The sequence below is a fragment of the Pseudomonas sp. H1_D04 genome, assembly GCF_054683855.1.
The window spans coordinates 3,988,377-4,103,719 of sequence record NZ_CP162826.1; the positions used below are offsets into that span (position 1 = coordinate 3,988,377).

The following is a 115,343-nucleotide window of genomic DNA, read 5'->3' on the forward strand; positions in this document are numbered from 1 at the left end:
AAAGCGAGCAGACCAGCAACACCGCAGCCGCTTCGACGGTCGCGGCGGGAGGGGATGTGACGATCGTGTCCTCGGGCGGCACGCGCAACAACAACCTGACCGTGCAGGGCAGTGAGATCACGGCGGGCAACAATGCGTTGTTGAAAGCTGACGGCAACATTCTGCTGGTGGGTGCGCAGAACACCATCGAGCAACACAGCACCAACAAAAGCGTCAACGGCAGCCTTGGCATCGGCATCTCGTTTGGTAGCGAGAAAAACGGTCTGAGCTTCAACGCGTCCGCCTCTCAGAGCCGGGGCAATGCCGATGGCAATGACTTGGTGTGGAGCAACACCCACGTGACTGCTGGCAAAGAGGTCAGTCTGATTTCCGGTAAGGACACCACCCTGCGTGGTGCGGTGGTGTCGGGTGAGACGGTCAAGGCCGATATCGGCGGCGACCTGAATGTCGAGAGTCTGCAGGACACCAGCACCTTCGCGTCCGAGCAGAAGAGCATGAGCGCTGGGATCAGCATCTGTATCCCGCCGGTCTGTGCCGGTGCGGCGACCGCTAGCTTCAGCTCCACCAACGCCAAGCAGAAGTCCAACTTTGCCAGCGTGATCGAACAATCGGGCATACGTGCCGGCGACGGTGGTTTCGACATCAACGTGCGCGGCAATACCGACCTCAAGGGTGGCGTGATCGCCAGTTCCGACAAGGCCATTGCCGACGGCAAAAACAGCCTGACCACCGGCACGCTGACGGTGTCCGACATCCACAACGTGTCCGAAGCCAGCGCCAAAACTTCAGGCGTCGACCTGAGTTCGGACATGCTCGACGGCAAACTGGGCACGGCCAAGGCGCTGCTCGCCAACAGCATCAACAACGGCTCGGACTCCGACTCCGCCGACAGCGACACCCGCAGCGCGATCAGCGCCGGCACCTTGGTGATCACCAATGCCGAGCGCCAGCGTGTGGTTGGCGGCATGACGGTTGACCAGACAATTGCCAACCTGAACCGCAACACCGAGGCCGCCCATGTCGCCGTGGGACGGTTGGATGTGGCGGAAATGGGGCGCAAGGTCGCGGCTGAGCAGGAGATCAAGCGTGAGTTCTATCATCAGGTCTCGCTGCTGGCGGATGAGGCGTATCGCAAGATCTTTATCGAGAAGGCGCGGGTGTATGAGGTCTTGAAGGATGAGAATGGTAAGGCGCGGGTTGATAAAGAAGGCAAAGTTGAATATCGCGAGTTGAGCGACGAAGAGAAAATGAACCTCAAGAAAGGGCCGGACGGCAAAGTGCATATCGCCAACAACGGCATTTTCAATGATGCCGACGCTGCGGCCAGGTATGCCAACCAGCACAGTTCTGCCGATACCGGGCCGCAGTATTTGATCCACTTCGAGAAAGCCAACAACTTCACCTCGGAGCTGATGATTGCGGCATATCAGAAAAACCTGGAAAACGATTTCTGGGGCCTGTCCAACGCGACCGTGCAGACCAAGGAATACATGGTCCAGTTCGGTAAAAGCGGGCTGCATATCGACGGCCATAGCCGGGGCACCATGACCACGGGCAATGCCATGGAGTCTTTGGTACGTGACCCATCAAACATTGGCGTGTTGGGTGATACGTCGATGAATTTCTTCGGGGCTGCGTATGGGGTGCAAAAAGCCGATTCGTTGCTGGGGATATTGCAGGATCGCTCAAGCTTCAGCTCTGAGAAAAAGCGCGAGGAGATGGCGCTGCAGTACCAGAATCATCGTTTCGACCCGGTTGCACGGACACTAGGCGTAGGCTTTAACCCTGGGACCGGCGGTACGCTACCCCCTGGTAGTAACCCCTTATTGGAGTGGTTGAAGGTGTTTTATGCTGCTGAAAGCGTCCATAACTGTTACGGCGCCGCGTCACCGGCATGCGGCGTTTACTGGAAGGATTTCAAGGAGAATCAATCACAATTCGTCAAAGTCAAACCTCAACCCTAAGGCATTCAGTATGTTCAAGTCCGCAATGCTGCCGGGTCTGGGCTTGCTGGTTGTCGCTGGCTGCACACCGTTTTAGCCACCTCCACCTGATTTCACCAGATGGTATAAATCCGGCGTATCCGAGGTGGAGGTGAAAAGCGCCATGCGTGGTTGCGGTTACACCAATCTGGATGGAAGGGGAGATCTATCACCCATCGATGTAAGACTGGCGCGTTTTTATTGCATGAAGGACGCAGGCTTCTCACGCAAAGATAACTTGGACATGTGCAAGCTTGGCCGCGTTGGTGAATCACCGGTGTGCGAAGGTCGTCGTTAATCCATACCTGAAAGGAAACAGAGAATGAACGATCTACGCAAACCATGAGGAAGAACGTGATGTTCAGGAAGAGCCTGCTGTTGAGTGTTTACGCGGTGTTATTGATTGGCTGCACGGGCAGGGGCTTCCAACCGCCGCCGCCTGACTTTATCTATTGGCAAAAGAGTGGGGTCTCTGTAGAGGGCGTTAAGAGCAGTATGCTCGCGTGCGGGTACGAGAATGTGGCGGGCACGGGCGGCGGTTCAATCGATGAGCGGCTTAGGAGCTTCTACTGCATGAAAGATGCGGGCTTCACACGCAAAGATAACTTGGACATGTGCAAGCTTGGCCGCGCTGGCGAATCACCGGTGTGCGAAGGTCGCCGCTGATCCATCACTAAAAGGTCGTAGGGAATGAACGATCTGCGCAAACCCTGAGGAAGAGCACGATGTTCAGGAAGAGCCTTCTGCTGAGTGTTTACGCGGTGTTATTGATTGGCTGCACGGGGAGGGGCTTTCAACCGCCGCCGCCGGAATTCACCAATTGGAAAAAAAGTGGGGTCTCCCAAGAAGACGTCAAGAGTGCGATGAGAGCTTGCGGGTATATCAACCTGACAGGCACGGGGGACACAACGCCTATTGACCAGGTACTCACACAGTTTTATTGCATGAAAGACTCGGGTTTCAAGCGCACAGATAACATTGACCTGTGCAAAGAAGGCCGCATTGGCGAATCACCGGTGTGCGAAGGCCGTCGGTAACCCATCCCTAAAAGGAAGCAAGGAATGAACGATTTACGCAATGGACTGTACGGCGTCGCGCTGGCATTGGCGGCGACAGGGTTGGGCGGTTGCGCCTCGTCGATGACGGTCACCGGCGAGCCGGGGGTGAGGATGGGCCAGAGCTATGCACAGGTGCTCGCGGTGGTCAGCCGCAACAACGCCGTGACCAAGCAGGTCGATGGCGAAGGCTTCCGGGCGGAGGGTTACTCGTCGATGTTCAAGGACTGCCGCATCAAGTACTTCATCTTTCAGGGCGCCGATGGCTTGCAGCAGGTGAAGTACGAGCCCGCACCGCAGTTGTCGGTCAGCCAGAATTGCCGTCAGCCGTAAACAGCCCTTTATTCCTTTGCGAGTTGACTGCTGATGAGCGTTTTACGTGGGGTTCCCGTGGCGTTGCTGGTGCTGCTGACAGGCTGCGGCCAAGTGGCGAATATCCGTTCCTTGTCCACCGGCTACGTCGCACCAACGTCTGGCGAGACTGCCCGTGTGCGGTTGATCACCGATGGTCTGGTGCGCGCGGTGCCGGGGCGTGATTGCCTGGACTGGAATGTACCGGGCGCTGGGGTGATGGCGTCGACGAAAGCGGGCTTCCCCGATCACAACGGCGAGAGCCTGGGCATGCCTGGGCCGATTTACTCGTGGGCTGCTGCCGTATCGTCGGAGTTGGTGGTGCCGGCGAACACCCCGATCGCGTTTCATTACTTGGGGAAACTGCAGTATTCCCGGCAATGCTCCAGCACCATGACCTTTGTGCCTCGGCCGGGGATGGACTACATGGTGCAGGCGTCCATCTATGCGAGCTGTTCGTTCCAGCTGCACGAGCTGCCGCCGGGCGGTAAGCAATGGGTCGAGGTGGAGCCTGCGCCCAAGGGCAAGGTGTCGATGTGCAACGCGATGGATAATTTCTAGCGAGCCAATTATTTTTCGACCTTAATGACTTTTTCCTACTCCTCAAAGGTCAACATCCTTCAAGCACCATTGACTCCAGGAGTACGCCCCCCATGACCACCCCCAAGGCACTGTTGATCCTTCACGGCAAGCAAGCCCTCAACGAGGACGTACGCGCGGCCGTGCTGGCCCGGCGCGAGTTGGGTTTGGAGCTGGCGGTGCGGGTGACGTGGGAGGGCGGTGACGCTCAACGGCTGGTCAAGGAGGCTGTGGACGGCGGTTACACCCACATCATTGCCGGCGGCGGCGACGGCACCTTGCGCGACGTGGCCGAAGCCATGGCCCAGGCCAAGAGCGACGCCAGCCTGGTGCTGATGCCCCTGGGCACCGCCAATGATTTTGCCAAGGCTGCCGGCGTGCCGTTGGAGCCTGCCCAGGCCCTGGCATTGCTGGATGTGCCCCCTAGGGCAATCGACCTCGGCCAGGTCGGCGGGCAGATTTTCCTGAACATGGCCACTGGCGGCTTTGGTAGCCAGGTCACGGCCAATACCTCCGAAGATTTGAAGAAAGTCCTCGGCGGCGCTGCTTATCTGTTTACCGGCCTGACGCGCTTCAGCGAGTTGAAGGCCGCCTACGGTGAGCTGGAAGGACCGGACTTTCACTGGAAGGGCGAGTTGCTGGCGCTGGGTATCGGCAACGGCCGCCAGGCGGGCGGTGGGCACATACTGTGCCCCGGCGCATTGGCCGATGATGGTTTGCTCGACGTCAGCATTCTGCCGGCGCCTCAGGAAGTGGTCGGCACGCTGCTCAATCTGGTGAGCGACGGTGGGATCGACAACATGTTCGTACGGGCGCGTCTGCCGTGGGTCGATATCAAGGTGGCGCAGGGCTTGTACATCAACCTCGATGGCGAGCCGCTGGAAGGTGACGACCTGCACTTCGAGGCGTTGCCCAAGGCGCTTCGCGTGCACTTGCCGGTGGATTCGCCCCTAGTCGTCCAGGCTGATGATCTGCTCGCGCACAGCGAATAACACCAGGCCTGCCACATCAAATATCTGCAGACGCTTCATGATTTGCGAACGGTGGGCTTCTACCGTCTTGATGCTCAGGCCCAGGCCGTGGGCGATCTCACGGGTGGATTTGCCGCGCACGATCAGGCGCAGGATCTCCAGTTGGCGTGCCGTGAGGTTATGGCTTTGACCGGCGGGCGTGATCGGCCCCTGGCTGCGCACCAGCGCCTGGTTGATCACGGTGTGGGCGATCGCCGGGCTCAGGTAGCGCTCGTTGTTGCGCAAGGCTTGCAGCGCGTGTTCCAGCTCATTGGCGGTAGTGTCCTTGAGCAGGTAGCCATGGGCACCGGCTTGCAGCGCGCGCATGATCAACTCCGGGTCGGTGTGCATCGACAGGATCAGCACCTTGCTCTTGGGGTGCGCACTCTTGAGTTGCTTTAAAGCGTCGAGGCCGCCGGTGTGCTTCATCGACAGGTCCAGCAGCACAATGTCCGGTAGCAAGCGATTGAACTGCTCCAGCAATTGGGCGCCATCGCTGGCTTCGCCCGTCACCGTGTAGCCGGGAATATCCTGGATCAGCGCACGTACGCCGGCCCGGATCAGGGCATGGTCGTCCACCAGAAGTAATGTGCAGGTCACTCGATAACCTTAGGGGCGCTGGCCCGTTCGAGGGCGCGGGGCGCCCAGGGGAAGAGCGCTTCGATGCGCGTCCCGTTACCTGGATGACTGCTCACGGACAATGTGCCGCCAAGCTGATCAACCCGCTCGGACATGCCCGCCATGCCCCGCTGGCCTTCCAGGCTGGGATTGATGGCGGGCAAAAAACCCTGGCCGTCATCACAAATGCTCAGCGACAGGCCTTCGGGTAGACGTTGCAGGCGCACCAGCAGGTTGTGTGCCTGGGCGTGGCGCAGCATGTTGGTGACGGCTTCCTGGGTGATGCGAAAGGCCGCCACGGCCATTTCTTCCGGGATGCCGGTCAGCCGTTGCTGGCATTCCAGGCTCCAGTGCACCGGGGTGTTTTCCAGGGTCTTGAGCAGGTGCGCGCGCAGGCTGGCTTCGAGGCCCAGGCTGGCGAGCTGTCGGGGGTTGAGGATGGCAGAGACGTCGCGCACCTTGGCCAGGGTCTCGTTCAAGGTATTGCACAAGACGTTGCACTGGGTTTGCAGCTCATCCGGCATACGGCGCTTGAGCCATTCGCTTTGCAGCTTGGCGGCGGTCAGCAGTTGCCCGATGTCGTCATGCAGTTCGCGGCTGAGGCGGTGGCGTTCGTTTTCCTGCACTTGCAGCAGGCGATCGGCCAATTCCTGGGGCTGGAACTTGATGGATTTGCGCGAGTACCACTGTTGCAGGCCTACCACTAATAAGGTGGCCAGGTTGAGCAGCAGTACCATCAGCGGCAGCGGTGCGGAGTGGGCGTAGGCCCACAGGCTCAGCAGCAGCGAGCCAAGGCATAGCGTGAGGATCAAACGGCGTGCATTGCTGCGGGACGCGGACCTTGCGATGAATGTCTTGAGGCTGGCATGCATAGCGGATGGAGCCAATAAAGGTTCGCTGCGGGAAGACCGGTCGACACTGACCGGGCGCTGTTTGAGATACGTTATTGAATCGTTTTCAAAGTTAATAAATTCAATCACTTTGAGGGGGTGATAGTACCACTACTCTTACCTTCGGTCGCCAGGCGCCTGTCTGGCGGGATTATCTAAGCGCGCAAATATTCAGGGACGATAGTCCCAAAGTTAATGAAGGGGGGATGTATTACTTCAACAGGAATGTAGGGGTTATGGTTAATTGATATCTACGCATGCGCCATTCAGTTTCAATGGGTTGGTTAAACCTGTCGTTTTTAGAAAACTGCGCGTTATTTACGACCTCATAACCGCTCAGGACGAGGGGTGTAAACGCTGCTGCGGTTTATATCTGAAATCCTTTTGTGGGATTTGCAGTGTGACCGTAGCAATCAATGAGGTTTGTTCCGATTCATCCAGTGCCAATAGGCCTGTCTTTGCATCGATAAGCTCCAGTTGCCAGGCCAGCAGTCTCAGGCAGTCTTCCAGGGCGCTCAGGGCCTGATCATGCAGCTGCAACGGGTTTTCGGCGTTGGCGATCACGTATTGGATATGCCGCGAAAATTCGCTGATCGCCTGCAGGGCCAGGCAATCGGCTTTTTCGGCGAGCTTGATTAGGCTGGCTTTCATGCAGTCGATGGCGTCGCTGTCGTTGCGAATCAGATGCAGGTGACTCAGGCACTCTTCCGACTTGGCCAGCAGGTTTTCAGCCTCGTGCAGGAATTCGGGAAGTGCAAGTTGCCACTCGTTACCGTCGTTCATCATGCAAGTCTCCACAACATAAGGTGGGGTGATGAGAGGTCGCATTGGGTGAGTGGCGTAAAACTACTGCTGAAAGATAACTGGAGTCTGTAGGTTGCTTCTGAGCGTTCAGTAGGACGTTTATTTGAATGATGGCGACGGCTGCGCGCGGCCCTCGTGAGCGGGCTCAATTGCACACCTTCAGTTGCCGCGACGTGAGTGTCTGGTAGACCCGTGGAACGAGGGCTTGGGATGGCAAACAAAGCCTGACTCCATTCATGCAATGAGAATGGCGTCACATTAATGACTATTAGATAAAGCGAATATCAGGTTGGGCCTGATTGCTTATAGGGGAATCCCTTACATGGCGGAACTTTGCATCGCTTTGAATGTCCGGCAACGCCGATGTACCGCTGTCTGGAGAGGTTCATGCAGTAGAGCATGATGTCAGTGTGACATCAATGAATTTACGTGGCATTTTAGCAGGGGGTCAAGGTCTGGCTTTCGCCGCCGATAACAGCAGTAATGAATTGCACAATCCCTTCGCGCATCTAGCTGCGCACACCAGGAGCTTTTGATGGCCGGCATTCTCGACACAGTAGACCAACGCACGCAACTGGTGGGTGAGAATCGCCTGGAGATCCTCATGTTTCGTCTGGCCGGGCGGCAACTGTTCGCAATCAACGTGTTCAAGGTGCAGGAAGTCCTGCAACTGCCCAAGCTGACCCTGATGCCTCAGCGTCACCCCTTCGTGTGCGGCGTGGTCAACCTGCGTGGCCAGACCTTGCCGGTGATCGACCTGTCCCAGGCCATCGGCATGCGCCCACTGGTACCGGGCCCGAACAGCACCATCATCGTCACCGAGTACAACCGCTCGGTACAGGCGTTCCTGGTGGGTGGTGTGGACCGTATCGTCAACATGAACTGGGAATCCATCCTGCCGCCGCCGACCAGCGCCGGGCGTCAGCACTACCTGACCGCCATCAGCAAGGTCGATGACCAACTGGTGGAGATCATCGACGTGGAAAAAGTCCTCGCCGAGATCGTGCCCTATAACGCCAAAGTTTCCCGTGAAAAACTTGAAGATCCGGTGTTGGAACGTGCCCGTGGCCGCGAAGTGCTGCTGGTGGACGACTCCAACGTCGCCCTGTCGCAACTGCGCGACACCTTGGGTCAACTGGGTGTGAAGATGCACATCGCCAGCGACGGCCTCAAGGCACTGAACATGCTCAAGGCCTGGGCCGACGCCGGCCACGTGATGACCGACAAGCTCCTGATGATCTTCACCGACGCCGAAATGCCCGAGATGGACGGCTACCGCCTCACCACCGAAATTCGCAACGATCCACGCCTGCGCAAGCTCTACGTGGTGCTGCACACCTCGCTGTCGGGCAGCTTCAACGACTCGATGGTGAAGAAGGTTGGGTGCGACAACTTCCTGTCCAAATTCCAGCCCGACAAACTGGTGGATGTGGTGCGCCAGCGACTGATGCTGGACGAAGCCACCGCTTGACCTTAGGGTTGCATCTTTGCCCCTCAGGAATGCAGGCCCATGCTTCGTCTCAGCGCGTTGTACCGTTACCCCTTGAAGTCCGGCAAGGCCGAAACCTTGCAGCACATCGGCCTGGATAAACTCGGGTTGAATGGGGATCGACGCTGGATGCTGGTGGACGAGGCCAGCGGGCGTTTCCTCACGCAGCGGGCGGTGGCGAAGATGAGCCAACTCTCTGCGCTGTGGAACCGCACGGGCGGCCTGACCTTGAGTTCGCCTGGCTACGCGCCGCTGGACGTGGCGCTGCCCGGCAGCGACGCCGAGTTGCGCGGCGTGACCATCTGGCGCGACACCTTGCGCGTACCGGACGCCGGTGATGAAGCTGCCGCCTGGGTCAGCGACTTTATCGGCAAGCCGACACGGCTGGTGCAGATGCCCTTGGACCGCGCCCGCACCACCCAGGCCGGTTTCGGGCGTGATGATGATCAGGTGGCGTTTGCCGATGGTTATCCGTTGCTGCTGATCGGGCAAGCGTCGCTCGACGACCTCTCGCAAAAAATCGGCCGCCCCATGGAGATGCTCCGCTTTCGCCCGAACCTCGTGATCGAGGGCGGCGAAGCTTTCGCGGAAGATGGCTGGAAGCGTCTGCGCATTGGTGATGTGGAGTTTCGCGCCGTGAAACCCTGCTCACGTTGCATTCTCACCACCATCGACCCGCAAACCGGTGAACGCAGCGCCGACCGTGAACCGTTTGTCACGTTGGAGGCTTATCGCAAGACGGAAGACGGCGCGATGTTCGGCCAGAACCTAGTCAACGATGGTAATGGACGCCTGGAAGTGGGCATGCCAGTGACCATTCTCGAATAGCCTTCGGCGCCCATAAAAAATGCCCGTCTCCCACGAGACGGGCATTTTTTTGACCGGGCGAATGCTTAGCCGCGGTACTCGCACAGGTAAGCAGTATCCACGGCGACCTTCAGTTGGAACTTGCTGTTGGCCGGTACGTGGAACTGGCTGCCGGCGGCGAAGGTTTCCCACTCGCTGGCGTCAGGCAGTTTAACGGTCAGGGCGCCGGAGACTACGTGCATGATTTCACGCTGGGCGGTGCCGAATTCGTATTCACCCGGGGCCATCACGCCGATGGTCGCCGGACCTTCTGCGGTGCCGAAAGCGATCGACTTGACGGTGCCGTCGAAGTACTCGTTGACTTTGAACATGGGCGAATCCTCGGAAAAAGGGTCTGGAAAGGTCGGCCAGTATGCCCAAGGGCAGGGGAGCTGCCTAGACCGGTAAAATCAGCGGCAACAGGCGCGCGGTATTGCGTGCATCTTCCAGCGCCCGATGTTGCTGGCCATGGAACTGCATTCCCGCCAATTGAAGGGCGCCATTGAGGCCCAAGGGCTTGTCCAGGCGCCGGGCCTTGGCGAAGCGCTGCTTGAGGTTCACATGAGGTGTCTTGGCGAGTGCACTCACCAGGCTGTTGCGCTGCCATTCGAGCTCAAGCTGCGCGCGGTCATAGTCACCCCAACTCGCCCAGCCTTCCAGGCGCGGTTGATGCTGGCCCAGCCAGCGTTCGAACAGCGGCCACACCTCGGTGATGGGCGCGGCGGTGTCGATATTGGCCTGGGTGATATGGGTCAGCTGGCGGCAAAAGGGCGTCAGCAATGGGCGCCGCAATGGCCGCACAAAGCGCTGGAAGTGGTCCAGTTCGCGGCCCTGGCGGTTCACCAGGCTCGCGCCGATCTCGATGACTTCCATCTCCGTCACGGGCCAGCCGCCTTCATCCGTTGTGGCTTCAAGGTCAATAATCAGCCAATGAGGCATTGTGCAGGTTCCCGTACTCGTCCCTTCCTGATGGGGATAGAGCGTAGCCCGGCCCTGTAGTTCCGCCTAGGGACTATTCGATCTCCAGCAATACCTGCCGATTACGCACCTGATCGCCTGCCATTACCTGCACGGCCTTGATCACACCGTCGATGCCCGCCGTGAGCGGGTGCTCCATTTTCATGGCTTCAAGCACCAGCAGCAGTTGGCCTTTGCCGACACGCTCACCTGCACGGACCCGCACATCGACAATGGCGCCGTCCATCGGCGCCTTGACCGTGCCGCTGCTGGCGTCGGCCTGGCGGCGGGCGACCTGTTGGGTGCGGTTGGTCACGGTCAGGCCAGGTAGCCGTAACTGGTCGCCGTCGAGGTGGTAAGCGATACGGCGCCGGATCCCGTTGAGCACCCGCGTGGCGTAGCGGCCGTCGGTGCTGAGTTGCAGGTCGTCAACGGTGACCGTTTGAAGGTCGCCGTTGACCTCCAGGCGGTATGTCCAGGGGATGCTTGCGTTATTGCGCCATCCCGCCAGACCCAGGGCGTGCTGGTCGGCGCTGTGGTGATAAAACAGCGCGGCGGCCAGGGCAAGCTGTTCTTTCGACGCGGCGGGCGGCGGGATTTCGCGAAAGTGCTCGGCGATAAACCCGGTGCTGAAATGGCCGTCGATAAAGTCCGGTTGCTTGAGCAGATCGGCCAGCAGTTGCTGGTTGGTATTGACGCCCAGCAGCACGGTGTCCTCCACAGCGCGAAGCAGCTTGCGGCGCGCCTCTTCGCGGGTGGCGCCGTGGGCGATGATCTTGGCTTGCATGGCGTCATAGAACGGGCTGATTGTTTGGCCTTCGCTGACGCCATGGTCAATACGTACGCCTGCGGCCGGCTCCCAGCGCAGCACCTCACCGGTTTGCGGGAGGAAACCTTGGGCCGGGTCTTCGGCGTACAGGCGCACTTCCATGGCATGGCCGCTCAGGGTCACCTCTTTTTGGCTCAATGGCAGTGGGTGGCCGGCGGCGACCAGCAGTTGCCAGGCCACCAAGTCCAGGCCGGTAATCAGCTCGGTGACCGGGTGCTCCACTTGCAGGCGCGTGTTCATTTCCAGGAAGTAGAACTGACCGTTGCGGTCGAGCAGAAATTCCACGGTGCCGGCGCCGACGTAATTCACCGCGCGCCCGGCCTTGAGCGCCGCCTCGCCCATGGCCTGGCGCAGTTCCGGGGTCATGACGGGGCAGGGCGCTTCTTCGATGATTTTTTGGTGGCGACGCTGGATCGAGCAGTCGCGTTCGCCGAGGTAGATCAGATTGCCGTGGCTGTCGCCGAACAGTTGGATTTCGACGTGACGCGGGTCGATCAGTGCCTTTTCGAGGATCAGTTCGTCACTGCCGAAGGCGTTCTGCGCTTCGGAGCGGGCGGTGCGCAATTGCTCCAGCAAGTGCTCGGGTTTGTGCACCAGGCGCATGCCTCGGCCACCGCCGCCGGCGCTGGCCTTGATCATCAGCGGGTAGCCGATGCGGTCGGCCTGGTGTTGCAGGGTGGCGTCGTCCTGGGCGCTGCCCTGGTAGCCGGCGATGCAAGGCACGCCGGATTCCAGCATGGCGAGTTTGGAGAGGCGTTTGCTGCCCATCAGTTCGATGGCTTCGACGCTGGGGCCGATGAAGATCAGGCCGGCGTCTTGGCACGCGCGGGCGAAACCGGGGTTTTCCGAGAGGAAGCCGTAGCCGGGGTGTATGGCGTCGGCGCCGGTTTTTTCGGCGGCCTCAAGGATGGCCGGGATGTTGAGGTAGGACTGTTGTACCGGGGCGGGGCCGATGCGCACGGCTTCGTCGGCCATCTGCACGTGCAGGGCCTGGGCGTCGGCGTCGCTGTAGACGGCGACGGTGCGGTAGCCCAATGCCTGGGCCGTGCGCTGGATGCGGCAGGCGATTTCACCGCGGTTGGCGATCAGGATCTTGTTGAACTGCGGCATAGGTGTTTTCCCTGGGACTGAGTACATATCCGTTTCTTCGGTAACGGCAATCTATGGTTCCGCGCTTACAAAGGGTGGCCTTCGCCCCAACACTCGGTACCCGGCCGAGGCTCGGTGTACCAGCTTGTTTGACAGGGCGATCGCAGTTCGAATGTGGGAGGGGGCTTGCTCCCGATAGCAGTGGTTCAGTTACACATCTGTTGGCTGATACACCGCCATCGGGAGCAAGCCCCCTCCCACATTTGGATCTCCACCTATCAGATAGGTCTCACCCTGCTTTTGACCTGCTTTTGATCTGACCCTTACATCCTTTTTGCTGACGAAGTCAGCGGTCTTTTGATCTTGATCTCAGGCGCCCCGTTAAACATGCTGGCCGCACACCGAGCCTGGGCGAGGTGCCGAGTGTTGGCACAAGAGCCTTTTGCTTGTGTTTGGCTGGGCTGGCCTTCCGGCTCTTCCAAAAGTGAGTCGCCGTAAGGGCGAAACCATAGGCAGCCGTTACCCAAATAACGGATATACCCCTAATCAACGAGCCCACTCAGGCCGACGCCTCTGCAAAAAAGCCCGAGTCCCCTCAACTCCCTCCGCCCCGCTGACCGCCTCGGCAAACCACTGCGCCCCGCGATCCAACACAACCCCTATCGGCTCATCCACACTGGCCAACAACAACGCCTTGGTGCGCGCGTTGGCGCCTGGTGCGCAGCGCAGCACCTGTCCCAGGACTTCATCCAAACGCTCCGCCAACGCCTGCGGATCGCGCTCGGTGAAGTGCACCAGCCCCAGCCGTTCAGCTTCCTGCCCATCAAATCGCGCGGCGGTCAGTGCCAGTCTCCGCGCCTGGGTCAGACCGATCCGCTTGACCACAAACGGCGCAATCTGCGCCGGCAGCAACCCCAGGCTGGTTTCCGGCAAACCGAACTGCGCCTGGTGATCGGCAATCGCGATGTCGCTCACACAGGCCAAGCCAAACCCGCCGCCGAGTACCGCGCCTTGCAGCACCACGATGACCACTTGCGACACGGCTTCCACCTCTTGCAGCAACGTGCCAAAGGCCCGGTTCAGCGCCTGCAATTGATCGCCTGCGCTGACCAGGTCCTTCACGTCGGCTCCCGCGCAGAAATGCCCGCCGGCGCCGCTCAGAACCACCGCGCGGACTTGGTCGTCGAGTTGGGCCACTACCGATCGCAGTTCGTGGACCATCTCCAGGCTCATGGCGTTGCGGCATTCGGGCCGATTGAGGGTGATGTGCAGCACGCCGTTATGGGGTTCCAGCAGCAAGGTGCTCATGGTTTTTTCCCCGGTAGCGTGCCCATCAATTTGCAGATGATGCCCAGCATGATTTCGTCGGCACCGCCGCCAATCGATACCAGACGCACATCGCGATAAGCACGGGCTACGGGGTTGTCCCACATAAAGCCCATGCCGCCCCAGTATTGCAGGCAACTGTCGCTGACTTCACGGCCAAGACGTCCGGCCTTGAGTTTGGCCATGGAGGCCAGGCGGGTCACGTCCTGGCCTTTGATGTATTGCTCGGTGGCCTGGTAAACCAGTGCCCGCAGGCATTCGATTTCGGTGGCCAGTTCGGCCAGGCGAAAGTGGATCACCTGGTTGTCGATCAGCGCTTTGCCGAAGGTCTGGCGTTCCTTGCAGTACTCGATGGTGCTGTCGATGCAGTACTCCAGGCCCTTGATCATATTGGCCGCGCCGAACAGGCGTTCTTCCTGGAATTGCAGCATCTGCATCATGAAGCCCGCGCCTTCGTGGCCGATACGGTTGCGCTGGGGGATGCGTACGTTGTCGAAGAACACCTGGGCAGTCTCGGAGCTGTGCATGCCGAGTTTTTCCAGGGGCGTGCTGACGCTGATGCCGGGCGTGTTCATCGGCAGCATGATCAGCGATTTGTTGATGTGCGGCTTGTCGTCCGAGGTGTTGGCCAGCAGGCACATGAAGTCTGCGCTGGGCGAGTTGGTGATCCACATTTTGCTGCCGTTGATCACGTAGTCATCGCCGTCCTTGCGTGCGTAGGTCTTGAGCCCGGCCACGTCGGAGCCGGCGCCGGTTTCCGAGACGCCGATGCAACCGACTTGCTCGCCGCTGATGGCCGGGCGCAGGAATTCGTCGCGCAGTGCATCGCAGCCGAAGCGGGCGAGGGCGGGGGTGCACATATCGGTCTGCACGCCGATGGACATGGGAATGCCGCCGCAGCGAATGGTGCCGAATTCTTCGGCGGCGACGATCGAGTAGCTGTAGTCCAGGCCCATGCCGCCGAATTGTTCGGGTTTGGAAATGCCCAGCAGCCCGAGGTCGCCGGCCTTGCGCAAGATCGCGTGTATGGGAAAGCGCCCGGCTTTTTCCCATTCGTCCACGTAGGGGTTGATCTCGCGGTCGACGAAGGCACGGACGGTGCGGCGCAGTTCCTGATGTTCTTGGGTGAAGATCATTGTTCTTGTTCTCCTGTTAGAAACGCGCCACACCGAAGCTGTTGGGCTGCAATTGCCGCACCTCGGCGTCATGGCAAATATCCAGCAAAAAGCCGAGCAACGTGCGGGTATCCCGGGGATCAATCAGCCCGTCATCCCACAGGTTTGCGCTGCCGTACAGGGCGGTGGATTGGCTGTCGAGCTTCTGCGCGGTGACCTGTTCCAGCATGTCCAGCACCTTGGGGTCGGGCACCAAGCCGTCTTTGAGCTGCTTGGCCTCGGTGACGATGCGCAGCACCTTGCCCGCCTGCGCGCCGCCCATCACCGCCGTGCGGCTGTTGGGCCAGGCGAAGATAAAGCGTGGGTCCAGACCCCGGCCACACATCGCATAGTTGCCCGCACCGTAGGAGCCGCCGACCACCACGGTGAGTTTAGGCACCCGCGCATTGGCCACCGCCTGGATCATCTTCGCGCCGTGCTTGATTACGCCTTGTTGCTCTGACTCGGTGCCGACCATAAAGCCAGTGGTGTTGTGCAAAAACAGCAGCGGCGTGCGGCTCTGGTCGCACAGCTGGATAAACTGCGCAGCCTTGCTCGCGCCTTTGGGCGTGATGGGGCCGTTGTTGCCGATCACGCCAATGGCGCGGCCCTGGATATGCAGGTGGCCGCAGACGGTGTGGGCATCGAACTCGCCCTTGAATTCAAGGAATTGGGAACCGTCAGCCAGCCGCGCCAGGATCTCGCGCACGTCGTAGGGTTTTTTCGGATCATCGGGGATCAGCCCCAACAGTTCCTCGGCGCAGTACAGTGGTTCTTTGTAGGTGCGTTTTGGCGCAGACGGCAGGCGGTCATCCCAGGGCAGCAGGCTGACGATCTCACGCACGATACGCACGCCATCGGCGTCGTTTTCCGCCAGGTATTCGGCGGTGCCGGCCGTTTGCGCGTGCATCTCGGCGCCGCCCAGTTCTTCATCGGTGGCCACTTCGCCCGTCGCCGCCTTGAGCAGTGGCGGCCCGGCCAGGAACAGCTTGGCCTTGCCGCGCACCACCACCACGTAATCCGACAACCCCGGTTGGTACGCGCCACCCGCAGTGGCCGAGCCGTGCACCACGGTGATCTGCGGCAGGCCCATGGCTGACATGCGCGCCTGATTGGCGAAGCTGCGTGCGCCTTCGACAAAAATCTCGGCGGCATAGTTGAGGTTGGCGCCGCCGCTTTCGGCCAGTGTCACCACCGGCAATTTGTTCTCCAGCGCGATCTGCTGCAGGCGCAGGGATTTTTTCAGCCCGGTAGGAGAAATGGTGCCGCCCTTGATCGCGCTGTTATTGGCCACCACCAACATGCGCACGCCGCTGACGTAGCCGATTCCTGCGATCAACCCACCCCCGGCTGCGCTGCCGTCCTTGTCGTCGTGGAGTTTGTAGCCGGCCAGGCTGGCCAATTCCAGGAACGGCGCACCGGGGTCAAGCAGCAAGTTGAGGCGCTCGCGGGGCAACAATTGGCCCCGTTTGTCGAACTTGGGCTTGGCTTCCTGGGCCTTGCTCAGCAGGTTTTGCTCCAGTTGGCGCAGGTGCTGAATGCTGTCCAGCATGGCCTCACGGTTGCGTGCGAACGCTGCGCTGTGGGCGTCGATCAGGCTTTCAATCACCGGCATGATTTATTTCCCTTCCTTGAGCACGTCCGGCAGGTAAGCGCGGTGAAAACCATTGAACGGTTCGCTCGGCGGCTGGGCCTTGTGCAGCGGCCAGGCACGGCTGCCGAGGCTGGCGGCGCCGTCGATGCGCAGGGTGCTGCCGCTGATAAATGCAGCGGCGGGGCTGAGCAGGAACACAATGGCGGCGCTGACTTCCGATTCGGTGCCGATACGCTTGAGCGGCACGTGTTCACGCAGGGTGGGGATCACCGCCTTGAACGCGCCCTCGTAGGTGTCCATGCCGCTGGAGGCGATCCAGCCCGGCGCCACGGCGTTGACCCGAACCCCGGCGCAGCCCCATTCGAAGGCGGCGGTTTTGGTGAAGTTGTCCATGCCGGCACGGGCGGCGCCGGAGTGGCCCATGCCGGGCATGCCGCCCCACATGTCGGCGAGCATATTGACGATGGCGCCACCGTGTTTGCTCATGGATTGGTTGAACACTTCGCGGGCCATCAGGAAACCGCCCACCAGGTTGGTGCGCAGCACGGTTTCAAAGCCTTTCTGATTGATCGACGCGAGCGGTGATGGGTACTGACCGCCAGCATTATTCACCAAACCGTGGACCTGGCCGTGGTCATTCAGGATTTGGCTGACCAGCGTCTTCACCGCCTCTTCATCGCGAATATCGCAGGCGCTGCAATGGGCGATGCCGCCGTCTTCGGCAATTTCCGCCGCGACCGCTGCGAGCTTGTCCGGCTTGCGTCCGACCAGGATCACCTGGGCGCCGAGCGCCGCCAGCTCATGGGCGGTGCAGCGGCCAATGCCACTGCCGCCACCGGTGACAATCACGGTGTGACCCTGGAATAGGTCGGCTTTGAAGATCGAGTCGAAGGCCACGGCAACGCTCCTGTTATTGGCATTGATCGGCAATGTGTTGCGGCACCGCGATGGGAATTTCCAGCAGTTGCTGGGCGAAAGCCTTGCCTTGGGGGTCGATGCGCAGGCTGGCAATGCCGCCGCCGCCCAACGCGTTTTCCAGCAGGAAATTCAGGCTGTGGCTGCCGGGCAGATACCAGCGCTCGACGCGGCCGTGCAGCGGGTCGAGCACGTGGCTCATCCAGTCGACGATCACTGCGGGCGTCAGCGCTTCGGCGATCCATGGCAGGTACTCGGGATCACGGGCGATCACGCCGATATTGCTGTGATTGCCCTTGTCACCGGAGCGTGCCACGGCGAGTTTCACGAGGGGCACGCTGGCGTCGGCGCGACCTTGGGGCTTGGGTGGATCCATCGGCGCGGCGGGCAGGGTTGGGGCGTCGGTGATGGGTAGCGCGCAAGCGTGGCGTTCACCTTGGAAGTCGATCAGTAACTCACATGAGGACTTGTCGATCAGAAACGAAAACAACCGAATCAACGGATACACCGTCGGGCGACCCCCTACGATTCCGGTCAACCCCGGCGCCATCCCGGTAGCGGCCTGGGCGATCTCGCGCGCGAACAGCACCAGCGCCTGCTTGCTCGGGTGTCGCACCGCCAACTTGACCACCACTTCACGACAGTCATGACGCATCGCATGTGCGCCATAGGTTGCTTCGCTGCCCAGCAGCTCGATATTCACCTCGGTGTACGGCGCCCAGCCGCGTTGGCTGAACAGTTGCGAGGTCTTGTTGATGATCGCCTGGCTGACCCGCTCGGCCTTGGCCACCGCGTCGATCCCGGCAATCAGGCAACTGGCGGTGCAACGCGAGCCATCGGGATACGTGGCGCTGACCTTGTACTGGTCGGTGGGTGGCGAACCCTTGGCGCCGTGCAGGTGCACGCGGTTTTTTCCCTGCTGCTGCAGTTTGACCTGGCTGAAATCGCAGATCACGTCGGGCAACAGATAGGCGCATGGGTCGCCGATTTCATACAGCAACTGTTCGGCCACGCTGAGTTCGCTGATCAACCCGCCGGTGCCGTCGACCTTGGTTACCGTGAACTGGCCGTCGGCGCTGACCTCGACGATGGGGAAACCGATGTGTTCGTAGTCCGGCACATCGCGCCAATCGGTGAAGTTACCGCCGGTGCACTGGGCGCCGCATTCGATGATATGCCCGGCCAGGGCCGCTTGGGCGAGGCGGTCGTAGTCGTGCCAGGGCCAGTCGAATTCATGCACCAGCGCTGCGCTGACCACGGCGCTGTCGACCACGCGGCCGGTGATAACGACATCGGCGCCCAGCGCCAAGGCTTGGGTGATGCCCGGTGCGCCAAGGTAAGCGTTGGCGGACACGCACACCGGCGGCAGCGGTGTGCCGCTGAACATATCGGTAGTGCCCGTGAGGTTTTTCAATTGGGGTTGCAGGTCATCGCCCAGCAGAACGGCTATTTTCAGCGGTACCTGGGCTTTATCGCAGGCCGCTTGCAGGGCTGCGGCGCAGGCTTGGGGATTAATGCCGCCAGCGTTGCTGATTACGCGGATGCCCTGGCCCTGGATATCGGCCAGCAGCGGCGTCAGCACCTCGACAAAATCCGTGGCGTAACCGGCCTGGGGGTCTTTCATCCGTGCGCCGGCAAGGATCGACATCGTGACTTCCGCCAGGTAGTCGAACACCAGGTAATCCAGCTTACCGCCGTGCACCAACTGGGCGGCGGCAGTGCAGGTGTCGCCCCAGAAGGCGCTGGCACAGCCGATACGAACCGTCTTGCTCATGAGAAATCCTTCCTCGAATGGCTGTTGGCGAGACTACCAAGCAAGCGCTTGGTTTGTAAACTCCAGTCACAAGTTTTAGCCAAGCGCTTGCTTGGTTGGCGGCCACGGCCTAAATTGCCGGCCAAGACGTCAGTAGAAGTAGAGGAGAGCAGCATGGATGAGCACAAAGCCCTGCGGGTGATGCGCACCATGGTCGATGGCGGCCAATTGACCGATCCCGACAGCGCCCGGGGCAAGTTGCTGCAAACCGCGGCCCACCTGTTTCGCAACAAGGGTTTCGAGCGCACCACCGTGCGTGACCTGGCCAGTGCGGTGGGCATTCAGTCCGGCAGCATCTTTCATCACTTCAAGAGCAAGGACGACATCCTGCGGGCGGTGATGGAGGAAACCATCCACTACAACACGGCGCTGATGCGGGCTTCGCTGGAGGAGGCGACAAACGTGCGCGAACGTGTGCTGGCGCTGATTCGCTGCGAGTTGCAGTCGATCATGGGCGGCAGCGGCGAAGCCATGGCGGTGCTGGTGTATGAATGGCGCTCACTGTCGGCGGACGGCCAGGCCCAGGTCCTGGCGCTGCGCGACGTGTACGAAGACCTCTGGCTGCAAGTGCTGGGCGAGGCCAAGGCTGCTGGCTACATCAAGGGCGATGTGTTTATCGCGCGCCGCTTCCTCACAGGCGCATTGTCCTGGACGACCACCTGGTTTCGCGCCGAGGGCAGCATGACGCTGGAGCAGTTGGCCCAAGAAGCTTTGTTGATGGTTCTGAAAGCCGACTGAGGCGCAAGCTATTAATTTGCTGGCGGAAAGTTGTCTCGCCAGACAAAAACGCCTAGCTTATCGCCATCAGAGTTTTGAACGGTGTGTGCCTTGATGTTTTCGCCATGGCGGCTGGCTGCAGGACTTACCTTTTGGGCACTGGGCACCGCGTGGTGGATGCCGGCGTCGGCTGCGCAATTGGTGCGCATCGGCGCGGCGCATTTCCCTCCTTATACGGTGCGCCCGGAGCAGGGCGCCGACACGGGATTGCTGCCGCAACTGGTGGAGGCCCTGAACGCCTCGCAAACCGACTACCAATTTGTGCTGGTGCCGACTTCCATTCCTCGACGTTTCCGCGATTTCGAGCAGGGCCGGATCGACATGGCCATCTTCGAAAACCCCGCGTGGGGCTGGCAGAAAATTCCCCACACCAGCGTCGACATGGGGCTGGAGGACGCGGAGATTTTCGTCGCCCAGCGTGAACCCGGTCGCGGCCAGGACTATTTCGCCGACCTTGCGGGCAAACGCCTGGCGGTGTTCAGCGGTTATCACTACGCCTTCGCCAGCTTCAACCCCGACCCCAAGAACATGGCCGAGCACTTCAACGCCACCTTGACCTATTCCAACGACAGCAACCTGCTGATGGTTGCGCGCGGGCGTGCGGACATTGCCTTGGTGACCCGTTCGTACCTGAGTGACTTCATGGTGCGCAATGCGGATATGGCCGCGCAGTTCCTGGTGTCTGAGCGTATCGATCAGGTCTATCACCATTACGCCTTGCTGCGGCCGAAGGCGCCGATTACGGGCCAGGCTTTTTCCGCGTTGCTCAAGCGTCTGCGCGATGACGGCGAGATGCTGAAGATTTTCGAGCCGTACCGCATCGACGTGATGCCGGTACCTTGATCGGCTAAATTTCCTCTCCCGGCTCACGTCACTTCTTTATCTGTCGACGGTTACCGTGAGCCCCTCCCATGTCCAATCTGAATGACCTGTCGGTCCTGCCGTTACCGGCCGGGCCTGCCTTGAATGCTGATGAAACCGAAAGCCACCTGAGCCTGACCCTGGAAGGCCAGCCGCTGGCGCGTTTGCGCCTGGAGCGTGGCGATGACCTGCAGGTGCATTTGCAGACCCCCGCCGAGGTGCCTTCCCCCCGCGCCTTGTGGGCTGCCTGCTACTGGTTGTTTACCAAGGAGCCGACTCGGCAACGTCTGACCTGGCACCTTGAGCATGCGCCCGAAGACGCCTTGCGCAGTGGTTTGCTGGTGGCTAGCGAGATCGCCGGGCAGTACCGATGTGAGCGCACCCTGTTCTGGCAATTGCCCCAGCCGTGGTTGGGACTCTCGCCCAGTGGCAGCTACCCGCAACAGATGATCATCAGTGCCGGCAAGCGCCACCCCGTCCGTGCGCCGAAGCCTCGGGGTGAGGTTTACCGGCGTTATGACGCACGTCTTGGGGCCTGGATTTCCCTGCGCACCGTTGAGGTCGATGTGGATTTGGCGCGCTTCAATCGCTGGCAGAACAGCACGCGCGTGGCGAGTTTCTGGCAGGAAACCGGCAGCCTGGAGCAGCACCGGGAATACCTGGATAAGCTCGCCGCCGATCCGCACACCCTCACGCTGATCGGCTGTTTTGATGACGAACCCTTTGCCTATTTCGAAGCCTACTGGGCCAAGGAAGACCGTATCGCACCGTTCTACGATGCCGCTGACTACGACCGTGGCATCCACATGCTGGTGGGGGAGGAACATCATCGCGGTCCCCACAAGGTCGCCAGTTGGCTATCGGCGCTGGTGCACTACCTGTTCCTGGATGACCCTCGCACCCAACGTGTGGTGGCAGAACCGCGCGCCGATAACGCGAAGATGATCGGCCATATGCACAACCAGTGTTTCCACTGTGAAAAGGAGTTCGATTTCCCGCACAAGCGTGCGGCGCTGATGATTCTGGGGCGGGAGCGGTTTTTTGAGCGGTGCGGGCTGGTGTGAGCGGTGGGGGCGGGCGTGCTCGCCCCCATTATGGGCAGATCCGTATCGATCAGACGCGCCGTGCAAACGTATCGCTATGGCTGCCCGACACCTTGCGGCAGTGCACCAGCGCATCGCGAATCATGAAGTTCACCAGCGTTGGTGACACCCCCAACTCCTTGGCGATGTCCTTTTGCGGCACGCCGTGCAGACGGTACATCTCGAACGCGTAACGGGTGCGCTGGGGCAGCTCAGTCAGGGCGTCGGCGATGTTTTCCAGGGTGTTGAAATTGATGTGGGAGGTTTCCGGTGAAGCGCCGTGAATAACCACATTCAAGCCTTCCTCTTCCGTCCCGGAGTATTTGAGCTCCAGGGCCTGCTTACGGTAGTGATCGATGGCCAGGTTACGGACGATCTGGAACAGGTAACTCAATTGGGCCTTGAACGAGGATGTGATCGTCGGCGCCGATTGCAGGCGGAAGTAGGCATCCTGCACGACGTCTTCGGCGCGGGAGCGGCAGCCGGTAATTCGTGCTGCGATCTTCACCAGAATCAGTCGGTTGTCGACGAATGCCTGGAGAAGTGGTGAGTCGCACCTGCCTGTGGATACTTGTTCCGTCATGGAAATCACCTTGAAAAATAGGTTGGGGGAGGGCGTCCTTGCTGAGGCCTCCTACACATCGGGCAACAAATTAGGCTGAATGATAATGATTGTCAAATGAGAAGACGAACTAATCTTATGCTTTCTTGTTCGGCGTGAACCACGTCTCGCTCATGCCCGGCGACTAATTATTTGCCGGTGCCGTCCGTTCTTCTGGGTGAAAGGTCCGTTAGTCAGGCGGCCAAGGATCAGCACCCGCAGGAGGACGAGATGGGTTTTTATCGTGCATACAGCGTGTTTCAGTTTGGGGTCTTCGAGCGATGAGCGCGCCGACCCGACTGCGCCTGTTCTGCCTGCCCTATTCAGGCGCCAGCGCCATGGTCTATGCACGTTGGCGCCGGGTGTTGCCCGAGTGGCTGCAGGTATGCCCGCTGGAATTACCCGGTCGTGGCATGCGCATGGACGAGCCCTTGCAGCGCGATATCAAGGCCTTGGCTGCGCAACTGGCGGACGAAATCTGCCACGACTTGAGCGGCCCCTACGCGTTGTTCGGCCACAGCCTCGGCGGCCTGCTCGCCTTTGAATTGGCCCATGCGTTAAACGCACGCAACGTCCCTGCGCCGCTGGCGCTGTTCGCTTCCGGCACTGCCGGCCCGGCGCGTCGCGATGTCAGCGAATACGCCATCGAAAAGACCGATGAGCAACTGATCGCCCGCCTACGCGAACTGCAGGGCACCGCCGAAGCGGCCCTGGCCAACCCCGAATTGATGCAACTGATGCTGCCGATCCTGCGCGCTGACTTCCTGCTGTGCGGCAGCTTTACCTACGGCGAGCGTGAGCCGCTGGGCATGCCGATCCATGTATTCGGTGGCAAGCAGGACAGCGTACGCGCCGACCAATTGCTCGACTGGCAACTCGATGCCGCCAGCGGCTTTTCCCTCGATATGTTCGACGGCCACCACTTCTTCCTCATGCAGCACGAAAGCACCGTATTGCGCTGCCTGCGGCGCTACGCCGACGAACACCTGGCCCGTTGGCGCAATGGCGCGGCGCGGCAGTTGGTCGCCGGCTGATAGCTACTCAATTTCCGAATTTCCCGTAAGCCGATTTCAGGCAGGAACCCCATGATGGACGCCTTCGAACTTCCCCGCACCCTGGTCCAGTCCCTTCAACGTCGCGCCGTGCAGACCCCAGACCAGGTGGCTCTGCGCTTCCTCGCCGAGTCCGCCGAGCACAGCGTTGTGCTCAGTTATCGCGACCTCGACCAACGCGCCCGCACCATTGCCAGCGCCCTGCAGGCCAATGCCGCGCTGGGCGACCGCGCAGTGTTGTTGTTCCCCAGCGGTCCGGATTACGTCGCGGCGTTTTTTGGTTGCCTATACGCCGGGGTGATCGCAGTGCCGGCCTACCCGCCGGAGTCCACCCGCCGTCATCACCAAGAGCGTTTGCTGTCGATCATCAGCGACGCCGAACCGCGCCTGCTGCTGACCATTGCCAGTCTTGCCGATGGCCTGGCACAGATCGAAAATGCGCCGCCGGTGTTGAGTGTCGATACCCTCGATGCGCCAGTGGCCGATGCCTGGATCGCCCCTGACCTACAGCCCGACGACATCGCGTTCCTGCAATACACCTCCGGCTCCACAGCGCTGCCCAAAGGCGTGCAAGTCAGCCACGGCAATCTGGTGGCCAACGAAGTGCTGATCCGCCGTGGCTTTGGCATCGACCTCAACCCCGACGACGTGATTGTCAGCTGGCTACCGCTGTACCACGACATGGGTCTGATCGGCGGCCTGTTGCAACCGATCTTCAGTGGCGTGCCGTGCGTGCTGATGTCGCCTGCGTACTTCCTTGGCCGGCCATTGCGCTGGCTGGAAGCGATCAGCCAATACGGCGGCACCATCAGCGGCGGCCCGGATTTCGCCTACCGCCTATGCAGCGAACGGGTCAGTGAGTCAGCCCTGGAACGCCTGGACCTGAGCACGTGGCGCGTGGCCTATTCCGGCTCCGAGCCGATCCGGCTCGACACCCTGGACCGCTTCGCCGAGAAATTCGCCGCCTGTGGTTTTAGCTCAGACAATTTCTTTGCGTCCTACGGCCTCGCCGAGGCCACGCTGTTTGTCGCTGGCGGCACCCGGGGTCATGGCATCCCGGCGCTGCGCGTCGACGAGACGGCGCTGGCTGCCAACCGCGCCGAACCGGGGCAGGGCAGTGCGATCATGAGTTGCGGCACCAGCCAGCCGGAACACGCGGTGCTGATCGTCGATCCCCACACCTTGAGTGAGCTGCCCGACAACCGCGTCGGCGAACTCTGGGCCACCGGTCCGAGCATCGCCCACGGCTACTGGCGCAACCCCGAAGCCACGGCCAAGACCTTCGTCCAGCATGCCGGGCGGACCTGGCTGCGCACCGGCGACCTGGGCTTTATTCGCTTTGGTGAGGTGTACATCACCGGCCGCCTGAAAGACCTGTTGATCGTGCGCGGTCATAACCTCTACCCGCAAGACATCGAGCAGACTATCGAGCGCGAAGTGGAAGTGGTGCGCAAAGGCCGGGTTGCTGCGTTTGCGGTGAATGACCAGGGTCTGGAAGGCATCGGCATCGCCGCTGAAATCAGCCGCAGCGTGCAGAAAATCCTGCCGCCCGAGGCGTTGATCAAAGCCATCCGCCAAGCCGTGGCCGAAGCCTACCAAGAAGCGCCGAGTGTGGTGGTGTTGCTCAACCCCGGCGCATTGCCCAAGACCTCCAGCGGCAAGGTGCAGCGTGCGGCCTGCGCGCTGCGTCACGCCGACGGCAGCCTCGACAGCTATGCGCAGTTCCCCGATCTGCAAGGGCTGGCGGGCGATGCTGCGCTGGAATCCGAACTGCAACAGCAGATCGCGGCGATCTGGTGCGAACAGTTGCAGGTCGCGACCGTTGCTGCCGACGATCACTTCTTCCTGCTCGGCGGTAACTCCATCACCGCTACCCAAGTGGTCGCACGTCTGCGTGAAACCCTCGGCCTGGAGCTGAACCTGCGCATGCTGTTCGAGGCGCCGACCCTGTCGATGTTTGCCGCCAATGTTGCGCAATCGCAGCAGGACGGCGGCGTAGCCCAAGGTGCAATTCATGCCTTGTCACGCCAGGACGAACTGCCTCAGTCCCTGGCCCAGAATCGGCTGTGGATCACCTGGCAACTGGACCCTCAGAGCAGCGCCTACACCATTCCCGGTGGCTTGCGCCTGCGTGGCGAGCTGGACGAAGACGCAGTGCGCCTGAGTTTCCAGCACCTGATCCAGCGCCACGAAGCCCTGCGCACTCGCTTCTACGAGCGCAACGGCCAGGCCTTCCAGCGTGTTGAAGCCAACGTGGCGTTCGACCTGCAAGTCATCGACCTCAGCGACCTGCCCGCTGCCGAGCGCGAAACCCGCGCGCAGCAGATCCGCGAAGACGAAGCACGCACTCAATTTGATCTGGAAAAAGGCCCGCTGCTGTGGGTGACACTGGTGCGCCTGGACGACGAAGACCATCAACTGCTGGTGACGCTGCATCACATCATTGCCGATGGTTGGTCGCTCAACATCCTTATCGACGAGTTCTCGCGCCTCTACGCCGCGGCCTCCCAGGGACAATCCCTGGAACTGCCGGCCCTGGCCCTGCAATACGCCGACTACGGCAGTTGGCAACGTCAATGGCTGGCCGAAGGTGAAGGTCAGCGCCAACTGGCGTACTGGAAAAACCAACTGGGGGACGAGCACCCGACCCTGAGCCTGGCCACTGACCATCCGCGCTCCGCGCAGCACATCCGCAGTGCTTCGCGCCATAGCGTGCGCCTGAGCGTCGGCCTCAGCGAAGCGATTCGCCAGACCGCCCAGGCCAATGAGTCCACGCCATTCATGCTGTTGCTGGCGGCGTTCCAGACCTTGCTCTATCGCTACAGCGGCCAGCGCGATATCCGCATCGGCGTGCCCAATGCCAACCGCCCGCGCCAGGAAACCCAAGGCCTGATCGGCTTTTTCATCAACACCCTGGTGCTGCGCGCCGAACTGGACGGGCGCCTGCCGTTCAACCAGCTATTGGCCGCCACCCGCGAGACCGCACTGGGTGCCCAAGCCCATCAGGACCTGCCCTTCGAGCAACTGCTGGAAGCCTTCCCTCAGGCCCGCGAGCAGGGCTTGTTCCAGGTCATGTTCAACCACCAGCAACGCGACCTCAGCGCCTTGCGCCGCCTGCCGGGCATGCTCGCCGATGAGCTGCCGTGGCACAGCCGCGAAGCCAAGTTCGACCTGCAACTGCATACCGAAGAAGACCGCAACGGCCGCCTGAGCCTGGCGTTCGACTACGCCGATGAAGTGTTTGAAGGCGCAACCATCCAGCGCCTCGCCGAGCACTTCATCAACCTGCTGCACGCCATCTGCGAGCAACCCCAGCAAGCCCTCGGCGACCTGCGTTTGCTGCAAGCAGACGAGCAGCAACCGTGGAGCCAAGCGCCGTGTGCGCCCGCCCAGCAATGGTTGCCCGAGCTGCTCAATCAGCAGACTTCGGACAACACCGCGTTGGTCTGGCAGGACGGCAGCCTGACCTTCGCCCAACTGCATGCCCAAGCCAACCGCCTGGCCCATTACCTGCGCGACAAAGGCGTGGGCCCGGACGTGTGCGTGGCTATCGCCGCCGAGCGTTCGCCGCAACTGCTGATCGGCCTGCTGGCGATCATCAAGGCCGGTGGCGCCTACGTGCCGCTGGACCCGGATTACCCCGCTGAGCGCCTGGCCTACATGCTCAAGGACAGTGGCGTGCAACTGCTGCTGACCCAGACCGCAGTGTTGGAAAAACTGCCGAGCGCTGACGGCGTGTGTGTCATCGCCATGGACAGCCTGCATCTGGAAAGCTGGCCGACCCAGGCGCCGGGCCTGCACCTGCACGGCGACAACCTCGCCTACGTGATCTACACCTCCGGTTCCACCGGCCAGCCCAAAGGCGTCGGCAATACCCATGGGGCCCTGGCCGAGCGCTTGCAGTGGATGCAGGCCACTTACCAACTGAACGACACCGACGTGCTGATGCAAAAGGCACCGATCAGTTTCGATGTGTCGGTGTGGGAATGCTTCTGGCCGTTAATCACCGGCTGCCGCCTGGTGCTGGCCGGCCCTGGCGAACATCGCGACCCGCACCGCATCGCGCAGTTGGTGCAGGAACATGGCGTGACCACCCTGCACTTTGTGCCGCCGCTGTTGCAGCTGTTCATCGACGAGCCGCTGGTACCCGAATGCACCAGCCTGCGTCGCCTGTTCTCCGGCGGTGAGGCGTTACCAGCCGAACTGCGCAACCGCGTCTTGGCTCAGTTGCCGGCGGTGCAGTTGCACAACCGCTATGGCCCGACCGAGACCGCGATCAACGTCACCCACTGGCACTGCACCGCTGAAGATGGCGAGCGCTCGCCGATTGGCCGACCGCTGGGCAATGTGATCTGCCGCGTATTGGACGATCACCTCAACCTGTTGCCGGCCGGTGTGCCGGGCGAACTGTGCGTCGGTGGCATCGGCCTGGCGCGGGGGTATCTGGGGCGTGCCGGTTTGACCGCCGAACGGTTTATCGCCGACCCGCTGGGCGAGGCGGGTGCGCGCCTGTATCGCACTGGCGACCGTGTACGCTGGAATGCTGACGGCGTGCTCGAATACCTGGGGCGTCTCGATCAGCAGGTCAAGCTGCGCGGCTTCCGCGTGGAGCCTGAAGAAATCGAAGCGCGCCTGCTGGCGCTGGACGGTATCGCCCAGGCCGTCGTGCTGGTGCGCAATGCCACACTGATCGGCTACTACACCGCAAGCAGAGCGCTGGACGAACAGGACGTGAAAGCCGCCCTGGCCGCCGAGCTGCCCGAGTACATGGTGCCCGCGCAACTGATGCGCCTGGACGCCATGCCCCTGAGCCCCAGCGGTAAGCTGGACCGCCGCGCATTGCCGGAGCCGGTGTGGCAAACCCGCGAACACATTGAACCCGAAACCCCGTTGCAACAGCAGATCGCGGCAATCTGGCGCGAAGTGCTCGGCCTGCCGCAAATCGGCCTGCGCGATGACTTCTTCGCCCTCGGCGGCCACTCATTGCTGGCCACGCAAATCATCTCCCGCACCCGCCAGGCCTGTGACGTTGAGCTGCCGCTGCGTACCTTGTTTGAAGCCAGTGAACTGGGCGCGTTTGCCGAGCAAGTCGGCCTGATCCAGGCCTCGGGCCAGCGCAACCAGCAAACCGCGATTGCCAAAGTCGACCGCAGCCAACCGGTGCCGCTGTCCTATTCCCAGCAGCGCATGTGGTTCCTCTGGCAGATGGAGCCGGACAGCCCGGCCTACAACGTCGGTGGCATGGCGCGCCTGCGGGGCGTGCTGGATGTGGGGCGTTTCGAGGCGGCGTTGCAGGCCTTGATCATGCGCCACGAAACCCTGCGCACCACGTTCCCCAGTGTCGACGGCGTGGCCTATCAAAAGGTCTCGCCGCAGACCGGCGTGCGCATGGACTGGCAGGATATTTCGGCGCTGAATGAAACCGAGCGCGAGCAGCGCTTGCAGCAGTTGGCTGATCACGAGGCCCATACGCCGTTCAACCTGGAAACCGGCCCGTTGCTGCGCGCGTGCCTGGTCAAGGCCGGCGAGCAGGAACACTACTTGGTGCTGACCCTGCACCACATCGTCACTGAAGGCTGGGCCATGGACATCTTTGCCCGTGAACTCAGCGCGCTGTACGAAGCCTTTATCGACGAGCGTCTGTCGCCACTGTCGCCGTTGCCGGTGCAATACCTCGACTACAGCGTGTGGCAGCGTCAGTGGCTGGAGTCCGGCGAGCGTCAACGCCAGTTGGATTACTGGACCGCGCAACTGGGCACCGAACACCCCTTGCTGGAACTGCCCGGCGACCGCCCACGACCACCGGTACAAAGCCACCAGGGCGAGCTGTACCGCTTCGATCTGAGCGACGCGTTGGCTGCCCGCGTGCGTGCCTTCAATGCCGAACGCGGCCTCACGCTGTTCATGACCATGACCGCGACCCTGGCCGTGTTGCTCTACCGCTACAGCGGCCAGACCGACCTGCGCATCGGCGCCCCCGTGGCCAACCGTATTCGCCCGGAAAGCGAAGGGCTGATCGGCGCATTCCTCAATACCCAGGTGCTGCGTTGCCAGCTCAATGGTCAGATGAATGTCGGCGAGTTGTTCGAGCAAGTACGCCACACCGTGATCGAGGGCCAATCCCACCAGGACCTGCCGTTCGACCATCTGGTTGAAGCCCTGCAACCTCCGCGCAGCGCCGCGTACAACCCGTTGTTCCAGGTGATGTGCAACGTGCAGCGCTGGGAATTCCAGCAGAGCCGTCAACTGGCCGGCATGACCGTCGAATACCTGGCCAACGATGCTCGCGCGACCAAGTTCGACCTCAACCTGGAAGTGACCGACCTCGACCATCGCCTGGGTTGCTGCCTGACTTACAGCACTGATCTGTTCGACGAACCGCGCATTGCGCGCATGGCTGAACATTGGCGCAACCTGCTGGAAGCGTTGATTGCAGACCCCGATCAACGCCTCAGCGAACTGCCGCTGCTGACCGCCACCGAACAACGCGCATTGCAGGACAGCCTGGGCGTCGAGGCCGGTTTGCATCGTCTCGACCAGTGCATTCATCAGCTGTTCAGCCAGCAGGCGCAAATGCGTGCGCAGGCTCCGGCGCTGACCTTTGCCGGCGTAACCCTCACTTACGCGGAACTCAATGCACGCGCCAATCGCCTGGCCTGGATGCTGCGCGAACGCGGCGTCGGCCCGCAGGTGCGGGTCGGCTTGGCGCTGCCACGCTCCCTGGAAATGGTCATTGGCCTGCTGGCGATCCTTAAGGCCGGCGGCGCCTATGTGCCGCTGGACCCGGAATACCCGCTGGACCGCCTGCACTACATGATCGAAGACAGCGGCATCGGCCTGTTGCTCAGCGACGCGGCGATGTTCGAAGCCCTGGGTGAACTGCCGGCCTCGGTGGCGTGCTGGTGCCTGGAAGACGACTCGCCAGTGCTGGCGAATTACCCGGCCGATGAGCTGCCATTTATCAGCCTGCCACAACACCAGGCGTACCTGATCTACACCTCCGGCTCCACCGGCAAACCGAAAGGCGTGGTGGTGTCCCACGGCGAAATCGCCATGCATTGCCAGGCTGTGATCGAGCGTTTCGGCATGCGCCCGGACGACTGCGAGCTGCATTTCTATTCGATCAACTTCGACGCCGCCACCGAGCGTTTGCTGGTGCCGTTGCTCAGCGGCGCGCAGGTGGTCTTGCGGGCCCAAGGCCAATGGGATGCGGAGGAAATCTGTGGGCTGATCCGCACCCATCGCATCAATATCCTCGGCTTCACCCCAAGCTATGGCAGCCAGTTGGCGCAGTGGCTGGCGACTCAACACCAGACCCTGCCCGTGCGCATGTGCATCACCGGCGGTGAAGCCCTGACCGGCGAACACCTGCAGCGCATTCGCGCAGCCTTCCAGCCAGAGGTGTTCTTCAACGCCTATGGCCCGACTGAAACCGTAGTGATGCCTTTGGCCAGCCTGGCGCCGGAGCACTTGGAGGAGGGCGCCGGCAGCGTGCCGATCGGTAGCATTATCGGCGACCGTGTGGCCTACATTCTCGACGCCGACCTGGCCTTGGTGCCCCAAGGCGCAACCGGCGAGTTGTATGTCGGCGGCGCGGGCCTGGCCCAGGGTTACCACGAGCGCCCGGGCATGACGGCGGAGCGTTTTGTCGCCGATCCCTTTGCCGCCAATGGTGGCCGCCTGTATCGCACCGGCGACCTGGTGCGCCAACGCGCCGATGGTCTGGTGGAGTACCTGGGGCGTATCGACCATCAAGTGAAAATCCGTGGTTTCCGTATAGAACTGGGCGAGATCGAAACCCGCCTGCTGGAGCACGAAGCTGTGCGCGAAGCGGTGGTGCTGGCGCTGGATTCGCCGAGCGGCAAACAGCTCGTGGCGTACCTGGTCAGCGACGCAGAGCACGGGCCATTGCGCGAGGCGCTGAAGGCGCATCTCAAGGCGCAACTGCCGGACTACATGGTGCCCGCGCACCTGATCGTGCTCGACAGCATGCCGTTGACCGCCAACGGCAAGCTCGACCGCCGTGCCTTGCCGCAACCGGACCCCGAGGCCAATCGCCAACAGTACGTAGCCCCGCGCAACGAACTGGAAAGCACCTTGGCCGCGATCTGGTGTGCGGTGTTGAACGTGCAACAAGTCGGCCTGGACGATAATTTCTTTGAACTGGGCGGCGACTCTATCCTGTCGATCCAGGTGGTCAGCCGTGCGCGGCAGGCAGGAATTCATTTCAGCCCCCGCGACCTGTTCCAGCACCAAACGGTGCAAACCCTGGCCGCGGTGGCCACGCGCTCCGAGCAGGTCACGGCGGAGCAGGGCGTACTCACCGGCAGCTCGGGCCTCACGCCGATCCAGCACTGGTTCTTTGACACCGACATCCCGGCGCGTCAGCACTGGAACCAGGCGTTGGTCCTCAAGCCGCTGCAATTGCTCGAACCCCATCGCCTGGAGCAAGCGCTGCTGGCGGTGCTGGAACACCACGACGCCCTGCGCCTTAGCTTCACGCGGCGCAACGCGCAATGGCATGCCGAACATTTGACCGTGCCCCAGGGCGGCGTGCTGATGCAGGCGCAAGTGCGCGATATGGCCCGGTGCACCGCCTTGTTCACTGACACCCAACGCAGCCTCGACCTTGAACACGGCCCGCTGCTGCGCGCCTTGCTGGTGGATGGCCCCGAAGGCCAGCAACGCCTGCTGATCGCGATTCATCACCTGGTGGTGGACGGCGTGTCGTGGCGTGTGTTGCTCGAAGACCTGCAGAACGTGTATCGCCAACTGAGCGAGGGCGAGTCCGTCAGCCTGCCGGCCAAGACCAGCGCCTTGCGTGACTGGGCCGCGCGCTTGCAGGCTTATGCCAGCAGCGAATCCCTGCGTGAAGAATTGAGCGTGTGGCAGGACCACTTGGCGGGCCCGACGGTGGCGTTGCCGGTGGACCGTGCACAGGGCACGTTGCGCAATCGCGATGCCGACACGGTCAGCGTGCGCCTGGATGCCGAACACACCCGTCAGTTGCTGCAACAAGCCCCAAGCGCATACCGCACCCAGGTCAATGACCTGTTGCTGACCGCCTTGGCCCGCGTGCTGTGCCGCTGGAGCGGGCATGACTCGGCGCTGATCCAACTGGAAGGCCATGGCCGCGAAACCCTGTTCGATGAGATCGACCTGACCCGCAGTGTCGGCTGGTTCACCAGTGCCTATCCACTGCGCCTGACGCCCGTGCAAATCGAAGAAGCGGCCGGGCAGGGCGCCTCGATCAAGGCGATCAAAGAGCAACTGCGGGCGGTACCCCACAAAGGGTTGGGCTATGGCGTGCTGCGCTACCTGGCGGACGACCTGTGCAAGCAGGCCATGGCCGCGCTGCCAACCGCCGACATCACCTTCAACTACCTCGGCCAGTTCGACCAGAGCTTCGGCAGCGAGGCGCTGTTCCACCCGCTGGATGAGTCGGCGGGCCTGGCCCATGACCCGGATGCGCCGCTGCCCAACGCCCTGAGCGTCGACAGCCAGGTGTATGGCGGTGAGCTGGTGCTGCGCTGGACCTTCAGCCGTGAGCGCCACGATGCAGACACCATCCGCGAGTTGGCCGAGGCCTACGTCGCCGAGCTGTACAGCTTGATCGCCCATTGCCTCAAGGATGATGCCGGTGGTCTCACACCGTCCGACTTCCCCCTGGCGAAATTGACCCAGCCGCAACTCGACAGCTTGCCGGTCCCGGCCAGCGCCATCGAAGACGTGTACCCGCTGACTCCGATGCAAGAGGGCCTGTTGCTTCACACTTTGCTGGAGCCGGGCACCGGTCTGTACTACATGCAGGACCGCTACCGCATCAACAGTGCCCTGGACCCTGAGCGTTTCGCCCAGGCCTGGCAAGCGGTGATCGCCCGTCATGAAGCCTTGCGTGCCTCGTTCTGCTGGAACGTTGGCGAAGACATGCTGCAAGTGATCCACAAACCCGGCAGCACGCCGATTGAATACCTGGACTGGAGCAACGATCCCGAGGCTGAGCAAGAGCCGCGTCTGCAAGCGCTGCTCAAGGCCGAGCGTGAAGCCGGCTTCGATCTGCTCAACCAGGCGCCGTTCCACCTGCGTCTGATCCGCGTCGGCGAAGCGCGCTACTGGTTCATGATGAGCAACCACCACATCCTTATCGATGCGTGGTGCCGTTCGCTGCTGATGAATGACTTTTTCGAGATCTACATGGCCCTGGGCGAAGGCCACGACGCGCAGTTGGCCACGGCGCCGCGTTATCGCGACTACATCGCCTGGCTGCAACGTCAGAACCTGAATGAAGCGCGCCAGTGGTGGCAACAGAACCTGCAAGGCTTTGAGCGCACCACGCCGATCCCGAGCGACCGCCCGTTCCTGCGCGAACATGCGGGCCACAGCGGCGGGATGGTGGTGGGCGACTGCTACACCCGTCTTGATGCCCACGATGGCGCGCAACTGCGTGAACTGGCACAGGCCCACCAACTCACCGTCAACACCTTTGCCCAGGCGGCATGGGCCCTGGTGCTGCGCCGCTTGAGCGGCGATCGCGACGTGTTGTTCGGCGTCACCGTGGCCGGGCGTCCGGTGGAAATGCCGGAGATGCAACGCACCGTCGGCCTGTTTATCAACAGCATCGCGCTGCGGGTAAAGCTGCCGGAAGACGGTCAACGTTGCAGCGTGCGTCAGTGGTTGAGCGGCTTGCTCGACAGCAACATGCAATTGCGCGAGTACGAATACCTGCCATTGGTGACCATCCAGGAACACAGCGAATTGCCTAAAGGCCAACCGCTGTTCGACAGCCTTTTCGTGTTCGAAAACGCCCCGGTGGAAACCTCGGTGCTGGACCGTGCACAAAGCTTGAATGCCACCTCGGATTCCGGCCGCACCCACACTAACTTCCCGCTGACCGCCGTGTGCTACCCCGGCGATGACCTGGGCTTGCACCTGTCTTACGACCAGCGTTACTTCGACGAAACCACCGTGCAAAACATGCTCGGCGAGTTCAAGCGCCTGCTGTTGGCGCTGGTGCAGGGGTTCCATGGCGACATGGCCGACCTGCCGTTGATTGGCGAACAGGAGCGTGAATTCCTGGTTGAAGGCTGCAACCAGAGCGCACACGTCTATCCGCTGGACCGTAGCTATATCGAGCTGTTCGAAGCGCAAGTGAGCGAGCATCCGCAGCGGATCGCCGCCAGTTACCTGGAACAGCAGTGGACCTATGACGAACTCAACCGCCGCAGCAACGGCTTGGGCCATGCATTGATCGCGGCGGGTGTCGGCCTGGATCAACCGGTGGCCTTGCTGGCCGAACGTAACCTCGACCTGCTGGGCATGATCATCGGCAGCTTCAAGGCCGGTGCGGGTTACCTGCCGCTGGACCCGGGCCTGCCAAGCCAGCGCTTGAGCCGCATCATCGACATGAGCCGTACGCCGTTGCTGGTGTGCACCGAGGCTTGCCGCGAGCAGGCCATTGAGTTGCTCGACGGTTTTGACTGCCAGTTGCTGGTGTGGGAAGAAGTGCCGGCTCGTGGTGAGAACCCAGGCATCTACAGTGGCCCGGACAACCTCGCCTATGTGATCTACACCTCGGGCTCCACGGGCTTGCCCAAAGGCGTGATGGTCGAGCAGCGCGGCATGCTCAATAACCAACTGAGCAAACTGCCGTACCTGGACCTGAGCGCGGCGGACGTGATCGCGCAAACCGCTTCGCAAAGTTTCGACATTTCCGTGTGGCAATTCCTCGCCGCGCCGCTGTTCGGCGCGCGGGTGGACATCGTGCCGAACACCATCGCCCACGATCCCCAAGGTTTGCTGGCCCACGTTGAGGCACAAGGCATTACCGTGCTGGAGAGCGTACCGTCGCTGATCCAGGGCATGCTGGCCCAGGACCGCATCAGCCTCGACGGCCTGCGCTGGATGCTGCCCACCGGTGAGGCGATGCCGCCGGAACTGGCGCACCAATGGTTGCTGCGTTACCCGCAGATCGGTTTGGTGAACGCTTATGGCCCTGCGGAATGCTCGGATGACGTGGCGTTCTTCCGCGTTGATTTGGCATCGACCCGTGGCACCTATCTGCCGATCGGCACGCCGACTGACAACAACCGCCTGTACCTGCTGGATGGCGCGCTGGAGTTGGTGCCCCAAGGGGCTGTCGGCGAGTTATGTGTAGCCGGCACGGGGGTGGGGCGTGGTTATGTCAGCGATCCGTTGCGCACCGCTCAAGTGTTTGTGCCGAACCCGTTCGGCGCACCGGGCGAGCGCTTGTATCGCACGGGCGACCTGGCGCGTCGGCGCAGCGATGGTGTCTTGGAGTACGTCGGGCGTATCGACCATCAAGTGAAGATTCGCGGCTACCGAATCGAACTGGGTGAAATCGAAGCGCGCCTGCACGAGCAACCGCAAGTGCGCGATGCAGCGGTGGGCGTGCAGGAAGGCGTCAACGGCAAGCATCTGGTGGGTTATCTGGTGGCCGCTGATGAAACCCTCAACCCAAGCGAGCGCCTGGACCGCATCAAGCAACACCTGCGCGCCGAGCTGCCGGAATACATGGTCCCGCTGCACTGGCTATGGCTCGACCGCCTGCCGCTCAACGCCAACGGCAAACTCGACCGCAAGGCCTTGCCGGAACTGGAAATCGGCCAGTTGCACAGCCAGGATTACCTGGCACCGCGCAACGAACTGGAAACCACCTTGGCCGCGATCTGGGCCGAGGTGCTCAAGGTCGAGCGCGTGGGCGTAGAAGACAACTTCTTCGAACTGGGCGGGCACTCGTTGCTGGCCACGCAGATTGCCTCACGGGTGCAGAAGACCTTGCAGCGCGATGTGCCACTGCGGGCGATGTTCGAGTGCAGCACGGTGTCGCAATTGGCCGAGTACATCGAGGGATTAGCGGCCAATGAGATCAGCGCGGAGAAGGTGGATCGGTTGAGTGATTTGATGGCGGAGTTGGAGGGGCTTTAACAAATGGACTACGCGCCTGCGCCGCCGCAGGCGTGCAACCATCGGTCGCAAAGTGGATGTTTTCAGTCTGAACTGTCAATTCTGACAGTAGGCGGTGCTTTATTCCTGAGAGCTAATGATCAAGCGTTCACGACCCTCCAGGTCGGTAGTGATCACTGAAATCTCGGAAGGAGTTACAGCTATGGCTAATAGAACATCTGCTGAACCAACGCAGCCGATAGAGACGAAGGGCGAGCTACCCTATCTGATCATTCAGGAGGCAGATAGCAACAGCGTGTTGAATCCCATCAACGCGGCCGATGGAGCGACTGCAAAGATCGCTTTCGATGGGATGGAGCGCTCTCTATTAAAGGTGTATTGGGCCTTGAAGGGGCAGGAGGCGCCGACATTCGAGCCGCTTGAGTGGTTGGGCAGCGCCAGCGGCAGTGTTGTTGTGCCGCTGCCCTGGCATTGGGTTAGTACTTCGGCCGGGCATACCGTACAGATCTTTTACACGGCCGTTGTTGGGGGCCAACTCAAGTGCTCGCTGGTGCTTGAGTTGGAGGTACAACAGATCAGGGAAGAATATTTCGCAGAGTCCTTGCCAGTGTTTACCGATGCCACCGGCGACCCGAATGACAGGACGTTGGACATGTATTCGTTCTCCGGCGATGCGTGGATCGAAGTTAAAGCCTGGCCCTTGATTCAGGAGGGGCACCGGCTGTTCCTCAACGTTGCCGGGGATCAGCACAAACCCGAGTTTCAATACAGTTGGGTGGCTCAGGATTACATCGTCAGTGCTGAAGAAGCACATGCTGGGCATGTATTCAGATTCCGTCTTCCCCGCGGCTGGTTGGCGAGGCGAGAAGATTATTCTGCACTGACCGTGCATTTCGGGATCATTTTCGATGGCACCGACCCGCAGCCTCCAAAACCTGTGCCTGACCCTATATATGGGTCTCATCTTCCAGGAAATGCCCTGGAAGTTTCCCCGCGTACTACCGTAAGACTGAGGGTAGATCCGTCCATAGAGCCGATCATTGAGACTGATGATTTCAACAGCTACCTGACGCAGGAGTTCATGAAAACCGGGAGCAGTATCCACACCCGACTTTTAAGGCTTGAGTTGCCCCTAAACTCATACCACGGGATCGGTCTTCATGGGGTCAGAGGCGCTGGAGAGGTGGTTCCCGGCATGGTCGATGGACAATCGCTGGCGCTGCGTTGTGGTTACTCGGGCGACTCTCAACGCCAGCACGTGTTTATGCACCTTAAGTGGAAATGTAAACGTGTCCGCTTTGCGTACTCGTCAGTTAATAATAGTTCTCTGGTAGTGGATTTTTTCGATGAGAACGATAAGCGTCTGGGTGATGCGATTGTATTGCCACCAGGCTGGGTCGACTTCGAGGCGGAGGAAGGTGATTACATTACGAAAATCAGCCTCATCACCAGCTATCACGGAAGCGTTGACTCGTTAACGATCTGGCACGAAGAGGGTCGAACCCAAGAACCGCTCTAACAGCTATAAGGTTACCGCTGGCCAATGTCCATCTACATTGGCCAGCTGTTTAACCTTGTTCTCCAAAAAGTTGTTATCTAGCAGTGATCATTTAGGCCCCATGATCTTCACCAACTTATCCGGCGACGGCGCACCCTGCTGTTGCTGCAGCCCACCCTTGTCATCCAGGTAGAAAATCGCTGGGGTGGCAGACAGTTCCAGTTCATCCATCAACTTCATATTGGCATCGAGCTTGGCTTCGATATCGGCCGGGATTTTCGGCAGTGCCTGCAATTTGCTGCTCTTGCCGGCGGCTTCGTGTTCTTCCAGGGCTTTTTGCGGGTCTTTGGCGGCGAACAGGGCGGCCGATTTGGCGGCGCTGTCTTCGCGGATGATGCCGACCATGATGTGGCGCAACTGCACCTTGCCGGCTTTGACCCACGGCCGGGCCTGTTCCCAGAACATGTTGCAATACGGGCAGTTGGGGTCGCTGAAGAGGTAGACGATACGCGGTGCGTTTTTGTCGCCGTCCTGGATCCAGCTGCTTTTTTCCATCTTGGCCCAGACTTCCTTGGCCATCGGCGCGTACACCAGTTTTTCCAGCGGCGCGGTGCTCAGGTCATCGCCCTGGGCGTCGTACAGGTTGCCGGCGATCACGTGTTTGCCGTCGGCGGTCAGGTACAGCGCCATGCCGCGATTCTGGTATTGCGCGGCATAGCCGGTGAGGCCGCTGGGGGCGTCGAACTTGCCGATGATCTTGGCGCCCTTGGCTTCGATCTGTTTGATCGGTGCCGGCCAGTCATCGGCGTGGGCCAGGTTGGCTGCCAGCGTCAGTGGTAAGAGGCTCAACAGGTGGCGGAGGCTTCGCATGTGGGTTTCCTTGTGGCAGCAGGGGCGGTGTCGAAGGGTTCCATGGCACGGGCCAGGCTGGCCTGGGACAACTCGCCCAAGTGGCTGTTGATGAGGCGTCCATCAGCTTGGTAGAACAAGGTGGTCGGCAGGGCCATGGAGCCCACGGCCTGGCCGAGGCGACCACTGGCGTCAAACAGCACGTTGTCCAGGTTCAGGCCTTGAGTGGCCAGGTAGGTGCTGACGCTTTGCATGCTTTCGGCCTGGTTGACGAACAGGAAGGTCACGTCAGGGCGCATGCGCTGGGCGCTTTCCAGCACCGGCATTTCGCGGCGGCATGGCGGGCACCAGGTGGCCCACAGGTTGATGACCAGCGGTCCGCCCTGGTAGTCCGCCAGTTGCACCACTTCGCCATTGGCGTTGCGCAAGGTGATGTCTGGCAGGCGTGTGCCTTTTTCATACACGCTCAAGGACAGGCTGGTCATGCCCCAGAACAGCAGACCGGTGATGACCCCGGCGCTCAACGGCTTGCGCAGCGCCGGTCGCCGCCAGCCGTAGAGCACTGCGCCGATGAGCAGGGCGATGATGCCGGGCCAGGCGAGAAAGCCGCCGTCGCGCAGGTCGACCATCTGCAGCCAGTCGCTGCTGTAGTAACTCCAGTACATCAGCACAAAGCTGACGCGGGCCGCGAGCATGCCCAGCAGAAACAGGCTGAACAGCACTGACTCCGGGTTTTCACCACCACGCTTGGCCACGCGCCAGCCCACCAGGGTGGCGAGAATCAACGCGCTGATCAGCAGGATGTGATTCAGCGCGATGGCGAAGGTGCCGATGGTCAGGGTCAGCATCAGAGGGCGTCCCGGGTTTGCGTCCAGCGTTGCAGGAAGGCGTCGGCATTCACTTCGCCGGTGATGCGTTGTGCGCGGCGCTCTTCACCGTCGGGGCCGATCCAGACAAAGCTCGGTGGCCCCGGCACCTTGTAGCGGCCCAGCAGTTCGCGGCTGGCGGCATTGTCGGCGGTGACGTCCAGGCGCAGCAGGCGCACGTCTTTCAGGGCGTCGAGAACTGCGGGTTTGCCGAACACCTGTTTTTCCATGATCTTGCACGACACGCACCAGTCGGCGTAGTAATCCACCAGCACCCATTGGCCCTGGGCCTTGGCGCTGTCGAGTTGGTTTTGCAGCACGGCGGGGTCACTGATGGTCATGAAGGCGTCATGGGCGGAGGGCGCCCCGGCGACCTTCGCGCCGCTGTACACCTTCAGCGGTTGCCACAGGTCGTCGCTGCCACCGGCCGCACCCACCACCAGCACCGCGCCCCACAGGCCCAGCACCAGGGAGCCGGCGCCGAATACCTTGGCCGCCAGGCCGTACTCGCGGGCGAGGGTCCAACCGCAGTAGGCCATCACCAGGGCCAATGCACCCCACAGGCCGACCCACAGGCTTTCGCCAACTACCGGGCGAATCATTAGCACGGCGGTGCCCAGGAACAGGAAGCCGAAGATGCCCTTGAGCACGTTCATCCAAGTGCCCGGCTTGGGCAGGAAGCGGTTGCCGACGGTCACCAGCAGCAACAACGGAATGCCGATGCCGATGCCCATGGCGAACAGGATCAAGCCACCGTGCAGCGCGTTGCCGCTTTGGGCGATATACAGCAGGGCGCCAGCCAGGGGCGCGGTCATGCACGGGCCGACCAGCAGGCCGGACAGCGCGCCAAGCACACCGGCACCGATCAGGCTGCCACCGCTTTGCTGGCGGCTGACGTTGTCCAGTCGGTCGCGCAGGAAGGCGGGCAGTTGCAGTTCAAAGAAGCCGAACATCGGCAGGGCGAGCAGCACAAACAGAGCGGCGAAACTGCCCAATATCCACGGCGTTTGCAGCAGGGCGGCGAGGTTGGCGCCGAGCAACGCAGCCAGTACGCCCAGCGCGGCATACACCAGCGCCATGCACACTACGTAGCTGCTGGCCAAGGCAAAACCACGGCGAGGGCTGGCGTCGCTGCCCACCACCAGGCCGGCGAGGATCGGCAGCATCGGCAACGAACACGGTGCAAACGCCAACAACAGGCCCAGGCCGAAGAACACCAGCAGGCTCCAACCCAGGCTGCGCTGTTGCAGGCCGCTGGCCAGGCTCTGGTCCTGGGCTTGAGCGGTGGCCGCTACGGCAGGATTGCCACCCAGGTCCACGGTGATCGACTGCGGTGGGTAGCACAGGCCAGCATCGGCGCAGCCCTGCCAGCCCAGCTTGATCTGGCCGGTGGCGCCAGCAGGGAGCTTCACTTCCAGGCCCTGGCGGTACACTTCCTGCTCGCCGAAGAACTCATCGCTATGGGCTTCACCTTGCGGCAGTGCCGGCTGTGCGGTCAGGCCCTCGAACTTCATGCGCTGCTTGTACAGGTAATAACCGTCGGCAATCTGCCAATACAGCTGGGTCTCGCCACTTTCAAGACGTTCGGAGGTAAAGGTGAAAGCTTTGCCCACCGGGAGGAAATCGGGTTTGGTCTCAAACGGGTTGCCCGGCGCGGCTTGGGCCAACCCGGCGAACAACACCAGCAGAAAGGTAAAAAGATGCCGCATGGTCAAGCCTTAGTCCGATACAAGTGAGGCACACAATGTGTGGCGTTGATTAACCGATGATTAACCGGCGCTATTCTAAAGTGTAGGGATTATCTGAGCTTGCCTCTTTTCACGGCATAATCTGCGCTTAATCCGCTGCACCTTTAATCTCCCCCATCTTTTATGAAGGGTTCACCATGCACGTACTGGTCTGTGAAGACGACGAACTGATCGCCAGCGGCATCGTGGCCGGCCTCACCGCCCAGGGTTTTACCGTCGAGCGCGTGGCTACGGCTGCGGCTGCTCGGGCGATGCTCAAAGCGGCGACTTTCGACATCATGGTGCTCGACCTCGGCCTGCCCGACGAAGACGGCCTCAAGCTGTTGCAGCAACTGCGTAGCCAGGGCCTGGAGATTCCGGTGCTGATCCTCACCGCGCGGGACTCGGTGACCAACCGCGTCGACGGCCTGCAAGCCGGCGCCGATGACTACCTGCTCAAACCCTTCGACTTGCGCGAATTAGCTGCCCGCCTGCAAACCCTGCTGCGCCGGATGGCAGGGCGCAGCGTCAACTTGATCGAACACGGCCGGTTGACCTATGACCCCAGCAGCCGTGAAACCCTGTTGGGTGGCCAGCCGGTGGATTTGTCCCGGCGTGAACAGGCGCTGTTGCAGGCCCTGCTGCACAACAAGGGCCGTGTGCTGTCCAGCGAGCAGCTCAAGGACAGCGTCTACGGCTTTAACGATGAGCTGGAAAGCAACGCACTCAACGTGCATATCCACCACCTGCGGCGCAAATTGGGCAACGGCATTGTCGAGACCGTGCGTGGTCTGGGCTATCGCCTGGGCCCGGCGGATGATGGAGAGAACGTTTCGTGAAGAGCCTGCGCCTGCGCCTGACGTTCAAGCTCGGCGCCGCATTCGTGTTGATCTGGGCCCTGGCAGCGGCCTGGATGCTCAACGACCTGCGCAACCAGATGATGTTCTCTCTCGACCAGCGCCTGGTAGCGTCGGCGCGCATGGTGGCGGGGCTGACCGAGCAGATGCCGGGCCTGGCCAGTGTCAGCGGCGGCGCGCATTTCAGTGCCGAGCAACTGCATGTGCCGGGCGGCATGGCCTGCCAGGTCAGCTCCTTGCGCGGGGAAATCCTCGCGCGCAGCCACACCACGCCGGATCAGGGCCTGGAGTCCCAACGCAGCGGTTTTCGCGACCAAGAGATCGACGGCGTGGGATGGCGCAGCTTTACCCTGTCCCGTGGCGATCTGCTGATCACCACCGCCGACCGCCAGGTGGAGCGCGAGGCGTTGAATATGTCGATCCTGCTGGCGGCATCGGTGCCGGTGGGCGTGGCCATGCTCGGTTGCCTGTGCCTGCTGTGGTTGGGCATTGGCCAGAGCCTGCTGCCGCTCAACCGTATGCGCGATGCGCTGATGCGGCGCAGTGCGGACTCTCTCGAACCCCTTCAGATCCACCCGCTGCCCAGCGAACTCAAACCGCTGCTCGACACCCAGAACCAACTGTTGCAGCGTATCGCCAAGACCATTGAGCGCGAACGTCGCCTCACTGGCGACGCGGCCCACGAACTGCGCAGCCCGCTGACGGCGATCAAGACCCACCTGCAAGTGGCGCGCATGACCGAAGGCGCGGCCCGCGACCAGTCCCTGGCCCACGCTGAGGAGGGCGCCGACCGCCTGCATCGCACCCTGGAACAATTGCTGTTGCTGGCGCGAGTGGAAGGCAGCCTGTCGTTTGACGATGGCGTGCAGTCCAGCGCCGAAGACGTCGCACGGCTGGCGATCCAGGATGCCAATGCTGGCGATAACTCACGCATCGACCTGATCCTGCCGGACAACCTTTCCAGCGCTCCGGTGGAAATGCCCGTTGGCCTGGCGGTTGCCGCCCTGCGCAACCTGCTGGACAACGCCTTGCGCCACACCCCGGCGGACACTCGCGTGGAACTCAGTCTGTTCACCCAGGCAGGCAACGTGGTGTTTCGCGTGCGTGACCACGGCAAGCAGATTTCCAGCGAAGACCTGCAGTACTTGACCCAACGCTTCTGGCGTAATGGCAACAGCGAAGGCTGCGGCCTGGGCTTGGCAATCGTGCAAGCGATTGTGCAGCGCTGTTCCTGCTCGTTGACGTTCGACAGCCAGGCGGATGGCCTGCGCGTCGAGCTGGGTATGCCGTTGCGGCGCTGATCTTTTTTCATCTGCCAAATAGTTACCGCCCTCTTGAAGTTCAGCGCTTCAGGATGGCGGTAATTTTTTTGCACTTGAACGGGCCGAAGGACTCGGCCTGTACTGAAAAGGACAGTTCTTATGTTAGTCATCGATACCACTTTTCCTGCCAAAGGCTTCAATGAACGCAACGGTGAAACCGTGCGGCAGTTGATCCTGCATTACACCGCAGCTCCCTTCACATCCTCCTTGCAGACGCTGACGCAGGAGGGGGTCAGCGCTCACTATCTTTTGCCCGACCCGGATGAGCCTGGTTACCGCGCTGCCGGGTATGACGAACTGCGCGCGTTTCGCCTGGTGGATGAAACCAAGTCTGCGTGGCATGCAGGTGCGAGCCAATGGGCAGGGTGGGACAACCTCAATAGCCGCTCCATTGGCATCGAGATCGTCAACCTGGCACGGGACGATGCGGGTGTCTTTACCTTTCCTGAGTACTCGCACGAACAGATTGAAGTGTTGAGTGCATTGGTGCGCGACATCCTCGGACGCTACCCGCAGATCGGCCCGACCGACATTCTCGGGCATTCGGACGTGGCCTATTGGCGCAAGAGTGATCCAGGGCCTCGACTGCCTTGGCGGTGCTTGTACGACGCCGGTGTAGGTGCCTGGTTCGATGAGGCGGCGCGGGCGATGTATCAACGCCGATTTTGTGTAGGGCTGCCGCCGGAAGTGGAAGTGGAGCGTGCGTTTCAGCGATATGGGTATAGACCGGCGCAGAATCGACAGGCGTTTGAGCTGCGCACGCGGGCGTTTCAGATGCACTTTCGGCCGGGGGATTATCGTGGCGTATTGGATGCCGAGACGTGCGCGATCCTGTATGCCTTGAATGAGAAATACCGAGGACTTTGACGCAAAGCACCGTTCAACGGCATCAGTTAACGATCACCAGCCCTAAATCCCTCAGCCGCTGATGCGTTTCCAGAACAGGAAATCCGTGCGCATGCCCTTGGGCCAGACGCCAACGGATTGGCAGTTTGGTCACCATCATCAGCGTATTGAGGGATAGAGAGATGTCTGTCGCTACCAGCCGTATCGAAAGCGCCCCAGTGCATGTCAGCCCGGCGCCTGTGGAAACGCTCTACCAGTTCGACGAAACACCGCTGCTGGCCCGTCAGCGCCAGCAGGAATCCAATGCGCGCAGTTATCCGCGGCGTATCCCTTTGGCGCTCAAACGCGCCAAGGGCATCTACGTGGAAGACGTGGAAGGCCGCCAGTTCATCGACTGCCTGGCCGGGGCCGGCACCCTGGCGCTGGGGCATAACCACCCGGTGGTGATCGACGCTATCCAGCAAGTGCTGAGTGATGAGCTGCCGTTGCACACCCTCGACCTGACTACGCCGGTCAAGGATCAATTCGTGCAGGACTTGTTCGGCCTGTTGCCGGCCGAGTTGGCGCGGGAAGCCAAGATCCAGTTTTGCGGGCCCACTGGCACCGATGCGGTGGAAGCCGCGCTGAAACTGGTCCGTACTGCCACAGGGCGCAGCACCGTGCTGTCGTTCCAGGGCGGTTATCACGGCATGAGCCAAGGCGCTTTGAGCCTGATGGGCAGCCTGGGGCCGAAGAAGCCCTTGGGGGCGTTGCTTGGCAATGGCGTGCAGTTCCTGCCGTATCCCTACGATTACCGCTGCCCGTTTGGTCTGGGCGGTGCGGAAGGTGTGCGGGTCAACCTGCACTACCTGGAAAACCTGCTTAACGACCCGGAAGCTGGCGTGTTGCTGCCGGCAGCGGTGATTGTTGAAGTGGTGCAGGGTGAAGGCGGCGTAATCCCGGCCGACCTCGACTGGCTGCGCGGCCTGCGACGCATCACCGAACAGGCGGGTGTGGCGTTGATTGTCGACGAAATCCAGAGCGGTTTTGGCCGCACCGGCAAGATGTTCGCCTTCGAACACGCGGGCATCATTCCGGATGTGGTGGTGATGTCCAAGGCCATCGGCGGTAGCTTGCCGTTGGCGGTGGTGGTGTACCGCGACTGGCTCGACACCTGGCTGCCGGGCGCCCATGCCGGCACGTTCCGTGGCAATCAAATGGCTATGGCGGCGGGTTCGGCGGTGATGCGCTACCTCAAGGAACACGACCTGCCCGGCCACGCGACAGTTATGGGCGAGCGCCTCGGCGAACACCTGCGCATCCTGCAACGCGACTTCCCGCAGTTGGGGGATATTCGCGGTCGCGGGCTGATGCTCGGTGTGGAACTGGTCGACCCGGACGGCACCCTCGATACCCAGGGCCACCCTCCGGTGCACCGCCAATTGGCGCCGCTGGTACAGCGCGAGTGCCTCAAGCGCGGGCTGATCCTGGAACTGGGTGGTCGCCATGGCGGCGTGGTGCGCTTCCTGCCGCCGCTGGTGATCACCGCCGCTGAAGTCGACCGTGTGGCCGAGATCTTCGGGCGTGCCCTGGCAGCCGCCGTGGACAGCCTCTAATTTTTCGACGGCTTGGTACGTTTCTACAGATATCAGTGCTGCGCGTGGTGCGCAGCCAGCTTTTTGCGATGGAGAACAGCAATGACCTCAGTATTTGACCGCGACGACATCCTGTTTCAGGTAGTGGTCAACCATGAAGAACAGTATTCCATCTGGCCAGACTACAAGGTCGTGCCGGAAGGCTGGCGCACCGTGGGCAAGAGCGGCATGAAGAAAGAGTGCCTGGCCTACATCGAAGAAACCTGGACTGATATGCGCCCGTTGAGCTTGCGCCAGAAGATGGATGGAGCAGCGCTCGTTTAAACATGGCGGTTTGTGTCTGGTAATCAGGCTCTATGGGGTGAGCGCGCTTATTGTGGCAAGCGGGCCTGGTGCGGTGAGCGGGCTTGCCCCGCGCTGGGCTGCAAAGCAGCCCCACTCCAGCCACTGAGTTGTATCAGATACACCGCATTCCACCCGTTCAGGACCGCTTCGCGCTCCCCATAACAAGCCGCTCGGCAAAGGTGTGTGCGACGACTTCAAGCGTCCTTCTCTTTCTCCAACCCACCCGAAGCTCCCGTCACCACCTGCACACTCAATCGAGGTGTGGCCAGATCCAACCCGGCCTCGTCCAGATGCCGTTTCAGCGACAGGTTGAACGCCCGTGACACTTCCCATTGCTTGATCGGCGCCGTCTTGAACCGGGCGCGCAGGATCGCGCTGCCTGACTCAAAGCTTTCCACCCCCTGGATCTCCAGCGGGGACCAGATATTGCGGCGCTGCAGCGGGTCATTGCGCATTTTCTGGCCGACATCACGGATCAGCTTGATCGCGTTATCAATGTCCATGTTGTACGGAATTGCCACCCGGAAGATCGCGTAGCCGAACTCTCGCGAGTAGTTCTTGATGCTCTTGATCTCGCTGAACGGAATGGTGTGCACAATCCCGTCGATGTCGCGCAGGCGCACGGTGCGGATGGTCAGGCCCTCGACGGTGCCGAGGTGGCCGCCTACATCCACGTAGTCATCAATCGCCAGGGAATCTTCGATGATGATGAACAGGCCGGTGATCAAGTCCGCCACCAGCGACTGCGCACCAAAACCGATGGCCAGGCCGATCACACCGGCACCCGCCAGCAGCGGTGTGACGTTCATGCCCATATTCGCCAGGGCGACGATGGCGGCAATGATGAAGATCGTCACGAACAGCACGTTGCGGATCAACGGCATCATGGTCTGCGCCCGCGCATTGGCCAGGCCTTTGCGCGAGCGGGTGAGGGCGTGGTGGATCGCCGTGTCGCTGAGGATCCAGATCAGCCAGGCGAACAGCAGCGTACCGGCCAGGCCGAACAGTTTGACCGCGATTTCATGCCCCTCGCCTTCGGCAAAGCCAATCAGCGACAGGCCCCAGACCCGCAGGCCCAGCTCGATAAACACCAGCCATACCGCCAGGTGGGCCAGGGTGTAGATGAAGCTTTTCAGGCGCTCGGAGTACAGCGCATGGCGCTTGTGCCCGCGTTGCGGCTTGAGAGCATGGCGGCGTACCAGACCGTTGATGACCATGCACAACACCAGCAACACCGTGCACAGCAGCGATTGGCGCAGGGCGGTGCTGGTGTCGCCGGCAGAGACGAACGTGGCAAACAGCGAAATGCCCACCAACAGCAAGGCCGGGACGTACCAGAACGAACCGATGATCGAGAGGGTGTCGCTGAGGGCGCGACGGGTGAGGCGGCGCGACAGTGGTTGGTTGCGTATCAGGTGGGCGATCGGGCGGCGAAACCGCAGGATAAACACGCCGGTGGACAACGCCGCCATCACATTGGCGACGGTTGCGGCGGTGTGAGACAGGTGTTGGCCGAGCGCAGTTACCAGTCTTGGGTCGCTCAGGGCTTCACCAAAAGCGGCAAAGCTGCCGATCCACCACAGCGGACGAAAGGCCTGGTGCCGCAGGATATACAGCGCACGATGGCGGTGCGGGCCGTCGAGCAAAGAGAACGCGATCACGCAGATGGCTGAGAAACAGGTACCGACCACCAGCGCGTAAGCCAACACCATCGCCAGGGATTTACCCAGGGAAGAGGGCAGTGCGTAGCTCATGTACACGGTGATCACCAGCGCGATCAGCCACGGCCCCAGTTTGCGCAGGGCAAAGCGCACCATGTCCCAGGTGCGCGGGTGTTGCGGCAGTTCTTCAGGCAGGCCGAACCGTTCGCGGACGCGGTGGCTGAGCCATATCAGCACGTAGGCCAGCAGGCTCCACACCGCGAGAATAAGCGCAAAGCCAAAAATGATTGGCAGCCATTCGTTGGCCGGCAGCATCAAGGCGTCGAGTTCGTCCTTGGCCTGGTCGATCTCATCGGACCAACGCCCCAGCGGGCTGTCGTTGCCGGAGAACTGTTGCTCCAGGGTCGACAGCGTGCTGCCGATCAGCCCAAGCACGCCCTGTTCGGCGGCCGGCTGGGCTTTTTGTGTGGCGGCGCGGAGTTTTTTCAGATCGCTCAGCAGTTGGGTGCGCTGCTGGTCGTTTTCCAGGGTCTTGATCACCTCGTCCAGCGATTGGCCGAGGGGCACTTCTGCCTGGGGCTGGGACTTGTTAGTGCTGCCGAGCAGGCCGGGCAAACCGACTGCTTGGGCAGAAGTCAGCGGCAGCAGGGTGAACAGGGCGATCAGCAGGTAGCAGGGCAGGGCAAACAGACGGGAAAGCACGAGGCGGTCAACCTTGGAAACGACGGGTTGAGCGAGTGTACGAGTGCACGCGTCATTCGGCCAGTTTGGCGAGGATCTTGTACACCACGGTGCCCAGGATCAGCAGCATACCGATCCACATGCCGAACACGCCGAGGGGCTTGTCGCGAAAGTTGAAGCCGACCGCGAGCATGATCATGCCGATCAGAATAGGGATAAGCATGGCGTGGAAGGAGGACATGGAGATCATGGTGCGACGGCCTTGTCGGAGTGGGAATACTGACAAGTCTAGGTCGGATTGCGGGAAGTGCAGATGATGCAGATCAGGTGTACGCAAAACCAAATGCGGGAGGGGGCTTGCCCTCGATAGCGGTCTGTCAGTCAGCTTGTTTTTAGCTGACCCACCGCATCGGGGGCAAGCCCCCTCCCACATTTCTGGCTGTATTCAGCCTTTGGATCAAGGCAGGTCGCGACTGGCGTAGAACGCACCCAGTACCTTCACCAGATGCGCCAGGTCATGGCTGCCGCACAGTTCACGAATGGAGTGCATGGCAAACGTCGGCAGGCCGATGTCCACTGTACGCACGCCCAGGTGGCTGGCGGTGATCGGGCCGATGGTCGAGCCGCAGCCCATGTCGCTGCGCACCACAAAGCTCTGTACCGGCACTTCTTCGGCCATGCACAGGTGGCGGAAGAACCCGGCGGTTTCGCTGTTGGTCGCGTAGCGCTGGTTGCTGTTGACCTTGATTACCGGGCCGGCATTGAGCTTGGGGCCGTGGTTGGCGTCGTGCTTGTCGGCGTAGTTCGGGTGCACACCGTGGGCATTGTCCGCCGATACCAACAGGGATTTCTGAATGGTACGTACGAATTCATCACCCTCCGGCAACAGGCGTCGCAGGGTCTGTTCCAGCATCGGGCCATCGGCACCGCAGGCCGAGCAGGAACCGACTTCTTCGTGGTCGTTGCACACCAGTACGCAGGTTTCGTCGGTCTCGCTGGTGAGCAGGGCTTGCAGGCCGGCGTAGCACGACAATAGGTTGTCGAGGCGCGCGCCGGCGATGAAGTCGCCATTGAGGCCAATTACAGCTGCACTCTGGGTGTCGTAGAAGCTCAGCTCGTAATCGAGCACCACATCAGCGTTCAACCCGTGCTCGCGCGCCAGTTGCTCGGTGAGCACGGCTCGGAAGTCCACGCGCTCGTCACCGGCAAACTGCGCGAGGATCGGCGGCAGTTCGGTCTGGGCGTTGATTGCCCAGCCCTGATTGGCTTCGCGGTTCAGGTGAATGGCCAGGTTCGGGATGATGGCGATGGGCAGCTTGAAGTCGATCAGTTGGCTTTCGACTTTGCCGTCGCGGCGGAACGTCACGCGGCCTGCCAGGGACAAGTCGCGGTCAAACCACGGCGCCAGCAAGGCGCCGCCGTAGACTTCCACGCCCAACTGCCAGAAGCCCTGGCGTTGCAGCTCGGGCTGGGGCTTGACCCGCAGGCACGGGCTGTCGGTATGGGCGCCCACCAGGCGAATCCCGCCCTGCAGCGGCGAGTGACGGCCGAGCTTGAAGGCGATGATCGAGGAGTCGTTGCGGGTCACGTAGTAGCGACCGTTGGCTTCGGTGGCCCAGGTTTCGCGCTCGTCGAGACGCTGGTAACCGGCCGCTTCCAGGCGCTGGGCCAGGGCGGCAGTGGCATGAAAAGGAGTAGGGGAGGCCTTGAGGAAGTCGATCAGGCCTTGATTCAACGCTTCGCGCATAAATAGCTCCAGACAGCAATGCGCGGAGTTTACCGTTCGGTGACGGGAAGTGCACAGTACAAATGTGGGAGGGGGCTTGCCCCCGATTGCAGTGGGTCAGTCAACAATACAGTGACTGATTCTCCGCCATCGGGGGCAAGCCCCCTCCCACATTTGTTCTGTGTTCACAGCTTTAGAAGGGCGCTGGGCACTCGAAGCGCAAACGCTCGCCACTCTGCGGATGAGTAAAGCTCAGCATGCTTGCGTGCAAGCACAGGCGCGGCCATGCAGCCAGGGCTTGCTCATGGGCATACAGGCCGTCGCCGAGCAACGGATGACCGATCGACAGCATGTGCACGCGCAACTGGTGCGAGCGCCCGGTGATGGGCGTCAGCTCCACACGGCACCAGTCGCCGCAACGTTCCAGCACCTTCCAGAAGGTCATCGCGTGTTTGCCGAACTCGTGATCCACCACATGCCGTGGTTTGGTCGGCGGGTCGTAGCGCAAGGGCAGATCAATGCTGCCGCTGTCGAGTTCCGGCTGGCCCCAGGCCAATGCGGTGTAGGCCTTCTCTGTTTCACGGTCGTGAAACTGGCGGGACAGTTCGCGATGGGTATCGGCATCCCGGGCGAGCAGGATGATCCCCGAGGTTTCCCAGTCCAGGCGATGGACGATGCGGGCTTCGGGGTAGCCGTTTTCCTGCAGGCGGGTGATCAGGCAGTCCTTGTTGTCGTCGGCGCGGCCAGGCACCGAGAGCAGCAGGGTCGGCTTGTTCACCACCAGGACAGCGTCGTCCTGATGCAGGATATGGATATTGGACAGCGGCATTAAACAGCCTCGTAACAAACGCCAACGGCGGCTCGCCCACCCGGTTCCCACTATGGGATCAAGGTGTGCGAGCCGCCGTGGCGGCCGCCTGTTCGATCAACGATCAGGCAGGGTGATATTGAGTTCCAGAATCGAGCAGCTGCCGTCATTTTCCAGAGCGACATGCACGTCATCGTTGCCGATGTTGACGTACTTGCGGATCACCTCGACCAGTTCCTTCTGCAAGGCTGGCAGGTAGTCCGGGGTGCTGCGTTGGCCGCGTTCGTGCGCCACGATGATCTGTAGACGCTCTTTCGCGACCGACGCGGTGCTTGGCTTTTTGTTGGCGCGAAAGAAGTCGAGAAATTTCATTGTTTAGTTGCCTCCAAAGATACGCTCGAAGAATCCCTTCTTCTTAACATCGAGGAAGCGATGTTCCACGGTCTTGCCCAGCAAGCGATCAACCGCATCGCTGTACGCCTGGCCGGCGTCGCTCTGGTCGTCAAGAATAACCGGGACACCCTGGTTGGAAGCCTTCAGGACGGCCTGGGATTCCGGGATCACGCCCAGCAGGGTCACCGCGAGGATGTCCTTGACGTCCTCAACACCGAGCATTTCGCCGTTGCTGACGCGCTCAGGGTTGTAGCGGGTGAGCAGCAGGTGCTCCTTGATCGGGTCTTCACCTTTCTCTGCGCGCTGGGACTTGCTGGCCAGCAGGCCGAGCATGCGGTCCGAGTCACGTACGGAGGACACTTCCGGGTTGGTTACCACGATGGCTTCATCGGCGAAGTACATCGCCAAATGAGCACCGGTTTCGATGCCGGCCGGGGAGTCGCAGACGACGTATTCGAAGGTTTCCTTCAGTTCAGCGAGGACTTTGCCTACGCCTTCTTTGGTCAACGCATCTTTGTCACGGGTCTGGCTGGCGGCCAGTACGTACAGGTTCTCAAGGCGCTTGTCCTTGATCAGGGCCTGTTGCAGGTTGGCTTCGCCGTTCACCACGTTGACGAAGTCGTACACCACACGGCGTTCGCAGCCCATGATCAGGTCGAGGTTACGCAAACCGACGTCGAAGTCGACGATGACTGTCTTGTGGCCGCGCAGAGCGAGGCCGGTACCGATAGCGGCGCTGGTGGTGGTCTTACCCACACCACCCTTGCCGGATGTAACCACGAGAATCTTGGCCAAGGTGTTTCACCCCTAAGGAAAAAGGACTTTTCAGTCCCTGAAAAACATCTCTTGGAACTCGCTGCAGGCGGACGGTCTTTGTAGGAAAAAGACGGGTTAGCGTAGGAAAAACGCCAACCTTCAGATGTTCCTACACAAGTATTGCCGGTTTCGCTGTGCTATCAGAGTCTAGAGATGCTTGGAAAATGCGGCAGTATCCGTTAAAGACGGATGATGTTCAACACATCGCCCGACAGGCTGACCTGCACCCCGGCCCCCCACAGCGGATCACGGCGCAAATCTTCGGAAACCTTGTACTGGCCTGCGATGGACACTAGCTCAGCGGTCAACTGCTGGCAAAAAATACGGGCCTTGGTATCACCCTTGATGCCGGCGAGGGCACGTCCGCGCATCGGGCCGTATACATGGATGTTGCCATCGGCGAGAAGTTCCGCGCCGGGACTGACCGAGGAGATGACAACCAAGTCGCCGCCCTGGGCGTAAATTTGCTGCCCACCGCGTACGGGAGAGGTGATGATCTTTGTAGGCTTTATCGTCGGCTCTGGTGGTTTTTCCGGTTTTTCTTCTCTTCACCGACCAATGGTTCGAGCGGACGCTCGCGTGCGCCGGACGGTGGCAATACTGGCAGTTCAATGGCGATGGCCGCGGCAATGTCTTCGATACGGCTGGCACGAATGGCGAGAGTGCGCAGGCCATGGGAGCGGCACACGCGCATCAGGCCGGGCAGATCAACAGCGCCCTGGCCGGCAGGCAGTTTGTCCAGGGCCAGCACCAGCGGGGCGTTGTTAAAGAAGTTTGGCGCCAGGGCGACCTTGGCGGCGAGCTGGCGGTCCAGGGCGTCGAGGTCGTTACGGGCGAGTTCCAGCACGGTGATGGCGAGCATGCTGCCTTTCAGCTGGAACACGGGATCTTGGTCTAGCGGTTCGGTTTGGCTCATGGTCGGCATAAAGCGGCTTGTCACGAAAAGTGTCGAGACTTATAACGAGAACATCCACTGGCCGCAAGCCGGGTCGAACCGTTGTAGAATGCGCGGCCCTGTCTTTACCGGAATCTGTAATGGATCGCCCGCGTTTTCGAGCTGCATTTTTTCACCCGCGTTTCTGGCTGCTATGGCTTGGGCTCGGCCTGCTGTGGCTGGTCACCCAATTGCCATACCGCGCGCTGCTGGCCATTGGTCGGTTACTGGGCGCGGGTATGTACCGTGTGGCCAGCGAGCGTCGCCGCATCGCCGCGCGTAACCTGGAACTGTGCTTCCCGGAAAAAACCGCTAAAGAGCGTAAGCAGTTGCTCAAGGAAAACTTTGCCTCCACGGGCATCGCCTTCTTTGAAATGGCCATGAGTTGGTGGTGGTCGCGCCAGCGCCTGTCGCGTCTGGCCCATGTCGAAGGCCTGGAGCATCTCAAGCAGGCCCAACTCGATGGCAAGGGCGTGATCCTCATGGCCCTGCATTTCACCACCCTGGAAATCGGCGCGGCGCTGTTGGGCCAAAAGCACACCATTGATGGGATGTACCGCGAGCACGGCAATCCGTTGTTCGACTTTATCCAGCGCCGTGGCCGCGAGCGCCACAACCTTGATTCCCTGGCCATCGAGCGCGAAGACGTACGCGGCATGCTTAAGCTGCTGCGCGCTGGCCGCGCCATCTGGTACGCACCGGACCAGGACTATGGCGCCAAGCAAAGTATTTTCGTACCGCTGTTCGGCATCCAGGCCGCCACCGTCACCGCCACCAGCAAGTTTGCCCGCCTGGGCAAGGCGCTGGTGGTGCCGTTCACCCAGGAGCGCCTGGCCGACGGCAGTGGTTACCGCCTGGTGATCCATCCGCCGTTGACCGACTTTCCCGGCGAAAGCGATGAGGTGGACTGCCTGCGCATCAACCAGTGGGTCGAAACCTCTGTACGCGAATGCCCCGAGCAATACCTGTGGACCCACCGCCGCTTCAAGAGCCGGCCACCGGGCGAACCCAAGTTGTACGAAAAAAGCCGCCGATAAGGCGAGATTTTCCCCACACGGAGTGATGCGATGCGCCCAGCTGAACCGGTAACAGGCTTGATTCTTTCCGGCGGCGGGGCGCGAGCGGCGTATCAGGTGGGTGTTTTGGCGGCGATTGCCGAGCTGTTGCCACCAGGGGCGCCCAACCCGTTTCCGGTGATCGTCGGCACCTCGGCCGGGGCGATCAATGCGGTGACACTGGCCAGTGGCGCGATGGATTTCACGGCGGCGATCCAGCGTCTTACTGCCTTTTGGCAGGGCTTTCGCAGCCATCTGGTGTTGCGCAGTGATTGGCCGGGGGTTATTCGCCAGGCGAGTCGTTTCCTCATCCACAGCCTGTTGGGCCTGGGCGCGCAAGTGCCGGTAGCGTTGCTTAATAGCTCTCCGCTGCGGGACTTGTTGCAAGAGCGCCTGAACCTGGGCGGCATCGACGAAGCCATCCGAAACAAGCATTTGCACGCGGTGGCGGTCACCGCGTTCGGCTATGAATCCGGGCAGGCGGTGACCTTCTATCAAGGTGGCGGCACCATTGATGCGTGGTTGCGCCATCGGCGTATCGGCGTCCCGACGCAACTGACGGTTGAGCACCTGCTGGCCAGTTCAGCGATCCCTTTGCTGTTTGCCCCGGTGAAACTCGACCAGGAATATTTCGGTGACGGTGCGGTGCGCCAATCAGCCCCGATCAGCCCGGCGCTGCACCTGGGGGCGACCCGCGTGCTGGTGGTGGGCGTCAGCGGCAACCCGCGGGGCAATGAGCCGTCGGTGCAGCGCACCTACACCGGTCAGGAACCGACCCTGGCCCAGATCGGTGGGCACATGCTCAACAGCACGTTCATCGACAGCCTGGAAAGTGATATCGAATTGCTGGAGCGTCTGAACCAGTTCAGCCATCACCAGCCAGCCGACAGCGCGGCCCGAGGCCTGGCACCGGTGGAAGTGCTGGTGATTGCGCCAAGCCAGCCGATCGATGAAATCGCGGCAAGGCATCGGCAGGAATTGCCGGCGGCGTTGCGGTTGTTCTTGCGTGGGCCGGGGGCGACCAAGACGAGCGGGGCGGGGGTGCTGAGTTACTTGCTGTTCGAGGCGGGGTATTGCAGCGAGTTGATTGAGTTGGGCAGAAAAGATGCGCTGGCCAAGCGTGAGGAGATCATGCGGTTCCTGGGCCTGCCGCCTATCTGAATGTGGGAGGGGGCTTGCTCCCGATAGCAGTGTGTTAGTCAACAAATAGAGTGACTGACACTTCGCTATCGGGAGCAAGCCCCTCCCACATTTGTATTGCATTGGCTTTTAGAAGTGATACTTGACCAGGAAGCTCGCCGTGTCCTGGGTGGTCTTGAATGCACCCGAATCTTCGATCCCGTACTTGTTCTTCCAGTAGTCGTACTCAAAACCCACATACAACTGCTTATCGCCCCAATGCAGCGCTTTACCCAGGTCGTATTTAACCTGCGGGTTGAAGTGCAGGTTGGCGTGGTAAGTGCCACGGGCGTTTTTGTCGTTATCCACCACCCAGTCCATAAAGCCGTCGATCAGGATGTCGGAGCTGCCGACGGGAATGGTGTAGGCCCACACCGGAGTGATTTGCCAAACGCCATCACCCGCGCGATTGCCTTCGGTCTGGCGCTGATAGAAGTTCAGTTGGAAGTAGTCGAAACCAGGGATGTTCAAGTCGAACGCCGGGCCGAGCAGGTACGACTCGTTATCGCCTTCGCCGAACTCGTAAGTGAAGGCCAGCAGCACATCCTTGATCGGTCCGAAGGACAGGTCTTTGTCGAGGATTTTACCGAATGACAACCGTGGGCTGATCTCGCCGTAGTAGGTGCTTGGGCCGACGTTGCCGTCTTCCTTGCCGTTGTAGAAGATGCGGTCGACGAACACAAAGTTGTCGCCGTACTTCCACGCGTCGGCGTGTTCGAAGGTGACGGTTTGCTGGATCTGCGGGTTGACGGTAAAGCTCTTGCCCCACAGGTACGTCAGGCTGTTGTTCTGCCACTGCAACAAGTCACCGGCCACGGCCTGACCACCCGCAAGCAGGGATCCTGCCAGCATCAGGCCTTTGAACATAGGTTTCATTCGGTTGCTCCCGAGTTAAGGTTTTGTGGTTTTTCTTCTACGCAGGCGCTCTGGTGTGGCGCCTTTTGGTTCGCTGCAAAAATCGTCTGTTTGGTCAGCTTTAGTGCTTTTAGCAAGAGCTGCGCCAAGGTGTTTGAAACGCCAAAAAATCCCCGTCGGCTGCAACAAATGCAGTCGAATACAGAGGCGTTTTGTGCACCGTGGCAGCAGACATTAGGCCGGGATAAGTTGGCCTTGCAGTCAGCTTTTACATTCGCTGTTTTTTTTTGAGTCGATTCGAGCGGGCGCGGAGAATACTGGCTCCCAAGCCTTGGCTCAAGTGCGCTCTTACAGAGCGTGTCGGGCATAAATGGGGCACGGCTGATGGCCGCCCCCAGGTGGAGGGTGTGCATGGTGGGGTTCCTTGTTCGTTATTGTTTTTGTTGTCGTAACGAAGGAATCAATGCGTATGAGCGACGGCAGGGCGTTCTGAACCGCCGAGGATGTTGAACAGGATATTCAGCGGCAACGCGCTGAGGGTGGCCATGGCGATGCCACTGTGGGTAATCGGGCTCATCCACAACGGCAGTTGGGCGAAGAACTCCGGGCGCACTACGGGAATCAGGCCCATGCCGATGCTCACCGCTACCAGCAACTGGTTACGGCGGTCGGCGATGTCAGCTTCCTGAAGGATCTTGATGCCGGTGGCTGCGACCATGCCGAACATGGCAATCGCCGCACCGCCGAGCACTGCCGGTGGAATCGATGCCACCAGGTACGCCGCTTTGGGCAACAGGCTGAGCACAATCAGGAACGCGCCGGCCATGATCGTCACCGAGCGGCAACGCACGCCGGTCATCTGCACCAGGCCGATGTTCTGGGCGAATGAGGAGTGGGTAAAGGTGTTGAAGAACCCGGCGAAGAACGACGCGCCGGCATCACACAGCAAGCCCCGACGCAGCATCTTGGGGGACACTTCCTGACCGGTGATCTTGCCCAGGGCGAGGAACATCCCGGTGGATTCGACAAAGATAATCACCACGACCAGGCACATCGACAGGATCGGCGCCAACTCGAACTTCGGCATGCCGAAGTGCAGCGGTGTCACCACCTGCACCCACGGCGCCTGGGCCAGGCCGCTGAGGTCGACCATGCCAATGATGCCGCACAAGCCGTAGCCAAGCCCCATACCGATCAGCACCGAAATGTTCACCCAAAAACCGCGCATGAAGCGGTTGATCAGCAGGATGGTAGCCAGTACCAGCGCAGCAATCGCCAGGTAGATCGGCGAGCCAAATGTGGCTGCCGCGCTGCCGCCGCCGGCCCAGTTCACGGCCACGGGGAATAGCGAAAGGCCGATGGCGGTGATCACGGTGCCAGTCACCAACGGAGGGAAAAAGCGCACCACCTTGGACATGAAGGGCGCAATGATCATCCCGAAGAACCCGGCCGCGATGGTCGCGCCGAAGATACCCTGCAAGCCGATACCCGGCATGCCGGCCATGGCGACCATGCTGCCGACGGCGGCAAAACTGGCGCCCATCATCACCGGCATACGAATGCCCACCGGGCCGATGCCGAATGACTGGATCATGGTGGCGATACCGGCCACCAGCAGGTCGGCGTTGATCAGGAAAGCGATTTCTTCACGGCTTAAGCCCGCGGCCTGGCCAATGATGAGGGGTACGGCGACGGCGCCGCCGTACATCAGCAAGACGTGTTGCAGGCCTACCAGAATCAGTTGCAAGAGGGGCAGCCGCTCCATGGCAGGGGCGGCAGGAATCTGCGGTTCGACTAACTCGGTCATGCAACACCTCGGATCTTTTTTATTTTTGTGTTGTGTGGAACGCAATCTCTAAATCACTACAAGTCCCCGGTGGGATGGGGGCTTGCCCCCGATTGCGGTGGTTCAGTCACTGATGTTTTGAATGACACACGGCTATCGGGGGCAAGCCCCTCCCACATTGGAACTGTGTGAATCTGTCAGTTGGTACGCGCCCCCCTGGTTGATCCAGGTGCCAATCAAATCCCGCTCCTGCTGGGTCATCTGGGTGATGTTGCCCAGCGGCATGATCTGGCTCGCCACGGCCTGCGCCTGAATGCGTGCTGCCTGTTGCTGGATCTGCGCGGGGGTATCGAACATCACCCCAGCCGGAGCGGTGCTGAACAGCGGGCTGGTGGGCTTGGCCGAATGGCACACGGCGCAACGTTCCTGGATCACCCCATGCACCTTGTCGAAATCAATCGTCGCCTGGGCGGGTGCCGGCTCGGCGGCGGGAGCTGCTGGAGCCGCGGGTTTCAAACCACCACCCAACGCCGTTTCAGGCAGTGGCTGGTATTCGATGGCCGCAGGTGCCTTGGCAATCGGCTCTGCCGGTTTTGGCCCCGTGACGTATGCCAGGCTGATCATCGCCAACGCGCCGACCGGTAAGGTCCATGCATACTTCTGGCTGTTGTGACGGGTGTTGAAGTAGTGCCGTACCAACACCGCCGCCACCGCGATACCCGCCAGGATCAGCCAGTTGTATTGGCTGCCGTAGGTGCTCGGGAAGTGGTTGCTGATCATGATGAACAGCACCGGCAAGGTGAAGTAGTTGTTATGGCGCGAACGCAGCAATCCCTTGGCCGGCAGGGCCGGATCAGGCGTGCGGTTCTCGGCGATGGCCGCCACCAGCGCGCGCTGCGCCGGCATGATGATGCGGAACACGTTGCCCACCATGATGGTGCCGATCACCGCACCGACGTGCAGGTAGGCGCCACGGCCGCTGAACACTTTGCTGAAGCCATAGGCCGCCGCAATCAACAGCACAAACAGGATGAAACCGAGCAGGGCAGGGCGTTTGCCCAGGGCCGAGTCGCAGAGGAAGGAGTAGATGAACCAGCCGGCGAACAGTGAGCCAATGCCCAGCAATACGCCCTCGGTGCCGCTGAGGCTACTGCCAGGTGCGAGCAGGTACAGCGTCGGGTTGAGGTAGAACACCACGCACAGCAGCGCGACGCCCGACATCCAGGTGAAATAGGCTTCCCATTTGAACCAGTGCAGGTTGTCCGGCATGGTCGGCGGGGCCAGTTTGTATTTTTCCAGGTGGTAGATACCGCCACCGTGGATCGCCCACAAGTCACCGGCGAGGCCGCTCTTGGGGTTGACGCGGTTGAGGTTGTTTTCCAGCCAGACAAAGTAGAACGAAGCGCCGATCCAGGCGACGCCAGTGATCATGTGAACCCAGCGCACGCTAAGGTTCAGCCATTCCAACAGATGTGCTTCCACAGTCTTTACCTCTCGCCTGTCACCCTTGTTGTCGGGTGATCCGGCCTTCTCTTATTGGTGGGGGGCGAGGATCAACCGCTCATCCTCTTTGAAAAAATGCTCATCGCAGTTATTGCCTGTGCCACTGCGATCAACCACCAGGAAGTCATCCCGCTTTTCGATCGTCAGCACCGGGTGGTGCCAGACGCCGCGATGGTAATTAATGCCCTGCCTGCCGTTGGTGACGAAGGCGCGGACCAAGCCCGATACAGGTGCATCGCCAAGTGGCGCGACCACGATCAGAAAGGGGTTGCCGAGCAGCGGTATGAAAGCCTGGCTGCCCAGCGGGTGTCTTTCCAGCATGCACACGGTCAGCGGCATATCCAGCGCGTCGGCGCGGAAGATGCTGATGATGGCGTTGTCTTCAGGCTGTGCGGTTTCTACCGTTGCCAGCTTGTGAAAGCGCATGGTCGACCCGTTGTTGATCATGAAGTGATCGCTGCCGTCGGTTTCGATAACGTCTCCGAAGGGGGCGAAGGCTTCTTTGGTCAGGGGTTCGATCATCAGTGTGCGCATGGCTGTCTTCTTATCCGGATTCTGTGTTGGTTATGCGGTTGCTTGTGGGTGTGATGAACGTGTGTGGTGAGCGGGCTGGCCCCGCGCTGGGCTGCTAAGCGGCCCCAACAAGATCACTGCGTTTCTTCTGTGAAAACGCGGTGTCTGCTTCCAGGGTCGCTTCGCGCCCCAACGCGGGGCAAGCCCGCTCACCACAACAAGCTCCTTTGCCACAGGATTCAGCGTTTACTTGGCGACTTTACCCAGTACACGCAGGCGGCTCACGCCCCCATCCGGGAACACGTTCAGGCGGATGTGAGTGATCGGGCCCAGTGCCTTGATCTGCTCGGCGAAGGTGTGTTCGGCGTGCATTTCCAACTTCTGCGCCGGTAGCAGTTCGCGCCAGAACAGCGATTGGGTTTCGATCTGGCTGTCGGTGCCGCCTTTTACGAAGGCGCCTTGGATCGAGCAGGTGTCCGGGTAGTTGCCCTTGAAGTGCAGGGTGTCGACGATGATCTTCTCGATCTCGCCCGGGTGGCCCAATGCGACGATCACCCAGTCATTGCCCGGTGTACGACGACGAGCGGTTTCCCAGCCATCGCCCATGTTGATGCCACGACCTGGGTTGAGAATGTTGCTCATGCGGCCGAAGTGTTCATCGGAGCACGCCAGTGCGCGGCCGCCGTTCAGGGCAGACGCCAGGTCGACCTGTTCGTTGTCGCCCACCGACGACCAGTCGCGGAACGGAATACCGTACACACGCAGACGGGCTACGCCGCCGTCCGGGTAGATGTTGAAACGCAGGTGGCTGAATGCCTGATCGTTGCTGATCTCGTGGTAGTGGTGGCTGTTGCCTTGCAACTCGACGGCCGACAGCACTTCGGTCCACTGGGTGTTGTCATCCGGGTCGCCCGAGGCCAGGAAGCAGGCCTCCAGGGACGCCGACGGCGGGAAGTTGCCGGTGAAGAATGAAGTGTCGATGTCCACGCCCTTGATCGAACCCGGTACGCCCAGGCGGATCACTGCGCTGTCGTAGCCTTCGAAGCGCTTGCGGCGTGACTCCCAGCCGTCCATCCACTTGCCGTTGTCATCGAAAACGCCCTCCTTCCACACGGCCGGGGTCGGCTGGAACAGGCGGTTGGCGTCAGCGAACCAGTCATCGGTCACCGAAAGGATCTTGGTGCCCAGACGGGCGTCGGCCAGGTTGACGAACTTCTCGAAAGGTACGGCGTAAGCTTTCATTCTTCTTGTCTGCCTTATATAGAGTGGCTGGGGATGGTCGTTTAGAGGGTCAGTAAACGGAACAACGCGATCTTGTTGATCTCGGCCAGGGCGCATTTGAATTCGGCGTCCGCCGAGTTGTGAATGCGCGTCTCGAATGCGGCCAGGATCTGATGCCGGTTGCTGCCTTTTACCGCCATGATGAAGGGAAACTTGAACGTGGCTTTGTAGGCATCGTTCAGCTCGGTGAAGCGCGAGAACTCTTCGGCCGTGCATTGGTGAATCCCCGCGCCAGCTTGCTCATCAGTGCTGGCTTGGGTGAGTTGGCCCTGGACGGCAGCTTTGCCGGCCAGGTCCGGGTGGGCGTTGATCAGGGCCAGTTGACTGGTGTGATCAGCGCTCAACAGGATGTCGCTCATGCGCTGGTGCAGGGTTTCGATCTGGTCGATCGAAGGGTCCTGGCCCAGGTCGAAGGCCTTTTCGGCCACCCATGGCGAGTGTTCGTAGATATCGGCAAAGGCGGCGACAAACTCATCGCGGCTCAAGGTCGATGGCTTCAGGGTCTTGAATGCAGTCATTTGGCCGCTCCCGTGTACGGGTGGGTTTCATGCCAGTGACGGGCGATATCGACGCGGCGGGTGAACCACACGTGTTCATGGCCCTTGGCGTATTCGATAAAACGCTTCAGCGCAGCCAGGCGCGCCGGGCGGCCAATCAAACGGCAATGCAGGCCGATGGACAACATCTTCGGTGCCTCGGCGCCTTCGGCGTACAGCACGTCGAACGCATCCTTCAGGTATTCGAAAAAGTCATCGCCCTTGTTGAAACCTTGCACCTGGGTGAAGCGCATGTCGTTGGTGTCCAAGGTGTAGGGGATCACCAGGTGCGGCTTGCCGGTGGGGTTGTTCGGTTCCCAGTAGGGCAGGTCGTCGTCGTAGGTGTCGCAGTCGTACAGGAAACCGCCTTCTTCCATCACCAGGCGACGGGTGTTCGGGCCGGTGCGGCCGGTGTACCAGCCCAGCGGGCGTTCGCCGGTCAGTTCGGTAAGGATGCGGATGGCTTCGAGCATATGCTCGCGCTCCTGGGCCTCGTCCATGTACTGGTAGTCGATCCAGCGGTAGCCGTGGCTGCAGATCTCATGACCGGCCTCGACCATGGCGCGAATCACGTCCGGGTGGCGTTGGGCGGCCATGGCCACGGCGAAGATGGTCAGCGGGATATCGAATTCTTTGAACAGCTTGAGGATGCGCCACACGCCGGCACGGCTGCCGTATTCGTACAGCGACTCCATGCTCATGTTGCGTGCGCCTTGCAGCGGTTGGGCCGAGACCATTTCCGATAGGAAGGCTTCGGACTCTTTGTCGCCGTGCAAAATATTGCGCTCGCCGCCTTCTTCGTAATTGAGTACGAAAGACAACGCGATGCGTGCCTTGCCCGGCCAGTGGGGGTGAGGAGGGTTACTGCCGTAACCGATCAGGTCGCGTGGGTAGTCAGCGCTCACTGCAGTCTTCCTTCTTGTTCGTGGTAGCAAGTGCGTGGCGACCGGCAGAAAAACCTGGTGGCGTCACAGCGATGAGCTGATTGTATACAACTTGATGGTCACTTTGTAAGCCTGTATTTCTGCATTTTTTCCAGGCGGTTGCCACCGATTAGCTTTGCAAGAAACTTGCCTGGTTGGTCAGTAAATGGATGAAAGGGCGTTTAAAAGCAAGGCTTGCTGAGAATTTGCAGTGAGGATAGCTGCGCGAAGTGGTGAGTAAAAGTTTGTAATTTTTATTGTGTACAATTTTTGTTAAAAGTGTCTTAATCAGCGCATCGCCGGATTTTGCATGCCCTGTAAAGGTGCGGCCTATTTTCACTCTACTCAAGGGAGCTCCGTTCCATGGGACGACTGACCACACACGTACTCGATGCCGCCCACGGCTGCCCCGGCAGCGCCATCCAGGTTGAACTGTACCGCGTCGAAGGCACGCAGTTGGAGCTGGTCGCCAGCGCCCTGACCAACAGCGACGGTCGTTGCGATGCACCGCTGCTGCAAGGCGATGACTACCGCACGGGTGTTTACCAGCTGCAATTCAGCGCCGGCGATTACTACCGTGCCCGTGGCGTGCAGTTGCCGGAGCCGGCCTTCCTTGATGTCGTCGTACTGCGTTTTGGTATCAGTGCCGAACAGGATCACTACCACGTGCCTCTGCTGATTTCGCCTTACAGCTACTCTACCTATCGCGGTAGCTGAGTCGTCACCTCGCTTCACACCCCCAAAGCTCTTCGTTGGTTTCGCCCGCGCACACTGCGGGCTTTTTTTTGCGCGCAGAAACGTTCAATTATCTAGCGCCTTATTGGCGTGATTGCTCAATAGGCTAGGTGTTTTCCTCGACGAAGACACTGCCGTGACCTCACTTACTGACCCTGATGACGACGCGCTACAGGCCCTGCGTACCCAGCTCACGCTGCGTATCAACAGCAGCCTCCATCCCAGTCGCCTGGTCAATCGACTCGCGCTGGCGGACTTGGGCTGCGCTGAAGCGGCGACTACCCTCAGCCGTCTGATCAGCGCTGCGCCCCGGGTGCTGCGGGTAGTTCGTGCCGAGCTGCGCAAAGCATTCGAACTGGACCCGGACCGCCTGCTCTTTACCGAACCCAAGCCGCCCGCCGTCGCGCAGAAAACCGACAGCCTGACCGACCGCGCCTTGCGCCTGATGGTGTTGCCGTCGGTGTCGATCAACCTCAATCAGTTCACCGCCCTGAGCGACAAGGACGACCCGAACCGCCGCTTTACGTTCACGCCCCTGGAGGCGCTGCGCCGGGTGATCGGCCTCAACCTGTTTGACCGGCTCGCCCAGGCCCACAACGATTATTGGCAGGGGTTGGCTGCCGGCACCTGGCTGACGCGTCAGGAGCGATGGGTGCAGGTGCATCAGCAACTGTTCGCCCACCAGGCCTTCATCGCCCGTCAATTGGACGAGCTGTCGAGCGCCGGGCGGGTCATGGTCCAGGCGTTGGTGGATGCGCCGACGGTGGAGGCGCGCCAGCGTGCGGGCGAGCGTTGGGCCAGTGTGCAGGCGTGCGAGTTGATGTGGCCTGGCGCCGGGCCGCAGTTGATGCCGATCCCTGGCGCCCTGCATATTTATCGTGAGGGCGACCCGATGGGCATGCCCCATGTGATGTATCTGCCGGGCGTGCAGCGCAACTTTTATGAGTACCCCTCGTTCGACCAATTGCAGTGCGCCCTAGTGGCGCTGATCAACGGCGCGCTGTTCGACGACCTGTGGCAATGCCTGCCCCTGCGACGTCGGCACGAGGTGTGTGAGCCGGCCTCGACCGCTGCCGCGGGTCGCGGCGTACGGTTGTCGGGCGATGCATTGGCCTACAGCGCGCAGGCGGTACTGGACGCGCAATGGGAAAACGAACTGGCCTGCGCTGTGTCGATCAACCTCAAACAGGTGTTTTCCGCCACGCCCCAGCCTGCGGTGACGAACGCCACACGCTTTCTCGCCTACATTGAACGGGCACGCCGGCACTGGGTCGGTAAACCACGGCTGGAGCGGTTGCGCCGTGAGCTGCTGGACTGGGACCAGCATCGACGACGCCAGGAAATCATCTTCGCCAGCACCACGTCGAGCCTGGCGATCAACACGGCACTGCGCCAGGTCAAGCGTTACGAAAAGGGCCTGATGGCCCTGCTCGATCACAGCGACCCGGTGGTGGACACGCCGGCCTGGCTGGAATATGTGGCGCTTGAAGCACAACTCAAGGCCCACGAGGACACCCTGGCCGCACAGGTGCAGGACGCGCAACTGCGGCTGTTCGAGGCGGCGTACTGGGGGGAACGCCCCAGCGGCCAACTCAAGCGCGCGAGCGCTTATATTCTCGGCCTGAAGGACCTGTTGCGCGTTGAAGTTCAACTGCAGCACCGGCTCAAGCGTCTGCGCGCGCCCCATCGGGACCTGCTGCTCGAAGTATTGGATGCACCGTTAGCCAGCAAGCGCGAGGGCAGTCTTACCCGTGTGCTGTCGGTGCGGGTGGGCGATGACTGGCCGCTGCACAGCGTGTTTGCGGTTACGCGCCAGGCTGCGCTGGATGCTCCAGAGCGGCGAGAACCGGTGGTGTTGTGTGCACTCGGGCGCGAGGGCGGTGTGGCTGGGTTTTCCAGCCTGGGGGAGTTGTCCCGCAGCGTCGAGGCCAGCCTCGGCAGTCGCGATACGTCGCTGTTATGGGGTTACGTCGAGCGGCAGCAGCGTCAAGCCGTACGCGCACGAGTTGCCGCGCGCACGCTGAAAGTGAGCTATCACGCCATCGACGGCAACCCCCTGCTGCTGGCGCTCAAAAGGCTGCTCAAGAGCTATGTTCTGCTGCAGCACAGCGCGAATATTTTCAATGGAATTGAAGACCCTCAACTCAGCCGCCAATTGCTCGCGGTCGAGCTGCATGAGCACCTGCTTGCCCCGGCCAACCAGGCGTTGAACCAAGCACGCGACCATGTCGATCTGGTCCGCAAAGCCGCAGAAGCGAAAAAAGCTGCCATCGTGGCTGACTGACGCGACGGCGGCGCAGGTCAACCGCTTCAAGCGTGTGCAAGGTCGTTACCTGAGCAGCGTATTTGCCTATGAAGAGCGCCTCCAGCAGCGCTTGCCCGATGTGCACGCTTTTGCCCGCGACCTGCTGATCGCGCGTTTGCGAGAAGACGGCCTGTACCCGGAGTTGAACATCGACACGCCATTTATCGAAATGCCCGATCAGGTCGACGGCAGGTTTTGTGGCTGGGAAAGCACCTGCACAGTGGGCGATCGCAACGAAGCCCTTACTCCCAGCGCGACGCGCACGCAGTTCAGTCTGCTGCAACTGGCGCTGCACAACCTGGACCCGAAGATGCGGCCCACCTATTGGCGCTTCCGGCACGCCACCTATCTGCAACCGGCGTGGAAGCAACGCCTGAGCGTCAGCTACTTGGTCAATATGGTGTCCTCGCTGGACATCGGCGGCCAGTACGAGGCGTTGATCCAGCGCACGTTCCACTCGCCTGACCCGCGTGAGCAGGGGCGCGTTCCGCCACTGTTGAGGCGCGCGTTGGGGGCGGGTATCGACGCCGACCGCTATTCGGCGCTCAGGCAGGGGGTAAGCGAGCAGGGGCTGAGTCTGTTCAATACGGCGATCGGCGCCCGCGCCCCCGAAGATCTGCGCAGAAACGGCCATCACGTGCAGCTCTATGTGGTGCATCTGGCCGGCCACACCCTCCTGCATGATCGCTACATCGCCGGGATCGTGGTCATCCATGACCAGATTTCCCAGGCCTGTGTGGTGTATTGGCCCACCGCGCCGCAGGCAGGCAGCCTTAGCGAATATGCCAGCCTGCAATTGGCGCGCGAGCATCTCAATGGCATGAGTTCGTTGCCCGCGAATGTCACGGCGTTGGCCCGGCACGTCGCGCCCGGTTGGGCGTTCGAAGCGATCGACCACCACGGCCGCAAACCGAGCAAGGGGTCACGGTTACCCGGCCCGTTGGATTTCGTGCCGACTTTCGTCATGTTGCAAGGGCTGTGGCACGTCGCCGAGTTCGTGCGTTCATTCAAGGTCAGGCACCTGGAACCCACGGCGCTTGTCGAGCAGATTGAGCAGCAAATCCGTGAGCAGATCGACAGTGATCAGACGAACTGGCTGGTACTGGTGCCGACCGCACACTGGGACGCTCGCGCCCTGTTGTATGAGGCGCGGGTGCTTGAGCAGCAGCGCCGGGCGCAGGCCATCAGCAACTCCGGCAAGACCTTGGAGAAACACCGAGAGCAGCGACTGGAGGAGCGCAGCGATAGCCGTCGGCGTGCCTTGTTGTCGCTTGCCGTGCCGTTCTTCGGCCTGGGTAACCAGTTGTATGAATTGCTGCTGACGTCGCGGCGTTATCACCGCGAGGGCGACCCTCGGGACGCGGTGGCGGTGGCATTTGGTGCGGTGTTCCTGGCAGTTGACCTGCTACTGACCTTTGTCCCTGGGCCCAAACTCAAACCGGGGAACCTGGCCCGTCCGGGGCTGCGCTCGATAGGCACGGGTCTGCACCGCCTGCATCGCGCAGCGTTCTCGGAGTTTGGCCAGGTCGCGCACGTGCCCAAGTTGCCCGGCGCGGGTACGGCGCTCAAACCCCTGGAACGTTTTCGCGTCCAGGGCCTGCCCCAAGGCGCGATCGCCTTGAAGGGGGCGGGTGAAAAAGGTGTCTACGTGAAGCGCGGCGAGCATTTCGTGGTGGACGGAACGCATCACTACCCGGTCTACCGCCGCGAGGGTGAAGGTTTTTTCCGCCTGAAGAGCAAGGACGCGGCGGGGCAGGATGAATTAATCCTGACGCTGCACGAACCCGGCGAGTGGCTGCTGGGGGCGGACGCGCCGGTCGCCGGCCCGAGCTCGGCAGTACTCAACCCGTGGCGCGCGGCTGCCACGCAGTCGGATTGGCAGCCACCGGTGGTACCCACTGCGACCCGGGAACGGATTCACCGCTCAAGCGTGGCGTCCCGTCATTGGTTCGATTGGCGCCTGCATGGCGCCGATGATGTGGGCGTCGGGTCCTCGGTGAACGGCGTGTTTCATGTACACATGGATCCTCCGGGATTCCCTTACGATGCCATCTATGTCGGGAGCCGCTATGACACGCCGACGCAATCGGCTATTGGCTACTACCGGTTGTTGCATCAGGGTGAGCACGTGCCCTTGAGCGACATGGCCTTTATTTCCAGGAACGAGCCGCTGGTGTCCAGGGCTCGCGTTGATATCGAACACTGGACCAGCAGCGGCCTTGATGAACAGCCGATTCCTGTGTCGCGTACGTCAACGGGCGAATGGCAGCTGCATGCGCCGCTGTTCGATGGGCCATTGGAGCCGTCGGTCGAAAGGGCGTTCCCGACGCTGACGAGCAGCAGCCGAACCTTTGCGGTGGCAAGGCTGATCGAGTTGGCGGACTCATCCCGTTCAGTCACCGCCAGCCATCTGCTTAACGTGCGCGCAACGCTGGACAGCTGGTTAACCCCAAGCCCCGTGCAACTTGGCCAGACCGATGACCTGCTGCGCATGTTGCGACCCACCGAACGGTACGGCGGCTATACCTATATCGGTTTCGAAGGCCGGGCTCCGGGCTTCACACGCGTTGACTTCACGCCCACTATCGCGCTTGACGAGGTGCTCAAGGCCGGCGGCGCGCAGCATTCGGCTCAGAGGCAGATTGCCCAGGGTGCAGCCACCCGCGCGACGCTGGAGCAGCAGGGCTTCAGGGTGCAGGAGTGGAGTGTAAAGCGCGGCACGGTCCGCAGTCCCGAGTGGCTGGTGACCCACCCCCAGTCAAACGCGCTGTACTACATCACCTTCCAGTGGTTGGATCGCGGCAGCATCTTGCTCAGGTCAAAGCTCACCCACGCGTGGTTCAATCAAGCCATCAAACAACATCGGACTTCCGCCATGGCCGCGTCGGTCCGGGAGGCGCTGAGCGAACAGCGCCTCGTGCGGATGATGGCCGGCATTCAATGGCCGAGGCATGGCAATCGCCCGCCCACGGTGTATTTCGTCAAAGTGAGCCCGCGCGAGCGTTGACCAGTGAAATAACGCCGGCACCACCGAACAGGCTCGCGCTGATGCGGTTGAACCAGCTCTGGCCCGCGCCGCTGCGCAAGTACCGCGCGGCGCCATGGGCGCCGAGGCCGTAGGCGAGCTTGCAGGCCAGGTCGAGCAGAGTCCACGTGGCGATCATGATCAGCAGTTGCGGGAGGAAGGCGTGCTGGCTGCTGAGAAATTGCGGCAGGAAGGCGGCGAAAAACAGGATGTCCTTGGGGTTGCTGGCCCCCAGCACAAAGGCCCGGCCAAACAGCGCGCGAAAGCGCGGCACTGGCGCAGCCTGGGGCACTGTCGCGCCCTGGGAAGGCTGGCGCGATTGCTGCCAGCTCTGCCACGCCAGGTAGAACAGGTACAGCGCGCCGACGATCTTCAGCGCGTTGAACACCTTTTCCGACGCAAGCAGCAATGCGCCCAGGCCCAGCGCCGAAGCGCTCAGCAGACAGATCGAGGCAAACACCCCGCCTAGAAACGCCGGGTACGAGCGGCGCAGGCCGTAGTTGAGGCTGTTGCTGATCATCAGCAACGACAGCGGCCCCGGGATCAGGATCACTACCAGCGCAGCGCCGCTGAACAGCAGCCAGGTTTCCAGACTCATTGCTTGCTCCTTGTTATAGAAAGACGAACTTGGCGATAAAAATCACGCACAGCACCCAAAGGCTGGCGGAAATCTCGCGGTATTTTCCGGTGCCGGCCTTGAGCGCCACGTAGGTGATAAAGCCCAAGGCGATGCCGTCGGCCACCGAAAATGTCAGCGGCATCATGATCGCGGTGACGATCGCCGGAATGCTGTCGGTGGCCTCATCCCAATTGATGTGCGCCATGCTCGCCATCATCAGCATCGCCACGTAGATCAGCGCACCGGCGGTGGCGTAGGCCGGGATCATACCGGCCAGCGGCGCGAAGAACATCGCCGCCACGAAGAGGACGCCCACGGTCACGGCAGTCAGCCCGGTGCGACCACCTGCGGCCACCCCGGCGGCGCTTTCCACGTAGCTGGTTACCGGTGGCACACCGACCATGGCGCCGAACACGCTGGAGGCGCTGTCGGCCTTGAGGGCGCGGGACAGATTGTCGATCTTGCCGTCAGCCTTCACCAGCCCGGCCCGTTGCGCAACGCCCATCAGTGTGCCGGCGGTGTCGAACATGTGCACAAACAGGAAGGCGAACACCACGCTGATCATGCTCACATTGAACACACCCTTGATGTCCATCGCCATCCAGGTCGGCGCCAGGCTCGGCGGGGTGGAGAGGATGCCGTTGTAGTGCACCAGGCCCAGGCCCCAGCCGGCCAGGGTTACGGCGATGATGCTGATGAGGATAGCGCCGAACACACGGTGGTAGCTGAGGATCGCGATCAGCAGGAAGCACACGGCCGCCAAGAGCGGCGCCGGCTCATGCAGCGAGCCGAGCTTTATCAGCGTGGCCGGGCTTTCGACGATGATGCCTGCGGTTTTCAGGCCGATCACACCGAGAAACAGGCCGACCCCGGCGCCCATGGCATGGCGCAGGCTGACCGGGATGCTGTTGAGCAGCCATTCCCGCACGCGTGAGAGGGTCAGGCCCATAAACAGCACCCCGGAAATAAACACCGCACCCAGCGCGGTTTCCCAGGTGTAGCCCATGGTGCCGACCACGGTGTAGGTGAAAAACGCATTCAAACCCATGCCGGGCGCCAGCCCAACAGGCCAGTTGGCGTACAGGCCCATCAGCAGGCACCCGAGTGCGGCGGCGATGCAGGTAGCAACGAACGCCGCGCCGTGATCAATGCCGGCGTCGGCCATGATGTTGGGGTTGACGAAGATGATGTAGGCCATGGTGATGAAGGTGGTGAGGCCGGCGATCAGCTCGGTCTTCACTGTGGTGCCATGCAGGCGCAGCTTGAACAGGCGTTCCAGCCAGCCGTTCGATGAGGGGGCAAGGTCCAGCGTCGGGGCTTCGGATTTGCGGCTATCCACAGCGAGTACTCCTCAAGAGTTTTATTGTTATTTCCAGCGCCGGTCACATGAGTGGGCAACAGCGCTTTGAGGTACTGGCGGGCTTTGTTGACCAATAGGTCAAGAACTCGCACGAAGCGAATTATGCTTTTGTATACAAAGAAAGCAAATAATGTTTTCTATTTTGTGTGCGAAAGAGATGAAAGGCAACTCGTGAGGCAAGCGGGCTCGCCACAACCGGCCCGTTCGCCACAGGGATTACGGCTGACCAGACAGTGCCTGGTTCACCGCCAACCATCCATTTACAGCCTCTTCCCCGGCTTCATTGAACGCTCGTTGCAACAGCTTCACCTGTTCACGGCGCAATGACTGCTCAAAACGCAGCCCTTCCTCGGTCAATTCCAGCAAGCGTTTGCGCTTGTCGGTCTCGGACGCGACGCTGTCGACCAAGTGCATTTCCTGCAATTGGCGCAGCGGAATGTTCAGCGCCTGTTTGCTCACACCGAGCAACTCCAGCAGCTCTTTCACGCTCAAGGCCGGGTAGCGCGAGATAAAAAACACGATGCGCTGGTGCACTCGACTCAGGCCTCGACGTTCGAGCATTTCGTCAGCCTTGGCGGTAAATGCCTGGTAGCCGAAGAAGAACGCTTCCATGGCCTGTTGCTGGCTGTTTTGGTTTTTAAGGTCAAGCATGTTGACGTATCCGCTCAAGCTGTCGTAATTTCGGTCAACCAGTTTGACGTATTTCCCACAGCCTTCGCTAGCGGTGACCTCCATGGCCTTCTCCGAACGTGTTACGCGCCTTAAAAGCTCCTTGATCCGTGAAATCCTCGCCGCAGCCCAGCGTCCGGAAGTGATGTCGTTCGCCGGTGGCCTGCCGGCCGAAGCCATGCTGCCTGCGCTGAACTGGGATGACATGCCGCTCAATATCGGCCAATACGGCATGAGCGAAGGCGAACCACAATTACGTGAATTACTGGCCGCCGAGGCGCGGGCGCTGGGCGTGCCGTGCGAGGCCAGCCAGGTCATGGTGGTCAGTGGCTCCCAGCAAACCCTGGATCTGGCGGCCAAGCTGTATATCGACAAAGGTACGCAGGTTCTGCTGGAAGGCCCGACCTACCTCGCGGCGTTGCAGATCTTCCAACTGTTCGGTGCCGAATGCCTCACTGTCCAGTTGGAAGCCGACGGGCCGAACCTCTGCGCATTGCGCGCCAGCCTCGAACGCCATCGACCGGCGTTTATCTACCTGATCCCCACGTTCCAGAACCCGTCGGCCGTGCGCTACAGCGAGGCCAAGCGCGAGGCGGTCGCCGCGTTGCTCGATGAGTTCGGTGTGACCCTGATCGAAGACGAGCCTTACCGCGAACTGACCTTCGACGGCGGCAGTGCGCGCCCCATCGTCAGTCGCCTGCAAAAGGCCAGTTGGATCTACACCGGCACCGTGTCCAAAACATTGTTGCCTGGCCTGCGGGTCGGCTACCTGATCGCCAGCCCGGACTTGTTCCCGCACCTGCTCAAGCTCAAGCAATCGGCGGACCTGCACACCAACCGCGTCGGCCAATGGCAGGCGATGCAATGGATCGGCAGCGAAAAATACCAACAACACCTGGTGGAACTGCGCAGTTTTTACCGCCAGCGCCGCGATGCATTCCAGGCCGCGCTGGAGCGCCATTTCGGCGATCTTGCCGACTGGCAAGTGCCTCAGGGCGGATTATTCTTCTGGCTGACCTTGAAACAGCCGCTGGATACCCGCACCTTATTGGCCCAAGCGCTGGGCCAGAACGTTGCGTTCATGCCCGGTGAACCGTTCTTTTCCGAGCCGGACCAACACCTCGGCTCGTTGCGACTCAACTTCAGCCATATCGACCCGGCCCGCCTGGACGAAGGTCTCAAGCGCCTGGCCGCGGTGGTCCGTCAAGCACAGCACGCGCAAGCGGCATAAGGGGAGCCCCATGTATAAGGTTTATGGCGATTACAAGTCGGGCAACTGCTACAAGATCAAACTGATGCTTAACCTCTTGGGCGTCCCGTACCAATGGGTGGATGTGGACATCCTCAAGGGTGACACCGAAACCCCCGAATTCCTGGCCAAGAACCCCAACGGCAAAATCCCCGTGCTGGAACTGGAAGACGGTACTTGCTTGTGGGAATCCAACGCGATCCTCAACTTCCTCGCCGACGGCAGCGAGTTCTTGCCGATCGAACCGCGTTTGCGCACGCAAGTGTTGCAATGGCAGTTCTTCGAGCAGTACAGCCACGAGCCCTACATTGCGGTAGCGCGGTTTATTCAGCTTTACCTGAACATGCCAGAGGATCGCCTTGAGGAATACAAAACCACCCACAAAGGCGGCTACAAGGCATTGCGGGTGATGGAGCGGCAACTGCAAACCACGCCCTATCTGGTGGGCGAGCAGTATTCGATTGCCGATATCGCGCTGTATGCCTACACCCATGTGGCCCATGAAGGTGGTTTTGATTTAGCGCCGTACCCGGCTGTGCAGGCCTGGTTGAAGCGCGTGGCCAGCCATCCCAAGCACGTGGCAATGCTGGACTGACAGGCTATGGATTTGGGGGCGATGGCTGCTCGGGCGCAAGCGCGGTGAAAGGCAATTCGCGCGCAGCGAGTGTGTACAGCCATCGCAGGCCTGTGTCAGAGCGCTGGGATAATCGCGTCAGGCCCATGATCCAGGCCACTTCTGCGCGGGATACCTTTGAGGGGGCCTCCGGGTGTGCCTGGACGTTGCGCAGTGTCAGCAACGCCAAGCCGATGGTCCAGACCATGAACCGACGAATACCTGGATGCCTGGCTGGGATCAGCAACGCAAACTGCAGCGCTCGCTGTAAGTGAGCGTTGGCGGTGCCAACCATTTGCCCTACAACTTGGACATGCTTGGGATCACGGACTCCGGCCTGCAAAACGCAAGGCTGCAGATGATATTCGGCCAGTAGATCCTGCGGCAGCCAACAAACTCCCCGGGAGCGATCCTCCCACTGATCCTTGAGAATATTGGTCAACTGCAACCCGGTGCCGAATGAACGTGCCAGGTGTTTTAGGGTTTCGCGTTGCGTTGACAGTTGCGGCTCAAAGTCGATGAAAAACTCGGTTAGTGTCTCTCCGACAACGCCCGCTACGTAATAGCAGTAGCGGTCCAACTCCGTGCGTGTAGCCAATCCCTGTAGACCGGCCTTGTCCTGAAACTCGGCCATCCCTGTGGTCATTATGTTCAGGCAATCAAGGATCGCCCTTCGCTTGGCCGGATTGAGCGTGTCGTTAACGGCCAATATCAAAGGCATATGTCTGATCAGCTCGCGCTCGGCTGCAAGGGTTTGCTCCGTCAGGTGCTGAGTCAATTCATCGCTCAAGCATTTTGCGTCCCCCTGGCCACTGATCACCTCAAAATACCGACGTTGGTAATAGCGTTTTTGAGCGGACGTGAGACCGGGTTCGTCTTCTATCGTGTCTGCCATTCGGCACAGCAGATAGGCATTAGCTACTGCCGGGCGAAGTTCGGCCGGCAATTGAGGAATGGTCAAAGCAAACGTGCGCGATACCTGGGGAAGGATTTCATCCTGGTACGCGAAAGGCGCGCGGGGATTTTCCATCATGGCCTGCAGTCGCCAGTCTTCCAGCCGACAGGCCGGGTGAGCGAGGATGACGTTGAACCAGGCGGTCAACGCTTCGGGCGCGGTGTCGACCCACTGCTGCAAGGCCGGGATTTCTATCCAGCGCCATTCAGAGGCCTCGGTTGGGTTGGCCTGCGGTTCGCCATCAAACGTGCCGATATAAATATGATCGAACTCATGCTCGATCAAATTCCCTGGGACGCGGGCCTGGTAGGTCAGCGTCATGACCTCACGCAAAGGGCAGGCCAAACCCATCTCTTCACCGAGCCGTCGATGGGCTGCGTGTTCAGTCTCTTCGCCGGGGCGCGGATGCCCGCAGCACGTATTCGTCCATAGGTTCGCGGAGTGATATTTGCCGGCAGCGCGCCGTTGCAGGAGCAGCCGACCTTTGTGGTCGAATATGAAAATGGAAAACGCTCTGGTGCAGCAGCCCTTCACGGTGCACCTGCAGCTTTAAACCAGTACCGATTTGACGATCGTTCCCGTCCACCAGTATCAGTGTTTCTTCCATGTCTTAAATCTCGTGTTGTGCGCCGGTGGGGGGCCGATTCAGTTTGCTGAAACGCGCCAGTGCCGGCAGGGAAAATACACGGCATAGCCGTGATAGTGCATCAGCCGGGCAGTGTCTGGCTCAGGAGCTCAAAACACCGCTGCGCCGCCGGGCTCAGCCCCATCCCGCTTCGACTGATCAACCCGATCTCCCTGCTCACTCCGGGATGATCGATGTTGATGCGTTTCAACCCTTCCAGACTGTCCGCCGCCGACTCCGGCAGCACACTGATTCCCAGCCCTTGGCGCACCAACGCCAGCACCGTCGACATGTAGTTGGCCTCCATGCCGGCGTTCAGCGTCAGCCGTGTTTCATCAAACAGCGCATCCACGTGCTCGCGCACACTGCTGTCGCGCCCGGTGAGGATGATCGGCTGGTCTGCCAATTGCTCCAAGGTCAACTGGCGATGGTGGGCGAGGGGATGATCCAGCGGTACAAACGCACACAACCGATCATTCAGCACCGGCAGAAAATCCAGTCCATGGCTGAGTCGTGCACGTACGCCGATGCCAAAATCCACTTCCCCTGCGCGCACCTGGGCATGAATGCGGTGGGCGACCAGGTCATGCAACCGTACTTCGATGCCGGCGAAGCGTTCGCGAAACAGGCGCAAGGCCGGCGGCAGGGCGCCAGCGCACACTGAGGGCAGGGCGGCGATGGTGACCACCCCTCGGCGCAGGGCGGCGAGGTCGCGCGAGCCGGTGACAATGTTGTCCAGGTCCAGCAGCAATTTTTCCATGGGGCCACGTGCCTCATGGCCGGCAGCGGTGATGCTGACATGGCGCGGGCTGCGGTCGAGCAGGGTGACACCCAGCCAATCTTCCAATTGCTGAACTTGAACCGTGAGTGCCGAAGGCGACAGATGCAGCTCATTGGCCGCCTTGGTAAAGCTGCCGGTACGGGCGACTGCGAGGAAGGCTTGAATATGCTGGATGCTATTTTTCATAGGCGCGGCTTCATTTTGTTTTTCCGAACATACGGTGGTGAATATTCCAATTTACAAAGAGTAACGCGCTTCCAATACTCCAGGGAAAACAATAACCGGCCAAAAAGGCCGCTCTGGAGTAACCCATGCTCGCAACCCTGGGTGTCATTACCATCCTGTGCCTGCTCGCTGCCGTCATGAGCAAACGCCTCTCACCACTGGTGGCCCTGATCGCCTTGCCGATCATCGCCGCGCTGCTCGGCGGGTTCGGCCTGCAAACCAGTGCCTTCATCATTACGGGGATCAAGAACGTCGCCCCGGTGGTGGGCATGTTTGTGTTTGCGATTCTATTTTTCGGGATCATGACCGATGCCGGCATGCTCGACCCCATCATTGATCGCATCCTGCGTACGGTAGGGACGCGTCCAACACGCATCGTCGTCGGTACCGCGACCCTGGCCCTGCTGGTGCATCTGGACGGTTCCGGCGCGGTAACGTTTTTGGTCACGGTGCCCGCGATGCTGCCGCTGTACACGCGGCTGGGGATCGACAAACGCATCCTCGCCTGTGTGTGCGCTATGGCCGCCGGCGTCAACTTTTTGCCCTGGACCGGACCGGTGCTGCGCTCTTCGGCAGCGTTGCATGTGCCCGTGGCGGACCTGTTCCAGCCGCTGATCCCGGTGCAGATCGTCGGCCTGATCTTTGTCTTCGCCTGTGCCTGGTGGCTCGGCCATCGTGAAGAAAAACGCCTGGGCCTGGGCGCTGGCTCCAGCGTGGATGCGATGCCGCAACGGGTGCTCAGCGACGACGACATCAAGCTGCGTCGGCCGCGCCTGTTCTGGGTCAACCTGATCCTCACTGTGCTGGTGATGGTGGTGATGATTGCCGGTTGGGTCGACCCGGTGGTGATGTTCATGCTCGGCACCGTGGTGGCGCTGTGCATCAACTACCCGAATGTCGACGCCCAGCGCGCCCGCATCGACGCCCATGCGAAAACCGCCCTGACCATGGCCAGCATCCTGCTCGCCGCCGGGGTGTTCACCGGCATCATGCAAGGCACCGGCATGCTCAAGGCGATTGCCGAAGTGGCGGTGGCGCAGATTCCGGCCGGCCACGGAAAGCTGATCCCGGCAGTCGTGGGCTTTCTGTCGATGCCGCTGAGCATGTTGTTTGACCCCGATTCCTACTATTTCGGCGTGATGCCGGTGATCGCCGAAGTCGGCAAGGCCTTGGGCGTCGACCCGCTGCATGTGGCCCAAGCCTCGTTGCTGGGCGTGCACACCACCGGTTTCCCGGTTAGCCCGCTGACCCCTGCGACCTTCCTGTTGGTGGGCCTGTGCAAGATCGAACTGGCCGATCACCAGCGCTTTACCATCCCTTTTCTGTTTGCCGCGTCAGTGTTGATGACCCTGACTGCGTTGCTCCTGGGAGTGATCTGAGATGAAAACCTTGCGTATCGGTTCCGGCGCCGGCTACTCCGGCGACCGTATCGAACCTGCCGTGGAACTGGCCGAACACGGTGACCTGGATTACCTCGTGTTCGAATGCCTGGCCGAACGCACCATCGCCTTGGCACAACAGGCCCGTATCAGCGATCCGCGGGGTGGCTACGATCCGTTGCTGAGTGAGCGCATGCGCCGCGTGTTGCCGTTTGTTGGAAGGCAGACCGCGCGTCGTCGCTTGCGCGTGATCACCAATATGGGCGCGGCCAACCCGGTGTCGGCGGCGCTTGAAGTGCGGCGGATTGCCAGTGAATTGGGGTTGAGCCTCAACGTTGTAGCTGTGGTGGGTGACGACGTGCTGTCAGTGTTGCAGCCCGATCACGTGCTCGATAACGGACAGACCGTTGGCTCACTGGGTGAGCGGTTGATTTCCGCGAATGCCTACCTGGGTGTCGACGGCATTATCGATGCGTTGCACGCCGAGGCGGACGTGGTGATTACCGGGCGCGTGGCAGATCCGTCGTTGTTCCTGGCCCCGCAGATGTTTGAGTTCGGTTGGACGGCGGACGATTGGCTGCGCCTGGGCCGTGGCACATTGGTCGGGCATTTGCTGGAGTGTGCAGGGCAGGTCAGCGGTGGTTATTTTGCCGATCCTGGTTTCAAGGATGTGGACGATTTGGCGCGCCTGGGTTTCCCGTTGGCCGAGATCGATGCCGACGGTGAGGCCGTGATCACCAAGGTTGCGGGCTCCGGTGGGCGGGTCAGCCGCGCGACGTGTACCGAACAATTGATCTACGAAGTGCATGATCCGGCGGCGTACCTGACGCCGGACGTGACGGCGGATTTTTCCCAGGTGGGGTTCGTCGAAGAGGGGGTTGATCGCGTGCGTGCTCAAGGGGCCAATGGCCGTGCGCGACCCGAGCAACTGAAGGTCAGCGTCGGTTATCTCGACGGCTGGATCGGTGAGGGGCAGATGTCCTACGGCGGCCCGGGTGCAGTCGCACGGGCGCAACTGGCGCGGGATGTCGTACTCAAGCGTTTGGAACTGATGGGTGTGAAGATGCAAGACCTACGCGCCGAACTGATTGGCATGGACTCGCTCCACGGTCCACGCAGCAGCGTAGAGCCCTGGGAAGTGCGCCTGCGCGTGGCGGCGCGTTGTGAAGACCGAGGGGACGCGGTGCGCGTCGGTAATGAAGTGGAAACCCTTTACACCAACGGCCCGTCCGGCGGCGGCGGTGCCAGTAAAAGCGTACGGCAAGTGGTGGCGGTGGCCTCGTTGCTGCTGCCCCGAGACGCGGTCAGCCCGAGGATCGAAGCATGAAACTGCACACGCTGGCCCATTCCCGCACCGGGGATAAGGGCGACACCTCAAACGTCTCAATCATTGCCTATCGCGCCGAGGATTATCCGTTGCTGCGTGAGCAGCTCACGGCCGAGCGTGTGGCTGCGTACTTCGCCGGGCTGTTGGAGCCGGGTGCGGCACCGGTTCGACGCTATGAATTGCCGAACGTGCAGGCGTTGAACTTTGTGCTGCCGGGGATTCTGCGTGGCGGGGTGACTCGCTCGCTGGCGCTGGATGCGCACGGCAAGTGCCTGGGCTCGGCGCTGCTGGATCTGGAATTGATAACACTGGACTGAATGTGGGAGGGGGCTTGCCCCCCGATAGCGGAGTGTCAGCCGGCTAATCCAGTGACTGACACTCCCTCATCGGGGGCAAGCCCCTCCCACATCAGCTTTGCGATGTTTGTCAGATCGCGGCAAACCGCTTATCGAGGTAATCGATGATCACCTTGGAGTCATACATCCAAGTGGTCTGGCCGTTTTCTTCGATGCGCAGGCACGGCACCTTGATCTTGCCGCCTTGCTCCAGCAGGGTCTGGCGGTCCTGCTCGTTGTTCTTCGCATCCTTCAGCGCCACCGGCACATTCAGGCGGTGCAGGGTGCGGCGGGTCTTCACGCAGAACGGGCAGGCGTGGAATTGATACAGGGTCAGGTCCTTGGCCGCTGCGTTCACCTGCGCTTGTTGTTCGGCAGGGCGCTGCTTTTTGCGCGGACGGGTAAGTAAGTCGCCGGCGATGATGACGTGGCCGAGGCCCACTCGAAGTGCTTTGACGAACATGGCTGAAACCTCTTGCCCATGAAGAAGGGGCCGCAGCTTACCTTAATTCTGCAGGCGAAAAAAAACCGGCGATGAACGCCGGTCTTTTTCTGCGCAGCCTATTACTTGATCAGGCTGAGGAACTCGCTGCGAGTGGCCGCGTTTTCGCGGAACTCACCCAGCATCACAGACGTGATCATCGACGAATTCTGTTTCTCCACACCGCGCATCATCATGCACATGTGCTTAGCTTCGATCACCACCGCCACGCCCAGGGCGCCGGTCACTTGCATCACGGCATCAGCGATCTGGCGGCTGAGGTTTTCCTGGATCTGCAGGCGGCGCGCATACATGTCGACAATCCGCGCGACCTTGGACAGGCCCAGCACTTTGCCACTCGGGATGTACGCGACGTGGGCCTTGCCGATAAACGGCAGCAGGTGGTGTTCGCACAGCGAGTACAACTCGATGTCCTTGACCAGCACCATTTCGCTGTTGTCGGAGCTGAACAAGGCACCGTTGGTGACTTCTTCCAGCGTCTGCTCATAACCGCGGCAGAGGTACTGCATCGCCTTGGCGGCACGTTTTGGCGTGTCGAGCAGGCCCTCGCGGGAGACGTCCTCGCCGAGTTGGCCGAGGATCGCGGTGTAATTCTGTTCCAGGGACATGAAACTACCTGTGGGATTTTCGCAAAGCGCAAGGTTACGGTGGCGGACACATCGCTGCAAGCCTGACGATGTCACTTGTTACTCGTCACGGCCTTCCATCATCGTACGCTTGAGCATCACATACACCGCCCCCGCACCGCCGTGGCGGGCCTGGCAGGAGGTGAAGCCCAGCACCTGAGCGTGTTGGCGCAGCCAGGTGTTGACGTGGCTTTTGATCATCGGTCGCTTACCGTCCAGCCGCACGGCTTTGCCGTGGGTGACGCGTACACAGCGGATTTCGAATTTGGTGGCTTCAGCGAGAAAGGCCCACAGGGTTTCCCGGGCTTTCTCCACGGTCATGCCGTGCAGGTCGAGGCTACCTTCGAAGGGGATCTGGCCGACCTTGAGCTTGCGCATCTGGCTTTCCTGCACGCCATCGCGGGCCCACATCAGCTCGTCTTCGGGGCCGACGTCGATCACGAATTGGTCCGACAGGCCATCCACGGTGGTGGCATCGGTGCGCACGGTCGCGGCCTGGCGCAGTTTGGCGATTTGCGCCCGATCAGCCTTGGGTTTGCCGGTATCGGCGCGGTCGTGCTTGATCGGCTTGACGCCGCGCAGCTCGTTTTTGAACAGGGAAAAATCGTCGTCTTGCATGTCGGCCTCCGCGAAGGGCGGGCAGTTTACCTAATTCGCGGCGGCCGGGCGCAGGAAACGCTATCCAAGCGCCATCAGTCGTGTTTTTTCATCAGGTGTGCAGCGATATTCAGTGATAACGGCTGGCGCATTTTCCGACGGCTACGACGCCACAACCACACGCCCAGCCACAGCACCAGCACGCCGATGCCCAGCAGGAGGGCAGAGCCACCGGGGCTGGCATTCAGTTCGCCAAGGGCCGGTGAATGACCAAACAAGCCGGCGCCACCAGCGCCCGCAAGCAACAAACCTATAATCGCCAGCAACGCGGCAATGCCGGCCACCAGACGCAGACGCCAGTTACTCGGGCCCTTTGGGCGCAAGCGACGAGCGTCAAAACCATCGGATATCTTCATTCCGACCTTTCCTCCAGGGTATCGGCCCTTCGACCGGAAGATACGCAGCTTGTTCCTGTACCCGAGGCAAATGCGCCAAATCAAAGGCTTAGCGGATGAGCGGGGCAATAAACATTGCCGCGCCGCTCATCAGAAGGGCGATCAGATCAGATCTTTGGTCAGCGCAAGGGTGGCGAAGTTGTCGGCCATGATGGCCATTTCGGTTTGCTGTACGTGCTCGGCAGTCAGGATGCCGCCTTTGTAAGGCAGGTCGCGGGTGGCGCAGGCGTCTTCCACCAGGGTGCAGCGAAAGCCCAGGTTCTTGGCTGCGCGCACGGTGGTGCTGACGCTGGAATGGCTCATGAAACCGCAGACGATCAGGTCCAGGGAACCGAGGTCTTGCAGGTGCTTTTCCAGGCCGGTGCCATGAAAGGCGCTGGGCAGCAGCTTGCCGATGATGGTTTCGTCGCCTTGAGGCTCCAGGCCGGGAATGAACTCACCGCGTTCGCCCTGAGGGTCGAACAGGCCACCGACGGTACCCAGGTGGCGCACATGCACGATCGGACGGCCAGCGTTGCGCGCTGAGGTCACAAGCTGCTTGATATGGTCGACCGCCGCGTCCATGCCCGAGAGGGCGAGTGGGCCGCTGAGGTATTCCTTCTGGGCGTCGATGATCACGAGGGTCGCATGGTTCAGGTTGGCTGCTGCGTAACCGCGACCGCTGAGTTGAAACATCGTCTTTGGAACGGACATTCTGGGGCTCCTGTGAGGGGGGCTTTTGCGACATTGTCCACTGGCTGAGCGGTTCTGTGAATCGCTACCATCGTAAGGTACGCCGTTGCTGGCGTGCAGCCATGTCAAGAGGCGGGCTTGTTTAACACAATGCTGGCAAATTGGATGAAATCCGATGGGTGGCGCCAAGTTTTCGTACATCGTCGGTACAGGCGAAGGCTGTTAGAATCGCCAGTCGTTTTTTCCAGGAGTCTGCCCCCGTGATCACTTCCCGCCTGCGCACCTTGCGCGACCATATCCGTTGGGCTGTCAGCCGTTTCCATGGGGAAGACCTGTTTTTCGGCCATGGCACCGACAACGCCTGGGATGAAGCCCGGCAATTGGTGCTCGGCGCCTTGAACCTGCCGTGGGAAATTGCCGACAGTTACCTGGACTGCAACCTGGAAGAAGAGGAAGTCTCCCATGTGCAACGCCTGCTTCACCGCCGTATCCATGAGCGCGTGCCGACCGCCTACCTGCTGGGTGAGGCCTGGTTCTGCGGCATGTCGTTTATCGTCGACAAGCGTGTGTTGATCCCGCGTTCCCCCATCGGCGAACTGATCGAAAACCGCTTCGAACCGTGGCTGGCTCAACCGCCGGCGCGCATCCTCGATCTGTGCACCGGCTCAGGTTGCATCGGCATCGCCTGCGCCTACGAGTTCCAGGACGCCGAGGTCGTGTTGGGTGACTTGTCCTTCGAAGCATTGGAAGTGGCCAACCAGAATATCGAGCGTCATGGCGCTGACGAGCGCGTATACACCGTGCAGGGCGATGGTTTCGACGGCCTGCCAGGCCAGCGTTTCGACCTGATCGTGTCAAATCCGCCGTATGTGGACGCTGAAGACTTCGCCGACATGCCGGACGAATACCAGCATGAGCCGGAGCTGGGACTGGCCTGTGGCGATGACGGTTTGAACCTGGTACGTCGGATGCTCGCCGAAGCGGCGGACCATCTGACCGAGAAGGGTTTGCTGATCGTAGAAGTGGGCAACAGCCAGGTGCACGTTGAGGCGTTGTACCCAGAGGTGGACTTTGCTTGGCTGGAGTTCCAGCGGGGCGGGCACGGGGTGTTCATGCTCACGGCCGAGCAGTGCCGGGCGCATCAGGCCGTCTTTGCCGCCAGGGTCTGAGTGGGTCATGCGGTCAGTGTGGGAGGGGGCTTGCCCCCGATGGTAGGGTCTCAGTCAACACATTCATGACTGAATACACCGCTGTTGGGGGCAAGCCCCCTCCCACATTTTTATTGCAGTGCAACCTATTAGCGGTGTGTCGCAATCCAGATCAACAGCCCTGCCTGGAACACCGTAAACGCCACCAGACAGGTGATGGTGAAACGTAGCCCGCTGTCCTCGCGCTTGAACTTGGTGACTTTTTCCTCTTCCTTGCGCAGCTTCACTTCCTGTTCCAACAGGTTCTGTTCGGCCTGTTGCAGCATCTGCGCGGCTTCGAGGATCTCGACGAACTGCACCTTCTCAGTGTTCCAACTGTCCAGCACATCACCGACCTTGCCTGGCTGTACGTTGCCTTTGAGGTGCTGCACATCGGCATACGCCACATCAAAACCCTGAATGCGCAAGAAGTGGTCGCGGCGCAGGCGCGTGGCTTCGTTGAGTGCGTCCTTGTTGGCCAGGTCGACGCCGTCGACGCGGTAGTGCGACCACTTCTTCTTAGCCCAGGCAGCGCCTTGAGCCACGAGGAAACGGCCGATGCCCCGGTTGGCCGGCTCGATTTCCAGGCTGTTGCCCGGACCGAAATGCACGCGATGGGTGTCGTGGTCGACCCAGATATCCAAGTGGTTTTGTTCGCGACGCACACGCTGGCCGGGCAACTGAATGACCATGCGCAACAGGCTGTGTTGCTTGTCATTGCGCTCGGCATAGCCGAACTGCACGAACCTCAACGGCCGCAGGCCAGTGGCGCGGTCGGTGGCCAGGGGGGCCAGGCGCAGCATCTTGAAATGTTCGGCCTGGACATCCGCCCACGGCAGAGGCGCCGCGTCGACGGCCTCGGTTTTTTCAGCCGGGGTGTCGGCGGTCGGTTCTGGTGTTGCTTCAGTGGTTGTCATGCGGCGCGATCCTGTCCAAGCCCAGCCAGCCGACAGTCTTTTTGCTGTCGACTCTTGGCTTATCGGCCGTTTTTACGAGGACTGGAGGCAAATTGTGGCTTAACGGGGTTGAAGTCCGGCGATAAAGCGCACCACGCGGTTGCCCAGCTCTGCGGCGAGGGGTAATTGCGGGTCATTGTAGGAGGCCAATTGCTGCTTCACGTCATTGGGCACGATGCGCATGACGTGGTTCATGCCTTCGATCACCGTCAGCTCGGCATCAGGCTTGGCCCTTTTCAGTTGCTGGGCGTCACCGACACCGACCTGTATATCGTTGGTGCCCTGGACGATCAGTGCCGGCATGCGCAGTTTGGCAAAGGCCGCGGACGGATCGGCGCGGAACAGGCTGATCAGGTAAGGCTGCACACTGGGTCGGAAAATAGCCTCCAGCGGGCCAGGTACATCGGCATCCACCTGACCGGCCTTGAGGTGATCGAGGATTTCATTACTGCGCAGCAGCAGGGCAGGGGGCAAATGATCGGCCAGTTGCTGGCGGATGACCTGGTCCACCGGACGAGCGCTACCTGACAGGGAGATTACACCGGCCGGGTCGAGTTGCGGGGCGGCGAGGGCGGCGACCAGCGCGCCTTCGCTGTGGCCCAGCACAATCAGCGGGCCCATGCGTTTGTCGGCCTTGAGCATGTTGCCCCAGGCCACTGCGTCGGCCACGTAGGCGTCGAGGGTCAGGTTACGCTCGTCAGGTGTGGCGGCGAGGCTTGCCGCCACACCGCGCTTGTCGTAGCGCACGCTGGCGATGTTGTGTCGTGCCAGCACCCACGCCAGGCGCTTGAGACTGTCGTTGCGCGCGCCGTCGGCACTGTTGCCGTTGCGGTCGGTGGGACCGGAGCCCGCGATAATCAGCACCACGGGCACCGGATGGTCGGATTGGGGCAGCAGCAGCGAACCAAACAGCTCGCCGCTGCCGGTGTCCAGGCTGATGGGCCGTTGCAGTACGACGGGGGACGCGGCGTGGGCCACGGCGGTAAACAGGGTGAGGGTAAACAGCAAAACTCGCAGCATCATCGCGCCATCATTGGTGAAGTGTCGGTTGGACCTGTGCCGACCGGTAAGGTTTCAAGGATGAACTAGTCGGTTGGCCCGCGTATACTGGCGCGCTTGGTTATCACCCCCGAGTGATTACAACTGATTTCACGGAGCGCCCTGCATGTCCGGCAATACCTTCGGCAAGCTGTTCACTGTCACCACCGCAGGCGAAAGCCACGGCCCGGCGTTGGTCGCCATTGTCGACGGCTGCCCGCCCGGCCTGGAACTGTCCCTGGAGGACCTGCAGCGCGACCTCGACCGCCGCAAACCCGGTACCAGCCGCCACACCACCCAGCGCCAGGAGCCCGACGAAGTCGAGATCCTCTCCGGCGTCTTCGAAGGTCGTACCACCGGTTGCGCCATCGGCCTGCTGATCCGTAACACCGACCAGAAGTCCAAAGACTACTCGGCGATCAAGGACCTGTTCCGACCGGCCCACGCCGACTACACCTATCACCACAAATACGGCGAACGCGACTACCGTGGCGGTGGCCGCAGTTCCGCGCGCGAAACCGCCATGCGCGTGGCCGCTGGCGCCATCGCCAAGAAATACCTGGCCACCCAGGGCATCGTGATCCGTGGCTACATGAGCCAGTTGGGCCCGATTGAAATCCCGTTCAAGACCTGGGACAGCGTGGATGACAACGCTTTCTTCTGTCCTGACCCGGATAAAGTGCCGGAACTGGAAGCCTATATGGACCAGTTGCGCCGCGACCAGGACTCCGTCGGCGCCAAGATCACCGTGGTCGCAGAGGGCGTCAAGCCAGGCCTGGGCGAGCCGATCTTCGACCGTCTGGATGCAGAACTGGCCCATGCACTGATGAGCATCAACGCCGTAAAAGGCGTGGAAATCGGCGCAGGCTTCGCGTGTGTGTCCCAGCGCGGCACCGAGCACCGCGATGAGATGACCCCACAAGGTTTCCTCAGCAACAATGCCGGTGGCATCCTTGGGGGCATTTCTTCCGGTCAGCCAATCGTTGCGCACCTGGCGCTCAAGGCCACGTCGAGCATCACCACCCCAGGCCGCTCGATTGACGTCAACGGTAACCCGGTGGATGTGATCACCAAGGGCCGCCACGACCCGTGCGTTGGCATCCGGGCTACGCCCATTGCCGAGGCAATGATGGCCATCGTGTTAATGGACCACCTGCTGCGCAACCGTGGGCAAAATGCTGAGGTGCAGGTGAGCACTCCGGTACTGGGCCAGCTGTGACGGGCTGGTTGTGACAGCGCTCCCTTATTGGCGCCTCTCCAGCTTCTACCTGTTCTACTTCGCCCTGCTGGGGGCGACGGCGCCGTTCCTGGCGCTGTACTTCGATCACTTGGGCTTCTCCAGCGCGCGTATCGGCGAGCTGGTGGCCATCCCCATGCTGATGCGCTGCGTGGCGCCCAACCTGTGGGGCTGGCTGGGCGACTACACCGGCCGCCGCCTGGCCATCGTGCGTTTTGGCGCAGTGTGCACCCTGGTCAGTTTTTCGCTGATTTTTGTCAGTAAGACCTATGCCTGGCTGGCTTTGGTGATGGCCCTGCATGCGTTCTTCTGGCACGCGGTGCTGCCGCAGTTTGAAGTGATCACGCTCGCGCATCTGCAAAAACAGACGTCACGCTACAGTCAGGTACGTTTGTGGGGCTCCATCGGCTTTATCCTCACCGTGGTGATCATGGGCCGGCTGTTCGACTGGCTGAGCCTGGATATCTACCCGGTGGTGGTCGTGGTGATCATGGCCGGGATTATTGGCGCCAGCCTGTGGGTGCCGAATGCGCAGCCTGCCAGCCAGGGTAATCGCCTTGCCGGTGAGGGTTTCCTCAAGCAACTGCGTAGCCCAGGCGTGTTGGCCTTTTACGCCTGTGTCGCGCTGATGCAGATGAGCCATGGGCCGTATTACACCTTTCTCACGCTCCACCTTGAGCACTTGGGCTACAGCCGTGGCGTGATCGGCATGCTGTGGGCCTTGGGAGTAGTGGCCGAAGTGCTGATGTTCCTGGCCATGAGCCGCATCCTCACGCGCTTCTCGGTACGTCGGGTGTTGATGGCCAGTTTCCTGTTGGCGGCGCTTCGCTGGTTACTGCTGGGCTCGTTTGCCGAATTTCTTTGGGTGCTGCTATTGGCGCAGGTCATGCACGCGGCTACCTTCGGCAGCTTTCATGCAGCGGCGATTGCCTTTGTGCAACGCAGCTTCGGCGATAAACAACAAGGCCAGGGCCAGGCGCTGTACGCCGCTTTGGCCGGCACCGGCGGTGCGCTGGGCGCGCTGTATTCCGGTTATAGCTGGAACCTGTTGGGGCCGACCTTCACCTTTAGTATTGCCAGCGTCGCCGCCCTGGCCGCGGCCGTTATCATGGGTCTTCGATTGCACGAACAGAACCAAGGAACCCTTCAATGAGTTATGTCGCTGTCTACCACGTCGCTTCACCGGATACGCCGAACAAGGTCTTGACCCATGCCGAAGACATCGCTGCGACCCTGGCCGAGCACGGTGTGCGGTTCGAGCGCTGGCAGCCCAGCCCGATCGAGAAGGGCGCCAGCGAGGCTGAAATGATTGCCGCCTATCAGCCGCAGATCGACGCGCTGGGCGACGTCTCGGTGGCAGTATTCAGTGTCACAAGCGACCACCCGCAGAAGGACGAGCTGCGGGCTCGTTTCCTCTCTGAGCGCCGTTACAGCGAAGATGAAGTGCGTTTTTTCATCGCTGGCCAGGGCCTTTTCAGCCTGCACATAGGCGACTACGTATATGCCGTGCGCTGTGAGAAAAACGACCTGCTGGCGATCCCGGCCGGCATGGCGCACTGGTTTGATATGGGCGAGAACCCCCACTTGGTCACACTGCACTTAGCTAAAACGGTGCAAGGGGCGGTCCCGGCATTCACCGGCGATGATATTGCCAGCCGTTTCCCAGGTTTGGATGATTGAAACCAGGCAGCTGGAATGTTCAACCCCGCCAAGTTGGAAGTTGTTGTGGGAAGAGGCTTAGTTGCTTGTAGGGTTTGGCTGTTTATCGCGGCCAATGCGCACTGAAACCATTCGTTATGTAACTCTTTGCGGCACCAGTTGTATCACCTGTCAATAGGAGGAATCCGAAGGGTGATAGGAGATCAGCCAAAAAGAAGGAGAAATGTAATGAATGGGCCAGAGGAGCCGTGTCCGCCACCGTATTTCGTGCCCAACGCGCTCAGGAGGCGCCTGAGCTTGTCCGGCAAGCCGCTGACCCCAGCGGAATTGGAGATCTTACGCTGGGCTTCCGAGGGCAAGACCGTCTGGGAAATCAGTCAGATCCGTGCGACGTCCGAGGCTACCGTCAAATTTCACCTGCGCAATATCTACGGAAAATTGGAAGTCACCAACCGTGTACAGGCGATGAACGAGGCCGCGCGCCAAGGCCTGTGCTGACCTCAACGAAAAAGGGCCGCGACGCTCAACGGCGTCGCGGCCCTTTTTTATGTGCAGTACTTAAGCCGAATGGTAAGTCGGCAGGGCAAAGCGGTTCTGGCTTTGCAGCATCGAAATTTGCGGCAGGTCACTGGCTTGTTCGGCCAGGTCGCGGCGAATGGCGCTGATCACCCAGGTAAGTTGGTCGGCAGTGTGCAACTGCTGGTAGGAGATCGAACGCTTGACCTGTTTGCCCTCACCATTGCGCAGTGTCAGCAGGATGCCGCCGTCTGGACGTGGCTGGGTGGTGACGTCGTAGTTGGAGAATACTGAAGCGAATTTATCTTGGATCAGGCTCATGTCTATCAGCTCCGTTGGCTCAATTTGGCAAGCATGGAGTGATAGGTGCAGTGATTGTGCCAGCTCTTGATTTATTAAAATATCCTTGTAAATCAATGTCTTATAAAAAATTGAGATTTTCAGATTCGTGCAAATTGCATGAAGGGCCATCATGCATCCTGCATTTTGCGTTACTTGGCGCGGCCGGATGGGCGTGCCGCTATCCATAAAGACTCCCTTTGCGGGGCTAAATTCCCTTTTTCAGTCGTTGTCTGTTGGGATACAAAACTTTTCAAATCCCGCGTGTACAGTCGAAGAAGGGCTGACGTATTTTCCTTCAATGCACTCGGCCTCCTTCTTACGGAGATATGGGTGCTTTTGGATCATACGAACAATAAGAAAAAGGATGTTCCACCATGAGCCACCCGCAGAACGACATGATCACCTGGGGCAAGCTGTTGCGTAAGGTGCCCTCCATTGTTCGTGCCCTGCCACGCGTTGTGCGTGGCATGCGTGCCGCCAATGTCACCGACCCCGCGCAGCCTTGCGGATTGGGCTGGCACTTTGAGCAAGCCACCCTGCGCAATCCGGATGGCAACGCTTTGTTGTATGGCGATCAGGTGCTCAGCTATACCGAAGCCAACCAGCGTGCCAACCGTATCGCCCATCACCTGCACGCCCAGGGCATCGGCAAGGGTGACGTGGTGGCTCTGTTTGTTGAAAATCGCCCCGAATTACTTTTGAACGTGCTCGCCGTGGCCAAGCTGGGTGGCATCTGCGCGATGCTCAACACTGCGCAAACCCAGGCGGCGCTGGTGCACAGCCTGAACCTGGTGAGCCCAGTGGCCATTATTGTCGGTGCGGAACTGGTGGCCTCCTATGAAACCGTGCGTGATCAGGTCGCGATCAAGGCTGATCGAACCTGGTTCGTCGCCGATCAGCAATCCACCGAGGTGCCCGACGGTTATATCGACCTGATGGCGGTCAGCGCCGAGTGCCCGCTGGAGAATCCGGCCAGCACCGCGCAGGTGTTCTTCAATGACCCGTGCTTCTATATCTACACCTCCGGCACCACCGGCCTGCCTAAGGCCGGGATCATGAAGCATGGCCGCTGGACCAAGACGGCCGTCAGCTTCGGCAGTATCGCCCTGGACATGGGGCCGGATGACGTCCTCTATTGCACCTTGCCGCTCTACCACGCCACCGGATTGTGCGTGTGCTGGGGCTCTGCAATTATCGGTGCGTCAGGCTTTGCCATCCGCCGCAAGTTCAGCGCCAGCCAGTTCTGGGACGATGCGCGCAGATTCAAGGCAACCACCCTCGGTTATGTCGGCGAGTTGTGCCGTTACCTGCTCGACCAGCCGCCCACTGAAAACGACTGTGATAACCGCGTCACCAAGATGGTCGGCAACGGCCTGCGCCCTGGCGTGTGGGCGCAGTTCAAGGCGCGCTACGGTGTTGAGCATATCTGCGAGCTGTACGCGGCCAGCGACGGCAATATCGGCTTTACCAACGTATTGAATTTCGACAACACCATCGGCTTTTGCCTGCAGCATTGGGCCCTGGTGGACTATGACCACGAAGGCGGCGAGCCGCTGCGCGGCAGCGATGGCTTTATGCGTAAGGTGCCCTCGGGCGGGCAGGGGCTGTTGCTGGCGAGGATCGATGAAAAATCGCCCTTCGACGGCTACACCGATCCGGAAAAAAATCGCCGGGTGGTGCTCACTGACGTGTTTGAAAAGGGCGATCGCTACTTCAATACTGGCGATCTGTTGCGCAGCATCGGCTTCGGCCATGCGCAATTTGTTGATCGCCTGGGGGACACTTACCGCTGGAAGGGTGAAAACGTCTCCACCACCGAGGTCGAGAATGTCCTGCTGCAACACCCCCAGATCGCCGAAGTGGTGGCGTATGGCGTCGAGATCGAGAACACCAACGGACGCGCGGGCATGGTCGCCATCACCCCAAGCGAGTCCCTGGCCGCGCTGGACATGCGCGAGCTGCTGCAATTCGCCCACGGCCAGTTGCCAGCCTATGCGGTGCCATTGTTCCTGCGGATCAAGGTCAAGATGGAAACCACCGGTACCTTCAAGTACCAGAAGGTCAAGCTCAAGGAGGAGGCTTTCGATCCGGACAAGGCCGGCAATGACCCGGTGTATGCCTGGCTGCCGGGTTCGGACTGCTACGTGCCGGTCACCGGGCAATTACTCGCGCAGATCCAGGGCGGTCAGTTCCGCTATTGATTGTGGCTATGGGGGCTTTTGACAAAAAAGCCATGACAGGTGGGAACTCCCTCGCGACACTGGCGCCTATTCAGTACCAGATAAGGAGCCCCACATGTCCGACCAGCCTAAACAAATGACCGAAGACGAAGCCGCCGAATTTGCCGAGCAAGTCTTCGACGTGGCCCGCCGCGGCGACGCGGCCATGCTTGCCGCGCTGTTGGCCAAAGGCTTGCCGGCCAATTTCCGCAACCACAATGGCGACACCCTGCTGATGCTCTCGGCCTACCACGGCCACGCCGAGGCGGTGAAAGTGCTCCTGGAGTTCAAGGCCGATCCACTGATCGCGAACGACAAGAACCAACTGCCGATTGCCGGCGCAGCCTTCAAAGGCAACCTGCCGGTGGTCAAGGCGCTGATCGAGGGGGGGACGCCGGTAGAAGCCGCGTCCTCAGACGGTCGCACCGCGCTGATGATGGCGGCGATGTTCAACCGCGTCGACATGGTCGACTACCTGCTTGGTCAGGGCGCCAACCCCAAGGCCACAGATGCCCAGGGCGCGACGGCGCTGGCAGCGGCCCAGACCATGGGCGCGGTGGATACGGCGGCGCAGTTGCAGAAACTGGTGTAGGCTTTGCGCCCTCAAAACCAGCCCGTTACAGGATCGCCCCATGAAAACCGCCCTCGTCGAACTTATCAGCAAAATCAGCGCCGGGGTCATGGGCGAGGACGAGGTCGCGCGCATCGCTGATGAGGCTGCCCAGGCCTACGCCGATTCTGCTGCATTTCTGGCAGCCAACCCAGACATCAACTACGACGACACCTTCCCGATTCCTTTGGGGGAGTGGGTGGTGGTCGGCAGCCTGCCAGAGACCGTGCTGTTCCAGGCCGACACCTATGGCGATCTGTTTGCGCAGATCGTCGCCTCGTTCGGTCCGGGTGTCGCGTTCAACCTCAAGCCCAAGCAACTGGCCAAGGCTGACGGCCTCACCGCGCTGAACCGCATTCAGATCCAGATGAGCGCCCTGAGCCCGGAGGATGGCGGCTATGTGCTGCTTGATTTCAGCCTGCCCTTGGATGACGAAATCCAGACCGTATTGGTGTTTGGCAACGACCTGCCTCGGGTGCTTGAGCTGTGCGCCGAAGTCGGTATCAAGGCGGAGCCGTCCCTGGAAGCGCTGAAGGTGGCGGTCCACGTCTGAAATAAAACGGAACCCCTGCCAGGGCTGACTATCCTACAAGTGCATGCCCTCACTTAGGAGCGACACCATGGGTTCCACATTTAATGGCTTGATTGGGCTGATCATCCTCGCGCTGGATATCTGGGCGATCATCAATGTGTTTAAAAGCGGCGCGAGCACTGGCGCCAAGGTGTTGTGGATCCTGTTGATCCTGCTGCTGCCGGTCCTGGGCCTGATCATCTGGGCGATTGCCGGGCCACGGGGTAACGTGCGGATTTGATCGCTTCACTCCGTCTGGAGTGGGCACAGTAAATGTGGGAGGGAGCTTCTCCCGATAGCGGTGTATCAGCCACTCATCTGGCACTGACACATCGCGATCGGGAGCCAGTCCCCTCCCACATTTCGTTTCAGGATGCCTGTGTGATTTTTGTATCGAAATATTCGCTGTACAGAATTTTCACAACCCATCCAAGACAATTCTCCGGCTTTTTCTGCCTGCTATTAAAGGCGGTGCAGCGGTGCACGTTCAGTAATTAATAGCCTTGCTGTGATTGATCGGGCACCATTCGCGCCACCGCGATATTTCGTCACTTAAACTTCCAATGGGTCCTGAAACGACATGGCAAACCCGGACGCCCTGAGTCAGCAGCGAGCTTCTAATCGCCTGCTGCAACCGACCGTCAAATCCCATCTGGCATACACGCTGCTCTGCGCACTGGTCATGATGGTGATGTTCTCCCTGCTGCGCCTGGCGCTGCTGGTGTACAACCGCGAGATGATCCTCGACACCCCGGCCTCGACCTTCCTGGAAGCGTTCGCCAACGGCCTGCGTTTTGACATACGCCTGGTGGTGTATCTGCTGATCCCGCTGCTGCTGGCACTGTTCAGCGTACGGGCCATGGCCGCGCGTGGGTTCTTCCGTTTCTGGCTGACCATTGCGTCCAGCATCGCCCTGTTCCTGGGCTTGATGGAGATGGACTTCTACCGCGAGTTCCACCAGCGCCTCAACGGCCTGGTTTTCCAGTACGTGAAGGAAGACCCGAAAACCGTGATGAGCATGCTCTGGTACGGTTTTCCGGTGGTGCGCTACCTGCTGGCCTGGGCCGTAGGCACGCTGATCCTGAGCATCGCCTTCAAAGGCGCTGATCGCGCGACGCGCCCACGCGGCCCATTCAGCGGTGGCAGTATCGGCACCCGCCAGGTCGCGCCGTGGTACAGCCGCATCGCGGTGTTCGTGGTCTGCCTGCTGATCGCTGTGGTTGCCGCCCGTGGCACTCTGCGTCAGGGCCCGCCGCTGCGCTGGGGCGACGTGTACACCACCGATTCCAACTTCGCCAACCAGTTGGGCCTCAATGGCACCTTGTCGCTGATCGCGGCGGCCAAGGCTCGGTTCGGTGAAGACCGCGCCAATATCTGGAAGGCCACTCTGGATCAGCCGTTGGCGACCCAGACCGTGCGCGACATGCTGGTATTGCCCCAAGAGAAACTGGTCGATACCGACACCGCCGCCGTGCGCCGTGACTACATGCCGCCAGCCGAGAAGACCCTGCCGATCAAGAACGTCGTGGTCATCCTGATGGAAAGCTTCGCCGGTCACTCGGTAGGCGCATTGGGTCGTCCGGGCAACATCACGCCATCCTTCGACAAACTGTCCAAGGAAGGCCTGCTGTTCGACCGCTTCTTCTCCAACGGCACTCACACCCACCAGGGTATGTTCGCCACCATGGCCTGCTTCCCGAACCTGCCAGGCTTTGAATACCTGATGCAGACACCGGAAGGCAGCCACAAGCTGTCGGGCCTGCCGCAGTTGCTCAGCGCGCGTCAGTTTGACGACGTGTATGTCTACAACGGCGACTTCGCCTGGGACAACCAGTCGGGCTTCTTCAGCAACCAGGGCATGACCAACTTCATTGGCCGCAACGACTTCGTCGACCCTGTGTTCTCTGATCCGACGTGGGGCGTGTCCGACCAGGACATGTTCAACCGTGGCCTGCAAGAGTTGAAAGCCCGCGAAGGCGGCAAGCCGTTCTACGCACTGCTGCAAACCCTGTCCAACCACACGCCGTACGCATTGCCGACGCCATTGCCGGTCGAGAAAGTCACTGACCGTGGCAGCCTCAACGAGCATTTGACGGCCATGCGTTACTCCGACTGGGCCCTGGGCCAGTTCTTTGAAAAGGCCCGCAAGGAGCCGTACTTCAAGGAAACCCTGTTTGTAATCGTGGGCGACCACGGCTTCGGCAACGAACAGCAGATCACCGAGATGGACTTGGGCCGCTTCAACGTGCCGATGCTGATGATTGCACCGGGCATGCAGGAGAAGTTCGGCGAGCGTGACCACACCGTGGGCACCCAGATCGACATCGTGCCGACCATTATGGGCCGCCTCGGTGGCGACACCCTGCACCAATGCTGGGGTCGTGATCTGCTGAATCTGCCGGAAGGCGACAAAGGCTTTGGCGTGATCAAGCCTTCGGGCAGCGACCAGACCGTGGCCTTGGTCACCGCAGACCGCATCCTTGTTCTGCCTAAGGAGATGCCACCGAAGTTGTGGGAATACGAACTGGGCGCTAACCCGACCGGTAAGGTGATTCCTGAATCGCCGGACGAGGCTGCGTTGAAGCAGAAACTTGAGTCTTTCCTGCAGACGGCCACCAAGAGCCTGTTGGATAACACCGCCGGCGTAGTTGACGGCAAGCCGGACTAACTAACCGGCAATAAAAAAGAGGCCTTTTCAGGCCTCTTTTTTTATGCGGTTTTTATATCCGGCCGAGCAACAACAACACCAGCAGGACAACCAGAACAACACCCAGGATACCCGACGGGCCATAGCCCCAGTTGCGGGAGTGCGGGAAGACTGGCAGACCACCGACCAACAGCAGGATCAGGATGATGATTAGAATGAGGCTCATGGTTTTATTTCCTTATAGGCCTTGTGCAAGGACTGATGATTTAACGTTACGACCGCAGGTTTAATTACGAACGCCTTAACAACTCCGACTCCTGCGCTTCGCATAAAATTCCGTGTTTTTTTAAAGCATTTTGCAAACACGCTTATTTCTTTTAATGCGCTCGCAGCTGCGTCGTACTAGTTGAAAAAGATTGAACTTAGTCGGTGCGCAGGCATCCGACCCGGCCCAAGGTTTGCCTGGGGCATTCATCAATCTGATGGTGCGTGGGTGCAGGAAAAACCTTCGCTACACTGCCGATCACTTCTTCTGTGAACCACAAGGCAGCTTCCTATGCAAAATCGCATGATGATCACTGGCGCCGGGTCCGGCCTGGGTCGTGAAATCGCTCTGCGCTGGGCCCGCGAGGGCTGGCAGTTGGCCTTGTCGGATGTCAGCGAGCCAGGCTTGCAGGAAACCCTCAAGCTCGTGCGCGAGGCCGGGGGCGATGGCTTTACCCAACGTTGCGACGTGCGCGACTACAGCCAGCTCACCGCGTTTGCCCAGGCGTGCGAAGTGAAGCTGGGGGGCATCGATGTGATCGTCAATAACGCTGGCGTCGCCTCGGGTGGTTTCTTTGCCGAACTGTCCCTGGAGGATTGGGACTGGCAGATTGCGATCAATCTGATGGGCGTGGTCAAAGGCTGCAAAGCGTTCCTGCCGCTGCTGGAAAAGAGCAAGGGCCGCATCATCAACATCGCCTCTATGGCGGCGCTGATGCAAGGGCCGGCCATGAGCAACTACAACGTAGCCAAGGCCGGTGTGGTGGCGCTGTCGGAAAGCCTGCTGGTGGAGCTCAAGCAGCAGGAAGTCGGCGTGCATGTGGTATGCCCGTCGTTCTTCCAGACCAACCTGCTGGACTCGTTCCGTGGGCCGACGCCGGCGATGAAGGCCCAGGTGGGCAAGTTGTTGGAGAGTTCGCCGATCTCGGCGGCGGATATTGCCGATTACATCTATCAGCGTGTCGCCGAAGGGGAATTCATGATCTTGCCCCACGAGCAGGGCCGGATGGCCTGGGCGTTGAAGCAGAAGAATCCGCAATTGCTCTACGACGAAATGACTACCATGGCCGACAAGATGCGCGCCAAGGCACAGGCTGTTAAAGGCTAATCAGGTGTTGGTCTGTCAGGCAAATTACCTACTGGTGTAGGTGTTGCCTGATTTAGCTGCGCGCCATTGTTGCATCAACCTTCTGCGCGCATGGTCGAGGTCCTGTCACTCCAAAAGGACAAACGCCATGCTGGTCTTAAGCCGCGCTGTAGGCGAAATCATCTCCATCGGTGATGAGATCACCGTGCGCATCCTGGAACTGAACGGCGACCAAGTGAAATTCGGCATTGCCGCACCAGCGGGGATCAATGTGCACCGCGCCGAGGTGCATCAGAAAATGCTCGAACGCCAAGCCACTCAACCCCAACCCGCCACCAACCCCTAGAACACCCTCAGTCGAACAGATGATTGGGCACATCGTGCTTGAGCATCAACTGGCATTGCTCGCTTTCCGGGTCGAACACGATCAGGGCCTGGCCCTTGGTCAGCGCTTGGCGCACGCGCAGCACGCGGGTTTCCAAGGGCGTGTCGTCGCCATTGTCGGTGCCGTCGCGGGTCACGAAGTCTTCGATCAGGCGGGTCAGGGTGTCGACTTCAAGAGCGTCGTAGGGAATCAGCATACAAGCCTCAGATAGAGAATCCCGGCGATGCTACTGTGCCGGGACCCGGGTTGCCAGCAGTGGCTGTTACTCGCCTGAGGACTTGTTGCCCACCAGACTGTCCACCGACGGCACGCGCGTGTCGCTCTCCATCTGCGTTTCATGCTCGATTTGATGACTGAAGCGGTCCAGTGAACCCTGGGCCGGCTGCGCGTCGCTGGCAAAGACCGGCGGGCTGAGGATGTACGCGCCGAGCAAGCGGCTCAGCGCCGCCAGGCTGTCGATATGGGTGCGCTCGTAGCCGTGGGTCGCGTCGCAACCAAACGCCAGCAGCGCTGTACGGATATCGTGGCCGGCCGTCACCGCCGAGTGTGCATCGCTGAAGTAATAACGGAACAGATCGCGGCGCACTGGCAGGTCGTTTTCCGATGCGAGGCGCAGCAGGTGACGGGACAGGTGATAGTCGTACGGCCCGCCGGAATCCTGCATCGCTACACTCACCGCATGTTCGCTGGAGTGCTGGCCGGGGGCGACCGGGGCGATGTCGATGCCGACAAACTCACTCACATCCCACGGCAGGGCTGCCGCCGCACCGCTGCCGGTTTCTTCGGTGATGGTGAACAGCGGATGGCAGTCGATCAGCAACGGCTCGCCGCTGTCGACGATGGCCTTGAGCGCGGCGAGTAGGGCGGCGACGCCCGCTTTATCGTCCAGGTGGCGTGCGCTGATATGCCCGCTCTCAGTGAACTCGGGCAGCGGGTCAAAGGCAACGTAGTCACCGACGCTGATCCCCAGGGAGTCGCAGTCGGCGCGGGTTGCGCAGTAAGCGTCCAGGCGCAGCTCTACGTGGTCCCAGCTCACCGGCATTTCATCCACGGCGGTGTTGAACGCATGCCCGGAGGCCATCAGCGGCAACACGCTGCCGCGAATCACACCGTTGTCGGTGAACAGGCTGACGCGGCTGCCTTCGGCAAAACGGCTGGACCAGCAGCCTACTGGCGCCAGGGTCAGGCGGCCGTTGTCCTTGATCGCACGCACGGCGGCGCCAATGGTGTCCAAGTGCGCCGACACAGCACGGTCGGGGCTGTTTTTCTGGCCCTTGAGGGTTGCGCGGATGGTGCCGCGGCGGGTCATTTCAAACGGGATACCCAGCTCTTCGAGGCGCTCGGCGACGTAGCGCACGATGGTGTCGGTAAAGCCGGTAGGGCTGGGAATGGCGAGCATTTCCAACAGCACTTTTTGCAGGTAGTTGAGATCCGGTTCGGGGATGGTTCGGCTCATAAAGACTCCTGATGAAATAAGGGCAACCCGTGGGGCTGTAGTGGCGAGCGGGCTTTTTGTGGTGAGCGGGCTTGACCTGCGCTGGGCTGCGAAGCAGCCCCTAGTCCAGGCAACGCGCGCTTCGAGTCAACACTCATTGGCAGGTTTTGGGGCTGGTTCGCAGCCCCGCGCGGCAAGCCCGCTCACCACAGGGTTATTGAACCGTCGGCTGGCTATGGGGAAATAACAGGTCCACAAACTTCTCTGCCGTTGGTTGCGGTTCATGGTTGGCCAAGCCGGCCCGCTCGTTGGCTTCGATAAACACGTACTCAGGTTGATCGGCGGCGGGCACCATCAGGTCCAGACCGACCATGGGAATGTCGAGGGCACGGGCGGCGCGCACGGCGGCGTCGACCAGAGTCGGGTGCAGGATCGCGGTGACGTCTTCCAAGCAACCGCCGGTGTGCAGGTTGGCGGTGCGACGCACGGCGAGGGTCTGGCCACGGGGCAGGACACTGCTGTAGTCATAACCGGCGGCGTGCAGGGTGCGTTCGGTTTCCGCATCCAGCGGGATTTTGCTCTCGCCGTCGGTCGCCGCTTGACGTCGTCGGCTCTGCGCTTCAATCAGCGCGCCGATGGAGTGCTGGCCGTCACCGGTGACTTCAGCAGGGCGGCGGATAGCGGCGGCGACCACCTCGAAACCGATCACCAGGATGCGCAAATCCAGCCCTTCATGAAAACTTTCCAGCAGCACGCGGCTGTCAAATTGGCGCGCAGCCTCGATGGCCTGCTGCACTTCTTCGATACTGTGCAGATCCACCGCCACGCCCTGGCCTTGCTCGCCATCCAGGGGCTTGACGACGATGCGCTGGTGTTCATCCAGGAATTCCAGATTGTCATCAGCACTGCCCGCTAATTGTTGCGACGGCAGCTTCAAACCGGCGGCTTTAAGCGCCTTGTGGGTCAGGCTCTTGTCCTGGCACAACGTCATGCTGATCGCGCTGGTCAGGTCGCTCAAAGACTCACGACAACGCACGCGCCGCCCGCCGTGGCTGAGGGTGAACAAACCGGCGTCGGCGTCATCCACCTGCACATCAATACCGCGCCGGTGTGCTTCTTCAACAATGATCCGCGCATAGGGATTGAACCCCGCCTGCGGGCCAGGGCCGAGGAACAGCGGCTGGTTGATGCCGTTCTTGCGTTTGATCGCAAAGGTGGTCAGCGCGCGGAACCCGAGCTTGGCATAGAGGCTCTTGGCCTGGCGGTTGTTGTGCAGCACCGACAGGTCGAGGTAACTCAGGCCCCGGCTCATAAAGTGTTCCACCAAGTGGCGTACCAACACCTCGCCCACACCGGGGCGCGTGCACTGCGGGTCGACCGCCAGGCACCACAGGCTGCAGCCGTTTTCCGGGTCGTGAAAAGCCTTTTGATGGTTGAGGCCCATCACGCTGCCGATCACTGCGCCGCTGTCTTCGTCCTCGGCCAGCCAGTACACCGGGCCGCCTTGATGGCGCGGCGTCAGGCGCTCGGCGTCAACCGGCAACATGCCACGGCACTGGTACAACTGGTTGACCGCCAACCAGTCGGCCTCGGTCTGCACGCGGCGAATACGAAAGCCGCGAAACACCCGGGTGGCGGGGCGGTAGTCAGTGAACCACAGGCGCAAAGTGTCCGAGGGATCGAGGAACAACTGCTGCGGATCAATCCCGAGGATCTGCTGCGGCGCGGCCACATACAGCGCGATGTCGCGTTCGCCGGGTTGTTCGTTGAGCAGTTCCCCCGCCAGGCTCGCCGGGTCCGGAAACGTATGGCCGATCAATAGCCGGCCCCAGCCGCAATGCACGGCAATGGGCTCGGCGGCCAGCGGGCTGCCATCTTCGGCGAGTCGGGCTTGCAGGCGCTCGTAGGTTGGCGCCTGGCCCTTCAGCAAGCGTTGGCTGTAAGCCGCTGCGTGGGGTTTCATCAATCAGATTCCTTGTTCGCTGAGCCACAGGTTCAGCGCTGCCAATTGCCACAGCTTGGAGCCGCGCAACGGGGTCAATTGGCCTTGGGGGTCGGTCAGCAAGCGGTCAAGCATGGCCGGGTTGAACAGGCCGCGATCCTGGCTCGGGTCCAGCAGCAATTCACGCACCCAGTTGAGGGTGTCGCCTTGCAGATGCTTGAGGCCGGGCACCGGGAAGTAACCTTTCTTGCGGTCGATGACTTCGCTCGGAATCACCCGGCGTGCCGCCTCTTTGAGCACTTGCTTGCCGCCGTCGGGCAACTTGAACTTGCCCGGGACGCGTGCCGACAGTTCCACCAGGCGGTAATCCAAGAACGGCGTGCGTGCTTCGAGGCCCCAGGCCATGGTCATGTTATCGACGCGTTTGACCGGGTCGTCCACCAGCATCACCGTGCTGTCCAGGCGCAAAGCCTTGTCCACCGCCGCATCGGCGCCGGGCATGGCGAAATGTTCGCGTACGAAGTCGCCGGCGGCGTCGTTGGCGGTCAGCCATTTGGGCGCGACGGTGGCGGCATAGTCGTCGTAGCTGCGGTCGAAGAACGCCTCGCGGTAGGCGGCATACGGGTCGCTGGCGCCGTCGACGTGCGGGTACCAGTGGTAACCGGCGAACAGTTCGTCGGCGCCCTGGCCGCTCTGCACCACTTTGCAATGCTTGGCCACTTCCCGCGACAGCAGGTAGAAGGCGATACAGTCGTGGCTGACCATTGGTTCACTCATGGCGCGGAAGGCGGCCGGGAGTTGATCGATGATCTCGCTTTCGGCGATGCGCAATTGGTGGTGACGGGTGCCGTAGTGCTTGGCGATCAGGTCGGAGTATTGGAACTCGTTGCCGGCCTCGCCACCGGCGTCTTCAAAACCGATGGAGAAGGTGGACAGATCCTGCACGCCGACTTCGCGCAGCAGGCCAACGAGCATGCTTGAATCCACACCGCCGGAGAGCAATACGCCGACATCCACGGCAGCACGTTGACGGATCGCCACGGCTTCGCGGGTGCTGTCGAGTACGCGGTCGGTCCAGTCTTCCAGCGTGAGGTTTTTCTCGTCCTCATGGGGACCGTATGGCAGCGTCCACCAGGTTTTCTGTTCGGTGTTGCCATTGGCGTCGATGCGCATCCAGCTCGCTGGCGGCAGTTTTTCGATGCCTGCCAGCAAGGTGCGCGGCGCCGGCACCACGGCGTGGAAGTTCAGGTAGTGATTGAGCGCTACCGGATCGAGGATCGGGTTGATATCGCCGCCCTTGAGCAGCGCCGGCAATGCTGAGGCAAAGCGCAGGCGTTGACCGGTGCGCGACAGGTACAGGGGTTTTACGCCGAGACGGTCACGGGCGATGAACAGGCGCTGGGCGTCGCGTTCCCAGATGGCGAAAGCGAACATGCCATTGAGCTTGGGCAACAGCGCTTCGCCCCAGGCGTGGTAACCCTTGAGCAGCACTTCGGTGTCACCACCGGAATAGAAGGCGTAGCCAAGGGCTTCCAGCTCTTCACGCAATTCCGGAAAGTTATAAATCGCGCCGTTGAACGCCAGAGACAGGCCCAATTGGGCGTCGACCATCGGTTGGGCGGAGCCGTCCGACAGGTCCATGATTTTCAGGCGTCGATGGCCCAGGGCAATCGGCCCTTGGGCATGGAAGCCCCACGCGTCAGGGCCGCGTGGCGCCAAGTGATGGGTGATTCGCTCCACCGCTGCCAGGTCGGCAGGTTGGTGATCGAAACGTAACTCGCCAGCTAATCCGCACATAAATTCCTTACCGGTTTTTCCGTTGGGGAGAGAAAGGTCACCGCGCACAAATGGCGGGTACCCAGAAACTGACCGGGGTGCATCGGCGGAGTTTTAGATCAATCTGTTATAAGGCAAAAGGCCGTAGGTCGCGCATCAGCCAGGCGTCTACGCAAAACCGCAGCGCAGCAAGCGGGGTTTTTATACCGCTTTTGTCCGACATCGTCGGTTTAGCGTGGGCGTGGGCATGGGCTACCTGGAAGACGACATCACCCGCCTCAACGAGCAGAAAGCCCGCCAATTGTGGCTGGACGAGCGCTTGCCGCGCGATTCGCGCAGCACCTCCACCTGGCTGGGACTCAGGGATGAACCGGGTTCGGATGGCCTGTTCAAGCTGCTATCGGAGCTGGGTGGCACGGCGGACTCCATGAATGCCCGTGAAGACATGACGCACAGGGTCCGGCGTGTGCTGCAGGCGGCCGTCGATGACACGCGCTTGCGCGCGGCGATCAGCGCGCGGGCGTGTTCACGTTGCTGCGCACCAGCGCGCGCACCGCGAAGCGATTGGGGTGACACGCCTCGGCCACGCTGCGCGGCAGTGGCAGCGGCTCGTCGTGCAGCCAGGCGGCGAGCAGCTCGCCGCATAGCGGTGCGGTAATCAACCCGCGCGAACCGTGGCCGCTGTTGACGTACAGGCCGTCGAGCCATGGGCACGGCGCCTGCGGCACGTGGCGGGCGTCCTTGCGCAGCGCGGCGTAGGTGTCGGCGAACGGCGCGCTGTCTGCCAGCGGGCCGACAATCGGCAGATAGTCGGGGCTGGTGCAGCGGAAGGCGGCGCGACCCTCAAGGTCCTCGGCCGGGAGGGCGTCGGCGTGCAGGCGCTGTACCAGGTCTGGGGAGATCTCGTGCAGCAGCGCCAGGTTGCCCGCGTGCTCGGCGGCGGTGGGCGTGAGGTCCTGGCTTTTGAAATCAAAGCTGGCGCCCAGGGTATGTTCGCCCAGGCGAGCCGGTGCCACGTAGCCTTCGGCGCACACCACGCTGCTCAGCGCTGCGCTGGCGGCGGTTTGCGGCAGGCGTGTGATCTGCCCGCGGATGCGTTTGAGTGGCAGCTCCGCACAGGCGGCAAACCGCGTGACGTCGGCGGCGCCCGCCAGCACCACCACCGGCGCGCTGGCCAGCAGGGTTTCACCGTCCCAGGCCTGCCAGTGGTCGTCGACTTTGCGCAGTTGCAGTACGTCACGATGGGTCAGCAACTCAACACCCGGTTGTGTGGCTTGCCACTGGCACAGTGCGGGCGGATGCACCCAGCCACCTTCAGGGAAAAACAGCCCGCCGGTTTGCAACGCGATGCCGGCCCGGACCTGGGCCTGATCCTTGTCCAGCAGATGCAGCAGGTCCGGAGCAAACGCCTGCGCCAATTGCGCCTGACGTTCGGCTTCCTTGGCATTGAAGGCCAGTTGCAGCACGCCGCAGCCGTCCCAATCCACCCCGCGTTGCAGCTGCTCCAACAGGCGCCGGGTGTGGCCGAAGCCGCTGACGATCATCTGCGACAACGCTGTGCCGTGGGCCGAGAGTTTGAGGTACAGCACGCCTTGCGGGTTGCCCGATGCCTCTTCGGCCAAGCCGGCGTGGCGTTCCAGCAAGCTGACCTGCCAGCCGCGCGCCGCCAGGCTGGCCGCGCTGGCGCAACCGGCGAGGCCGCCGCCGATCACCAGGGCGCGGCGCTCGCCGTTAAATGCAGGTGGTCGCGCGAACCAGGGTTTGATGGCAGCCGGCGCGGGTGTCTCCGCCGGCCAGCCAAGGAACTCGCCGCGCAGGATTTCCCACTTGTGGCCAATCCCCGGCGTGCGCTTCATCTTGAACCCGGCAGCGTTGATCAGGCGCCGCACCCAGCCGGTGCTGGTGAAGGTGCTGATGGTCGAGCCCGGCGCGGCCAGGCGTGCCAGTTCGGCAAACAGCTCGGCGGTCCACATGTCGGGGTTTTTCGCCGGGGCGAAACCGTCGAGAAACCACGCGTCGATCTGCGCATCCAGTTGCGGTAGCTGCTCCAGAGCATCACCGATCAACAGGGTCAGGGTGACGCGGCCATTGTCCAGCACCAGACGCTGGAAGCCCTGGTGGATGGCGACATACTGCGCCAGCAACTGCTCGGCCCAGGGCTTGAGTTCTGGCCACAGGGCCAGAGCACGTTGCAGGTCGGCGTGGCTCAGGGGGTACTTCTCCACGCTGACAAAGTGCAGGCGGGCGCCGGACACGGCGTGCTGATCAAACAACTGCCAGGCACACAGGAAATTCAACCCGGTACCAAAGCCGGTCTCGCCAATCACCAATCGTCCGCCCACGGGAAGCGCGGCAAAGCGCTGTTGCAGGTGGTTCTGTTCAAGGAACACATAACGGGTTTCGTCCAGGCCCGACTGATCGGAGAAGTACACGTCGTCGAAGACCCGCGAACGCGGGCGTCCCTGGTCGTCCCAGTCAAGTTGGGCATGTGGCGATACGGGGTTCATGGGCAACTCGGCAAAGGCAAGGCGGCCATTCTAGCCGATCGTGGCGGTGGCGACCGATCCGCGCTGGGCGGGGGTGGTAGCCCGCTGATACTTGCATGCAAAAAATGCCCGAATCGGTCCGGGTAACGATCAACTATCTGCGTAAATTCAAAGGCTTGCGTCGGGGTATGGTGAATGACTGATTAATGGGCAATAAGGGATATTGCAGATGCCGGACCAGGATGATTTGACCAAGACATGCACCCAATTGACACAGCGCCAGTTGCAAGCCGCGCTACTGGAAATCACCAGCGACCTGCCCAAGGCCGAGGTCCTGCAAAAGCGCCTGCCGGGCTGGATGATAAACGCCCCCAAAGGTGTACTGGAGGCACTGAAACGGGACGCGGCGCAGATTGATGAAGCCAGGGCCGCAGTCGCCGGACGCCTGCTCCCATTACGCTCCCTGGATGAGTTTTGCAGTGCGCAATTGAAGGCTTACTGCCAGAAGCACTGGCAGGTCACGATTGAACCGCAGAAGGACCTGTTCGTGCGGGCCTTCTATGAATACCAGAAAGAAGTCCTGCCGCTGGATTATGTCAGGACCATCAAGCTGGAACAGCAGACCCTGCTGCACATGGCCCTGCAGAACTTTACCGAGGACGAGACGCAAGAGGCGCATTTTCCACAGCAGTCGCGGCTGCAATTCGGCTCAGCCTCACGTGGGGTGATCCCCGTCTCCGTGCAGGCATTTGCCAAGGGCTGTCGCGACCTTGATGTAGGCGGCTTGTATCAGCAGCACATCAGTGACGTGTTCAACCTTGACGCTAGCGCGCCGGGCGATGACGCCTACCTCAATGGTGTAGCGCTCGACATCGGTTGGATGAAAACCCTGGATGTGAAAATCGACGCGCACATTGCCTGCATGCGTGGCGATATCACCCGCGAGACCTATGACCTGTTATGCACACTGCTGGATCGGAAGATGGATCCTGAGCAGGCCAGGGGCCTGTTGTTTCAAGGGCGCCAGGTTATCTGGCAGGGCTTGAATGCGCTGGATTGCTGCCTGTGGAGCGTGCTGGTGTTTTCCGGCTGGCCAATTGCCGATTACCCGCAGGAGCCCTGTGTGGTGTACATGCCCAATGAGCCGGGGCGACCGTTTTTTGAGTACCCGTCGCTCAACGATTTCAAGGTCTACCTGGACTTGAAGCTGGAAGTCAGCACCTACCGCACGTTCTTTGCGCGTTACCTGGGCGAAATAGACCGAGTCGGTTTTTTCAGCCGTTTTGACCAGCACCGTACCTTGGGCGTGTTGGAGGCCAGGGCCATCACCACTAGCCTGGCGCAGCACTTTTTTGCGACCTATGCGGGCAAACTGCAAATCGACGCCCGCACCCTGGCGGTCCCGGTGGTGGATGTCGACGAGCAGGTGCGCAAACAGCGTCTGCAGGAGTATCTGGACGCCGGGCTGACGTTGCTCAACCTTGCTGGGTTTATAGTCCCGGCATTGGGCCTGTTGATGACCAGCGTGGCGGTGGGACAGATGCTCGGCGAGGTGTACGACGGTATCGAGGACTGGCGCCGTGGCGACAAGGAGGAGGCGCTCGGACAGTTGGTGGCCGTGGCGCAGGACATCACGTCAATGGTGTTGTTCGCCGCGGGGGCCAAGGTGGTGGGCAAGGTCTTCAAGCGCACCCGACAAAGCTATGCCGGTTACTTCAAAACGTTGGAAGCGGTGCGTTCGAGGGATGGGCAGCCACGGTTGTGGCGGCCTGACATCGGACAGTATTCCCACGATCATCACCTGATCGACGACGTGGCTGCCGACGCGCAAGGCCTCTACCAGGTGGGCGCTCGCTCATACGTCAAAGTCGGCGACAACCTGCATCAGGTGACCTATGAGCCGCAGCAGGGACTGTGGCGGGCCAGCCACCGTACGCGGCAAACGGCCTATCGTCCGGTGATGCTGCACAACGGTGAGGGGGCCTGGCGTTTTTCATTCGAAGATCCCGAGGAGTGGGAAGACCAGGACTATTTGTTTTCCCGCCTGGAGCCGAGCAGTCGTCACCCCGCATTGGACTCGCGCAAGCTGCGGCTGGTTAACGACATCATCGACAAGCCCCACCGCTGGGGGTATCACCTGGCGCAGGAATGTCTGCCCTTTGCGGCGCGCTTTCGTGATCTGTATGAGCGTTTTCGGTTGGAGCAGTCGATTCGCGACCTGGTGTGGCTGTTGGAGCGCGGGGGGTACCGCAATGGGCAAAGTGCGACCGCGCAAATGCACGCGTTGCCGCTGCTGCCGGGTTGGCCCCAAGGTCGTTATTTCGAGGTGCTGAATGCTCAAGGTGGCGTCACGGCGCGTTATCCCGCCGCCGGCCCGTTTGAGGCCGCTCAGGCATTGCGCCTCAGCGAGCAGGCCGTGGGTGAAGGGCGGGTGTTTGACGTGTTGCTGTCAGGCCTGGATACGCAACAAAAGGTCGGACTGTTGGGTGAAGGCGTGTCTGCCAATGAGGAGCACGCAGCGTTGGCGCGTCAATTGCTCGCACAGTTCAAGGCTGATCGAAGACCGTTTTTTGAACAGTTGTATCAGGCCTACGACGGGCCAGTGCCCGAGGAGTGGGCGCCGCTGCGTCAGGCCTGCCCGCAACTGCCCACCCGCGTGATGCGCGAGCTGATGGCCCAGGCGTCCTCCGTTGAGCGTCAAGCCCTGCGCGACACTCAGCGGGTGCCAATGGCCCTGGCAGAAGCGGTGCGCTTGAGCGCGGAGACACAGCGCCTGGATCGTGCTTTGGCCGGTTTCGAGCAGCCGGAGTTGGCCGGTCTCGACACCCAGTGTGTGGCGGTGCGCATGCTGGCGCGCGTCGAAGGTTGGGATAGCGCGTTGCAACTGGAATTGCGCCAGGATTCGCCCACCGGGTCACTGTTGGCCCTGGGCGCGAGGGAGGGCGCGAGCGTACGTCGAGTGGTGGTCAGTTCGGCGGCGGGCTTTGCGCCGTTCGACGCCAACGGCGTCAGTATGGGGCCGACCCAGGCCGGTTCCGACGGCCTGTTCGAGGCGATTATACAAACGCTCTCGGACACCCAGCGCAGCGCCCTGGAACTCCCGCTGAACCCGAGCGAAGGTGGATGGAGGCTGCGCCGCAGGGTGGCGGCCCGCGCGCAGAGCGAGCGTGTGGTGGCGGGCGACGCGTTTTCCGACAAGGCTGGCGAGCCACTGGAACAGGAGGTCTCCTGCCGCATGGCGGACTCTCCGACCAGCCCGCTGCCGCTCGCTTCGCCTCTGGTGCGCAAGGTGCGCAAAATCTATCCGCTGTTCAGTGACGTACAGGCAGCAGAGTTGTTGCGCAGCCTGGGGACCGATGCCCTGGCCCAAGCCAAGGCCGTTGCCCGTCTGCAGGCTGACCTGGAACGCCTGCGCACGGTCCTCAAACACTGGAAGAGCAACGTCGGCGACCTGGCGGCGCAGCCGGGCATGGGGGATGTCCGCGAGAGCCGCCAGCAAGTGGCCGAGCGGATTGAAGCCTGCTGGCGCCGCCAGAGCTTTGTCCTCGACGATCAACAAGTGCCCGTGCCGGGGCTGATATTGGATGGCATGCGCGTGGGCGCATTGCCGAACCTGCCCCCCGAAATCCGCTTTGACCATGTTCGGCAACTGTCCCTGAAAAACATGCGTCTGGGCGATGATGTGGCGTATTTCCTCAAGTGCTTCAAGGGGCTGCGGCGCCTCAACCTGGACCGCAACCGCCTGAGCCGGCTCCCGGAATACCTCTCGCGGATGCCCGAACTGAACAGTTTGTCCTTGCCCCACAATCAACTGGCGCTGACGACGTATACCCAGCGAAAACTGGCTGATATGCACACGCTGCGTTTGTTGGACCTGAGCCACAACCCCATCGAGGCGCATCTGGACGTGAGTAACATGCGCGATTTGCAAACCCTGTTACTGCAGGACGCCAGGCTGGTGGACCTGCCCGTCGGGATCGCACGCCTGGCCCATCTGGAACAGGTCGACCTGCGCAGCAACTGGATCACGGTATTGCCCGACTGGTTGTTTGCGTCGACACGCAGGTACAGCCAGGCGATCAATCTGGGTGGCAACCCATTGTCATCGACGACAATGACGGCGCTGATCCGCTACCGCGATGCAGTGGGCATTGGCATGGGCTATGTGGAGGACGATCAGTCACGTTTCACCGAGTTGAAGGCCAGGCGGACCTGGCTGCCGGACGAAGTAGCGGCCGCCGATGCCGGCAAGCGGGCGATCTGGGCCAACCTGCGCGACGATCCGGAATCGGTGCCGCTGATGACGTTGTTGGCGCAACTCTCCGGCGCCGCCGACAGCCGTTACGTGCGTGAGGACATGACCCGGCGTGTCTGGGAGGTCCTGCAGGCGACCCATGACAGCGTCGAGTTGCGCGAGCAGGTGTTTCAACTGGTGGCCCATCCGGCGAACTGTGTCGATGGCGCGACAGAGATTTTCAGCCAGGTCGAAGTGCTCAAGGCCGTGGCGAACGCCACGCGCCAGGCCGGCCGTGGGCAAGGCAACTCCGGGGTGCTCCTGACCCTGGGGCGCGGCTTGTTTCGCCTCAGTGAGCTGGAAAAGATTGCGGCCACTTACGCCGCCGAACATGCCAGCGAAGACCCGCTGGAGGTCAGCCTGGCGTATCGGGTCGGTTTGGCGAAGATCCTGCAGTTGCCGGGGCAACCCAAGCACATGCGCTACGGGTCATTGGCTGACTTGACCAGCGAGAACCTGGAGCGGGCGCATGAGCAAGTCCTCATTGCCGAGCTGTCGCCGGTATTTTTGCGGTTTATTGCCCAGCTCTCGTTCTGGAAGGCCCATCTCAAACAGCAGTTTCCCGAGACGTTCAGGCGCGCTGCCGAGCCGTTTGACAGTCAACAGCAGGCGCTCTTCGAGAACAGTCAGAACCTCACCGATGGTGAATACCTGGCACAAATGGAAGGCCTGCGCGCGCCGCGCAGGCAGGCGATCAACGAGGTGATGGAGCGGCTGACCCAGCAGATGATGAAGTATCAGGACCTGGATATCTGCCATCTACCTGAAGACTAGCCGGCAGGGTTGCTGATTGATCCATGGCAAGCGCTATTCAATTGCTTGCCCGTGGTGCAGCCCAATCCGCTAGTCTTGATTGATCTTGGAAGGGAGTTGCCCATGTTCGAATCCGCAGAAATTGGTCACGCCGTCGACAAAGACACCTACGACGCCGAAGTGCCGGCCCTGCGTGAAGCGTTGTTGGAAGTGCAGTACGAGCTGCAACAGCAAAAGCGCTTCCCGGTGATCATCCTGATTAATGGCGTAGAAGGTGCTGGCAAAGGCGAGACCGTCAAGCTGCTCAATGAGTGGATGGACCCGCGCCTGATCGAAGTCCGTACCTTCGATCAGCAAACCGATGAGGAACTGGCCCGCCCGCCGGCCTGGCGGTACTGGCGGCAGTTGCCCGCCAAGGGCCGCATGGGTGTCTTTTTCGGCAACTGGTACAGCCAGATGCTGCAAGGCCGCGTACATGGGCAGATCAAGGACGCGCGTCTCGATCAGGCCATCGCCGGTGCCGAGCGCCTGGAAAAAATGCTCTGTGATGAAGGTGCGCTGATCTTCAAATTCTGGTTTCACCTTTCCAAGAAACAGATGAAGGCGCGGCTAAAGGCCTTGGCCGACGACCCACTGCACAGTTGGCGCATCAGCCCGCTGGACTGGCAGCAATCACAGACCTACGACAAGTTCGTGCACTTTGGCGAGCGGGTGCTGCGTCGCACCAGCCGCGACTACGCGCCGTGGCATGTGATCGAAGGTGTCGACAGCAATTACCGCAGCCTCACCGTGGGCAAGCTATTGCTCGAAGGCATGCAAACCGCGTTGAAACTGCCCAAAGGCAAGGCCAGCGGCATGAACCCCGCGCCGCTGATACCGTCGGTGGACAAGAAGGGGCTGCTCGACAGCCTCGACTTGAGCCAGCATCTGGACAAGGACGATTACGAAGAACAACTGATCACCGAACAGGCGCGCTTCTCCGGCCTGATGCGTGACAAACGCATGCGCAAGCACGCCTTGATCACGGTGTTCGAAGGCAATGATGCGGCGGGCAAGGGCGGCGCGATTCGCCGGGTTGCAGCGGCGCTGGACCCACGCCAATACCATATCGTGCCGATTGCCGCGCCCAGTGAGGACGAACGCGCCCAACCGTACCTATGGCGGTTCTGGCAGAAGATCCCGGCGCGCGGCATGTTCACCGTGTTCGACCGCTCGTGGTACGGCCGCGTGCTGGTGGAGCGAGTCGAAGGTTTCTGCTCTGCGGCGGACTGGATGCGCGCCTATGGCGAGATCAATGACTTTGAAGAACAACTGCGTGATGCGGGCGTGATCGTGGTCAAGTTCTGGCTGGCGATTGACAAGGACACGCAGCTGGAACGCTTTCAGGCCCGTGAGGAAATCCCTTTCAAACGCTTCAAAATCACCGAAGACGACTGGCGCAACCGCGACAAGTGGGACGACTACCGCGCGGCGGTGGGCGATATGGTTGACCGTACCAGCACCGAAATCTCGCCCTGGACCCTGGTGGAGGCCAATGACAAGCGCTGGGCGCGGGTCAAGGTGCTGCGCACGATTAACCTCGCTTTAGAAGAAGCGTTCGCCAAGTCCGACAAGCACGATAAAAAGAAGAAGAAATAACTACGCGGTTTGCGCGCCGTGCTGGTTGGGGAGCGCAGACTTTTTTGGTGAGCAGGCGTTGTGTGGTGCGTTTGCTTTTTGTGGTGAACCGGCTGTGTATGGTGAGTTAGTTTTTTGTAGTGAGCAGGCTTGCCCTGCGCTGGGGCGCGAAGCGGCCCCAATCCAGTCGCCGCGTTTCTCCAGGCCAAACCCAATGGCCGGTTTTAGGGCCGCTTCGCAGCCCAGCGCAGGGCAAGCCTGCTCACCACAAAGGTTGTGTTCGCCATTCAGGTATAGGCTCACCGCAAAGAGCCTGTTCACCTCAACAATCGACCCCTCCCGTGCGGGTTGAGGAGAGCAGGCGTATTTGTGGTGGCTGTGCTTTTTGGGGGGAGCCGTCTGTGTGTGGTGACTGTCCTTTTTTTGTGGTGAACCGGCTGTGTGTGGTGAGTTTGCTTTTTGTGGTGAGCAGGCTTGCCCTGCGCTGGGGCGCGAAGCGGCCCCAATCCAGTCGCCGCGTTTCTCCAGGCAGAACCCAATGGCCGGTTCTAGGTCCGCTTCGCAGCCCAGCGCAGGACAAGCCTGCTCACCACAGAAAGGTTGTGTTCGCCATCAGGTATAGGCTCACCGCAAAGAGTCTGTTCACCTCAACAAACGACCCCACCCGTGCGGCTTGAGGAGAGCAGGCTTTTTTGTGGCGACTGTGATTTTTGGGGTGAACCGGCTGTGTGTGGTGAGTTTTCTTTTTGTGGTGAGAAGGTTTTGTATGGTGGGTTCGCTTTTTGTAGTGAGCAGGCTTGCCCTGCGCTGGGGTGCGAAGCGGCCCCAATCCAGTCGCCGCGTTTCTCCAGGCAGAACCCAATGGCCGGTTTTAGGGCCGCTTCGCAGCCCAGCGCAGGGCAAGCCTGCTCACCACAGAAAGGTTGTGTTCGCCATCAGGTATAGGCTCACCGCAAAGAGTCTGTTCACCTCAACAAACGACCTCACCCGTGCGGCTTGAGGAGAGCAGGCGTGTTTGTGGTGACTGTGCTTTTTGTGGTGAACCGGCTGTGTGTGGTGAGTTTGCTTTTTGTAGTGAGCAGGCTTGTCCTGCGCTGGGGCGCGAAGCGGCCCCAATCCAGTCGCCGCGTTTCTCCAGGCAGAACCCAATGGCCGGTTTTAGGGCCGCTTCGCAGCCCAGCGCAGGGCAAGCCTGCTCACCACAAAAAGGTTGTGTTCGCCATCAGGTATAGGCTCACCGCAAACAGCCCGTTCACCTCAACAAACGACCCCACCCGTGCTGGTTGAGGAGAGCAGGCTTTTTTGCGGTGATTGTGCTTTTTGGGGTGAGCCGGCTGTGTGTGGTCACTTTGCTTTTTGTAGTGAGCCGGCTGTGTGTGGTGACTTTGCTTTTTGTCGTGAGCAGGCTTGCCCAGCGCCGGGGCGTGAAGCGGTCCCACCCCAAAGTCCCACTGCTTCAACCAGCCATGGTTTTGTATATGCCGGGTGAATGATCATCGCGGTTGCCTGGGCCTGGATCTATCCTCGATCCATCGCCCAACAACCACAAGATCGAGGTAGCCCATGCGTGAAGTAGTCATCGTCGACAGCGTACGAACCGGCCTGGCCAAGTCCTTTCGCGGCAAGTTCAACCAGACCCGTCCGGATGACATGGCGGCTCATTGCGTCAACGCGCTGCTCACCCGCAACGGCATCGACCCGGCGACGGTTGAAGATTGCATCGTCGGCGCGGGCTCCAATGAGGGGGCCCAGGGCTACAACATCGGGCGTAACGTGGCGGTGCTGTCGCAACTGGGCACTGGCACGGCGGGCATGACCCTCAACCGTTTCTGCTCATCGGGCTTGCAGGCGATTGCCATCGCTGCCAACCAGATCGCCTCGGGCTGCAGCGACATCATCGTCGCCGGTGGCGTCGAGTCCATCAGCCTGACCATGAAAAGCGTCAACACCGACAACCTGATCAACCCGCTGCTCAAAGAGCAAGTACCAGGCATTTACTTCCCCATGGGCCAGACCGCCGAAATCGTCGCGCGCCGCTACAACGTCAGCCGCGAAGAACAGGATCTCTACGCCCTGCAAAGCCAGCAACGTACCGCCCAAGCCCAGGCCGATGGTTTGTTCAATGACGAAATCGTGCCGATGGCGGTCAAGTATAAGGTCGAGGACAAAAACACCGGCGCGGTGCAGATTCTCGACGGCGTGGTCGATCGCGACGACTGCAACCGCCCCGACACCACCCTGGCGAGCCTGCAAGGCTTGAAACCAGTGTTCGCCGAGGACGGCTCGGTGACAGCGGGTAACTCGTCGCAACTGTCCGACGGCGCCTCGATGACCCTGGTGATGAGCCTGGAAAAAGCCCTGGAACTGGGGCTCAAGCCCAAGGCGTTTTTCCGTGGCTTCACCGTGGCTGGCTGCGAGCCGGACGAAATGGGCATCGGTCCGGTGTTCTCAGTGCCCAAGCTGCTCAAGGCGCGTGGCTTGCAAGTGGCGGATATCGACCTGTGGGAACTCAACGAAGCGTTTGCCTCGCAGTGCCTGTACGCGCGCAATCGTCTGGAAATCGACAACGCCAAATACAACGTCAACGGCGGATCGATTTCCATCGGCCACCCGTTCGGCATGACCGGTTCGCGGCAAGTGGGGCATCTGGTGCGTGAGTTGCAACGGCGTAACCTGCGTTATGGCGTCGTCACCATGTGCGTAGGTGGCGGCATGGGCGCCACCGGTTTGTTTGAGGTCGCACGCTAGTCACTTGAGTTTCGCGCTTCGGGTCGTTCGTACTCGATCAATGCAGAGGGGGGCTTGTCCTCCCTTTGCGCATCTGCTGTTCAGTTATCTCAAAACCGCACTTTTAGTTGCTTGCTTAGTTGGGGGGTTCCAACGGGAGCGGTGATTTTTTAGTGCCTGTAATCTTATTCTTACAGATATAATCTTGGTTAAAATATTCTCATTAATCTGCGTGTAGTCTAATTCCTTCAGCACTTTTTAAAGTTTTGGCAGATTGCCATGTTTTTCCTGCGAGTGTTAGTGGCTCACGGCTACTTCGTTAAGGGAAATGGACGGCTTACTTGTTTGTGCGTCATGTACAAACTTTCCCTGTGTTGAGCGGTGTCGCGAATTGCAATGCAATAAGTTGGAAAAACAACTTGGCGGTCACCGACTTAATGGCACGGGTCACACCGTTTGTTTAATCAGTCCTGCGCTGACGCGTTGCAGGACGCCTTATGACATTTGATAAGTGGGAAATTGTGAATGAAAACTAAACTGAAAACTGTGCTCTTGGCTGTCGGCGTTTTGGCGGGGACTGCGTCCGTTGCTCAGGCCGCGGATGGAACGGTCACGTTTCTGGGCTCGGTACATTCGGGCGCCTGCTCCATCAAACCTGACTCCGTCGATCAGACCATCCGACTGGGTGCGATCGCCAAACACCAGTTGGAATCAGGCGGCAAGTCCGAGGCCCGTCGTTTGCTGATCGAGCTTGAAGGCTGCGACTTGTCCAACCTCACCGACAATACCGTCACCACGACCTTCACGGGAGCACCTTCCAGCGTTGTTCCAGGGGCGATCGGCACGGTGGGTGGCGCCGGCGGCGTGGGCATCATGATGACCCACGGCGGTGACGTGGTTGAGCTTGGCGTTCCTACAACTCCGCAGATCATTGCTGCTGGCAATAACACGCTGGAGTTCGGGGCTTACGTCCAAGGTGCCGCCACGGGCGCCATCACTCCTGGCGATTTCAGCGCAGTCACCAATTTCACCTTGGCTTATCAGTAAGTGTTTCCCCCGCCACCGCGGGTGGCGGGGGACGCTGTCGGGAGATCCAGGTGAAAACATTCATGCGTTTCGCTATCGCTTCTTCACTAACGACGTTGGTCTGCCCTTACGTTTTTGCGCAAGAGGCCTCACAGGGCGAGGGCGTTGTCCTGCTTGGGGGACAAGTCGTCGACTCAGCCTGCGGGTTGGAGCTGGCCAGTATCGACCAGACCATCGAGATGCCACCAGAGCCGGTTGGCCGGCTTTTACGTAACACGCGCGGAGAAGACCATCCCTTCCAGTTGCGCCTGATCAATTGCTCGTTGACTCGGCCGGACCCGTTGCGCCCGGGGGTAACTCTGCCTGATTGGGAGCATATGCGA

General features: G+C 61.0%; 94 protein-coding genes and 3 pseudogenes (2 of these 97 cut by a window edge). 48 read left to right on the forward strand and 49 right to left on the reverse strand.

Annotation, left to right across the window (positions count from 1 at the left end; genetic code table 11):
- The 7 genes and pseudogenes from AB4N82_RS18500 to yegS form a co-directional block, all read left to right on the forward strand.
- Positions 1 to 1,964 carry the end of a hemagglutinin repeat-containing protein gene (locus AB4N82_RS18500; RefSeq protein WP_460102505.1) on the forward strand. It extends 5,818 nt beyond the left edge of the window, so the window shows 1,964 of its 7,782 coding nt (coding positions 5,819–7,782); its start codon lies off the left edge, out of view; its stop codon occupies positions 1,962 to 1,964.
- Between the two features lie 25 nt (positions 1,965 to 1,989).
- Positions 1,990 to 2,280, forward strand: a pseudogene (locus AB4N82_RS18505) (hypothetical protein).
- Positions 2,281 to 2,339: 59 nt separating this feature from the next.
- Complete coding sequence (locus AB4N82_RS18510; RefSeq protein WP_090409756.1) at positions 2,340 to 2,648, forward strand: hypothetical protein; 309 nt, start codon at positions 2,340 to 2,342, stop codon at positions 2,646 to 2,648.
- A gap of 59 nt (positions 2,649 to 2,707) precedes the next feature.
- The gene (locus AB4N82_RS18515) at positions 2,708 to 3,019 is read left to right on the forward strand and encodes a hypothetical protein (protein ID WP_099603025.1); all 312 of its coding nucleotides are present in this window, start codon (positions 2,708 to 2,710) and stop codon (positions 3,017 to 3,019) included.
- Between the two features lie 24 nt (positions 3,020 to 3,043).
- The gene (locus AB4N82_RS18520; RefSeq protein WP_032887932.1) at positions 3,044 to 3,370 is read left to right on the forward strand and encodes a hypothetical protein; all 327 of its coding nucleotides are present in this window, start codon (positions 3,044 to 3,046) and stop codon (positions 3,368 to 3,370) included.
- Positions 3,371 to 3,403: 33 nt separating this feature from the next.
- Positions 3,404 to 3,949: a hypothetical protein gene (locus AB4N82_RS18525; RefSeq protein ID WP_032887934.1), complete on the forward strand. Its 546-nt coding sequence runs from the start codon at positions 3,404 to 3,406 to the stop codon at positions 3,947 to 3,949.
- A 92-nt stretch (positions 3,950 to 4,041) separates the two neighbouring features.
- Positions 4,042 to 4,959, forward strand: coding sequence for a lipid kinase YegS (gene yegS / locus AB4N82_RS18530; protein ID WP_032887935.1), 918 nt, complete (start codon positions 4,042 to 4,044; stop codon positions 4,957 to 4,959).
- Here the strand turns inward: yegS and AB4N82_RS18535 are convergent.
- The 3 genes from AB4N82_RS18535 to AB4N82_RS18545 form a co-directional block, all read right to left on the reverse strand.
- On the reverse strand, positions 4,918 to 5,577 hold the full coding sequence (locus AB4N82_RS18535) for a response regulator transcription factor (RefSeq protein ID WP_032887937.1): 660 nt from the start codon (positions 5,575 to 5,577) through the stop codon (positions 4,918 to 4,920). The genes yegS and AB4N82_RS18535 overlap by 42 nt on opposite strands.
- Positions 5,574 to 6,467 carry a sensor histidine kinase gene (locus tag AB4N82_RS18540; RefSeq protein ID WP_122681125.1) on the reverse strand — a complete coding sequence of 298 codons (894 nt, stop codon included), beginning with the start codon at positions 6,465 to 6,467 and terminating at the stop codon, positions 5,574 to 5,576. Before AB4N82_RS18540 ends, AB4N82_RS18535 begins: the two co-directional genes overlap by 4 nt.
- 354 nt (positions 6,468 to 6,821) lie before the next feature.
- Entirely contained in the window at positions 6,822 to 7,271 is a 450-nt protein-coding gene (locus AB4N82_RS18545) for a hypothetical protein (RefSeq protein ID WP_177326444.1), read from the reverse strand.
- Positions 7,272 to 7,824: 553 nt separating this feature from the next.
- On the opposite strand from AB4N82_RS18545, the gene AB4N82_RS18550 reads away from it, so the two are divergent.
- Complete coding sequence (locus tag AB4N82_RS18550; RefSeq protein WP_032887940.1) at positions 7,825 to 8,760, forward strand: chemotaxis protein CheV; 936 nt, start codon at positions 7,825 to 7,827, stop codon at positions 8,758 to 8,760.
- Positions 8,761 to 8,799: 39 nt separating this feature from the next.
- Positions 8,800 to 9,606 (forward strand): MOSC domain-containing protein, encoded by an 807-nt coding sequence (locus AB4N82_RS18555; protein WP_032887942.1) that lies wholly within the window; start codon positions 8,800 to 8,802, stop codon positions 9,604 to 9,606.
- A 65-nt stretch (positions 9,607 to 9,671) separates the two neighbouring features.
- On the opposite strand, the gene ppnP is transcribed toward AB4N82_RS18555, so the two are convergent.
- From ppnP to AB4N82_RS18595, 8 genes are all read right to left on the reverse strand, one after another.
- Positions 9,672 to 9,956, reverse strand: a complete 285-nt coding sequence (gene ppnP / locus AB4N82_RS18560) for a pyrimidine/purine nucleoside phosphorylase (protein ID WP_032887944.1) — start codon at positions 9,954 to 9,956, stop codon at positions 9,672 to 9,674.
- Positions 9,957 to 10,020: 64 nt separating this feature from the next.
- Positions 10,021 to 10,563: a 3'-5' exonuclease gene (locus tag AB4N82_RS18565; RefSeq protein WP_032887946.1), complete on the reverse strand. Its 543-nt coding sequence runs from the start codon at positions 10,561 to 10,563 to the stop codon at positions 10,021 to 10,023.
- A 73-nt stretch (positions 10,564 to 10,636) separates the two neighbouring features.
- Positions 10,637 to 12,520 (reverse strand): acetyl/propionyl/methylcrotonyl-CoA carboxylase subunit alpha, encoded by a 1,884-nt coding sequence (locus tag AB4N82_RS18570; RefSeq protein ID WP_122764592.1) that lies wholly within the window; start codon positions 12,518 to 12,520, stop codon positions 10,637 to 10,639.
- 525 nt (positions 12,521 to 13,045) lie between these two features.
- On the reverse strand, positions 13,046 to 13,807 hold the full coding sequence (locus AB4N82_RS18575; protein WP_122754416.1) for an enoyl-CoA hydratase/isomerase family protein: 762 nt from the start codon (positions 13,805 to 13,807) through the stop codon (positions 13,046 to 13,048).
- Entirely contained in the window at positions 13,804 to 14,961 is a 1,158-nt protein-coding gene (gene atuD, locus AB4N82_RS18580; protein ID WP_122764593.1) for a citronellyl-CoA dehydrogenase, read from the reverse strand. The genes AB4N82_RS18575 and atuD overlap by 4 nt, the downstream gene beginning before the upstream one ends.
- A gap of 16 nt (positions 14,962 to 14,977) precedes the next feature.
- Positions 14,978 to 16,594 (reverse strand): geranyl-CoA carboxylase subunit beta, encoded by a 1,617-nt coding sequence (atuC, locus tag AB4N82_RS18585; RefSeq protein WP_095185443.1) that lies wholly within the window; start codon positions 16,592 to 16,594, stop codon positions 14,978 to 14,980.
- Between the two features lie 3 nt (positions 16,595 to 16,597).
- Complete coding sequence (locus tag AB4N82_RS18590; protein ID WP_032887956.1) at positions 16,598 to 17,470, reverse strand: SDR family oxidoreductase; 873 nt, start codon at positions 17,468 to 17,470, stop codon at positions 16,598 to 16,600.
- Positions 17,471 to 17,483: 13 nt separating this feature from the next.
- A complete protein-coding gene (locus AB4N82_RS18595) occupies positions 17,484 to 19,262 on the reverse strand; it encodes an acyclic terpene utilization AtuA family protein (protein ID WP_122764594.1) in 1,779 nt (592 codons plus the stop codon).
- A 153-nt stretch (positions 19,263 to 19,415) separates the two neighbouring features.
- Between AB4N82_RS18595 and AB4N82_RS18600 the strand changes: the two genes are divergently transcribed.
- From AB4N82_RS18600 to AB4N82_RS18610, 3 genes are all read left to right on the forward strand, one after another.
- On the forward strand, positions 19,416 to 20,039 hold the full coding sequence (locus AB4N82_RS18600) for a TetR/AcrR family transcriptional regulator (RefSeq protein WP_032887960.1): 624 nt from the start codon (positions 19,416 to 19,418) through the stop codon (positions 20,037 to 20,039).
- Positions 20,040 to 20,132: 93 nt separating this feature from the next.
- Entirely contained in the window at positions 20,133 to 20,921 is a 789-nt protein-coding gene (locus AB4N82_RS18605) for a substrate-binding periplasmic protein (RefSeq protein WP_460102518.1), read from the forward strand.
- 68 nt (positions 20,922 to 20,989) lie between these two features.
- On the forward strand, positions 20,990 to 22,003 hold the full coding sequence (locus AB4N82_RS18610) for a GNAT family N-acetyltransferase (RefSeq protein WP_095185446.1): 1,014 nt from the start codon (positions 20,990 to 20,992) through the stop codon (positions 22,001 to 22,003).
- 49 nt (positions 22,004 to 22,052) lie between these two features.
- Here the strand turns inward: AB4N82_RS18610 and AB4N82_RS18615 are convergent, their stop codons facing one another.
- Positions 22,053 to 22,604 (reverse strand): RNA polymerase factor sigma-70, encoded by a 552-nt coding sequence (locus AB4N82_RS18615; protein WP_005789991.1) that lies wholly within the window; start codon positions 22,602 to 22,604, stop codon positions 22,053 to 22,055.
- A gap of 299 nt (positions 22,605 to 22,903) precedes the next feature.
- On the opposite strand from AB4N82_RS18615, the gene AB4N82_RS18620 reads away from it, so the two are divergent.
- The 3 genes from AB4N82_RS18620 to AB4N82_RS18630 all read left to right on the forward strand — a co-directional run bounded on the left by AB4N82_RS18620 (position 22,904) and on the right by AB4N82_RS18630 (position 38,117).
- Entirely contained in the window at positions 22,904 to 23,656 is a 753-nt protein-coding gene (locus AB4N82_RS18620; protein WP_032887966.1) for a thioesterase II family protein, read from the forward strand.
- 51 nt (positions 23,657 to 23,707) lie between these two features.
- Complete coding sequence (locus AB4N82_RS18625; protein ID WP_122764595.1) at positions 23,708 to 36,619, forward strand: non-ribosomal peptide synthetase; 12,912 nt, start codon at positions 23,708 to 23,710, stop codon at positions 36,617 to 36,619.
- A 181-nt stretch (positions 36,620 to 36,800) separates the two neighbouring features.
- Complete coding sequence (locus tag AB4N82_RS18630; protein WP_122764596.1) at positions 36,801 to 38,117, forward strand: hypothetical protein; 1,317 nt, start codon at positions 36,801 to 36,803, stop codon at positions 38,115 to 38,117.
- An 87-nt stretch (positions 38,118 to 38,204) separates the two neighbouring features.
- On the opposite strand, the gene dsbG is transcribed toward AB4N82_RS18630, so the two are convergent.
- The 3 genes from dsbG to dsbD are packed head-to-tail and all read right to left on the reverse strand — an operon-like array spanning position 38,205 to position 41,520.
- Entirely contained in the window at positions 38,205 to 38,966 is a 762-nt protein-coding gene (dsbG, locus tag AB4N82_RS18635; RefSeq protein ID WP_122754413.1) for a thiol:disulfide interchange protein DsbG, read from the reverse strand.
- A complete protein-coding gene (locus AB4N82_RS18640) occupies positions 38,942 to 39,793 on the reverse strand; it encodes a TlpA disulfide reductase family protein (RefSeq protein WP_095185451.1) in 852 nt (283 codons plus the stop codon). Before AB4N82_RS18640 ends, dsbG begins: the two co-directional genes overlap by 25 nt.
- Positions 39,793 to 41,520: a protein-disulfide reductase DsbD gene (gene dsbD / locus AB4N82_RS18645; RefSeq protein ID WP_122764597.1), complete on the reverse strand. Its 1,728-nt coding sequence runs from the start codon at positions 41,518 to 41,520 to the stop codon at positions 39,793 to 39,795. The genes AB4N82_RS18640 and dsbD overlap by 1 nt, the downstream gene beginning before the upstream one ends.
- A 176-nt stretch (positions 41,521 to 41,696) precedes the next feature.
- On the opposite strand from dsbD, the gene AB4N82_RS18650 reads away from it, so the two are divergent.
- The 5 genes from AB4N82_RS18650 to AB4N82_RS18670 all read left to right on the forward strand — a co-directional run bounded on the left by AB4N82_RS18650 (position 41,697) and on the right by AB4N82_RS18670 (position 46,461).
- Positions 41,697 to 42,377, forward strand: coding sequence for a response regulator (locus AB4N82_RS18650; protein WP_032887975.1), 681 nt, complete (start codon positions 41,697 to 41,699; stop codon positions 42,375 to 42,377).
- A complete protein-coding gene (locus tag AB4N82_RS18655) occupies positions 42,374 to 43,696 on the forward strand; it encodes an ATP-binding protein (RefSeq protein ID WP_122764598.1) in 1,323 nt (440 codons plus the stop codon). The genes AB4N82_RS18650 and AB4N82_RS18655 overlap by 4 nt, the downstream gene beginning before the upstream one ends.
- A gap of 120 nt (positions 43,697 to 43,816) precedes the next feature.
- Positions 43,817 to 44,584, forward strand: coding sequence for an N-acetylmuramoyl-L-alanine amidase (locus AB4N82_RS18660; protein WP_122764599.1), 768 nt, complete (start codon positions 43,817 to 43,819; stop codon positions 44,582 to 44,584).
- A 161-nt stretch (positions 44,585 to 44,745) separates the two neighbouring features.
- On the forward strand, positions 44,746 to 46,158 hold the full coding sequence (locus AB4N82_RS18665; protein ID WP_122764600.1) for an aspartate aminotransferase family protein: 1,413 nt from the start codon (positions 44,746 to 44,748) through the stop codon (positions 46,156 to 46,158).
- A gap of 81 nt (positions 46,159 to 46,239) precedes the next feature.
- Positions 46,240 to 46,461: an MbtH family protein gene (locus tag AB4N82_RS18670; protein WP_032887983.1), complete on the forward strand. Its 222-nt coding sequence runs from the start codon at positions 46,240 to 46,242 to the stop codon at positions 46,459 to 46,461.
- Positions 46,462 to 46,676: 215 nt separating this feature from the next.
- Here the strand turns inward: AB4N82_RS18670 and AB4N82_RS18675 are convergent, their stop codons facing one another.
- From AB4N82_RS18675 to minC, 7 genes and pseudogenes are all read right to left on the reverse strand, one after another.
- On the reverse strand, positions 46,677 to 48,845 hold the full coding sequence (locus tag AB4N82_RS18675) for a mechanosensitive ion channel family protein (protein WP_122764601.1): 2,169 nt from the start codon (positions 48,843 to 48,845) through the stop codon (positions 46,677 to 46,679).
- Positions 48,846 to 48,897: 52 nt separating this feature from the next.
- On the reverse strand, positions 48,898 to 49,074 hold the full coding sequence (locus tag AB4N82_RS18680; RefSeq protein ID WP_010208820.1) for a hypothetical protein: 177 nt from the start codon (positions 49,072 to 49,074) through the stop codon (positions 48,898 to 48,900).
- 207 nt (positions 49,075 to 49,281) lie between these two features.
- Positions 49,282 to 50,571 carry a M18 family aminopeptidase gene (locus AB4N82_RS18685; RefSeq protein WP_032887987.1) on the reverse strand — a complete coding sequence of 430 codons (1,290 nt, stop codon included), beginning with the start codon at positions 50,569 to 50,571 and terminating at the stop codon, positions 49,282 to 49,284.
- 172 nt (positions 50,572 to 50,743) lie between these two features.
- Positions 50,744 to 51,379 carry an RluA family pseudouridine synthase gene (locus AB4N82_RS18690; RefSeq protein ID WP_032887988.1) on the reverse strand — a complete coding sequence of 212 codons (636 nt, stop codon included), beginning with the start codon at positions 51,377 to 51,379 and terminating at the stop codon, positions 50,744 to 50,746.
- Between the two features lie 96 nt (positions 51,380 to 51,475).
- On the reverse strand, positions 51,476 to 51,730 hold the full coding sequence (minE, locus tag AB4N82_RS18695; protein WP_003175252.1) for a cell division topological specificity factor MinE: 255 nt from the start codon (positions 51,728 to 51,730) through the stop codon (positions 51,476 to 51,478).
- A 3-nt stretch (positions 51,731 to 51,733) separates the two neighbouring features.
- Entirely contained in the window at positions 51,734 to 52,546 is an 813-nt protein-coding gene (minD, locus tag AB4N82_RS18700) for a septum site-determining protein MinD (protein WP_017737535.1), read from the reverse strand.
- 200 nt (positions 52,547 to 52,746) lie between these two features.
- Positions 52,747 to 53,483: pseudogene (gene minC, locus AB4N82_RS18705) on the reverse strand (septum site-determining protein MinC).
- A 119-nt stretch (positions 53,484 to 53,602) separates the two neighbouring features.
- Between minC and AB4N82_RS18710 the strand changes: the two are divergent.
- A complete protein-coding gene (locus tag AB4N82_RS18710; protein WP_032887990.1) occupies positions 53,603 to 54,538 on the forward strand; it encodes a lipid A biosynthesis lauroyl acyltransferase in 936 nt (311 codons plus the stop codon).
- 30 nt (positions 54,539 to 54,568) lie between these two features.
- On the forward strand, positions 54,569 to 55,717 hold the full coding sequence (locus tag AB4N82_RS18715; protein ID WP_032887992.1) for a patatin-like phospholipase family protein: 1,149 nt from the start codon (positions 54,569 to 54,571) through the stop codon (positions 55,715 to 55,717).
- Between the two features lie 108 nt (positions 55,718 to 55,825).
- On the opposite strand, the gene AB4N82_RS18720 is transcribed toward AB4N82_RS18715, so the two are convergent.
- From AB4N82_RS18720 to puuE, 8 genes are all read right to left on the reverse strand, one after another.
- Complete coding sequence (locus AB4N82_RS18720) at positions 55,826 to 56,611, reverse strand: outer membrane protein OmpK (RefSeq protein WP_032887994.1); 786 nt, start codon at positions 56,609 to 56,611, stop codon at positions 55,826 to 55,828.
- Positions 56,608 to 57,003: a hypothetical protein gene (locus tag AB4N82_RS18725; RefSeq protein ID WP_143521257.1), complete on the reverse strand. Its 396-nt coding sequence runs from the start codon at positions 57,001 to 57,003 to the stop codon at positions 56,608 to 56,610. The genes AB4N82_RS18720 and AB4N82_RS18725 overlap by 4 nt, the downstream gene beginning before the upstream one ends.
- A gap of 47 nt (positions 57,004 to 57,050) precedes the next feature.
- Positions 57,051 to 58,397, reverse strand: coding sequence for a nucleobase:cation symporter-2 family protein (locus AB4N82_RS18730; RefSeq protein ID WP_460102536.1), 1,347 nt, complete (start codon positions 58,395 to 58,397; stop codon positions 57,051 to 57,053).
- Positions 58,398 to 58,529: 132 nt separating this feature from the next.
- The gene (locus tag AB4N82_RS18735) at positions 58,530 to 59,858 is read right to left on the reverse strand and encodes a urate hydroxylase PuuD (protein ID WP_460102539.1); all 1,329 of its coding nucleotides are present in this window, start codon (positions 59,856 to 59,858) and stop codon (positions 58,530 to 58,532) included.
- A gap of 51 nt (positions 59,859 to 59,909) precedes the next feature.
- The gene (locus AB4N82_RS18740) at positions 59,910 to 60,413 is read right to left on the reverse strand and encodes an ureidoglycolate lyase (protein ID WP_027603915.1); all 504 of its coding nucleotides are present in this window, start codon (positions 60,411 to 60,413) and stop codon (positions 59,910 to 59,912) included.
- A gap of 225 nt (positions 60,414 to 60,638) precedes the next feature.
- Positions 60,639 to 61,634 (reverse strand): allantoicase, encoded by a 996-nt coding sequence (gene alc / locus AB4N82_RS18745; RefSeq protein WP_032888001.1) that lies wholly within the window; start codon positions 61,632 to 61,634, stop codon positions 60,639 to 60,641.
- A gap of 41 nt (positions 61,635 to 61,675) precedes the next feature.
- Positions 61,676 to 62,191: a 2-oxo-4-hydroxy-4-carboxy-5-ureidoimidazoline decarboxylase gene (uraD, locus tag AB4N82_RS18750; protein ID WP_032888003.1), complete on the reverse strand. Its 516-nt coding sequence runs from the start codon at positions 62,189 to 62,191 to the stop codon at positions 61,676 to 61,678.
- Positions 62,188 to 63,114: an allantoinase PuuE gene (gene puuE, locus AB4N82_RS18755; RefSeq protein WP_032888005.1), complete on the reverse strand. Its 927-nt coding sequence runs from the start codon at positions 63,112 to 63,114 to the stop codon at positions 62,188 to 62,190. Before puuE ends, uraD begins: the two co-directional genes overlap by 4 nt.
- A gap of 381 nt (positions 63,115 to 63,495) precedes the next feature.
- Here puuE and uraH point away from each other — a divergent pair, with 381 nt between their 5' ends.
- The 3 genes from uraH to AB4N82_RS18770 all read left to right on the forward strand — a co-directional run bounded on the left by uraH (position 63,496) and on the right by AB4N82_RS18770 (position 69,179).
- Positions 63,496 to 63,849, forward strand: a complete 354-nt coding sequence (gene uraH / locus AB4N82_RS18760) for a hydroxyisourate hydrolase (protein WP_032888007.1) — start codon at positions 63,496 to 63,498, stop codon at positions 63,847 to 63,849.
- Positions 63,850 to 64,003: 154 nt separating this feature from the next.
- On the forward strand, positions 64,004 to 66,151 hold the full coding sequence (locus AB4N82_RS18765; protein WP_460102545.1) for a dermonecrotic toxin domain-containing protein: 2,148 nt from the start codon (positions 64,004 to 64,006) through the stop codon (positions 66,149 to 66,151).
- The gene (locus AB4N82_RS18770) at positions 66,093 to 69,179 is read left to right on the forward strand and encodes a dermonecrotic toxin domain-containing protein (protein WP_460102548.1); all 3,087 of its coding nucleotides are present in this window, start codon (positions 66,093 to 66,095) and stop codon (positions 69,177 to 69,179) included. Before AB4N82_RS18765 ends, AB4N82_RS18770 begins: the two co-directional genes overlap by 59 nt.
- Here the strand turns inward: AB4N82_RS18770 and AB4N82_RS18775 are convergent.
- The 3 genes from AB4N82_RS18775 to AB4N82_RS18785 form a co-directional block, all read right to left on the reverse strand.
- Positions 69,154 to 69,795: a LysE family translocator gene (locus tag AB4N82_RS18775; RefSeq protein WP_032888012.1), complete on the reverse strand. Its 642-nt coding sequence runs from the start codon at positions 69,793 to 69,795 to the stop codon at positions 69,154 to 69,156. The two genes, AB4N82_RS18770 and AB4N82_RS18775, sit on opposite strands and share 26 nt — an antisense overlap.
- A 13-nt stretch (positions 69,796 to 69,808) precedes the next feature.
- Complete coding sequence (locus AB4N82_RS18780; protein WP_032888014.1) at positions 69,809 to 71,155, reverse strand: NCS2 family permease; 1,347 nt, start codon at positions 71,153 to 71,155, stop codon at positions 69,809 to 69,811.
- A gap of 237 nt (positions 71,156 to 71,392) precedes the next feature.
- Entirely contained in the window at positions 71,393 to 71,827 is a 435-nt protein-coding gene (locus AB4N82_RS18785) for a MarR family winged helix-turn-helix transcriptional regulator (protein ID WP_032888098.1), read from the reverse strand.
- Positions 71,828 to 71,909: 82 nt separating this feature from the next.
- Between AB4N82_RS18785 and AB4N82_RS18790 the strand changes: the two genes are divergently transcribed.
- Together AB4N82_RS18790 and AB4N82_RS18795 are read left to right on the forward strand one after the other, a co-directional pair.
- Positions 71,910 to 73,076 carry an aminotransferase-like domain-containing protein gene (locus AB4N82_RS18790; RefSeq protein WP_122681115.1) on the forward strand — a complete coding sequence of 389 codons (1,167 nt, stop codon included), beginning with the start codon at positions 71,910 to 71,912 and terminating at the stop codon, positions 73,074 to 73,076.
- A gap of 10 nt (positions 73,077 to 73,086) precedes the next feature.
- The gene (locus AB4N82_RS18795; RefSeq protein ID WP_032888018.1) at positions 73,087 to 73,689 is read left to right on the forward strand and encodes a glutathione S-transferase family protein; all 603 of its coding nucleotides are present in this window, start codon (positions 73,087 to 73,089) and stop codon (positions 73,687 to 73,689) included.
- A 4-nt stretch (positions 73,690 to 73,693) separates the two neighbouring features.
- On the opposite strand, the gene idi is transcribed toward AB4N82_RS18795, so the two are convergent.
- Both idi and AB4N82_RS18805 read right to left on the reverse strand, forming a co-directional pair.
- A complete protein-coding gene (gene idi / locus AB4N82_RS18800) occupies positions 73,694 to 75,196 on the reverse strand; it encodes an isopentenyl-diphosphate Delta-isomerase (protein WP_460102553.1) in 1,503 nt (500 codons plus the stop codon).
- Positions 75,197 to 75,369: 173 nt separating this feature from the next.
- A complete protein-coding gene (locus AB4N82_RS18805) occupies positions 75,370 to 76,254 on the reverse strand; it encodes a LysR family transcriptional regulator (protein WP_122764603.1) in 885 nt (294 codons plus the stop codon).
- 125 nt (positions 76,255 to 76,379) lie between these two features.
- Here AB4N82_RS18805 and AB4N82_RS18810 point away from each other — a divergent pair, with 125 nt between their 5' ends.
- Genes AB4N82_RS18810 through AB4N82_RS18820 form a run of 3 tightly spaced genes read left to right on the forward strand, consistent with a single transcriptional unit; the run spans position 76,380 to position 79,316 of the window.
- Positions 76,380 to 77,672 (forward strand): CitMHS family transporter, encoded by a 1,293-nt coding sequence (locus AB4N82_RS18810; protein ID WP_122764604.1) that lies wholly within the window; start codon positions 76,380 to 76,382, stop codon positions 77,670 to 77,672.
- 1 nt (position 77,673) lies between these two features.
- A complete protein-coding gene (locus AB4N82_RS18815; RefSeq protein ID WP_122764605.1) occupies positions 77,674 to 78,999 on the forward strand; it encodes an acyclic terpene utilization AtuA family protein in 1,326 nt (441 codons plus the stop codon).
- On the forward strand, positions 78,996 to 79,316 hold the full coding sequence (locus tag AB4N82_RS18820; RefSeq protein ID WP_032888025.1) for an AtuA-related protein: 321 nt from the start codon (positions 78,996 to 78,998) through the stop codon (positions 79,314 to 79,316). The genes AB4N82_RS18815 and AB4N82_RS18820 overlap by 4 nt, the downstream gene beginning before the upstream one ends.
- A 109-nt stretch (positions 79,317 to 79,425) precedes the next feature.
- Here the strand turns inward: AB4N82_RS18820 and AB4N82_RS18825 are convergent, their stop codons facing one another.
- The 5 genes from AB4N82_RS18825 to AB4N82_RS18845 form a co-directional block, all read right to left on the reverse strand.
- Complete coding sequence (locus AB4N82_RS18825; RefSeq protein WP_032888027.1) at positions 79,426 to 79,797, reverse strand: glutathione S-transferase N-terminal domain-containing protein; 372 nt, start codon at positions 79,795 to 79,797, stop codon at positions 79,426 to 79,428.
- A 101-nt stretch (positions 79,798 to 79,898) separates the two neighbouring features.
- A complete protein-coding gene (gene folE / locus AB4N82_RS18830; RefSeq protein ID WP_003442011.1) occupies positions 79,899 to 80,444 on the reverse strand; it encodes a GTP cyclohydrolase I FolE in 546 nt (181 codons plus the stop codon).
- Between the two features lie 78 nt (positions 80,445 to 80,522).
- Positions 80,523 to 81,080 carry a Smr/MutS family protein gene (locus tag AB4N82_RS18835; protein ID WP_032888029.1) on the reverse strand — a complete coding sequence of 186 codons (558 nt, stop codon included), beginning with the start codon at positions 81,078 to 81,080 and terminating at the stop codon, positions 80,523 to 80,525.
- 74 nt (positions 81,081 to 81,154) lie between these two features.
- Entirely contained in the window at positions 81,155 to 81,475 is a 321-nt protein-coding gene (locus AB4N82_RS18840; RefSeq protein WP_095185464.1) for a hypothetical protein, read from the reverse strand.
- Between the two features lie 141 nt (positions 81,476 to 81,616).
- Positions 81,617 to 82,207 (reverse strand): cysteine hydrolase family protein, encoded by a 591-nt coding sequence (locus AB4N82_RS18845; protein WP_095185465.1) that lies wholly within the window; start codon positions 82,205 to 82,207, stop codon positions 81,617 to 81,619.
- A gap of 239 nt (positions 82,208 to 82,446) precedes the next feature.
- Between AB4N82_RS18845 and prmB the strand changes: the two genes are divergently transcribed.
- Positions 82,447 to 83,355 (forward strand): 50S ribosomal protein L3 N(5)-glutamine methyltransferase, encoded by a 909-nt coding sequence (gene prmB, locus AB4N82_RS18850; RefSeq protein WP_122764606.1) that lies wholly within the window; start codon positions 82,447 to 82,449, stop codon positions 83,353 to 83,355.
- 128 nt (positions 83,356 to 83,483) lie between these two features.
- Here prmB and AB4N82_RS18855 read toward each other — a convergent pair whose 3' ends face one another.
- On the reverse strand, positions 83,484 to 84,290 hold the full coding sequence (locus tag AB4N82_RS18855; RefSeq protein WP_032888036.1) for a hypothetical protein: 807 nt from the start codon (positions 84,288 to 84,290) through the stop codon (positions 83,484 to 83,486).
- Positions 84,291 to 84,389: 99 nt separating this feature from the next.
- Positions 84,390 to 85,352 (reverse strand): alpha/beta hydrolase, encoded by a 963-nt coding sequence (locus AB4N82_RS18860; RefSeq protein ID WP_032888038.1) that lies wholly within the window; start codon positions 85,350 to 85,352, stop codon positions 84,390 to 84,392.
- A 142-nt stretch (positions 85,353 to 85,494) separates the two neighbouring features.
- Here AB4N82_RS18860 and aroC point away from each other — a divergent pair, with 142 nt between their 5' ends.
- The 4 genes from aroC to AB4N82_RS18880 all read left to right on the forward strand — a co-directional run bounded on the left by aroC (position 85,495) and on the right by AB4N82_RS18880 (position 88,761).
- Positions 85,495 to 86,586, forward strand: a complete 1,092-nt coding sequence (gene aroC / locus AB4N82_RS18865; protein WP_032888040.1) for a chorismate synthase — start codon at positions 85,495 to 85,497, stop codon at positions 86,584 to 86,586.
- Between the two features lie 4 nt (positions 86,587 to 86,590).
- Positions 86,591 to 87,757: an MFS transporter gene (locus AB4N82_RS18870; protein WP_163035001.1), complete on the forward strand. Its 1,167-nt coding sequence runs from the start codon at positions 86,591 to 86,593 to the stop codon at positions 87,755 to 87,757.
- Positions 87,754 to 88,284 carry a 1,2-dihydroxy-3-keto-5-methylthiopentene dioxygenase gene (locus AB4N82_RS18875; RefSeq protein ID WP_099603053.1) on the forward strand — a complete coding sequence of 177 codons (531 nt, stop codon included), beginning with the start codon at positions 87,754 to 87,756 and terminating at the stop codon, positions 88,282 to 88,284. Before AB4N82_RS18870 ends, AB4N82_RS18875 begins: the two co-directional genes overlap by 4 nt.
- Before the next feature lie 207 nt (positions 88,285 to 88,491).
- Positions 88,492 to 88,761 (forward strand): response regulator transcription factor, encoded by a 270-nt coding sequence (locus tag AB4N82_RS18880; protein WP_032888046.1) that lies wholly within the window; start codon positions 88,492 to 88,494, stop codon positions 88,759 to 88,761.
- 60 nt (positions 88,762 to 88,821) lie between these two features.
- Here AB4N82_RS18880 and AB4N82_RS18885 read toward each other — a convergent pair whose 3' ends face one another.
- On the reverse strand, positions 88,822 to 89,100 hold the full coding sequence (locus tag AB4N82_RS18885; RefSeq protein WP_032888048.1) for a DUF3509 domain-containing protein: 279 nt from the start codon (positions 89,098 to 89,100) through the stop codon (positions 88,822 to 88,824).
- A gap of 395 nt (positions 89,101 to 89,495) precedes the next feature.
- Here AB4N82_RS18885 and AB4N82_RS18890 point away from each other — a divergent pair, with 395 nt between their 5' ends.
- The 5 genes from AB4N82_RS18890 to AB4N82_RS18910 all read left to right on the forward strand — a co-directional run bounded on the left by AB4N82_RS18890 (position 89,496) and on the right by AB4N82_RS18910 (position 95,189).
- The gene (locus AB4N82_RS18890; protein ID WP_122764608.1) at positions 89,496 to 91,322 is read left to right on the forward strand and encodes a long-chain-acyl-CoA synthetase; all 1,827 of its coding nucleotides are present in this window, start codon (positions 89,496 to 89,498) and stop codon (positions 91,320 to 91,322) included.
- A gap of 94 nt (positions 91,323 to 91,416) precedes the next feature.
- Positions 91,417 to 91,932 (forward strand): ankyrin repeat domain-containing protein, encoded by a 516-nt coding sequence (locus AB4N82_RS18895; RefSeq protein WP_032888051.1) that lies wholly within the window; start codon positions 91,417 to 91,419, stop codon positions 91,930 to 91,932.
- Between the two features lie 40 nt (positions 91,933 to 91,972).
- The gene (locus AB4N82_RS18900) at positions 91,973 to 92,503 is read left to right on the forward strand and encodes a hypothetical protein (RefSeq protein WP_122764609.1); all 531 of its coding nucleotides are present in this window, start codon (positions 91,973 to 91,975) and stop codon (positions 92,501 to 92,503) included.
- Positions 92,504 to 92,570: 67 nt separating this feature from the next.
- Positions 92,571 to 92,762, forward strand: a complete 192-nt coding sequence (locus AB4N82_RS18905) for a PLDc N-terminal domain-containing protein (RefSeq protein WP_003172956.1) — start codon at positions 92,571 to 92,573, stop codon at positions 92,760 to 92,762.
- 339 nt (positions 92,763 to 93,101) lie between these two features.
- The gene (locus AB4N82_RS18910) at positions 93,102 to 95,189 is read left to right on the forward strand and encodes an LTA synthase family protein (RefSeq protein ID WP_032888055.1); all 2,088 of its coding nucleotides are present in this window, start codon (positions 93,102 to 93,104) and stop codon (positions 95,187 to 95,189) included.
- Positions 95,190 to 95,241: 52 nt separating this feature from the next.
- On the opposite strand, the gene AB4N82_RS18915 is transcribed toward AB4N82_RS18910, so the two are convergent.
- Positions 95,242 to 95,394 carry a DUF3309 family protein gene (locus AB4N82_RS18915; RefSeq protein ID WP_015885095.1) on the reverse strand — a complete coding sequence of 51 codons (153 nt, stop codon included), beginning with the start codon at positions 95,392 to 95,394 and terminating at the stop codon, positions 95,242 to 95,244.
- A gap of 330 nt (positions 95,395 to 95,724) precedes the next feature.
- Here AB4N82_RS18915 and AB4N82_RS18920 point away from each other — a divergent pair, with 330 nt between their 5' ends.
- Entirely contained in the window at positions 95,725 to 96,540 is an 816-nt protein-coding gene (locus AB4N82_RS18920; protein ID WP_032888057.1) for an SDR family oxidoreductase, read from the forward strand.
- Positions 96,541 to 96,667: 127 nt separating this feature from the next.
- Complete coding sequence (gene csrA, locus AB4N82_RS18925; protein ID WP_095185473.1) at positions 96,668 to 96,865, forward strand: carbon storage regulator CsrA; 198 nt, start codon at positions 96,668 to 96,670, stop codon at positions 96,863 to 96,865.
- Positions 96,866 to 96,872: 7 nt separating this feature from the next.
- Here the strand turns inward: csrA and AB4N82_RS18930 are convergent, their stop codons facing one another.
- The 4 genes from AB4N82_RS18930 to AB4N82_RS18945 all read right to left on the reverse strand — a co-directional run bounded on the left by AB4N82_RS18930 (position 96,873) and on the right by AB4N82_RS18945 (position 102,078).
- Positions 96,873 to 97,100 carry a YheU family protein gene (locus AB4N82_RS18930; RefSeq protein WP_460102567.1) on the reverse strand — a complete coding sequence of 76 codons (228 nt, stop codon included), beginning with the start codon at positions 97,098 to 97,100 and terminating at the stop codon, positions 96,873 to 96,875.
- Between the two features lie 66 nt (positions 97,101 to 97,166).
- A complete protein-coding gene (locus AB4N82_RS18935; RefSeq protein ID WP_032888060.1) occupies positions 97,167 to 98,360 on the reverse strand; it encodes an osmoprotectant NAGGN system M42 family peptidase in 1,194 nt (397 codons plus the stop codon).
- A 193-nt stretch (positions 98,361 to 98,553) separates the two neighbouring features.
- Positions 98,554 to 100,302 carry an N-acetylglutaminylglutamine synthetase gene (gene ngg, locus AB4N82_RS18940; protein ID WP_122764610.1) on the reverse strand — a complete coding sequence of 583 codons (1,749 nt, stop codon included), beginning with the start codon at positions 100,300 to 100,302 and terminating at the stop codon, positions 98,554 to 98,556.
- Positions 100,303 to 100,305: 3 nt separating this feature from the next.
- Positions 100,306 to 102,078, reverse strand: coding sequence for an N-acetylglutaminylglutamine amidotransferase (locus AB4N82_RS18945; protein WP_032888064.1), 1,773 nt, complete (start codon positions 102,076 to 102,078; stop codon positions 100,306 to 100,308).
- Positions 102,079 to 102,304: 226 nt separating this feature from the next.
- Between AB4N82_RS18945 and AB4N82_RS18950 the strand changes: the two are divergent.
- Positions 102,305 to 102,535, forward strand: a pseudogene (locus tag AB4N82_RS18950) (NEL-type E3 ubiquitin ligase domain-containing protein); the annotation flags it as partial.
- Between the two features lie 31 nt (positions 102,536 to 102,566).
- Here AB4N82_RS18950 and mnmC read toward each other — a convergent pair.
- Positions 102,567 to 104,564 carry a bifunctional tRNA (5-methylaminomethyl-2-thiouridine)(34)-methyltransferase MnmC2/FAD-dependent 5-carboxymethylaminomethyl-2-thiouridine(34) oxidoreductase MnmC1 gene (mnmC, locus tag AB4N82_RS18955; RefSeq protein ID WP_122764612.1) on the reverse strand — a complete coding sequence of 666 codons (1,998 nt, stop codon included), beginning with the start codon at positions 104,562 to 104,564 and terminating at the stop codon, positions 102,567 to 102,569.
- 208 nt (positions 104,565 to 104,772) lie between these two features.
- Between mnmC and AB4N82_RS18960 the strand changes: the two genes are divergently transcribed.
- The 5 genes from AB4N82_RS18960 to AB4N82_RS18980 form a co-directional block, all read left to right on the forward strand.
- Complete coding sequence (locus AB4N82_RS18960; RefSeq protein ID WP_460102572.1) at positions 104,773 to 109,611, forward strand: NEL-type E3 ubiquitin ligase domain-containing protein; 4,839 nt, start codon at positions 104,773 to 104,775, stop codon at positions 109,609 to 109,611.
- Between the two features lie 102 nt (positions 109,612 to 109,713).
- Positions 109,714 to 111,228: a polyphosphate:AMP phosphotransferase gene (gene pap / locus AB4N82_RS18965; protein WP_032888070.1), complete on the forward strand. Its 1,515-nt coding sequence runs from the start codon at positions 109,714 to 109,716 to the stop codon at positions 111,226 to 111,228.
- A 1,542-nt stretch (positions 111,229 to 112,770) separates the two neighbouring features.
- Positions 112,771 to 113,955, forward strand: coding sequence for a thiolase family protein (locus AB4N82_RS18970; protein WP_095185477.1), 1,185 nt, complete (start codon positions 112,771 to 112,773; stop codon positions 113,953 to 113,955).
- 504 nt (positions 113,956 to 114,459) lie between these two features.
- On the forward strand, positions 114,460 to 114,981 hold the full coding sequence (locus AB4N82_RS18975; protein WP_032885959.1) for a fimbrial protein: 522 nt from the start codon (positions 114,460 to 114,462) through the stop codon (positions 114,979 to 114,981).
- A gap of 50 nt (positions 114,982 to 115,031) precedes the next feature.
- On the forward strand, positions 115,032 to 115,343 hold the 5' portion of the coding sequence (locus AB4N82_RS18980; protein ID WP_032885957.1) for a fimbrial protein. Its footprint extends 249 nt past the window's final position; the window shows 312 of its 561 coding nt (coding positions 1–312); the start codon lies at positions 115,032 to 115,034; the stop codon falls past the right edge of the window.

Coding starts and splice junctions, on each gene's coding strand:
- AB4N82_RS18565 (WP_032887946.1), bottom strand. CDS start 10,563: ATGCCTCATTGGCTGATTATTGACCTTGAAGCCACAACGGATGAAGGC.
- atuD (WP_122764593.1), bottom strand. CDS start 14,961: ATGATCTTCACCCAAGAACATCAGGAACTGCGCCGCACCGTCCGTGCC.
- AB4N82_RS18820 (WP_032888025.1), top strand. CDS start 78,996: ATGAAACTGCACACGCTGGCCCATTCCCGCACCGGGGATAAGGGCGAC.
- AB4N82_RS18945 (WP_032888064.1), bottom strand. CDS start 102,078: ATGTGCGGATTAGCTGGCGAGTTACGTTTCGATCACCAACCTGCCGAC.
- AB4N82_RS18960 (WP_460102572.1), top strand. CDS start 104,773: ATGCCGGACCAGGATGATTTGACCAAGACATGCACCCAATTGACACAG.
- AB4N82_RS18810 (WP_122764604.1), top strand. CDS start 76,380: ATGCTCGCAACCCTGGGTGTCATTACCATCCTGTGCCTGCTCGCTGCC.
- uraH (WP_032888007.1), top strand. CDS start 63,496: ATGGGACGACTGACCACACACGTACTCGATGCCGCCCACGGCTGCCCC.
- AB4N82_RS18910 (WP_032888055.1), top strand. CDS start 93,102: ATGGCAAACCCGGACGCCCTGAGTCAGCAGCGAGCTTCTAATCGCCTG.
- AB4N82_RS18515 (WP_099603025.1), top strand. CDS start 2,708: ATGTTCAGGAAGAGCCTTCTGCTGAGTGTTTACGCGGTGTTATTGATT.
- yegS (WP_032887935.1), top strand. CDS start 4,042: ATGACCACCCCCAAGGCACTGTTGATCCTTCACGGCAAGCAAGCCCTC.
- AB4N82_RS18930 (WP_460102567.1), bottom strand. CDS start 97,100: ATGCTGATTCCCTACGACGCTCTTGAAGTCGACACCCTGACCCGCCTG.
- ngg (WP_122764610.1), bottom strand. CDS start 100,302: ATGAAACCCCACGCAGCGGCTTACAGCCAACGCTTGCTGAAGGGCCAG.
- AB4N82_RS18650 (WP_032887975.1), top strand. CDS start 41,697: ATGCACGTACTGGTCTGTGAAGACGACGAACTGATCGCCAGCGGCATC.
- AB4N82_RS18905 (WP_003172956.1), top strand. CDS start 92,571: ATGGGTTCCACATTTAATGGCTTGATTGGGCTGATCATCCTCGCGCTG.
- AB4N82_RS18555 (WP_032887942.1), top strand. CDS start 8,800: ATGCTTCGTCTCAGCGCGTTGTACCGTTACCCCTTGAAGTCCGGCAAG.
- AB4N82_RS18630 (WP_122764596.1), top strand. CDS start 36,801: ATGGCTAATAGAACATCTGCTGAACCAACGCAGCCGATAGAGACGAAG.
- folE (WP_003442011.1), bottom strand. CDS start 80,444: ATGTCCCTGGAACAGAATTACACCGCGATCCTCGGCCAACTCGGCGAG.
- AB4N82_RS18610 (WP_095185446.1), top strand. CDS start 20,990: ATGTCCAATCTGAATGACCTGTCGGTCCTGCCGTTACCGGCCGGGCCT.
- AB4N82_RS18720 (WP_032887994.1), bottom strand. CDS start 56,611: ATGAAACCTATGTTCAAAGGCCTGATGCTGGCAGGATCCCTGCTTGCG.
- dsbD (WP_122764597.1), bottom strand. CDS start 41,520: ATGCGGCATCTTTTTACCTTTCTGCTGGTGTTGTTCGCCGGGTTGGCC.
- AB4N82_RS18725 (WP_143521257.1), bottom strand. CDS start 57,003: ATGCACACCCTCCACCTGGGGGCGGCCATCAGCCGTGCCCCATTTATG.
- AB4N82_RS18885 (WP_032888048.1), bottom strand. CDS start 89,100: ATGAGCCTGATCCAAGATAAATTCGCTTCAGTATTCTCCAACTACGAC.
- AB4N82_RS18520 (WP_032887932.1), top strand. CDS start 3,044: ATGAACGATTTACGCAATGGACTGTACGGCGTCGCGCTGGCATTGGCG.
- AB4N82_RS18790 (WP_122681115.1), top strand. CDS start 71,910: ATGGCCTTCTCCGAACGTGTTACGCGCCTTAAAAGCTCCTTGATCCGT.
- AB4N82_RS18625 (WP_122764595.1), top strand. CDS start 23,708: ATGATGGACGCCTTCGAACTTCCCCGCACCCTGGTCCAGTCCCTTCAA.
- AB4N82_RS18935 (WP_032888060.1), bottom strand. CDS start 98,360: ATGAGCCGAACCATCCCCGAACCGGATCTCAACTACCTGCAAAAAGTG.
- AB4N82_RS18710 (WP_032887990.1), top strand. CDS start 53,603: ATGGATCGCCCGCGTTTTCGAGCTGCATTTTTTCACCCGCGTTTCTGG.
- minE (WP_003175252.1), bottom strand. CDS start 51,730: ATGAAATTTCTCGACTTCTTTCGCGCCAACAAAAAGCCAAGCACCGCG.
- uraD (WP_032888003.1), bottom strand. CDS start 62,191: ATGACTGCATTCAAGACCCTGAAGCCATCGACCTTGAGCCGCGATGAG.
- AB4N82_RS18775 (WP_032888012.1), bottom strand. CDS start 69,795: ATGAGTCTGGAAACCTGGCTGCTGTTCAGCGGCGCTGCGCTGGTAGTG.
- csrA (WP_095185473.1), top strand. CDS start 96,668: ATGCTGGTCTTAAGCCGCGCTGTAGGCGAAATCATCTCCATCGGTGAT.
- AB4N82_RS18680 (WP_010208820.1), bottom strand. CDS start 49,074: ATGATCTCCATGTCCTCCTTCCACGCCATGCTTATCCCTATTCTGATC.
- AB4N82_RS18640 (WP_095185451.1), bottom strand. CDS start 39,793: ATGCTGACCCTGACCATCGGCACCTTCGCCATCGCGCTGAATCACATC.
- AB4N82_RS18740 (WP_027603915.1), bottom strand. CDS start 60,413: ATGCGCACACTGATGATCGAACCCCTGACCAAAGAAGCCTTCGCCCCC.
- AB4N82_RS18690 (WP_032887988.1), bottom strand. CDS start 51,379: ATGCCGCTGTCCAATATCCATATCCTGCATCAGGACGACGCTGTCCTG.
- AB4N82_RS18805 (WP_122764603.1), bottom strand. CDS start 76,254: ATGAAAAATAGCATCCAGCATATTCAAGCCTTCCTCGCAGTCGCCCGT.
- AB4N82_RS18595 (WP_122764594.1), bottom strand. CDS start 19,262: ATGAGCAAGACGGTTCGTATCGGCTGTGCCAGCGCCTTCTGGGGCGAC.
- AB4N82_RS18895 (WP_032888051.1), top strand. CDS start 91,417: ATGTCCGACCAGCCTAAACAAATGACCGAAGACGAAGCCGCCGAATTT.
- aroC (WP_032888040.1), top strand. CDS start 85,495: ATGTCCGGCAATACCTTCGGCAAGCTGTTCACTGTCACCACCGCAGGC.
- AB4N82_RS18795 (WP_032888018.1), top strand. CDS start 73,087: ATGTATAAGGTTTATGGCGATTACAAGTCGGGCAACTGCTACAAGATC.
- AB4N82_RS18880 (WP_032888046.1), top strand. CDS start 88,492: ATGAATGGGCCAGAGGAGCCGTGTCCGCCACCGTATTTCGTGCCCAAC.
- AB4N82_RS18685 (WP_032887987.1), bottom strand. CDS start 50,571: ATGCGCGAAGCGTTGAATCAAGGCCTGATCGACTTCCTCAAGGCCTCC.
- AB4N82_RS18920 (WP_032888057.1), top strand. CDS start 95,725: ATGCAAAATCGCATGATGATCACTGGCGCCGGGTCCGGCCTGGGTCGT.
- AB4N82_RS18550 (WP_032887940.1), top strand. CDS start 7,825: ATGGCCGGCATTCTCGACACAGTAGACCAACGCACGCAACTGGTGGGT.
- mnmC (WP_122764612.1), bottom strand. CDS start 104,564: ATGAACCCCGTATCGCCACATGCCCAACTTGACTGGGACGACCAGGGA.
- AB4N82_RS18605 (WP_460102518.1), top strand. CDS start 20,133: ATGTTTTCGCCATGGCGGCTGGCTGCAGGACTTACCTTTTGGGCACTG.
- AB4N82_RS18510 (WP_090409756.1), top strand. CDS start 2,340: ATGTTCAGGAAGAGCCTGCTGTTGAGTGTTTACGCGGTGTTATTGATT.
- AB4N82_RS18785 (WP_032888098.1), bottom strand. CDS start 71,827: ATGCTTGACCTTAAAAACCAAAACAGCCAGCAACAGGCCATGGAAGCG.
- AB4N82_RS18770 (WP_460102548.1), top strand. CDS start 66,093: ATGTCGATCTGGTCCGCAAAGCCGCAGAAGCGAAAAAAGCTGCCATCG.
- AB4N82_RS18890 (WP_122764608.1), top strand. CDS start 89,496: ATGAGCCACCCGCAGAACGACATGATCACCTGGGGCAAGCTGTTGCGT.
- AB4N82_RS18915 (WP_015885095.1), bottom strand. CDS start 95,394: ATGAGCCTCATTCTAATCATCATCCTGATCCTGCTGTTGGTCGGTGGT.
- AB4N82_RS18620 (WP_032887966.1), top strand. CDS start 22,904: ATGAGCGCGCCGACCCGACTGCGCCTGTTCTGCCTGCCCTATTCAGGC.
- AB4N82_RS18570 (WP_122764592.1), bottom strand. CDS start 12,520: ATGCCGCAGTTCAACAAGATCCTGATCGCCAACCGCGGTGAAATCGCC.
- AB4N82_RS18575 (WP_122754416.1), bottom strand. CDS start 13,807: ATGAGCACCTTGCTGCTGGAACCCCATAACGGCGTGCTGCACATCACC.
- AB4N82_RS18825 (WP_032888027.1), bottom strand. CDS start 79,797: ATGTTCGTCAAAGCACTTCGAGTGGGCCTCGGCCACGTCATCATCGCC.
- AB4N82_RS18665 (WP_122764600.1), top strand. CDS start 44,746: ATGTCTGTCGCTACCAGCCGTATCGAAAGCGCCCCAGTGCATGTCAGC.
- AB4N82_RS18600 (WP_032887960.1), top strand. CDS start 19,416: ATGGATGAGCACAAAGCCCTGCGGGTGATGCGCACCATGGTCGATGGC.
- atuC (WP_095185443.1), bottom strand. CDS start 16,594: ATGCCGGTGATTGAAAGCCTGATCGACGCCCACAGCGCAGCGTTCGCA.
- AB4N82_RS18845 (WP_095185465.1), bottom strand. CDS start 82,207: ATGTCCGTTCCAAAGACGATGTTTCAACTCAGCGGTCGCGGTTACGCA.
- AB4N82_RS18670 (WP_032887983.1), top strand. CDS start 46,240: ATGACCTCAGTATTTGACCGCGACGACATCCTGTTTCAGGTAGTGGTC.
- AB4N82_RS18875 (WP_099603053.1), top strand. CDS start 87,754: ATGAGTTATGTCGCTGTCTACCACGTCGCTTCACCGGATACGCCGAAC.
- AB4N82_RS18615 (WP_005789991.1), bottom strand. CDS start 22,604: ATGACGGAACAAGTATCCACAGGCAGGTGCGACTCACCACTTCTCCAG.
- AB4N82_RS18900 (WP_122764609.1), top strand. CDS start 91,973: ATGAAAACCGCCCTCGTCGAACTTATCAGCAAAATCAGCGCCGGGGTC.
- AB4N82_RS18970 (WP_095185477.1), top strand. CDS start 112,771: ATGCGTGAAGTAGTCATCGTCGACAGCGTACGAACCGGCCTGGCCAAG.
- AB4N82_RS18815 (WP_122764605.1), top strand. CDS start 77,674: ATGAAAACCTTGCGTATCGGTTCCGGCGCCGGCTACTCCGGCGACCGT.
- AB4N82_RS18660 (WP_122764599.1), top strand. CDS start 43,817: ATGTTAGTCATCGATACCACTTTTCCTGCCAAAGGCTTCAATGAACGC.
- AB4N82_RS18715 (WP_032887992.1), top strand. CDS start 54,569: ATGCGCCCAGCTGAACCGGTAACAGGCTTGATTCTTTCCGGCGGCGGG.
- alc (WP_032888001.1), bottom strand. CDS start 61,634: ATGAAAGCTTACGCCGTACCTTTCGAGAAGTTCGTCAACCTGGCCGAC.
- AB4N82_RS18545 (WP_177326444.1), bottom strand. CDS start 7,271: ATGATGAACGACGGTAACGAGTGGCAACTTGCACTTCCCGAATTCCTG.
- ppnP (WP_032887944.1), bottom strand. CDS start 9,956: ATGTTCAAAGTCAACGAGTACTTCGACGGCACCGTCAAGTCGATCGCT.
- AB4N82_RS18855 (WP_032888036.1), bottom strand. CDS start 84,290: ATGACAACCACTGAAGCAACACCAGAACCGACCGCCGACACCCCGGCT.
- dsbG (WP_122754413.1), bottom strand. CDS start 38,966: ATGCGAAGCCTCCGCCACCTGTTGAGCCTCTTACCACTGACGCTGGCA.
- AB4N82_RS18975 (WP_032885959.1), top strand. CDS start 114,460: ATGAAAACTAAACTGAAAACTGTGCTCTTGGCTGTCGGCGTTTTGGCG.
- pap (WP_032888070.1), top strand. CDS start 109,714: ATGTTCGAATCCGCAGAAATTGGTCACGCCGTCGACAAAGACACCTAC.
- AB4N82_RS18860 (WP_032888038.1), bottom strand. CDS start 85,352: ATGATGCTGCGAGTTTTGCTGTTTACCCTCACCCTGTTTACCGCCGTG.
- AB4N82_RS18835 (WP_032888029.1), bottom strand. CDS start 81,080: ATGCAAGACGACGATTTTTCCCTGTTCAAAAACGAGCTGCGCGGCGTC.
- AB4N82_RS18525 (WP_032887934.1), top strand. CDS start 3,404: ATGAGCGTTTTACGTGGGGTTCCCGTGGCGTTGCTGGTGCTGCTGACA.
- AB4N82_RS18540 (WP_122681125.1), bottom strand. CDS start 6,467: ATGCATGCCAGCCTCAAGACATTCATCGCAAGGTCCGCGTCCCGCAGC.
- AB4N82_RS18840 (WP_095185464.1), bottom strand. CDS start 81,475: ATGAAGATATCCGATGGTTTTGACGCTCGTCGCTTGCGCCCAAAGGGC.
- AB4N82_RS18730 (WP_460102536.1), bottom strand. CDS start 58,397: ATGACCGAGTTAGTCGAACCGCAGATTCCTGCCGCCCCTGCCATGGAG.